This is a genomic window from Paraburkholderia sp. RAU6.4a (assembly GCF_050435625.1).
Classification (GTDB): Bacteria; Pseudomonadota; Gammaproteobacteria; order Burkholderiales; family Burkholderiaceae; genus Paraburkholderia; species Paraburkholderia tuberum.
Genome location: NZ_JBNDKQ010000003.1, coordinates 2,874,738 through 2,964,185 on the forward strand (window position 1 = coordinate 2,874,738; position 89,448 = coordinate 2,964,185).

Annotated in this window: 76 protein-coding genes and 5 pseudogenes (1 of these 81 cut by a window edge); 34 read left to right on the forward strand and 47 right to left on the reverse strand. The window is 64.5% G+C overall.

The window, feature by feature from the left end:
- A pseudogene (locus tag OKW40_RS37765) lies at nt 1-596 on the reverse strand (ligase-associated DNA damage response exonuclease); it reaches 488 nt to the left of the window's first position.
- Nucleotides 597-755: 159 nt separating this feature from the next.
- Between OKW40_RS37765 and OKW40_RS37770 the strand changes: the two are divergent.
- From OKW40_RS37770 to OKW40_RS37790, 5 genes are all read left to right on the forward strand, one after another.
- The gene (locus OKW40_RS37770; RefSeq protein WP_090809917.1) at nt 756-1,658 is read left to right on the forward strand and encodes a YihY/virulence factor BrkB family protein; all 903 of its coding nucleotides are present in this window, start codon (nt 756-758) and stop codon (nt 1,656-1,658) included.
- Nucleotides 1,659-1,754: 96 nt separating this feature from the next.
- Nucleotides 1,755-3,590, forward strand: coding sequence for a thiamine pyrophosphate-requiring protein (locus OKW40_RS37775; protein WP_184060119.1), 1,836 nt, complete (start codon nt 1,755-1,757; stop codon nt 3,588-3,590).
- A 233-nt stretch (nt 3,591-3,823) separates the two neighbouring features.
- The gene (gene zapE / locus OKW40_RS37780) at nt 3,824-4,924 is read left to right on the forward strand and encodes a cell division protein ZapE (protein WP_429493909.1); all 1,101 of its coding nucleotides are present in this window, start codon (nt 3,824-3,826) and stop codon (nt 4,922-4,924) included.
- A 250-nt stretch (nt 4,925-5,174) separates the two neighbouring features.
- Nucleotides 5,175-5,603, forward strand: coding sequence for a VOC family protein (locus tag OKW40_RS37785; RefSeq protein ID WP_184035240.1), 429 nt, complete (start codon nt 5,175-5,177; stop codon nt 5,601-5,603).
- A gap of 229 nt (nt 5,604-5,832) precedes the next feature.
- Nucleotides 5,833-6,135 (forward strand): hypothetical protein, encoded by a 303-nt coding sequence (locus OKW40_RS37790; protein WP_429353720.1) that lies wholly within the window; start codon nt 5,833-5,835, stop codon nt 6,133-6,135.
- A gap of 211 nt (nt 6,136-6,346) precedes the next feature.
- Here OKW40_RS37790 and OKW40_RS37795 read toward each other — a convergent pair whose 3' ends face one another.
- Both OKW40_RS37795 and OKW40_RS37800 read right to left on the reverse strand, forming a co-directional pair.
- Entirely contained in the window at nt 6,347-7,534 is a 1,188-nt protein-coding gene (locus OKW40_RS37795; protein ID WP_429493910.1) for a pilus assembly protein TadG-related protein, read from the reverse strand.
- A 10-nt stretch (nt 7,535-7,544) separates the two neighbouring features.
- Nucleotides 7,545-7,961, reverse strand: a complete 417-nt coding sequence (locus tag OKW40_RS37800; protein WP_429493911.1) for a TadE/TadG family type IV pilus assembly protein — start codon at nt 7,959-7,961, stop codon at nt 7,545-7,547.
- A gap of 661 nt (nt 7,962-8,622) precedes the next feature.
- On the opposite strand from OKW40_RS37800, the pseudogene OKW40_RS37805 reads away from it, so the two are divergent.
- A pseudogene (locus OKW40_RS37805) lies at nt 8,623-8,751 on the forward strand (DUF3079 domain-containing protein); the annotation flags it as partial.
- A 590-nt stretch (nt 8,752-9,341) separates the two neighbouring features.
- Here OKW40_RS37805 and OKW40_RS37810 read toward each other — a convergent pair.
- Nucleotides 9,342-10,313, reverse strand: coding sequence for an AraC family transcriptional regulator (locus tag OKW40_RS37810; protein WP_429493912.1), 972 nt, complete (start codon nt 10,311-10,313; stop codon nt 9,342-9,344).
- Nucleotides 10,314-10,407: 94 nt separating this feature from the next.
- On the opposite strand from OKW40_RS37810, the gene OKW40_RS37815 reads away from it, so the two are divergent.
- Nucleotides 10,408-11,241 carry an oxidoreductase gene (locus tag OKW40_RS37815; RefSeq protein ID WP_429493913.1) on the forward strand — a complete coding sequence of 278 codons (834 nt, stop codon included), beginning with the start codon at nt 10,408-10,410 and terminating at the stop codon, nt 11,239-11,241.
- A 261-nt stretch (nt 11,242-11,502) separates the two neighbouring features.
- On the opposite strand, the gene OKW40_RS37820 is transcribed toward OKW40_RS37815, so the two are convergent.
- Nucleotides 11,503-11,856, reverse strand: a complete 354-nt coding sequence (locus OKW40_RS37820; RefSeq protein ID WP_184060108.1) for a DUF4148 domain-containing protein — start codon at nt 11,854-11,856, stop codon at nt 11,503-11,505.
- Between the two features lie 753 nt (nt 11,857-12,609).
- Here OKW40_RS37820 and OKW40_RS37825 point away from each other — a divergent pair.
- Nucleotides 12,610-14,439, forward strand: a complete 1,830-nt coding sequence (locus OKW40_RS37825; protein WP_429493914.1) for a hybrid sensor histidine kinase/response regulator — start codon at nt 12,610-12,612, stop codon at nt 14,437-14,439.
- Between the two features lie 426 nt (nt 14,440-14,865).
- Nucleotides 14,866-16,455, forward strand: a complete 1,590-nt coding sequence (locus OKW40_RS37830) for a hybrid sensor histidine kinase/response regulator (RefSeq protein WP_429493915.1) — start codon at nt 14,866-14,868, stop codon at nt 16,453-16,455.
- Between the two features lie 41 nt (nt 16,456-16,496).
- On the opposite strand, the gene OKW40_RS37835 is transcribed toward OKW40_RS37830, so the two are convergent.
- Nucleotides 16,497-17,201, reverse strand: coding sequence for a LuxR C-terminal-related transcriptional regulator (locus tag OKW40_RS37835; RefSeq protein ID WP_184060101.1), 705 nt, complete (start codon nt 17,199-17,201; stop codon nt 16,497-16,499).
- A 378-nt stretch (nt 17,202-17,579) separates the two neighbouring features.
- On the opposite strand from OKW40_RS37835, the gene OKW40_RS37840 reads away from it, so the two are divergent.
- Nucleotides 17,580-18,689, forward strand: a complete 1,110-nt coding sequence (locus tag OKW40_RS37840; RefSeq protein WP_429493916.1) for a DMT family transporter — start codon at nt 17,580-17,582, stop codon at nt 18,687-18,689.
- Here OKW40_RS37840 and OKW40_RS37845 read toward each other — a convergent pair.
- The 5 genes from OKW40_RS37845 to OKW40_RS37865 form a co-directional block, all read right to left on the reverse strand.
- Nucleotides 18,686-19,144, reverse strand: coding sequence for a ferritin-like domain-containing protein (locus OKW40_RS37845; protein WP_018425186.1), 459 nt, complete (start codon nt 19,142-19,144; stop codon nt 18,686-18,688). The two genes, OKW40_RS37840 and OKW40_RS37845, sit on opposite strands and share 4 nt — an antisense overlap.
- Before the next feature lie 162 nt (nt 19,145-19,306).
- Nucleotides 19,307-21,388, reverse strand: a complete 2,082-nt coding sequence (gene tkt, locus OKW40_RS37850; RefSeq protein ID WP_429493917.1) for a transketolase — start codon at nt 21,386-21,388, stop codon at nt 19,307-19,309.
- 264 nt (nt 21,389-21,652) lie between these two features.
- On the reverse strand, nt 21,653-22,198 hold the full coding sequence (locus OKW40_RS37855) for a cupin (RefSeq protein ID WP_184060095.1): 546 nt from the start codon (nt 22,196-22,198) through the stop codon (nt 21,653-21,655).
- Between the two features lie 53 nt (nt 22,199-22,251).
- Nucleotides 22,252-22,428 carry a hypothetical protein gene (locus OKW40_RS37860; protein WP_429403102.1) on the reverse strand — a complete coding sequence of 59 codons (177 nt, stop codon included), beginning with the start codon at nt 22,426-22,428 and terminating at the stop codon, nt 22,252-22,254.
- A gap of 60 nt (nt 22,429-22,488) precedes the next feature.
- Nucleotides 22,489-22,815 carry a hypothetical protein gene (locus OKW40_RS37865; RefSeq protein ID WP_090810523.1) on the reverse strand — a complete coding sequence of 109 codons (327 nt, stop codon included), beginning with the start codon at nt 22,813-22,815 and terminating at the stop codon, nt 22,489-22,491.
- A 195-nt stretch (nt 22,816-23,010) separates the two neighbouring features.
- Between OKW40_RS37865 and OKW40_RS37870 the strand changes: the two genes are divergently transcribed.
- Nucleotides 23,011-23,247 (forward strand): hypothetical protein, encoded by a 237-nt coding sequence (locus tag OKW40_RS37870; RefSeq protein ID WP_184060089.1) that lies wholly within the window; start codon nt 23,011-23,013, stop codon nt 23,245-23,247.
- 47 nt (nt 23,248-23,294) lie between these two features.
- Here OKW40_RS37870 and OKW40_RS37875 read toward each other — a convergent pair whose 3' ends face one another.
- The gene (locus OKW40_RS37875; RefSeq protein ID WP_090809892.1) at nt 23,295-23,540 is read right to left on the reverse strand and encodes a DUF6723 family protein; all 246 of its coding nucleotides are present in this window, start codon (nt 23,538-23,540) and stop codon (nt 23,295-23,297) included.
- Nucleotides 23,541-23,960: 420 nt separating this feature from the next.
- Nucleotides 23,961-24,638 carry a MarC family protein gene (locus OKW40_RS37880; RefSeq protein ID WP_018425193.1) on the reverse strand — a complete coding sequence of 226 codons (678 nt, stop codon included), beginning with the start codon at nt 24,636-24,638 and terminating at the stop codon, nt 23,961-23,963.
- A gap of 349 nt (nt 24,639-24,987) precedes the next feature.
- Between OKW40_RS37880 and OKW40_RS37885 the strand changes: the two genes are divergently transcribed.
- The 3 genes from OKW40_RS37885 (at nt 24,988) to OKW40_RS37895 (ending at nt 27,488) form a co-directional block, all read left to right on the forward strand.
- Entirely contained in the window at nt 24,988-25,203 is a 216-nt protein-coding gene (locus tag OKW40_RS37885) for a DUF3311 domain-containing protein (protein WP_184047032.1), read from the forward strand.
- Entirely contained in the window at nt 25,200-26,675 is a 1,476-nt protein-coding gene (locus tag OKW40_RS37890; protein WP_184060087.1) for a sodium:solute symporter family protein, read from the forward strand. Before OKW40_RS37885 ends, OKW40_RS37890 begins: the two co-directional genes overlap by 4 nt.
- A gap of 162 nt (nt 26,676-26,837) precedes the next feature.
- Nucleotides 26,838-27,488, forward strand: a complete 651-nt coding sequence (locus OKW40_RS37895) for a glutathione S-transferase family protein (RefSeq protein WP_429493918.1) — start codon at nt 26,838-26,840, stop codon at nt 27,486-27,488.
- A 12-nt stretch (nt 27,489-27,500) separates the two neighbouring features.
- On the opposite strand, the gene OKW40_RS37900 is transcribed toward OKW40_RS37895, so the two are convergent.
- Both OKW40_RS37900 and OKW40_RS37905 read right to left on the reverse strand, forming a co-directional pair.
- On the reverse strand, nt 27,501-28,697 hold the full coding sequence (locus tag OKW40_RS37900; protein WP_221309104.1) for a GGDEF domain-containing protein: 1,197 nt from the start codon (nt 28,695-28,697) through the stop codon (nt 27,501-27,503).
- Nucleotides 28,654-29,445 carry a hypothetical protein gene (locus tag OKW40_RS37905; RefSeq protein ID WP_429493919.1) on the reverse strand — a complete coding sequence of 264 codons (792 nt, stop codon included), beginning with the start codon at nt 29,443-29,445 and terminating at the stop codon, nt 28,654-28,656. The genes OKW40_RS37900 and OKW40_RS37905 overlap by 44 nt, the downstream gene beginning before the upstream one ends.
- A 574-nt stretch (nt 29,446-30,019) precedes the next feature.
- Between OKW40_RS37905 and OKW40_RS37910 the strand changes: the two genes are divergently transcribed.
- Both OKW40_RS37910 and OKW40_RS37915 read left to right on the forward strand, forming a co-directional pair.
- On the forward strand, nt 30,020-31,087 hold the full coding sequence (locus tag OKW40_RS37910) for an FUSC family protein (RefSeq protein ID WP_429493920.1): 1,068 nt from the start codon (nt 30,020-30,022) through the stop codon (nt 31,085-31,087).
- Nucleotides 31,088-31,284: 197 nt separating this feature from the next.
- On the forward strand, nt 31,285-31,590 hold the full coding sequence (locus OKW40_RS37915; RefSeq protein WP_429353705.1) for a hypothetical protein: 306 nt from the start codon (nt 31,285-31,287) through the stop codon (nt 31,588-31,590).
- 78 nt (nt 31,591-31,668) lie between these two features.
- On the opposite strand, the gene OKW40_RS37920 is transcribed toward OKW40_RS37915, so the two are convergent.
- The 4 genes and pseudogenes from OKW40_RS37920 to OKW40_RS37935 form a co-directional block, all read right to left on the reverse strand.
- Nucleotides 31,669-32,049: a cupredoxin domain-containing protein gene (locus OKW40_RS37920; protein WP_429353704.1), complete on the reverse strand. Its 381-nt coding sequence runs from the start codon at nt 32,047-32,049 to the stop codon at nt 31,669-31,671.
- A gap of 36 nt (nt 32,050-32,085) precedes the next feature.
- Nucleotides 32,086-33,030, reverse strand: coding sequence for a metallophosphoesterase family protein (locus OKW40_RS37925; protein WP_090809872.1), 945 nt, complete (start codon nt 33,028-33,030; stop codon nt 32,086-32,088).
- Between the two features lie 172 nt (nt 33,031-33,202).
- Nucleotides 33,203-34,162 (reverse strand): annotated as a pseudogene (locus OKW40_RS37930) (aldo/keto reductase).
- A gap of 163 nt (nt 34,163-34,325) precedes the next feature.
- Nucleotides 34,326-35,502 (reverse strand): annotated as a pseudogene (locus OKW40_RS37935) (epoxide hydrolase family protein).
- A 116-nt stretch (nt 35,503-35,618) separates the two neighbouring features.
- On the opposite strand from OKW40_RS37935, the gene surE reads away from it, so the two are divergent.
- Nucleotides 35,619-36,398 (forward strand): 5'/3'-nucleotidase SurE, encoded by a 780-nt coding sequence (gene surE / locus OKW40_RS37940; protein ID WP_429493921.1) that lies wholly within the window; start codon nt 35,619-35,621, stop codon nt 36,396-36,398.
- A gap of 31 nt (nt 36,399-36,429) precedes the next feature.
- On the opposite strand, the gene OKW40_RS37945 is transcribed toward surE, so the two are convergent.
- Together OKW40_RS37945 and OKW40_RS37950 are read right to left on the reverse strand one after the other, a co-directional pair.
- The gene (locus OKW40_RS37945) at nt 36,430-37,224 is read right to left on the reverse strand and encodes a DUF4148 domain-containing protein (RefSeq protein ID WP_184060313.1); all 795 of its coding nucleotides are present in this window, start codon (nt 37,222-37,224) and stop codon (nt 36,430-36,432) included.
- A 247-nt stretch (nt 37,225-37,471) separates the two neighbouring features.
- A complete protein-coding gene (locus tag OKW40_RS37950; protein ID WP_429493922.1) occupies nt 37,472-38,371 on the reverse strand; it encodes a DMT family transporter in 900 nt (299 codons plus the stop codon).
- Here OKW40_RS37950 and OKW40_RS37955 point away from each other — a divergent pair.
- Nucleotides 38,370-38,579: a hypothetical protein gene (locus OKW40_RS37955; protein WP_429493923.1), complete on the forward strand. Its 210-nt coding sequence runs from the start codon at nt 38,370-38,372 to the stop codon at nt 38,577-38,579. The genes OKW40_RS37950 and OKW40_RS37955 overlap by 2 nt on opposite strands.
- A gap of 109 nt (nt 38,580-38,688) precedes the next feature.
- Here the strand turns inward: OKW40_RS37955 and OKW40_RS37960 are convergent, their stop codons facing one another.
- Nucleotides 38,689-39,324 carry a carbonic anhydrase gene (locus OKW40_RS37960; RefSeq protein ID WP_090809864.1) on the reverse strand — a complete coding sequence of 212 codons (636 nt, stop codon included), beginning with the start codon at nt 39,322-39,324 and terminating at the stop codon, nt 38,689-38,691.
- Nucleotides 39,325-39,643: 319 nt separating this feature from the next.
- The gene (locus tag OKW40_RS37965) at nt 39,644-39,919 is read right to left on the reverse strand and encodes a DUF1488 domain-containing protein (RefSeq protein ID WP_008923225.1); all 276 of its coding nucleotides are present in this window, start codon (nt 39,917-39,919) and stop codon (nt 39,644-39,646) included.
- Here OKW40_RS37965 and OKW40_RS37970 point away from each other — a divergent pair.
- On the forward strand, nt 39,918-41,618 hold the full coding sequence (locus tag OKW40_RS37970) for an MDR family MFS transporter (protein WP_429493924.1): 1,701 nt from the start codon (nt 39,918-39,920) through the stop codon (nt 41,616-41,618). The two genes, OKW40_RS37965 and OKW40_RS37970, sit on opposite strands and share 2 nt — an antisense overlap.
- Nucleotides 41,619-41,655: 37 nt before the next feature.
- Here OKW40_RS37970 and OKW40_RS37975 read toward each other — a convergent pair whose 3' ends face one another.
- From OKW40_RS37975 to cbiE, 6 genes are all read right to left on the reverse strand, one after another.
- Nucleotides 41,656-42,831: an alpha/beta hydrolase family protein gene (locus tag OKW40_RS37975; RefSeq protein WP_429493925.1), complete on the reverse strand. Its 1,176-nt coding sequence runs from the start codon at nt 42,829-42,831 to the stop codon at nt 41,656-41,658.
- Between the two features lie 2 nt (nt 42,832-42,833).
- Entirely contained in the window at nt 42,834-43,859 is a 1,026-nt protein-coding gene (locus tag OKW40_RS37980; RefSeq protein ID WP_429493926.1) for an AraC family transcriptional regulator, read from the reverse strand.
- A gap of 171 nt (nt 43,860-44,030) precedes the next feature.
- The gene (gene cobM / locus OKW40_RS37985) at nt 44,031-44,759 is read right to left on the reverse strand and encodes a precorrin-4 C(11)-methyltransferase (protein ID WP_184035399.1); all 729 of its coding nucleotides are present in this window, start codon (nt 44,757-44,759) and stop codon (nt 44,031-44,033) included.
- Between the two features lie 20 nt (nt 44,760-44,779).
- Nucleotides 44,780-45,520 carry a cobalt-precorrin-6A reductase gene (locus OKW40_RS37990; protein ID WP_429493927.1) on the reverse strand — a complete coding sequence of 247 codons (741 nt, stop codon included), beginning with the start codon at nt 45,518-45,520 and terminating at the stop codon, nt 44,780-44,782.
- Entirely contained in the window at nt 45,517-46,617 is a 1,101-nt protein-coding gene (locus tag OKW40_RS37995) for a cobalt-precorrin-5B (C(1))-methyltransferase (protein ID WP_429493928.1), read from the reverse strand. The genes OKW40_RS37990 and OKW40_RS37995 overlap by 4 nt, the downstream gene beginning before the upstream one ends.
- Nucleotides 46,617-47,840 (reverse strand): precorrin-6y C5,15-methyltransferase (decarboxylating) subunit CbiE, encoded by a 1,224-nt coding sequence (gene cbiE / locus OKW40_RS38000; RefSeq protein ID WP_429493929.1) that lies wholly within the window; start codon nt 47,838-47,840, stop codon nt 46,617-46,619. The genes OKW40_RS37995 and cbiE overlap by 1 nt, the downstream gene beginning before the upstream one ends.
- 307 nt (nt 47,841-48,147) lie before the next feature.
- Here cbiE and cobG point away from each other — a divergent pair, with 307 nt between their 5' ends.
- Genes cobG through cobJ form a run of 4 tightly spaced genes read left to right on the forward strand, consistent with a single transcriptional unit; the run spans nt 48,148 to nt 52,701 of the window.
- Nucleotides 48,148-49,587, forward strand: coding sequence for a precorrin-3B synthase (cobG, locus tag OKW40_RS38005; protein WP_429493930.1), 1,440 nt, complete (start codon nt 48,148-48,150; stop codon nt 49,585-49,587).
- On the forward strand, nt 49,580-50,206 hold the full coding sequence (locus OKW40_RS38010) for a precorrin-8X methylmutase (protein ID WP_429333836.1): 627 nt from the start codon (nt 49,580-49,582) through the stop codon (nt 50,204-50,206). The genes cobG and OKW40_RS38010 overlap by 8 nt, the downstream gene beginning before the upstream one ends.
- Nucleotides 50,207-50,950, forward strand: coding sequence for a precorrin-2 C(20)-methyltransferase (locus OKW40_RS38015; protein WP_429333835.1), 744 nt, complete (start codon nt 50,207-50,209; stop codon nt 50,948-50,950). It abuts the gene before it with no gap.
- The gene (gene cobJ / locus OKW40_RS38020; protein ID WP_429494007.1) at nt 50,947-52,701 is read left to right on the forward strand and encodes a precorrin-3B C(17)-methyltransferase; all 1,755 of its coding nucleotides are present in this window, start codon (nt 50,947-50,949) and stop codon (nt 52,699-52,701) included. Before OKW40_RS38015 ends, cobJ begins: the two co-directional genes overlap by 4 nt.
- Nucleotides 52,702-52,735: 34 nt before the next feature.
- Here the strand turns inward: cobJ and OKW40_RS38025 are convergent, their stop codons facing one another.
- Both OKW40_RS38025 and OKW40_RS38030 read right to left on the reverse strand, forming a co-directional pair.
- Nucleotides 52,736-55,357, reverse strand: coding sequence for an AAA family ATPase (locus OKW40_RS38025; RefSeq protein ID WP_429493931.1), 2,622 nt, complete (start codon nt 55,355-55,357; stop codon nt 52,736-52,738).
- Nucleotides 55,354-56,559 carry a metallophosphoesterase family protein gene (locus OKW40_RS38030; protein WP_429353689.1) on the reverse strand — a complete coding sequence of 402 codons (1,206 nt, stop codon included), beginning with the start codon at nt 56,557-56,559 and terminating at the stop codon, nt 55,354-55,356. Before OKW40_RS38030 ends, OKW40_RS38025 begins: the two co-directional genes overlap by 4 nt.
- 213 nt (nt 56,560-56,772) lie before the next feature.
- Between OKW40_RS38030 and OKW40_RS38035 the strand changes: the two genes are divergently transcribed.
- The 4 genes from OKW40_RS38035 to OKW40_RS38050 all read left to right on the forward strand — a co-directional run bounded on the left by OKW40_RS38035 (nt 56,773) and on the right by OKW40_RS38050 (nt 63,883).
- Entirely contained in the window at nt 56,773-58,053 is a 1,281-nt protein-coding gene (locus tag OKW40_RS38035) for a DUF445 domain-containing protein (RefSeq protein ID WP_429493932.1), read from the forward strand.
- Nucleotides 58,054-58,350: 297 nt separating this feature from the next.
- Nucleotides 58,351-60,024 carry a hypothetical protein gene (locus OKW40_RS38040; RefSeq protein WP_429493933.1) on the forward strand — a complete coding sequence of 558 codons (1,674 nt, stop codon included), beginning with the start codon at nt 58,351-58,353 and terminating at the stop codon, nt 60,022-60,024.
- A 284-nt stretch (nt 60,025-60,308) separates the two neighbouring features.
- On the forward strand, nt 60,309-61,514 hold the full coding sequence (locus OKW40_RS38045; RefSeq protein ID WP_429494008.1) for a UbiA family prenyltransferase: 1,206 nt from the start codon (nt 60,309-60,311) through the stop codon (nt 61,512-61,514).
- Between the two features lie 389 nt (nt 61,515-61,903).
- A complete protein-coding gene (locus OKW40_RS38050; RefSeq protein ID WP_429493934.1) occupies nt 61,904-63,883 on the forward strand; it encodes an AI-2E family transporter in 1,980 nt (659 codons plus the stop codon).
- Nucleotides 63,884-63,947: 64 nt separating this feature from the next.
- On the opposite strand, the gene OKW40_RS38055 is transcribed toward OKW40_RS38050, so the two are convergent.
- The gene (locus OKW40_RS38055) at nt 63,948-64,853 is read right to left on the reverse strand and encodes a LysR family transcriptional regulator (protein ID WP_187611430.1); all 906 of its coding nucleotides are present in this window, start codon (nt 64,851-64,853) and stop codon (nt 63,948-63,950) included.
- Nucleotides 64,854-64,967: 114 nt separating this feature from the next.
- Here OKW40_RS38055 and OKW40_RS38060 point away from each other — a divergent pair, with 114 nt between their 5' ends.
- Together OKW40_RS38060 and OKW40_RS38065 are read left to right on the forward strand one after the other, a co-directional pair.
- On the forward strand, nt 64,968-65,396 hold the full coding sequence (locus OKW40_RS38060; protein ID WP_429493935.1) for a (R)-mandelonitrile lyase: 429 nt from the start codon (nt 64,968-64,970) through the stop codon (nt 65,394-65,396).
- A complete protein-coding gene (locus OKW40_RS38065) occupies nt 65,371-66,072 on the forward strand; it encodes a carboxymuconolactone decarboxylase family protein (RefSeq protein ID WP_429493936.1) in 702 nt (233 codons plus the stop codon). The genes OKW40_RS38060 and OKW40_RS38065 overlap by 26 nt, the downstream gene beginning before the upstream one ends.
- Nucleotides 66,073-66,274: 202 nt before the next feature.
- On the opposite strand, the gene OKW40_RS38070 is transcribed toward OKW40_RS38065, so the two are convergent.
- Nucleotides 66,275-67,024 (reverse strand): SDR family oxidoreductase, encoded by a 750-nt coding sequence (locus OKW40_RS38070; protein WP_429403070.1) that lies wholly within the window; start codon nt 67,022-67,024, stop codon nt 66,275-66,277.
- Nucleotides 67,025-67,214: 190 nt separating this feature from the next.
- Here OKW40_RS38070 and OKW40_RS38075 point away from each other — a divergent pair, with 190 nt between their 5' ends.
- The 3 genes from OKW40_RS38075 to OKW40_RS38085 all read left to right on the forward strand — a co-directional run bounded on the left by OKW40_RS38075 (nt 67,215) and on the right by OKW40_RS38085 (nt 70,822).
- Nucleotides 67,215-68,741 (forward strand): PLP-dependent aminotransferase family protein, encoded by a 1,527-nt coding sequence (locus OKW40_RS38075; RefSeq protein WP_429494009.1) that lies wholly within the window; start codon nt 67,215-67,217, stop codon nt 68,739-68,741.
- 128 nt (nt 68,742-68,869) lie between these two features.
- Nucleotides 68,870-70,606 carry an FAD-dependent oxidoreductase gene (locus OKW40_RS38080; protein ID WP_429493937.1) on the forward strand — a complete coding sequence of 579 codons (1,737 nt, stop codon included), beginning with the start codon at nt 68,870-68,872 and terminating at the stop codon, nt 70,604-70,606.
- A gap of 21 nt (nt 70,607-70,627) precedes the next feature.
- Complete coding sequence (locus tag OKW40_RS38085) at nt 70,628-70,822, forward strand: hypothetical protein (protein WP_184060028.1); 195 nt, start codon at nt 70,628-70,630, stop codon at nt 70,820-70,822.
- 59 nt (nt 70,823-70,881) lie between these two features.
- Here the strand turns inward: OKW40_RS38085 and OKW40_RS38090 are convergent, their stop codons facing one another.
- The 4 genes from OKW40_RS38090 to OKW40_RS38105 form a co-directional block, all read right to left on the reverse strand.
- On the reverse strand, nt 70,882-71,259 hold the full coding sequence (locus OKW40_RS38090) for a DUF4279 domain-containing protein (RefSeq protein WP_429493938.1): 378 nt from the start codon (nt 71,257-71,259) through the stop codon (nt 70,882-70,884).
- A gap of 94 nt (nt 71,260-71,353) precedes the next feature.
- Nucleotides 71,354-72,337 (reverse strand): 2-dehydropantoate 2-reductase, encoded by a 984-nt coding sequence (locus tag OKW40_RS38095; protein WP_429493939.1) that lies wholly within the window; start codon nt 72,335-72,337, stop codon nt 71,354-71,356.
- A 71-nt stretch (nt 72,338-72,408) separates the two neighbouring features.
- The gene (locus OKW40_RS38100) at nt 72,409-73,203 is read right to left on the reverse strand and encodes a class II aldolase/adducin family protein (RefSeq protein ID WP_090809816.1); all 795 of its coding nucleotides are present in this window, start codon (nt 73,201-73,203) and stop codon (nt 72,409-72,411) included.
- A gap of 106 nt (nt 73,204-73,309) precedes the next feature.
- Complete coding sequence (locus tag OKW40_RS38105) at nt 73,310-74,509, reverse strand: aromatic amino acid transaminase (RefSeq protein WP_429493940.1); 1,200 nt, start codon at nt 74,507-74,509, stop codon at nt 73,310-73,312.
- A gap of 192 nt (nt 74,510-74,701) precedes the next feature.
- Between OKW40_RS38105 and OKW40_RS38110 the strand changes: the two genes are divergently transcribed.
- Nucleotides 74,702-75,643, forward strand: a complete 942-nt coding sequence (locus tag OKW40_RS38110) for a LysR family transcriptional regulator (RefSeq protein WP_429493941.1) — start codon at nt 74,702-74,704, stop codon at nt 75,641-75,643.
- A gap of 58 nt (nt 75,644-75,701) precedes the next feature.
- Here the strand turns inward: OKW40_RS38110 and OKW40_RS38115 are convergent.
- The 9 genes and pseudogenes from OKW40_RS38115 to OKW40_RS38155 form a co-directional block, all read right to left on the reverse strand.
- Nucleotides 75,702-76,527 (reverse strand): annotated as a pseudogene (locus OKW40_RS38115) (helix-turn-helix transcriptional regulator).
- Between the two features lie 100 nt (nt 76,528-76,627).
- Nucleotides 76,628-77,755 carry a hybrid sensor histidine kinase/response regulator gene (locus OKW40_RS38120; protein ID WP_429493942.1) on the reverse strand — a complete coding sequence of 376 codons (1,128 nt, stop codon included), beginning with the start codon at nt 77,753-77,755 and terminating at the stop codon, nt 76,628-76,630.
- 9 nt (nt 77,756-77,764) lie between these two features.
- Nucleotides 77,765-78,409, reverse strand: a complete 645-nt coding sequence (locus OKW40_RS38125) for a chemotaxis protein CheB (RefSeq protein ID WP_429493943.1) — start codon at nt 78,407-78,409, stop codon at nt 77,765-77,767.
- A 10-nt stretch (nt 78,410-78,419) separates the two neighbouring features.
- Complete coding sequence (locus tag OKW40_RS38130) at nt 78,420-79,265, reverse strand: CheR family methyltransferase (protein ID WP_429493944.1); 846 nt, start codon at nt 79,263-79,265, stop codon at nt 78,420-78,422.
- 34 nt (nt 79,266-79,299) lie between these two features.
- Nucleotides 79,300-82,902 carry a response regulator gene (locus tag OKW40_RS38135; protein ID WP_429494010.1) on the reverse strand — a complete coding sequence of 1,201 codons (3,603 nt, stop codon included), beginning with the start codon at nt 82,900-82,902 and terminating at the stop codon, nt 79,300-79,302.
- 262 nt (nt 82,903-83,164) lie between these two features.
- Nucleotides 83,165-85,285 (reverse strand): catalase HPII, encoded by a 2,121-nt coding sequence (gene katE, locus OKW40_RS38140; RefSeq protein WP_429493945.1) that lies wholly within the window; start codon nt 85,283-85,285, stop codon nt 83,165-83,167.
- Between the two features lie 118 nt (nt 85,286-85,403).
- Nucleotides 85,404-86,303 carry a MipA/OmpV family protein gene (locus tag OKW40_RS38145; RefSeq protein WP_429353672.1) on the reverse strand — a complete coding sequence of 300 codons (900 nt, stop codon included), beginning with the start codon at nt 86,301-86,303 and terminating at the stop codon, nt 85,404-85,406.
- 355 nt (nt 86,304-86,658) lie between these two features.
- Complete coding sequence (gene msrA / locus OKW40_RS38150; RefSeq protein ID WP_429493946.1) at nt 86,659-87,417, reverse strand: peptide-methionine (S)-S-oxide reductase MsrA; 759 nt, start codon at nt 87,415-87,417, stop codon at nt 86,659-86,661.
- 147 nt (nt 87,418-87,564) lie between these two features.
- Nucleotides 87,565-88,080, reverse strand: a complete 516-nt coding sequence (locus OKW40_RS38155; protein ID WP_026226668.1) for an Lrp/AsnC family transcriptional regulator — start codon at nt 88,078-88,080, stop codon at nt 87,565-87,567.
- 140 nt (nt 88,081-88,220) lie between these two features.
- Here OKW40_RS38155 and OKW40_RS38160 point away from each other — a divergent pair, with 140 nt between their 5' ends.
- The gene (locus OKW40_RS38160) at nt 88,221-89,237 is read left to right on the forward strand and encodes a 1-aminocyclopropane-1-carboxylate deaminase (protein WP_184060003.1); all 1,017 of its coding nucleotides are present in this window, start codon (nt 88,221-88,223) and stop codon (nt 89,235-89,237) included.
- A 14-nt stretch (nt 89,238-89,251) separates the two neighbouring features.
- Here OKW40_RS38160 and OKW40_RS38165 read toward each other — a convergent pair.
- Nucleotides 89,252-89,448: LysR substrate-binding domain-containing protein (locus OKW40_RS38165; protein ID WP_429493947.1), on the reverse strand; the 197-nt coding region annotated here is incomplete at its 5' end.

An 89,448-nucleotide genomic window follows, 5' to 3' on the forward strand; every position in this document is an offset into this window, starting at 1 on the left:
GCATCGACACTCGCGAGCACGCGTTGCGCCTTGCCGAACGAATAGCAGAACAGCACCGACGCGCGCCCTTCGGAGGCGTTGTGACGCCACCATGAATCGATCGAATCGAACACGCTTTGCGGCGTATCCCAGCGATAGATCGGCAGACCGAACGTCGATTCGGTGATGAACGTATCGCAGCGCACCGGTTCGAACGCGGCGCAGGTCGGATCGGCTTCGAGCTTGTAGTCGCCCGACGCCACCCATACGCGGCCCGCGTATTCGATCCGCACCTGCGCCGAGCCGAGCACGTGCCCGGCCGGATGCAGCGACACGCGCGCCGCGCCAATCGTCAGCGGCTCGCCGTAGTCGAGCGTGTGCAGCGCGATGCCGGGCAGCCGCGATAGCAGCACGCTCGCGCCCGCGCGCGTGGCCAGGTAGCGCTGATGACCGAAACGCGCGTGGTCGGAATGCGCATGTGTGATCACCGCGCGTTCGACCGGCCGCCACGGATCGATGTAAAAATCGCCGGGCGGGCAATACAGTCCCTCCGGCCGCGCGATCACCAGATCGTTGGCTTGCGGCGCGGTGTCGGTCTGACGCGGCGACTGATCCATCGGCTGTCCTCGGCAAGGGAACGCGATCTTGCGAACGCGGCCAAGCAAACTATATGCCGCGCCATTGATGGCCCCGTTTCTGCTTACGGTATATAAAGCACACAGGCGTGTCGAGAGCGGCTGCCATCCGGCAGTGCCCGGCGCGCACCGCGAGGCCTCATGCCGATCCTGCTCGACCAGCAAGCGCTGTATATCGCCAGACATCCCTGGCGCTTCCTGCTGCAAACGCTGAAAGCGTTTCGCGCGAACCAGGGGCTGCTGCTCGCGGGCGCGGTCGCGTACTACGCGTTGCTGTCCATCGTGCCGCTGCTGATCCTGATCGTCATCGTGTTGTCGCGCGTGGTGCCGCAGCAGCTGGTGCTCGACGCGCTTGCGCATCTGCTGCGCTGGCTCGTGCCCGGACAATCGGCCGCGCTCGTGCGTGAGCTGTCGAACTTCCTGCTGCATCGCGCGGTAATCGGCTGGGTGCTGCTGCTGACGATGATCTTCTTCAGCTCCCTCGCGTTCACCGTGCTCGAAAACGCGATGTCGCTGATCTTCGTGCATCGGGTCGTCGTGAAGCGGCGCCACTTCCTGATCTCGGCGCTGCTGCCGTACTGCTACATCCTGTTTCTCGGCGTGGGACTGCTGATCGTCACGTTCGTGTCGAGCGCGCTCGACACGATCGGCGCAGAAGGACTCAGACTGTTCGGCCTGCACGTATCGTTGCAGGGCTTCTCGCGAGTGATGCTGTATCTGTTCGGGCTCGCCGGCGAAATCTTCGTGCTGACCTCGGTGTATCTGGTGATGCCGGTGGGACGGCCATCGCTCAAACACGCGCTGATCGGCGGCGTGGTGGCCGGCGCGTTGTGGGAGATCACGCGGCACGTGCTGGTCTGGTATTTCGCCACGCTGTCGCAGGTCAGCGTCGTCTATGGCTCGTTGACGATGGCGATCGTGATCCTGCTCAGCTTCGAATGGCTCGCCACCTTGCTGCTGTTCGGCGCGCAGGTGATATCGCAATACGAGCGCTTCGGGCACGAACCGCTCGACGCGCCGCAGCCGAGGATCAAGACCGGGTAGCAAGCCAGTCGCAAGGAACAACCCTTGCTCGCCGATACCGACGACGGCCGCCCATTTCGCAGGGCGGCATCGACTGGCTATCGAGGAGCGAGGATCATGGCTGAAACCGTCGGCGATTTCATCATCGGGCGGCTGCACGCATGGGGTGTGCGGCGAATCTACGGCTATCCGGGCGACGGCATCAACGGCGTGTTCGGCGCGTTGAACCGCGCGCAGAGCGAAGCGAAGAAACGCCACAAAAGCACGGATCAGCCGGGCCCGATCGAATTCATTCAGGTCCGTCACGAAGAAATGGCCGCGTTCATGGCCTCCGCACATGCGAAATTCACCGGCGAGTTGGGCGTGTGCATCGCCACCTCGGGACCAGGCGCATCGCATCTGCTGACGGGGCTGTACGACGCGCGCATGGATCACATGCCGGTGCTCGCGATCACTGGTCAGCAGGCACGCGCGGCGATCGGCGGACACTATCAGCAGGAGCTCGATCTGCCCGCGATGTTCAAGGACGTGGCCGGCTCGTTCGTCGGCTTTGCGACGATGCCCGCGCAGGTCCGTCATCTGGTCGATCGCGCGGTGCGCATCGCGCTCGCCGAGCGCGCGGTCACGGCGCTGATACTGCCGAACGATCTGCAGGACATTTCCTACGAGCCGCCGGGGCGCAAGCATGGCACGCTGCATTCGGGCATCGGTTACGCGCGCCCGCGCGTCGTGCCGAGCGACGCGCAGTTGCGCCAGGCCGCCGACGTGCTGAACGCGGGCCGCAAGGTCGCGATCCTGGTCGGCGCGGGCGCGCTGCACGCGACCGACGAAGTAATCGCGATCGCCGAGAAGCTCGGCGCCGGCGTCGCCAAGGCGCTGCTCGGCAAGGCCGCGCTTCCCGACGATCTGCCGTGGGTGACCGGTTCGATCGGCCTGCTCGGCACGAAGCCGAGCTACGACATGATGACCCATTGCGATACGTTGCTGATGATCGGCTCGGGCTTCCCCTACTCGGAATTTCTGCCGAAGGAAGGCGACGCGCGCGGCGTGCAGATCGACATCAAGGCCGATATGCTGAGCCTGCGTTATCCGATGGAAGTGAACCTCGTCGGCGATAGCGCCGAGACGCTGCGCGCGCTGCTGCCGCTGCTCGAGGAAAAGAAGGATCGGCTGTGGCGCGAGCGCATCGAAGGCTGGGTGTCCGACTGGTGGAAGACGCTGGAGAAACGCGCGCACGAACCCGCGAAAGATGGCCTGAATCCGCAGCTCTCGGTATGGGAGCTGTCGAAGCGCATTCCCTCGAACGCGATCGTCACCAGCGATTCGGGCTCGGTCGCGAACTGGTACGCACGCGATCTGCAAGTGCAGCGCGGCATGATGTGCTCGCTGTCGGGCGGGCTCGCGTCGATGGGCGCGGCCGTGCCCTATGCGATCGCCGCGAAGTTCGCGTACCCCGAGCGGCCCGTGATTGCGCTCGTCGGTGACGGCGCGATGCAGATGAACAACATGGCCGAACTGATCACGGTCGCGAAGTACTGGCAAGGCTGGAGCGATCCGCGCTGGATCTGCATGGTGCTCAACAATGGCGACCTGAATCAGGTCACATGGGAGCAGCGCGTGATGGAAGGCGATCCGAAGTTCGAGGCCTCGCAGAGCATTCCGTCCGTGCCGTATCACCGCTTCGCGGAGCTGATCGGTCTGAAGGGCATCTATGTCGACAATCCCGATCAGATGGCCACCGCCTGGGACGACGCGCTCGCGTCGAATCGTCCGGTCGTGATCGAGGTGAAGGCCGATCCGAACGTGCCGCCGCTGCCGCCGCATGTCACGCTCGCGCAGGCCAAAGCGTTCGCCGAGACGTTGATGAAGGGCGACCCCGATCAGGGCAACGTGGTGGTCGAAACCGCGAAGCAGGTGCTCGGTGCCGTGCTGCCGGGGCATCACGACAAATGAACGACGCGGTAGCGGCTCGACGACGCGTGTGCGCCCCAACGTTCGACGCAGAACGTGGCTGGTAAAATGGCGCGCGCTCCGTGCACGCGCTCATTGGGTCTGCTTCGCCGCAGGCCATCACGTCGGCCGTTATCTCATGCTCACACACGTCCTCGCCGTTTTCGCGGCGGCCCACACTGCGTCATTCGCGCAAGTCGCATCATTCGCGTCATCAGGCATGCACGCTCCTGCCCATGCTTGACGAAACCCGCATCGCGCGCGCACTGACCGCGCGCGGCATCTCTGCCGATGCACGGCAGCGCGAGGCCATCGGCGCGCTTGTCGGGTTGGTCGCCGCGCAGCAGCGCGCGCGGCAGGCATGGTCCACCGCCGCGTTCGGGCCGCAAGGCGTCTACTGTCACGGACTGCCGGGCCGCGGCAAGAGCCTTGTCGTCGATACGCTGTTCGAGCTTGCGCCATGCCGCAAACGGCGCCTGCATTTCCACGAGTTCCTCCCCGAGATGAACCGCCGGCTCGTGCACGCGCCGCGCGGCGACGACCGGCTCGGCGACGTGTCGCGGCAATGGCTCGACGGTATCGAGCTGCTGTGCTTCGACGAATTCCATGTGCACGATATCGCCGACGCGTTCCTGATGGGCCGCTTTCTCGACACCGCGATCAAGCTGGGCACGCGTATCGTGCTGACGTCGAACTACGCACCGGACGATCTGTTGCCCGACCCCGAGTTTCACGAGCGCTTTCTGCCGACCATCGCGCAGATCAAACGCGGCTTCACGGTGATCCATTTCGACGGCGTGCGCGATTACCGCTTCGGCGGCGAAGCGGCCGAGGTGCCGCGCTTTTTCGCGCCGCTCGACGCATCGAGCGAGGCCGCGTTGCGCGATATCTTCACGAGCCATGAACCCGACGCCGCGATCGAGCCGATCAGGCTGAGCGCGGCGGGCCGTCCGCTCGAAGCGCGGGCAGCCGGCCGCGCGCTGCTGTGGGCGGACTTCGAGCAGTTGTGCGTCGCCAGCCGCTCGCACCTCGACTACCTCGATCTCGCCGAGCCATGGCAAGGCTTGATCGTCGATCGTCTGCATACGGAAGCGCTGAGGCAACCGCATACGCTGCAGCGACTCGTCTGGCTCATCGACATCTTCTACGACCGCAAGCGTGCGCTCTTCATCGCCTCCGATCGGCCGATCGAGACCGCGTTGATCGGTCTCGAAGGCGCGCATGATCTGTCGCGTACGCTGAGCCGGCTTGCCGAGATGCAGTCGCGCGCATATCGCAGCACGCTTGAACAAGGCGCCGAGGACAACGCGCAAGACGGCATCAACGCCAAGGCTTGATGGCCGGGCATCGCACCCGCGCGCATTTCTGCAATTCTTGCAAAGCGACGGTAAAGCGTGCCAACGCCGTTTCGCGTCGACGCACGCGCCACGGCGCCGGGCGATGCATCGCCGGCCACCCGAAACAAGCCTACACTCAACCATGCCATGCCCCGCGGTACCGGAAAACTCGCCGCCAGATCAGTTCGATGGGCGTGGGCGAACATGTTCGTTCTTCATCGCGCCGCTCTTTCGCGGCAAAGGAGAAGCCATGGAAAAGATCCCAAAAGCCACGGCCTTGTTCATCGCAGGTTTTGGCCCGATTGTGATTGAAGCCCAGGCAAGCCGCGATCTCTACGGTCGGGCCTTCGGTATCCCCTTCAAGGAAGAGAACGGCGGCTATCTCCATACGGAGGGTCTGAACGGCGCAAACTCTTTCGCCTTGTGGCCGCTCTCCCACGCCTCCCAGTCGTGCTTCGGCACGGATTCGTGGCCTCGCGACGTACCCATCCCGCAAGCCTGGATCGAGTTTGATGTCGACGACGTCCAGGCGGCAACGGCGGAACTTGAATCGCAAGGGTATCGGATGCTGGTCAGGAACCGGAATGAGCCGTGGGGCCAGACGGTCAGTCGCTTCATCGGGCCGGAAGGATTGCTGGTCGGAATCACGTTTACGCCATCGATGCGGGAAGAGAAATAATGGCGGCCGCAGTGGCAGTCTTGCGCGCGGTGACTGATAGCCTCAGATTGGGGACCAGCGCGCGTCAGGTTACCCGGTTAGCGCCGAAAATCGATATTCACCATTGTGAATAATGCGCGTAACTATCAGCCACCGCTTTCCTAAACTTGGCATTACGGGACCGCGACGGAAACCGGTACGAAAGCATCGTTTGCGTCGAAATCGCAGTCCAACCAAGGAGAAGCGTGTCATGAACAAGGCAAGCAGCACATTGATCGCGGCCGTCGCCGCACTCACGCTGTCGGGCGGCGTATATGCACAAAGCAACAACACGCTGGCGACTCCGAGCACACAGTCGCCGGCCGCTGCAACGAGTGGCTACGGCACGCCTGGTGCCACCAACACGGACAGCGGCGCCGGGTCGCCGACCTCGGGCCAGCCGACCTGGGGCCAGCCGAATAGCGCCAACAGTAGCTCGACGGCCCGCCCCCCCGCTTACGGGGTTAACAACTCGCTGGCGACCCCAACCACAAAGTCGCCAGCAGGCCAATGAGAGCAATCAAGGCTGGCAACCGGGCGCAAATGAGCGCAATGCGACCAGGCGGTTCAATTTCGTCGGGCGTAGCGTGACCGGATAGCCGCGACTGGCAACACAGATCGCGACGGTAGAAAAAAGTTGGTGTGACTGGCCGGTCATAACGCGCCAGAAGGCCGAGTTCGCCCCAACGTGTCGGCCTGTATGCCAAGACGTCTCGATTGCAAAGCTACTGAGCCAACCGGGGCATCATGATCGTCCCATAGTCGGGCCCGATGCCGTCCGTGTGGTTGTTTTTGCAGTAGTTGGGATCGTTGCCCATCTGAACGGTGATGACTGCGTTGGAGCCGCTGCCCGTCTCGTTCAGGATGTGCAGGCACCCGAATGCGACTATCGGCGGAGTACTCCCTTGTCCCCCCGTGACGTTACTCACTACAGCTACCGTCACCCAGGCACAACTACCCGCCGAACCCGCCGCGATCTGACTACACGTTGCAACACCGTGGAACGCATTGCTATTTAGGCCCGTTTCAAGATAGATCGGTTCGCCGATAGACATCGGACTCGCGTTTCCGCTCGTCATCAACCCGACTATGGCGCTGGAACCAAGCTGGCTGTTCGCCGATGAGAGGGAAGTCCATTGCCCTGCGTTGCAATTGGCGGCCTGGTACGACGCTCTGATCGCAAAGATGTACGGTTGGCCGATCGTTTGCGGAATTGGCGTGCCGTTGTTCGCCGCTTGGGGGTCGGTTGTACTGGTAGCAAGATCGGGTGAATTGGTCGCCGAATTCCAGTAGGTGTCGTAGAGGCATCGCGACATCACGATCGGGAATAGTGCCCCAACTTCAGCGGTTCCCGGACTAGCAACGACCGCAGTCGCTGTCGCACTCGTTTTCAGCGACGCGATGTTCAGCACTTGTGCCAGATACACCGGGACGACCCCGTTAGAGTCGGTCCCGTCCTTGTGGACCGTCACCTGGACCGCCGGCACGATGTTTCCGCTTGCTACCGGCACGGTTGCCTGGGATACACCAGCCGCAACATTGGTGACATTCACATAGCCGGTAGTGACATCCGACGGATGCAGTTGCACGGCTGCCCCTTGGACGTTGTTATTCGGTCCGAACGAAACAGCCTCGGTCTGCGAGTCATTCCAATCCGGATTGGCGGCGTTCGCGTTGTTGCAACCAGGGTTGTTGGCTTGGGCATATAGGCACTGTGCCCCTGCAAGCGCCGCAGCGTCGGCGGCAGTCTGTGCCTGAGTGCGGGCGAGCATCAGGTTGCCAATGTCAATCGCGAGCGCCGCGAAGCTCAGGAGCATAAGCAGCAGCAGGGCGACCATGATTGCCACCGCACCCTTTTGCTTCTTCATCGATTTTGCGCGGCGCTGAGTACGCATGGTATGGATGTTACGCATGATGTTCTTCTTATTCGTTGTTCATCGTGGCCGTGGAGCTCAAGGTAATCGGCCCAGTCAACGGGTTCATCAGCGGGCCGAGCAGCAACCCCGTGAACGTGTACGAAACCTTGACTGCCAACGCGGTGCCGAACGACCCGCCTGCGTTGGTCACCGAGACCGACGGCGTGGGGTTTTTCGTCGCAAACGAAATCAGGTACGAGGACGTATAGTTGGTCACAACGTTGGTGATGTTCGTCGGCGTGGGCCTGGGACTTGTTAGCACGATGCCCGCCCGCGCGCCCTCCCTGGCGGCGTTGGTGATGACAGCCTGGTCGTACAGCGCCAGGCCGAACTCGACGATCCCAAACACAATCAGCAGCAGGATCGGAAGTACGAGCGCGGTTTCAACGGCCACCACGCCCTTTTGCATTTTTTTCAGGCTCATTATTTGACTCCGTATGCGCTCACGCAACAGTCACCGACAGCACCTTGTTCGCTAAAGCTTGCGCTCTGCTCTGGACGCTGATTCGGTGGACGCGATCCTGAATTTCGCAAAGGCGCGGCTAGCGCCAGGGAATCGAAGTGGGCGTGAACAGTAACGAGCCAGCGCACATCGAGGTAACACCGATGACGTGGCACGCTTGAAATATGATGGAATCGCGACGGTGCTCTTCGCTTGATTTCTCATGGTGTCCCCCGACGTTGAGTGCCACACTCCGCATCTGATTGCTGAATGCGAGAGCGGCCTCGAGAAGCCATCTGGTTGTCATTTTGGCTTCGCTTATAGCGCTAAAGCATACGAGGCATATCGGGGGAATCTGTGCGCTTCCAGACAATTCTTCAGCAATAAAGGCAAAACGGCTATTGAAGACGACACATTGGATTAGTTTATCTCGCTACGGTTGATCCTGGCCGCGTGCCTTAAACGCACGCCGAATTGCATCATGCGTGCTGTCGGGCGCGCGAGTCGCGGCCACCATTTGATGGAGTATGCCCCCCGCTCGGCTTGCAGTCCCTGGACCGGTTCTATGGGATTGGGTGTCATCAATCTCGCCTGCTCGCCGGGATGCAGAAGCCCGTGAAGCTCCTGCCGGGCCGTCGCAGTGTCCGACACGACGGCTGCGAACGGGCGGAGCCGCACCCAGCATCCGGCGGAACGGCTCGGTGATGACTGGCTCGAGCACGGCGACTGGGGGATCGAGGTCGACACGTCGGGTGAAACCGTCACGTCATGAGGAGCCTGTGCGATTGCCGACTATCAAGCACTCGCTGCGCTCCATCAAATGACAATGGACTGGCGATGTCGATCAGATACGCTTGGCTCCCCGAATGTGAGCTTCCTCCGAAATTTCGCCTTCCAGTAGGTCGTGTATAAAATCGACCCAGAGGAAGGAAAGAAGAGATGTTCAAGGTACCAAACCAGGGGTGTACTCGGCGGAGTTCAAGGCGGCGGCCGCGCAACGAATCGAGGACGGACCTCGGTCAGTTAATCCGTTGGCTCGGTGGTTTGCATCGCCGCTTGAAAACGGCCGCCGTCCCAGTATCCCCCTAACTTTCGGACAATCGGTGTGACATCGAACGTTCGCGCTCACCGGTGCCGGTTGTGATCCAGCGCTGCCCTGATTACGACGCGGGGCCGGCGGTCTGACAACCCGCAGCCAGCGAAGACCGTTACTCACGGCGGGTTTCAACCTGCGCTGAAAGCCTCCCTCGTCAAAAGTAACCGTCCTCCATGACGACGTTGCGGGCGCATGCCTCTCACCGTCTAGCAGACACTCGTGGATGTCCGATCACTGATCTACGATCGAACCGAACCGCAGCAAATTCAGTGCGACGAGACATAAGCCGTATCAGCGATTACGGCCGGGATCGCGAAGCTCTCGCGCATACGCTTAGCCTCTGCGGCAGGCGTCAAGCCAAACAGACGCCTGAATTCCCTGCTGAACTGGGACGGGCTCGCATAACCCACAGCGTGTCCCGCCGCCTCCGCGGTTAGTTCCTTGCGCACCATTAACAGGCGAGCCTGATGAAGGCGCGTCGACTTCACATATTGCATCGGCGACACCTGCGTAATCGCCTTGAAGTGGCTGTGGAAACTCGGAATGCTCATACCCGCTTCGTCGGCCAGTTGCCTCACGTCGAGGGGCTGCGCATAGCTTGCATGAATCAGGCGGAGTGAGCGGCCTATCTGGCCGAACTGTCCTCGCATCGCCAAAGCCTCGCGCAACGAGCCTCCCTGGGCTCCGGTGAGCACCCGGAAATACAGTTCACGCAGCAGCCCGGCGCCCAACACGGCAGATTCGAGTGGCCGATGCATCGCCTCGAGGAAGCGCAGCACGGACGCTTGCATTGCGTCATCCATCGGCGTCGACATCATGCTTTGAGGTGCTGGTGCGCACTCCCCCACGCCTTCGCGGTCGATCCGCTCCGCAAGTTCGGCGGCCAATGCGAAATCGAGGTGCAGATACAGCGCGAGCAGTGGGCGCTCCTCGGTTGCGTCGGTCTCCATGCTGAACGGCACGGGCACGGACACGGCCAGGTAGTGACGCTCGTCGTACAGGTAGAGCTGGTCGCCGAAATAACCTCGCTTGCGGCCCTGGCAGACGATCACGATACCGGGATCGTACAGAACGGGCGTGCGCGATAGCGCCCGGTTCGACCGCAAGATGCGGACGCTCGGCAGTGCCGTCAGGTTGTAGCCCTCGTCAGGCGCCAACGCGCGTAGCAGGACAATCATGCGTTTCTGGCTTCGAGAGGATAGAGCTGGATGCTGGGCCAAAGCGCGTATCGTGTTCATAGTTTTATGCAAGAAAATCAGCGGAATTCGGCTTAATTTGCCTCGCTGGTCAGATTAGTATGCAATCTCCAATCGACATTCGGGAGAAGCTTCAATGGCAACCAGCAAAACACTGCTCATCACCGGCGTCAGCAGCGGTTTTGGCCGCGCGCTCGCACAGGAAGCGCTGGCGGTGGGTCACAAGGTCGTCGGTACGGTGAGAAGTGCCCAGGCAAAGCGTGAATTCGAGTCCGTATCCGCGAATGCCGCTTGGGGACGCGTGCTCGACGTGACCGACTTCGACGCGATCGACGGCGTCGTGGCGGAAATCGAGGCTGGCGTCGGCCCAATCGATGTGCTGGTCAACAATGCCGGCTACGGCCACGAGGGCATCATGGAGGAATCGCCGCTCTCGGATATGCGCCGACAGTTCGATGTGAATGTATTTGGTGCGGTCGCCATGATGAAGGCCGTCCTGCCGTTCATGCGTGAGCGCCGCCGCGGCCACATTCTGAATATCACATCGATGGGCGGCTACATCACGATGCCGGGAATCGCTTATTACTGCGGCAGCAAGTTTGCGTTGGAGGGCATCTCCGAGGCGCTTGGCAAAGAGGTCAAGCCCTTCGGTATTGCCGTGACGGCCGTGGCGCCGGGCTCATTTCGCACTGACTGGGCAGGTCGCTCGATGACGCGGACCCCCCGCTCGATTTCGGATTACGACGATATTTTCAATCCCATCCGCCAGGCCCGCGAGGAAAAAAGCGGCAAGCAATTGGGAGATCCCAGGAAAGCGGCGCGCGCAATGCTGGCCGCCATGGCAGCGGATCATCCGCCCACGCGTCTTTTGCTCGGTAGCGACGCACTCGGGCTCGTTCGAGACAGGTTGTCGGCATTGAACGTGGAAATCGATGCATGGGAGGCTACCACCGTTTCGACGGACGGCTGATGAGCGCCGAGGCTGAGAAGCTGTCGAGAACCGTATCCCGCGGCGTCGGGTGCGAACGAAGCGATGCTTGCCCGATCTGAAAGTCCGTTGGCAGCGAGGATTTGTTGTGGCCGGCGATGCGTATCGCCCGCGGGTTCATCATTTCACCTGGAATTCGTTGCGCAGGGTCCGAAGATTCGGACGCCACCGGTGAGGACGCCCCCAGACGATCCAGGCACGTTACCCGGATCGTCGGGGCGGTGTCGGGCGAGCCATCTGCGGTCAATTACCGAAGAAAAGGTTGCAATAACTTGCGGGGCCGACGCACGACGATGGCGAGGGCGTCGACACATGCTCGACACTGCCGGAAGCTGCGGTGCCGTTGGTCGTCGTACCGCCAACGTCACTGTTGCCCGCCTGCTGGCTGTCCTGTGCAGCGATCTTCGCTTCAGCAGCCTGAATTTGCTCGGGATACTTCGTATGGTCGCCGTCGCCCATGTGATAGCCGGCCTGCTCGAGAAGGATCAGTTCCGCGCGCACCTGCGCACGGGTGACGGGCGCGGTGCTCTGAGCGAAGCTGACGACTGGGCTGGCAAGCGCACAGCTGGCGAGGACAAGGCATGCAAGGGTTTTCATCGTGGAGCTCCTTGATTCATGGCTAACTTAACAATCGGGAAACCGAATAGCACACTGCAGCCAGTTCTGCAGACAAACTGGAAGTTGTGGTTGATATGGGGGCATTCGACAAGAGAAGAACGCGGGCCATTGTGCGGTGATTGACGCCCTCCTTGTATCGAATTATGTTGCATTATTGCGCCGTGTAATCGTGTCAGTTGTAGTTACGTCGATAATTTGATGTTCGGCATTAAAAGCTCCTTTTTGGGAGAATAAATGTTCGGTGTCGCTTTACGATTATTCGTTAGAGTGATTTCTTGAGAGTACGGCGCACGCCTGGTTACGGATGCAGTTCGACGCGGCACACACGGAGCGAGCACCCAATATCGCAATTGGCGAGCCGTGCTTGATCAGGACAACCGCGAGTTACTGGTACTGCGCAGCGCGAGAGATCAGCCTCATACTTACCCTCGTTCAGCAGCTTTGACGGTCCTGCGCCCAACGCTCTTCACAGCGGGCACAAATCTCCGTTAGGGACCACCTGCGTGGATCACGAACTTTTGTTCGGCAAAAAACAGAACACTTGTCCATCGACTTGCTGGGGGACCGCTAGCACAATGGCGTGTAGCTGCACCTGATGCCCGGAGGCCTGTTATGGCGTCCTGTACTCGAACACCACGTGATTCCGACGCGGGCGAAAAGCCCGGGGCCAGAACATCACTGTGCACGGGCGAAACGGCTCACACAATCGAGCGCCGCAGATTCGCTGAATTTATGAATCTTTTTGTGGGACCGGTTGCAGCACTCAGTACTGAGCAGAATCTCCTCGTCAAACGCGAGTTATTGCAATCGCTGTCCCGCCGATCGGTATATTGGATCGCGCTACTGCTGGTCGGAAGCCCGTTCTGGTTCGTATTTGGATCGTGGATCCAAACATCGGATATTTATCCCTTGTTCCGTGTCGTCTGGATCCTGGGACTGTGGGGGATAGCCGCTCCTTTGGCAGCATACTTGCTGAAAAAGACCATGACGCTCCCGAAGCACGCCAGCGTCAACGCGGTCGAGCAGATGCACTGGGCATGGGCTGCATTGATCATGCTGACATCTTTCTGGTGGGCGGCGGCCAGCTTTGGGCTCATCCCACCCAAATTCGTGGTCCTCCATGGTTATTACTTTAGATTCGGCCGGTATGGCTTTCTGGAACTGACGATGATCTGCCAGGCATTTACGTTGCTGCTGCTCGCACCCAGTCTTCGTGCGGCTTTAGGTGCACTCGTGATTGGCACTATCCCATTCGGATTTAACATGGCACCACTGTTCTTTATTAACCGGCCAGGAATGTTTGACTGGTATACGGCTCAAATAATTGGCTATTGTGTCGTCGCATGGTTCATTTGCAACGATCAGCAACGCACATGTGTAAAAGAGGTTGTTCTCGAGGAGGCGCGATCTCAGGCTGTAGCGGCAACGGCGGAGAAGAACCAATTTATCGCCGCAATAAGCCATGACCTGCGTCAACCGCTCACCACGCTCGGCCTGAAGTTAGATTTCATCGAGCGGGGCGTTAAATCGACCAATCTGGTTGAAGACGTCTCGATTGCGCAAAGGCAAGTGGATGCAATGGAAGGGATGATTAACGGGGCACTGGATATCTGCCGCCTCGAGTCCGGCACCTGGAATGTAGAAATTCAGGAGGTGGCGCTGCCTTCCCTTTTACGCGGCATAGTCGTGGATATGCAACCGCTGGCTGAGGCAAAGGGGCTGAAGTTAAGACTCCGTAGTCGCCCCTATCTGGTCCGTACGGATCGACATGCGTTGGACAGGATCGTCCGGAATATGGTGATCAATGCGGTCCGTTACACGCCTTCCGAACAGGGAGGCAAGAAGGGACATGTTCTGGTGAGTTGCCAGAGGCGAGGCAGCGGCATAAAGATAAGCGTCTGGGACAACGGGATCGGTATCCCGGAAGGTCGACAGGCGGATATCTTCAAAAGCTATGTACAGGTCGATAATCCCGAGAGGAATCGTGAAAAAGGGTTCGGCCTGGGTCTGTCCATTGTCCAGGGGCTCGCGAGCCTTCTTGGTCACAAACTGGACGTGGACTCGACACCAGGACGGGGATCGCGTTTTTCGGTTACGGTCCCGTTCATGGGACTCATACCGCCGGAGTTGCGCGAGGTTCAAACGGTTGAAGACGGCGACCCGGACCTGACCAATATGGTCGTGGCGATCATCGAGGACAACAGCGACTTAAGAATCGAAATATCGATGCGCCTGATCGAGCATGGCTGCTACGTCGTGGCGGGGGAATCGTCATCCGACGTCATCGAGCAGTTGCGCATTGAGGCTTTGGCAAGCGGTCCGCACTTCATCCTCTCTGACTACCGGCTGGAAAACGAGGACGGCATTGCGGCGATTACGGCGGTCCGCGCTGCTACCGACGCCTCGATCCCTGCGATCCTGTGGTCGGGGGACACCTCGTCAGCTGTGCTCAAAAAAGTAGCCGTCAGTGGCATCAAGCTTTTGTCGGGACCGGATTCTAACCAGACCTTATTGACCATACTTGCAGAACATAAGCCAAAAACATTGACCGAAGGCGGGTGAAAGAGATGGCAGGGGAACACAAAGCTGGCACAACGGAGCGTAGCTGCACCTGATTCTCGGAGGCCTGTTATGGCGTCCTGTACTCGAACACCACGTGATTCCGACGCGGGCGAAAAGCCCGGGGCCAGCACGTCACTGTGCGCGGGCGAAACGGCTCACACAATCGAGCGCCGCGTATTCGCTGAACTTGTGAATCCTTTTCTGGGACCGGGTGCGGCACTCAGTACCGAGCAGAATCTCTATGTCAAACGTGAGTTATTGAAATCGCTGTCCCGTCGAGCGGTATGTTGGACCGTGCTAGTGTCGGTCGGAGCCTCGCTGTTGTGCGTATATGGATCGTGGATCAAAACGTCGGATAGCTACCGTTGGTTCCGTGTCGTCTGGGTCCTGGGACTGTGGGGGATAGCCACTCCCATGGCAGCATACTTGCTGAAAAAGACCATGGCGCTCCCGAAGCACGCCAGCGTCGACGCGGTCGAGCAGATGCACTGGACATGGGCTGCAGTCGTCACACTGACATCGTTCTGGTGGGCGGCAGGTAGCTTTGGGCTAACTCCACCCGATTTCTCGGGCCATGCTCCCTACGTCAAATTGGCCAGTTCCGGCTTCCTTGAGTACACGCTAATCAGCCACACATTTACCTTGCTGCTGCTCGCACCGAGTCTTCGTGCGAATTTAGGTTCATTCGTGCTCGGCGCTATCCCGTTCGGATTCAGCTTGGGACCACCTCTTTTTATTTACCGGCCAGCAATGCTGGGCTTTTATACGGCTCAACTAATTGGCTATTGTTTCCTCGCGTGGTTCATTTTTTACACTCAGAAGCGCGCATATGTTAAAGAGATTATTCTCGAGGAGGCGCGATCTCAGGCTGTAGCGGCAACGGCGGAGAAGAACCTGCTTATCGCTGCGATAAGCCATGACCTGCGTCAACCGCTCACCACGCTCGGCCTGAAGTTAAATTTCATCGAGCGGAGCGTTAAATCGACCGATCTGGTCGAAGGCGTCTCGATTGCGCAAAGGCAAGTGGATGCGATGGAAGGGATGATTAACGGGGCACTGGATATCTGCCGCCTCGAGTCCGGCACCTGGAATGTAGAAATTCAGGAGGTGGCGCTGCCTTCCCTTTTACGCGGCATAGTCGTGGATATGCAGCCGCTGGCTGAGGCAAAGGGGCTGACGTTAAGACTCCATAGTCGCCCCTATCTGGTCCGTACGGATCGACATGCGTTGGACAGGATCGTCCGGAATATGGTGCTCAATGGGCTCCGTTACACGCCTTCCGAACAGGGAGGCAAGAAGGGACATGTTCTGGTGAGTTGCCAGAGGCGAGGCAGCCGCATAAAGATAAGCGTCTGGGACAACGGGATCGGTATCCCTGAAGGTCGACAGGCGGATATCTTCAAAAGCTATGTACAGGTCGATAATCCCGAGAGGAATCGTGAAAAAGGGTTCGGCCTGGGTCTGTCCATTGTCCAGGGTCTCGCGAACCTTCTTGGTCACAAACTGGACGTGGACTCGACACCAGCACGGGGATCGCGTTTTTCGGTTACGGTCCCGTTCATGGGACTCATACCGCCGGAGTTGCGCGAGGTTCAAACGGTTGAAGACGGCGACCCGGACCTGACCAATATGGTCGTGGCGATCATCGAGGACAACAGCGACTTAAGAATAGAAATATCGATGCGCCTGATCGAGCATGGCTGCTACGTCGTGGCGGGGGAATCGTCATCCGACGTCATCGCGCAGTTGCGCATTGAGGCTTTGGCAAGCGGTCCGCACTTCATCCTCTCCGACTACCGGCTGGAAAACGAGGACGGCATTGCGGCGATTACGGCGGTCCGCGCTGCTACCGACGCTTCGATCCCTGCGATCCTGTGGTCGGGCGACACCTCGTCAGCTGTGCTCAAAAAAGTAGCCGTCAGTGGCATCAGGCTTTTGTCGAAACCGGTTTCGGAACGAACGTTATTGACCACACTTGCAGAACATAAGCCAAAAACGTCGACCGAAGGCGGTTAAAAGTGATGGCAGGGAAACATGAAGAGCGTTAGCAGAGATCTTCACGACAGTCGCGTATCTGCTGCCCCCGTTCCAAGGGTAAGTTCGGCATTGACTCGAAGTGCAGCTTCAACGCGGTTTCTGACTTGAAGTTTGTCGTAAATAACACAAGAAACCTGTCTGACATGTCCCTCGGAGACGCCAAGCTCTCTTGCGATCTGTTTACCTGAGAGGCCACGTGCAATGCAACGCGCCAAATCCCACTCTCGCGGAGAAAGCCCAAGATGATGCTGATTCCGGCTAGCTGAGGGCGCTTGTGTCGAGCATGCAAAGCGGAGCAAGACTTCTTCCGGAATCCAGAGTTCACCTCCTAAGATCCTGCTCAGTCCAATGAACATTTTTTTGTGCGCGCCTCCTTTCAACAGGATTCCTCGAGCGGCGTAGTCACGCATGCACATTCGCAAAATTTCAACTTCATGATCGTTTCCAGGAGCAAGTCCTGTGCAGATGACCACGGGAACATTGGATGGATTTCCGGCCTGAAAATGCTCAAGCGTCGCGGCGCCACGATTCTCACCATCCAGATTAAGATCCAGGAATACCAGGTCCGGGGGCGGTGTCTTGTTGACTTCTTCAAGCGCGCTGGCAAGCGTAAAGACGGGCGTGATGTCGATGGGGGCTGCGCTCAGCTCCGACGCGTGTGTTTGGACATATTCGGAAAGAGCAACGCAAAGAATTTCGTGGTCGTCGACCCATAGGATTTTCATGGTCGCTTCTCCTCTTTATACATCCGAGAAAAGCATCGATCGTGCGCTACGTTTGTGCGGAGTACTGCCTGACAGCTTAGCATATCGAACGAGGCCGCAGATCCTTGAACTGCAGAGTGTTGCGGACCCACGGTCTCTAGCGCACAGGGTGTGCCATGTTCGCGCCGTGTGCCGCGCCCCGGGCGGCACACGGCTTTGCGCGATCGAATCGGTTTGCGCGGCAGCCGCGGGCATGAAGGCGATTCGCGAGTGGTGGTGGCGCACGGACAGCCTCGCGGCGAAATGTCTGCGGCGTGCCGACAGTTCGATGCTCCGAACATGTGCGAAGTGCGTCGACGTATGCCCCTATCATTTCGTCCAGGCGGTGTTGAACGACCGATGTACCTTGGAAACTGTCCCTTCTGCTGCGGACAAGAGGTTGGAGTGGTGAGATCAGTATACGGCGCGATATTCACCGCCTTAATCGCCGCGGCGCTGTTCGGCGCCGCGACACCGTTGGCCAAGGCGCTGCTCGGCTCAGTCAGCCCCTTCATGCTCGCAGGACTGTTTTATCTCGGTAGCGGCCTGGGGCTTGGCGTCGGCATCGCGTGGCGTGCCTTTCGATCGCGCGGGCTTCAGTCCGCCGCGGACCACCGCATCACCAAAGGCGAGTCGCCTTGGCTGATCGGGGCGATAGCGATGGGTGGCGTCGCCGGCCCCGCATTGCTGATGCTGGGCCTGTCCACCACTCCAGCGGCAACGAGTTCGTTATTGCTCAACCTTGAGGGTGTGTTGACCGCAGTGATTGCCTGGGTGGTCTTCCAGGAAAATGTCGACATTCAGGTTTTTCTCGGGATGGTGGCGATCGTTGCGGGCGGCGTACTTCTGTCGTGGCATCCGGGACAGTCAGGCGTGCCGGTGGGTGCGTTACTGATCGTCGGCGCGTGTCTGTGCTGGGCAATCGACAACAACCTGACGCGCAATGTCTCGGCGAACGACCCGATGGTGATCGCGTGTCTCAAAGGGATGGTGGCCGGTCCCGTGAATCTCGGCATTGCGATCGCGGCGGGCGCTTCGCTTCCGTCAGCAGGAACCATGGCGGCAGCGATGCTGACCGGGCTTGGCGGTTACGGCGTCAGCCTCGTGCTGTTCGTTGTTGCACTTCGCCATCTCGGTACGGCGCGTACAGGCGCGTACTTTTCCGTTGCGCCGCTTTTCGGTGTCATTCTTTCGCTGATCATATGGCCCGCGCTACCCAATCTGTCTTTCTGGATTGCCGCCGCCCTGATGGCGCTGGGTATCTGGCTACATGTGCGCGAGCGGCATGAGCATGAGCACAGCCATGAGTTTCTTCAACACACGCACCGGCATCGCCATGACGAGCACCATCAGCACGCGCATGAGTTTCCTTATGCCGGTGAAGAGCCGCACACGCACCTTCACGTGCATCTGCCTATTACACATTCGCACGCGCATTTCCCCGATATCCATCATCGGCATCAGCACTAGCTGTCCTCCGACGTCGTCATTTCCCCAGGGCGGCGCAGCATCTTGTCGACTTCGCCCGCGTGCATCTCCTCGACGTGGATCATCTGACGGGCGAACTCCTCGAGTGCAACCGAGCGGTCCTCGACGAGCGCCAGCAGGTCGCGATACAACTGCAACGCAAGATTCTCGGCTTGCAACGACTCGCGGAGGATCGAAGAGATATCGAAGGTGTGCGAGTCGAGCAGAGGACCGATCGCAAGCGACGGATAGGCACCCAGAGTCGTGATCCATTCGCCAGCCTGCTGTGCGTGCAACAACGATTCATCGGCCTGCGCTCGCAGCCACGACCTGATCGGAATGCGTCCGAATCCGAAAACAAGGAACGAATAGTGCGTATATCGGACGACGCCGGCCAACTCGGATTCGAGAATCCGGTTCAGCACCGCAACAACGTCTTCCTTATTGATCTCGGCCATTTGAAGTCTCCTTTCATGGCGCGGCGAGGCATCCGGCCTCGCGACCGAGTAGGCCGGCAAGCGGCCGCAAACCGTGGCCGCACGCCTGATCGAAACGGATAGATTCCGCCGGCCCACCGCTTTTCGCATCAAGCGTTCACGACGTCGTCGAGCGCCGCACGCTCAAGTGCCCTTCCCCTTCTTCACCCGCTCGATCTGCTGCTTCGCCGCCTGATACACGACTTCCGGCGTGAAACCGAATTTCTTCTTCAGATCCGCGATCGGCGCCGACGCGCCGAACGTATGCATGACGACCTGCGCACCGAGCCGTCCTGTATACCGATCCCAGCCGAGCGACGCAGCCTGCTCGACGGCGACGCGCGCCTCGACGTCCGCGGGCAGCACCGACTCCTGATACGCGCCGTCCTCGCGCTCGAAGATGTCCCACGACGGCATCGACACGACGCGCGCCGCGATGCCCTCGCTCTTCAGCTTCTCGTACACGTCGGCGCAGATCGACAGCTCGCTGCCGGTCGCCATCAGGATCACCTCGGGCTTCTTGCCAGCGGGGGCGTCGGCGAGCACATACGCACCGTGCCTGACGCCGCTCGCGGGCGCATAGCGGCTCCGGTCGAGCGTCGGCAGCGGCTGGCGCGACAAGACGATGCACGCCGGCCGATGCGGCTGCGTCAGCGCGACACGCCATGCCTCGGCCGCTTCGTTCGCGTCGCCGGGACGCAGCACCGTTAGGCCGGGCACGCCGCGCAACGACGCGAGCTGCTCGATCGGCTGATGTGTCGGACCGTCTTCGCCGAGGCCGATCGAATCGTGCGTGAACACAAAGATGGCCGGCACTTCCATGATCGCGGACAGGCGGATCGGCGGCTTCATGTAGTCGCTGAAGATCAGGAACGTCGAGCCGTACGCGCGCAGATTCGATAGCGCAAGACCGTTGACCACCGCGCCCATCGCATGCTCGCGAATGCCGAAGTGCAGATTGCGGCCGGCATAGTTATTCGCCTGGAAGCTGCCGGCGCCTTCGAACTTCAGGTTGGTTTTCGTCGACGGCGACAGGTCCGCCGCGCCGCCGATCATCCACGGCACGCGCGCGGCAATCGCATTGAGCACCTTGCCCGACGATTCGCGTGTCGCGATGCCCTTCGGGTCCGCGTTGAAGCTCGGGATGTCGCTGTCCCAGCCCTGCGGCAATTCGTGCGCCTCGATCTGCGCGAATTCGCGCGCGAGCTCCGCATACTGCTTTTTGTAGCTGTCGAACTTCGCCTGCCATTGTTCGCGCGCCGCCTTGCCGCGCGCGCCGATGCCCTGCGCGAAGCGCTCGTGCACGCCCTCGGGCACGTAGAAGAACTTGTCCTCGGGCCAGCCGTAGAACTTCTTGGCGAGCGCGACTTCCTCGACGCCGAGCGCTTCGCCATGCGCGGACGCGGTGTCCTGCTTGTTCGGCGCCCCCCAACCGATGATGCTGTGGACCACGATCAGCGACGGCCGGTCGGTCACGCTCTTCGCTTCGACCAGCGCCTTTTCCAGCGCGGCGGTGTCGTTCGCATCGCCGACGTGCAGCGTGTGCCAGTTGTAGCCGTGAAAGCGGCTTGCCACATCGTCGCTATACGCGAGGTCCGTATGGCCTTCGATCGTCACGCGGTTGCTGTCGTAAATCCAGATCAGGTTCGACAGCTTCAGATGCCCCGCGAGCGAGGCCGCTTCGTGCGAGATGCCTTCCATCATGTCGCCGTCGCCGCAAATCGCGTACACGCGGTAGTCGAACAGCGGCGCGTCCGCGCGATTGAAGCGGCTCTCGTACCAGCGCGCGGCCATCGCCATGCCGACGCTATTGCCGAGCCCTTGCCCAAGCGGTCCCGTGGTGGTCTCGACGCCGGTCGTCATCCGGTACTCGGGGTGGCCCGGCGTATTGCTGTCGATCTGGCGGAAATGCTCGATGTCGTCGAGCGACACGGCCGGCGCGCCGGTCGGCTTGCCGTGTTCGTCGACGGCTTTCACGTTGGCCAGATGCAGCAGCGAATACAGCAGCATCGACGCATGCCCGGCCGACAGCACGAAGCGGTCGCGATTCGGCCACAGCGGCTCGTCAGGGTCGTAACGCAGGTGGTGTTGCCACAGGTGATAGGCGACCGGCGCGAGCGCCATCGGCGTGCCGGGGTGGCCGGAATTGGCTTTCTGCACGGCGTCCATCGACAGCGTGCGGATCGTGTTGATGCACAACTGATCGAGGGCGGAATCGTTTTGCATGGGACGCTCCTTGTTCGGCAATTCGCAAGACGGCCGACGCGCGCCGCGGAGCGCGCGGACGGATCGGCGCATCGTGTCGACATGGAATCGCGCGCGTCCGGGCATGTCGATAAGGACGCGAAGCCGCACGTGAACCGCCCACGTGCCAGCGTCAGCGCCGAAAGCGCGCGGGAAAATCGCGGCAAAGCCCACAGATGATGCGCCTAACCGCGCAACCCTGCACGCCACGCCGCGGCAGGTCGGTTGCTTCGCAAACGACGAAGTTCAGGCCGACTGCAGCCAAAACTCGATGACGGGACCATGCTTGCCGTCGATCGGATCGAGCGGCGGAAACGGCAACGCCAGCATCTCGGTGAGTTCCTGCGGCGTCAGCGCTTCGCGGCGAATGTCCCATTGCTGCCCTAACGGATAGCCCGCCACCACCTGAAAATGCCGCTCGAACGATTGCAGACAATGGCCGGTGCCGGCCGGCAGCAGCAGCACGTCGCCCGCGTGCAGCGTCACCACGCGTCCGCCCGGCCCGCCGACGATCACCTCGGCGCTCGCGTCTGTCACGCCGAGCACCTCGTGCGCGGTCGCGTGAAAGTGATGGAAGTCGAAGATGCTGTTGCGCCACTGCGCGGGCCATGCATTGCGCTCGAAGAGGATTTCGAACGCGGCGGGCAGATTGCCGCTGCCGGGCGACAGCGCGCGCCGGTACAGCACGACCGGCAGCTTGCTGTTGTTCGGCACCCAGTCGTGCGGCTCCAGCATGAACGCTTCGTATTCGGTCTGCGCGGCGTCGAAGCCGTGCCTGGACTCGTTGAACATGGTTGCTCCTGGCTTGTGATGCGGTTGCCGCGAACCTGCGGACGAGCAGCCGGCTAGCCTCCGCCGATGCCCTGCAGCACCTTGCCCGTGCCGCCGCACACCGCGCAGCGAGCGCCCTCGACCTTGCCCGTGCCGTGGCAGGCGCCGCACAGGTCTTCGCCAGCGCCCGGCGTGTTGGGCGGCGCTTCGTCGCCGGGGTTCATCGATGGGGTTGGATTGTCCGGTTGCATGCGCTTTCTCCGGTTGGGTGTTGACGGATTGGATGCACGGCTGGCACGCAACGCGCCGCGTCATTGCTCGCCCGGCTGCTTGTGATGCGACTCGCGCCCGCCGCCCCCCGGCGGCTCCGCGTGCTCGCCGGTGCCGAGCGGCACTTCGGCGCCCTGGCGCGGCCGCTCGCTCGACCGTGGCGGATTGGTCGCTTTGTCCACGCCGGTCTGCACGACCGGTTCGATGCCGAGCGGACTCGGCTCGACGTAGTGCGTGCCGCTCGGCTTGTTGCGGGCTTTGACTTCGTCGGACAGCGTGGGCGCGGCGCGGTTATCTGGCCTCGCGGACTGCTCGCCGCCCGGCGTCGCGCTCTGCTGCGGGGTGTCGGTCGATTGGGGATCTTGCATCGCGCCCTCCTCGTTTGCTCTGCCGTCGATTCGCGTCGTTACGCGCCATCTCGAACGGGCACCTGGTTCATGCAGCAACATTCGAGCCTTGCCGGAGAAGTCCGCGCGCAGCGCAACAGGCACGGCCATTGCGATCTCGAAGGCAGTAGGGCGGCACGTTCGCTTTGTAAAAAAGCGCCCCCGAAGGAGAACCTCATGAGCATTACGACAATTCGCGTATCCGATACCGAGGTGCAGGTCGAGCGCACGCTGTACACGTTCGCGCAAAAGAGCGACGCCGATGCGTTCCAGAACTGCCTCGTCGACGGTTCGGTCGACACCTGCTATCGCGATCATCCGCCGCTGTCGGCGCGCCCTACCCTGCCCGACGAACATCCGGGCGATCCCGCGCGCGGCAGCACGATTTCGCCGTCGCTCGGCGGTCTGCCTTGATGGCTCTGCGCCTCGCACGCAAGCACTGCCGAACCGGCTGCGCCCGCTCAGCCTTCGGGCGCGGCACGATCGGCCGCGACGAGCTTGCGGCCGTACGCAATCGCGGCGCGGCGTGCTTCGTCGGCGGTCGCATAGGGGCCGATCTGCGGTGCGCCCTCGAACGGGAACAGAATCCGCCGGTCCGCTTTCCTCACAACCTTCAGTCCACCTATGTATCGGCCGTCGCCTGTTCCGTGATAGCTGGCGAAAATCTCGAAGTCGTCGTCGGCAACGTCGGCCTTGTGTCGCGCCATATGCGCTCCTCGTCCTGTGCTTTGCGTGGGCGATGTCCAATGTGAGCCGGGCGCGCGCGGTCATCGCGATGCGGCGCGCGTGCCGGGTTCCAGCAATTGGCGTTCCATGCGAGCGACATCCGTCGGCATGCGGCACGAGCATTGCGCGTCTGAACGAAGACCAGGAGAGGACTGATGGATTTACCTGATACGAGCCGGCAAGCGCCCAGTGCAATCGGCACATTCGACCAGCCGCTGCCGCTGCATCCGCATGCGCCGATGCCGCCCGAAGTCGACCCCGACATCGCGCCGAACACGCCGCCGCCGAAGATCGACCCCGATCCGATCCCGGACGATCCGGTCGACGTTCCGCACGAACCACCCGAAGGCGATCCACCCGCGGCGCCGCCGCCACAGCGTGCATGGCGCCGGCATGCGGCGCTAGCCCGCCGGCGGGCGCATCGTCGCGATCGGAATCAGGAATTCGGATACGCCGGTCAGAATGATCTGCACGCCGATGCATAGCAGCAGGAACGCCGACACCCGCAACGCGACCTTGGTGCCCTCGACGCCGAGATAGCGCGCGAGGATCGTCGCGCGGCTGTAGATCAGATACACGCAGACGGCCACCGCGAACGTGATGGCGACCGACGCGATGCCCGACATGACGAACGCCGACAGCTTGTGCGTGCGATTCGCCGACAGCGCGATCGCGGTCGCGATCGAGCCGGGCCCAGTGGTCAGCGGCACGGTCAGAGGAAAGAACGCGCGCGATTTCGCGGTTTCGGCGTCGACGCGCTTGACTTCCGTCTGCTCGACCGCCGGCGTGTCCGGCGCATTGAGCATTTGCCAGCCGCCCACGGCAAGCGCGAGCCCGCCGCCGATGCGCAGCGCCTCCATCGAGATACCAAAGAAATGCAGGATCGGCGTGCCGATGAAGAATGCCACCAGCAGCACAACGGCGGCGTTGATCGCGATCTTGCGGGCGAGTAGGGTGCGCTCGTCGAGGGTCAACGACGCGGTCCGGTCCAGAAACACGAACGCGCCGCTGAACGGATTGATGATGCTGATTAAGCCGATAAAGCCAAACATGATGTCCGAGATCAGACTTTCGACCATGTGGGTGTCCGTGTGCCTGCTTGTCTGCGTGTGCTCGCGCGGGTTCGCGCCTGGGCGCGCCGCCGGTCATGAACCCGGCTGGAATCGCGCGGTCCGGAAAATGCTGCAATGCTCGCAGATCATATCGCGGCGCGCCAGTCGGCCTGCAAAAAGGCCGCGCGACGCCTTGCGCGCCACGGCGCGTCCCGCTTTGCACTGCAGCAATCCGGGCTGGAAAGATGCAATTGCAGCGGTCGAAACTCCGACATTTATTTTGGCCTGCTTTACGGGACCGAAGTATCCGGCATACAGTCCTCAGCGAAGCCGGAATTTCAACGACACATACCTACTGGTTCGAGGAGTTGTCCACATGCTGCTTCGTGTACTTGCCGCGTTGCCGTTCGTCGGCATCCTGGTCGGCATTTCGTTTGTCAATCGCGTCGAGCCGCTCGTGCTCGGCATGCCGTTCGTGCTGGCCTGGATCGTCATGTGGGTGGTGTTGAGCGCGATCATCATGGCGATCATCTACAACCTCGATCCGTCCAACCGACACGTCGCCGCCGATGGCGAGGAGGTTCGCCCATGAGCGCACTCGTCATCATCGCCGCCGTTACGCTATTCGCGCTGTTCCTCGGCGTGCGCGCAAGGCGCGGCCACGACATGAGCCTCGAGCAGTGGAGCGTGGGCGGCCGCAGCTTCGGCACCGCGTTCGTGTTCCTGCTGATGGCCGGCGAAATCTATACGACCTTCACGTTCCTCGGCGGCAGCGGCTTCGCGTACGGCAAGGGGGCGCCGGTCTACTACATCCTCGCGTACGGCACGCTCGCGTACATCCTGTCGTACTGGATGCTGCCGCCGATCTGGCGCTACGCGAAGACGCACCGCCTGGTCTCGCAGCCGCACTTCCTGGCGCGCAAATACGAGAGCCCGGCGCTCGGCACGCTGGTCGCGCTGGTCGGCGTGGCCGCGCTGATCCCGTACCTGGTGCTGCAATTGAAGGGCCTCGGCATCATCGTCTCGACCGCGTCGTACGGTGCGATCTCGTCGACGGCGGCGATCTGGATCGGCGCGATCGTCGTGACCTCTTACGTGATCGTGTCGGGCGTGCGCGGCTCCGCCTGGAACTCGGTGGCCAAGGATCTGCTGATTCTCGCGATCGTGCTGTTCCTCGGCATCTATCTGCCGCTGCATTACTACGGCGGCATCGGCGCGATGTTCCGTACGATCGACGCCGCCCGTCCCGGCTTCCTGACCTTCCCGGCGCGGGGTTCGAGCGTCGTGTGGTTCCAGTCGACGGTGCTGCTGACCGCGCTCGGCTTCTTCATGTGGCCGCACACGTTCGGTTCGATCTTCACGGCGAAGGACGAGCGAATCTTCCGCCGCAATGCCGCGATTCTGCCGCTCTATCAGCTGATCCTGCTGTTCGTGTTCTTCGTCGGCTTCGCGGCGACGCTGCGCGTGCCGGGCCTGAAGGGCGCCGACATCGACCTGTCGTTGTTCCGCCTGTCGCTGCAGACGTTCGATCCGTGGTTCGTCGGCGTGATCGGCGCGGCCGGTATCCTGACCGCGCTGGTGCCGGGCTCGATGATCCTGACCTCGGCGTCGACGCTGCTCGCCAACGACGTGTATCGCGGCATGGTGAACCGCAACGCGTCGGATGCGTCGGTCGCGGTGATCGCGCGCTTCCTCGTACCGGTCGTGGCGCTGGTCGCGGTCGCCTTCACGCTGAACGGCGGCGAAACCATCGTCGCACTGCTGCTGATGGGCTACAGCTTCGTCACGCAATTGTTCCCGGCCGTGCTCTGCAGCCTGTTCCCGCACAACCGCGCGACGAGGCAAGGCGCGTTCTGCGGCATCGTCGCGGGTGTCGCGGTGGTAACACTGACCACGACGCTGCACTGGAGCGTCGGTCAACTGATGCCGTTCCTGCCCGATGCGCTGAAGGACGTCAACATCGGCTTCCTTGCGCTCGCGGTCAACGTGATCGTGTTCGTGATCGTCAGCGCGGTGACGCAGCCGAGCGCAGCCGAGCAGGAGAAGCACGCGTCGGCGCATTGAAAGACCTGGCCGCGGGCGTGATTCGAGGCTTGCTGTTTCGAGCGCCCGCATTTGCGTACGCTGGCGCCTGACGCATCTGAAGGGGCTGTTCGTTTCGGCGACAGCCCCTGATTCTTTCTGTTCACGGCTCGACCGCGCTCTCAACGATCCACGGAGCCCCGAATGTCCTACGTTCTCTACTACTCGCCCGGCGCGGCCAGCATGCCCGTGCACTGGATGCTGCTCGAAATGGGCGTGCCGTTCGAAGCGCGCCTCGTCGATATCGACGCGGGCCAGCAGCACGATCCCGAGTATCTGCGTCTGAATCCGGCCGGGCGCGTGCCCACGCTGGTCGTCGATGGCGTGCCGCGGCATGAATCGGCCGCGCTGCTGATGCTGCTCGCCGAGCGCCACGCCGAGGCCGACCTCGCGCCCACGCCCGGCTCGGCCGCACGCGCGGAATGGCTCGAATGGATGATCTACCTCGCGAATACGCTGCTGCCCGCGATGCGCGACTGGTTCTACGCCGGCAGCGACGGCGACCCCGCGGGCGCCGAGGCGGTGCGTGCGCTCGCGCAACGCCGCATCGAACAAGCGTGTGCGCGGCTCGACAGGCATTTCGCCGACGGCCACGCATACCTCGCGGGCGGCAAGCTCAGCACCGCCGATCTGCTCGCGCTCGTGCTGATGCGCTGGACCCGCAACATGCCCCACCCCGCGACGGTGGGCTGGCCGCATCTCGCGAGCTATATCCGCAGGCTGCGCGCACGGCCGGCGTTCATCGAACTCAACGAGCGCGAAAAGCTGACGGAGTGGCGCAACGAAGGCCAGTGACGGTCAGGCGGTTCACAACGTCGCTTCCCTGCCCGTCTGCGCCGCGAACGCGAAGCCGTTCTTGCCGTCGCGCTTGACCTGATACATCGCGGCATCGGCGGCGGCGACCAGACGGCGGTGATCGTCGACGTCGTCGGGATAACTCGCAATGCCCACGCTCGCGCGCACGCCGCCGATTCCCATCTGTTGGTCGGTGTCGACCACGCAGGCCATCAGCCGGCGCGCGATCTCGGCGAGCTCGTCATCGCCCGCGAAGGTGCGCACCAGCACCGCGAACTCGTCGCCGCCGATGCGCGCGACCAGATCGCCTTTGCGCACCGACGCGCGAAACCGGGCGGATACCGCGGCGAGGAATTCGTCGCCGGTGCGATGCCCGAACGAATCGTTGACCTGCTTGAAGCCATCGAGGTCGATATACAGCACCGCGAGGCGCTGCTCGACGGCCACGGTCCGCGCGTGCCTGGCGGCAGAGTCGAGCGCGGCCAGCAGCTTGCGGCGGTTCGACAGGCCCGTCAGCGAATCGTGCAGCGACGCCAGCTCGAACTCGTGCGACTGCCCCGCGAGCTGGCGGGTGCGCTTCGCGTACATGCCGAGCGCCGTGATCAGCATGCAGAACAGCAGCGCGGCGAGCGCGATCAGCGTGCGCGCGACGTGCGCGACGCGCAGCCGCACGTCGGCGCTCGACGCGTCGCGTTGTGCGCGCCAGTAGGCCGACACGCTGCCGAGCGCCGCCGCGACGGCTTCGGGCGTCGCCTGTGTCGGTGACATCAACGGAATGGGCGGCGCCGGCGACGGACTCGCGTTGACGAGCGCCGCGAGCGCCGCGAAACGCCGCGCGAGTTCGGCGCGCGCCGCGTCATAGGCCGGCACGAACGACGCGTCGTGACTCGCCGGGGTGTCGGCCATACGCTGCCACGCGGCCAACTGTTCGCGCGCGCTGTCGACGCGCCCGGCGGCTTCGAGCACGAGGCCCGCGTACTCCTGCTTCAACTGATCGGAAAACACCGTGCGGATCTGCATCGCCACATACAGCAGGCCGAACAGCAGACACAACAGCGCGGCCACGCCGACGCTCGCGGGCCCCGGCCGGAAGCGCCACACCGGCACGCGCGCGCGTGCGGCGCCGCGTAGCCCTGCTCGCCCCGCTGGCCCGACGACCGCGTGCTCAGGGATGGGAGTAGGGATCTTGTTGCCGTCGGCCGTTGTCATGTTGACGATAGCTCACGCGTCGAAAGAACTGTCCGATCCGCGCAAACAGACCGCCCTTGTGCTGCGACGACGCCCGCCGCTCCTGCTGGGCGAGCCGTGCTTCTTTCGCGTCGTGACCGGCCGCGGGCTTCGCGGTGGAATTGGCGGCATTGGCGACGTGCCGCGGGTAGCCCGGCGGCGGCGTGGGAACAATGGGGGCTGTGGGTGGGGTGGCCGACATATCTGCCGACATATCTGCCGACATATCCGCCGAGGTATCGACCGGCGTATCGGCCAGCGTGGCGGTGAGATTCGGGTCAGGCGTACTCGGGCGGATCTGCCCGGACCACACGGCCGGGTTGGTGTCCTCGAAGCCGCCGTTCGCGCCGGCCGCTGCGAGCGCGACCTCTGGCGCGGCGGGCTGCCTGGCTGACGGCATGGCAAACGGCATGGCAAACGGCGCGGCGGCCTCCTCCGACGCGTGCGCGACGGCCACCGTCGGCACCCGGGCCGATGCCGATGAGCCGAGCGCCTGGCGCGCGCCCGCAATGGCATCCGCGTACGTCTGCTGATCCTGGTTGAACCAGACGCCGTAGGCGACGGTGCCCATCACACCGAAGGTCAGCGCGCCGGCCGCCGCGAGGCACAGGGCGAGGCGGCCGAAGCGCGGGGGCGGCACGCCCGATTCGTCAGGGCCGTCGGGTTCGAAGGAGGACCGGCCGTCCGTTGTGGAATGACGCAAGTCGATATCGTCGGGATCGGTAGCCATCGCAATACGCTCCGGGTATGCCACTTCTTGCAGACAAGCTGGCGCGCTGACGAGCCGGCGCGTAAACCGAGCTCGCAGGCTGCCGCTGCACGCAATGCTCAATGAATGTAATCCTGTCGCGAACGGCCGACAACATAGCAGCGTTGCGTTTCCGCCTCGCTCCGGCGGTGCTTCAAACGGCCCCCCCAGATGCCGTGTGAGTTGGCAAAAAAGCGTGCAAAACAGGTAAAAACTCCAACCCAGCACAGAGCCCGACAGCCAGCCGTGCGCCTGCCGTCGGCCGCTACGCCCGATGCGACGCGGATTCTGCGAAACGCGCCAACGCGGTCGCCGTTTCGCACGCAACAACCGGGCCTGGCGACGAACGCGCGCGCGACGCCGAAACCGCCGCTTGAAACCCGCGTTGGACTGCGCGCGCCGCGCGCCTCGAGTAGCATTCCGCGAACCTACTGCCGTGCGAATTCCCGAAGCCGTCCGCGCCGGATGGTAAGGTCACGTGCGCGCATGTCGCGAACGCCGCGCCGTGCCGGGCCCAACGGTGCCCGGCCCAACGTCATCGGTCAGCATAAAAATCATGTCGAACAGGTATCTGCACCAGCCACTCACGCCGTTGCGCCGCGCGCTCGCGCGCTTTTCTCTGTCGGAAACCGCCAAGTACACGAAGCTGACGCTCGGCCTGTGGATCGGTTTCGGCATCCCATACCTGCTCGGCTTTCCCGACGCGGCCGTGCCGCTAGCCGGTTCGACGATGCTGACGCTGGCGCTCGGTAGCTCGATTTCGGCGGCTCGAAGCTACTTCTACAAGCGGGTGTTTTCGAACGTAGTGGCGATGCCGATCGGCACGCTGCTGATCTGGCTGACCGCGCCGCACCTGTGGATGGGCGCGGCGCTGCTGCCGGTCGTGATCTTCAGCATCGTCGCGCTGCGGCCGTCGCTGTTCCAGATGACCAGCATCACGGTGCCGATCACGCTCGTGCTCTATACCGGCGAACATCTTCCGCTGCTCGAACAGCGCCTGATTGGCGTGGTACTCGGCATGTTGCTCGGCTTCGTCATCCAGCAGATCGCGTTTCCGCCCGATCACGGCTACTGGGCGAACACGCTCGTCAACGACGGCAACGAACAGGCCACCGATGTCGTCGCGCAACTGGCCGCGGGACAGCTCGACAAAGCGCAGATCAAGCCGGCGGCCTCCAGGCTGCGCACGCTGAGCACGAACCTGAAGCAGGCGCACCTGTTGCTGAAGACCGACCTCGAGCAGGCGTGGGTGTCGCCGCATCTGAAGCGCAACGCGGCACGGCTGCCGGTGTTCGCGAGCTATCAGGAGACCTTCGATTCGCTGGTCAATTTTCTTGAAACGATGGACACGTTTCACGATCAGTTCGCCGCGCTCGACGCCGCGTGGCGCGAAATGTTTCTCGCGCGGCTCGCGCGGCTCGTCAACGCGCACCGGCAACTGGCCGGGGCGGCGGACCTGCGCGTCGAGCGTCCGTCGCTCGACGCGCCGCCGCTGCATATGGAGGACCTGCGTCAACTGACCGAGGACCTGCCCGCGTCCGACGTGTTTACGAGCGTGTACCTCGGGCATCTGACCGGCTATGGGATTCTGCTATGCCGGTTGAGCGAGCTGCATACCGCGTGAGGGGCGTTCCGTAAAGTCAGCACTACCAGGACCGCAACACGATGCACGATGGACAACTGAGGCAAATTGTTTTGCCGAGTACGAATTGGATTTGGAGCAATGCAACTTCGTACGAGCGATGACCCAAGACCCCCGTGCTTATGCCATGTGCAAACAGACGGCATTTCAAAATTACCAGAGCTGCAGAGGTTTCTGAGATGACAAAGCGCCAGCGTGCCACCGTGATTTTTTATAACGAGGATGCCTGTGAAATCCAGGTATGTACCGTGTCGCGCGAGGAAGTCGAGGGGGCAATAGATCGGCAGATAGCGCGCGGAATGGCAATGACTGTGCCTCTGGGTTCGGACGATTGCCGCGCGCCGATCACGGACGAAACCTTGCGTCAAATCGGAGGCATGGCTGTTCTCAACCAGGCGTCTGTCCATCCCGAATTGCGCGATCGTCTGCACATTTCGCTGCACCACCCCGTCGACTGGGGGCAGGCCAAGCCGCCTACGGAATAACAGTGCTCGCGATCCAGGGTTGAGTTCGGAGCAAAATCCGAACTGCCCTTGCTGAGCAAGGGCTTGGCGGCAATTGGATCATTGCACGGTAATGGTCGCCTTCATGTTCGGATGGATGCCGCAAAAGATCTTGTACACGCCCGGTTTATCGAATTTGAACTGATAGGTGTCGTCCTGATCGAGCGCGGCCGAGCGGAACAGGCCCGCGTCGTTGACCACGGAGTGCGGCTCGCCGTCGAGATTCTTCCATGTGACCGTCGTGCCCGCCTTGATGGTCAGTTCCATCGGCGAGAACATGAAGTTCTTGATGACGATCGCGTTAGGCGTCGACGCGACGGTCTGTTTCTGCACCTGCATCGGCATCGTCGTTTGCGCAAAACCGAGCCCCGCCGACACCGCCAGAATCGCGACACTGCCGAGCAGAATCGCGAGCGCGCGGCCCATCATCCTGGTTAGCATCATTGATCTCCTCGAGCGTAAAAGTAGCGCGTGTCGTCAGGCGAGCGTCGTGTCGTCGAGCGTCGCCTTCAGCGGATGACGCGCGATGCTGACGCTCGTCACGCCGAGCATCTTCGGCAGCTGGTCGCTCGCGACCTTCAGCGGCCCAGGGCCATCGCCCTGGCCGGCGGTCGGCTGCGGATAGGCGGTCGAGCGCGCGGTATGGAACGTCACGTTGCCCTCGACCTTCGTCACGATCTGATGAATGTGGCCGTTCAACACCGTCACGGAACCGAAGCGCTTCAGATAGCTCATCGCCTGTCCCGCGTCGCCGGTGCCCCAGCCCCACGGCTCGTAGATGGTCCACATCGGCATGTGCGCGAACACCACGACCGGGGTGCTCGACGAGCGGCCTTTCAGATCGTTTTCGAGCCATTCGAGCTGCTCGTCGCCGAGACCGCCGAGGCCGTTCGGCTTGAAATGCATCACGTTGACGAGCCCGACGAAATGCACGCCCTGGTGATCGAAGCTGTAATAGCCGCGGTTATCCGAAGCCTTGCCGAAGCGGCTGAAGTACTCCGTGCCGGGGCCGTCGGTGACGTCATGCTCGCCGGGGACCGTGTGCAGCTCGGTGATCTTCAGTCCCGACATCAGCTGCGCGGCCAGATCGAATTCCGCGGGCTTCGACAGATGCGTGATGTCGCCGGTGTGAATCGCGAGCGGCGGACGCGCCGGCATCGCGTTGACGTAATCGATCGTCTGTTTCAGCGTGCCCGCGACGTCGGGATTCGCCTCCTTGTTGAAGCCGATATGCGTGTCGCTGATCTGCAGGAAAAGCGGCGTGCCAGCCGCTGGCGTCGCGGTGTTCGCGTCGGCCGCGAGCGCGAGTTCGACCGGCGTCAGCACGCCGCCCGACAGCATGAACACGGTGCCGAGGCCGCCGAACGCAAGACACTTCAGCGCGCCGCGACGCGCCGGATCGAATGAATGATGTGACGACATGATGACCTCACGATAAGGATTCGCCGAATCGAACCCGGTTCGTGAGGCATGACTGGTGTGGGGCGGGTTTTATTCCCGTGTCGTGCGGCGTTTGTGGGAGGCGGCACCTGTATGCGAATAGCAAGCGGCAAGTAATCGCCGTGGCGGATTGCGCACTGGATTGCGCATCGAGTCAGCCGCCGACCGCCGCGATGATCCGCGCGCGCATCGCGTCGTCGGGTAGCGGTCCCGATCCCGCGCGCACGTTGTCCGCCATGTATTGCGGCCGCCCGGTGCCCGGAATCACGACCGTCACCGCCGGCTGCGCGAGCACGAATTTCAACAGAATCTGCGCCCAGCTCGTGCAGCCGATTTCGCCGGCCCATGCGGGCAACGGCATTTTCATCACGCGCGCGAGCAAACCGCCGCCGCCGAACGGTTGATTGATCACGACGCCGATGCCGAGATCGGCCGCGAGCGGCAGGATGCGCTGCTCGGCCGCGCGATCGTCGGCGGCGTAGTTGATCTGCACGAAGTCGGGCTTCTCGCTGCGCATCACCGCCGCGACTTCGTCGAACGCGCTCGACGTGTAATGCGTGATGCCGAGATAGCGAATCCGGCCGCGCGCTTTCCAGTCGCGCAAGGTCGCGAGCTGCGTGCGTCAGTCGAGCAGATTGTGGATCTGCATCAGATCGACATGCGGCTGCTGAAAACGCCGCAGCGATTCCTCCATCTGCGCGATGCCGGCCTCGCGTCCCTCGGTCCAGACCTTGGTGGCGACGAACGCCTTGCGATGCGCGTCGAGCTGCGTGAGCAGCGCGCCCGCGACCGCTTCCGACGAACCGTACATCGGCGAAGAATCGATCACCGAGCCGCCCGCTTCGAACAGGATGCGCAGCACCTCGGCGAGTTGGGCGCGGGCGGCGGCATCGTCGCCGACGTCGAAGGTGCGCCACGTGCCGCAACCGATCACCGGCAGCGCTTCGCCGGTGGACGGGATCGCGCGGCGGCTCACGCGGGGTAAGGCGGCACCGGATTGCGCGTGCGCCTCGGTTTGCGCGGACGTGACGCGCGACAGCGCAAGCGCTGCCGGCAGCCCGAGCGCCGTGCGCAGAAAACGGCGGCGGTGATCGTGGTTCGACGAATGTGCCATAGCGTGTATGGTGCCCTCGTGCATGAAAGTTCGACCACCGTCCACGCTGGCCTGGCTGTCGTCGATGAATGCGGGCAGCCTGCGATCGCCGCGAGACGCTCGACGCGAGCGGCGCGGTCGTGTGAGGTGAAACAGAAGCAGCGTGGCGCGTCGCGCTGCGCGCCTAGCGCGCTTTCTGCCGCAACGGCCTGAAGAACTTTCGAATCTCGGCCGCGAGCAACGCGGGCTTTTCCATCGCCGCGAAGTGCCCGCCGGCTGGCATTTCGCTCCACTGTGCGACGTTGAAGGTTCGTTCGAGCCAGCTGCGCGGCGGATGATTGATCTCCTTCGGAAACAGCGCGAAGCCGACTGGTGTGTCGATGCGCTCGCCGTCGGAGAAACGCATCGGCTGCAGGCGGTTTTCCCAATACATCTGCATCGCCGGGCCGATGCACTGCGTGAACCAGTACAGCGAGATATTGGTCAGCAGATCGTCTTTCGAGAACACGCTTTCCACCTCGCCGCCGCAATCGCTCCACGAGCGAAACTTCTCGCCGATCCATGCGGCGAGTCCCACCGGCGAATCGTTCAGCGACGCGGCGACCGTCAGGGGTTTGGTGCCGTGCTGATGCGCGTAACCGCCTTCGAGTGCGGCCCAGTCGTTCTTCTCGCGCAGATAGTCCTGCTCGGCCGGCGTCAGCTCCCGCTGCGCCGCGCCGATCGCGGGCTCATAGGAACTCGGCAGGAAGTTCAGATGGATGCCGTCGACCACCCGCGGATGATGCGCTGCCAACGCGATCGACACGCCCGCGCCAAGATCGCCGCCCTGCGCGCCGAAGCGCTCGTAGCCGAGCCCGCGCATCAGTAACACCCACAGGTCCGCGACCTGGACCGCGGACATGCCGGCCTGCGCGGGCGCAGGCGAAAACGCGAAGCCCGGCAGCGACGGCGCGACGACGTCGAAGGCGTCGGCGGGATCGGCGCCGAACGCGACCGGATCGCACAACTGATCGAGCAGCGCGTGAAACTCGAAGAAGGAACCGGGCCAGCCGTGCGTGATCACCAGCGGATAAGCCTGAAAGCCGGGCGCGACACTGGCGGCGCGCCGATGCGCGAAGTGCACGGTCTGGCCGTTCCACGTCGGCGAGAAATTGCGGCAGCTGGTTCAACCTGCGTTCGGCCGCGCGCCAGTCGAATTGCCCGGCCCAATAGGTCGCGAGTTCGCGCAGCCAGGCCGGGTCGGCGCCCTGCTGCCAGGCGGGCGCGGGCGTCGTGGGCGCCCAGCGGGTGGCGTCGATGCGGCGGCGCAAATCGTCGATATCCTGATCGGCGATCGCAATCTCAAACGGGTCGATCTGCATGGGGGTCGTCCTGGGTCGTTGGCGGCTCACCGTCATCGTACGCGCGTCGGACGGAAGCCCGATAATGGGCGTCCCTTCCCTACGATTCATTCACCGAGCCACAGGAGATTGACGCGATGTCCGCTTACGAATCCAAGCTGCCGCGAGTGCTGCTGACGAACGACGACGGTATCGACGCGCCCGGCCTCGCCGTGCTCGAAGCCGTGGCCGCCGAGCTCGCGCACGAAGTCTGGGTGGTCGCGCCCGAGCACGACCAGAGCGGTACGTCGCATTCCATCAGCCTGCATTCGCCGCTGCGCGTGAGACGCCAGGGCGAACGCCGTTTCGGCGTGACCGGCACGCCCGGCGATTGCGTCGTGATGGGCGTGCGTCATCTGATGCGCGAGGCGCCGCCGTCGCTGGTGCTGTCCGGCGTCAATCGCGGCGGCAACCTCGGCATCGAAACGATGTTCTCGGGCACGGTCGGCGCGGCGATGACCGGTCTGCTGCTCGGGCTGCCGTCGTTCGCGCTGAGCCAGGCGTTCAGCGATCGCGAGCGCGTGCGCTGGGACACCGCGCGCACGCTCGCACCCGGCGTGATCCGTCAATTGCTCGCGATCGAGCATGCGGCGCCGACCTGCCTGAACATCAACTTTCCCGACGTCGATGCCGCCGACGCAGGTCCGCTGACGCCGACGCGCCAGGGCGTCGGGCTCGTCAGGGACATCGAGGTGCTGCCGGAAGTCGATCCGCGCGGCATCGCGTATCACTGGCTGCGCTTCGATCGTGGTCCGCGCGAGAACGATGCCGACAGCGAAACGGCAACCGTCGCGGCGGGGCGCGTATCGGTCACGCCGCTTGCGTTCGATCGCACCGACGAAGCCACCTTCGCGCGGCTCGCCGCGTCGTTGATCTAACGGTTGCCGGGGACGCGGCGCGAGGCCCGCTTCAGTGCGCCCCAGGTCCCGATGGCTCGGGTCTGCCGAACGCGGGCATCGTGCCGTTCTCACGCGCGCGCACGAGTTCGGCCTCTACTTCGGCGCGGGTTTTGGGGCCGTTGCTGGCGACCGCCTGAGTTGCGGACTGGCTGGTCAGCCCCGCGCGCGGCATCGACCATGGCGACTCGACGCCTTGCGTTGCATATTGCGGCAACGGCCGCGCCTCTGGCACGACGCTGGCCGCTTTCTTCCCAGACCGCTCAGCAGTAGAACTTTTCCGGTGGCTGCCGCCCCGCGCATGACTACCCGATGTCGTCGCAACACTTTGCGCTGAGTGCGGTTTCGTCGTGGTACCCGACGCAACGCGGCTATGGTGTGCGTGCCCGGTCTTTGCCGTGGGTGGCGCCTGGGTCCAGTTCGAAGTCACCGCAGGCTGCGGCGGCAAACTCGTCTGCTGCGGCTGCGGCTGCGGGTGCGGCTGTTGCTGCGCCTTGTTCGACTCCCGCGCGAACTGTAGCGCGGCGATGGCCAGAGCATCGCCCGCCTGCGCTCCAATCGACGCGGCCGGCTGAGCCCGCAAGGCGGCCACGTCGTCGCGCAGCGCATGGCGGCGCGTTGCCGGCGCGACCGTCGCCGCGCCGGGCCGGCCTTCGCTCTGCCCCGCCGCCGCCGCCGTCGCGCTGACACCCCGTCCGCCGTCGGCGACGAGACTCACGTCCCGACCGGACGACCAGTCGTTGTCCAGCTGCGACACATAGGCCCCGATCGTCACCGCGCCGAAGACGAGGCCCATCAACACGATCATTCTCGGTTCGCTATACAAGGCACGCTCCCCATTCCAACCGATCGACCGCCCCGTTAGTCGAAGTGTGGGCGATCCGAATGACAGTGTTTTCCTTTTTAGACCCAACAACAGACGAATCGGCGGATCTGGTCGGGGATGTGTCCGAAACCGACGGGTATTCTTCCGTTCAAACGCGCGCCTTGATCGGAGTCCCAAGCGGTTCTTCCTGCGCCACCTTCGACCCTGTTTTCAGCGACGCAAGCGCAGCTCACACGAGCGGCCCTTCCTCGGGCTTGCCGCGCATCGCGACGGCGATCGAACTGCCGACGATCAACGCGATACCGAGCATCGATATTGCGCCGATCGTCTCGCCCCACACCAGGTAGCCGAACAGCGCGGCCCACACGATGCTCGTGTAGTTGTACGGCGCGAGCGCGCCGGCATCGGCATCGCGGAATGCCATCGTCATCAGCAACTGGCCCGCCGTCGCAAGCGCGCCGAGCAGCGCCATGATCGCGAGCGCATCGAACGACGGTGTGCGCCATGCGAAGACCAGCGACGCGCCCATGACGGCCGTGCCGATCAGCGTGAAGTACAGCACGGTCGTGCCCGAATCGTCGCTGGCTTTGATGCGCTTGATCTGGATGATCGACAGCGCGCCGCACAACGCACTCGCGATCAGCAGCGCAGGCCCGAGCCAGCTCGCATGCGAGCCGTCAGGGCGCACCACGAGCAGCATGCCGGCGAAACCGACCGCCGCGGCCAGCGCGTCGCGCGGCTTGAGCGTTTCGTGCAACAGCAGCGGCGCCAGCACGATCACGAGCAAGGTCTCCGAATAGACGATCGCGACCGCCTCGCTGAGCGGCATATACGGCAGCCCCGCAAAGAACAGACCCGATGCGCCGAGCAGCGTCAGCGCGCGCAGGGTCTGCCCGCGCACGTCCAGTTGCCGCAAGCGCGTGGCGAGCGGCTTGCCGCGCAGGCACATCGCGAGGGCCGGGAACAGACCGAACAGCATGCGGAAGAACGTGACCTCGTTGGCCGGATAGGCGAGCGCAAGCGATTTCGCGAGGGCGTCGACGAGCGCGAAGCAGAACATCGACACGAGGATCAGCGCGACGCTGCGCAACGGTACGGCGCTCGGGCGGACGGCGGCGACGGGCGGCATGGACGGTTCGGTGGGCGTGGGTGATGGAAAACAGGATTATGCCCGCGCTCCCTCGCGCCCACTTGGGCAAATCAGGGCGTCGATCAAGGTCGAGTACTTGCACGGCACGGGCGCAGCGAGCATGCATCTGCTGTGGTCGAACCCGGCTGCGAAGAGCCCTGGTGTGTTGAAGATCGTGCCGTCGGATTCGCTGGTGACGTCGAGCTGATAGGGATGGTTGTGGCGGGCGGCGCGGTGGGGTTGAAACCGCGCCGCCGCGCCGGCTTTTAGCAAGCCGGGTGTTAATCCTTCAAACTAAAACCCGTTTTAATGCCACTTCAACTCGCACAAATTTCCCGATTATCCGCAAGCGGCAAGAAGTTACCGGTCTTGCCGTCGAGCGCAAGCATTTCACCGCTTTCGATATTGAAGATCCAGCCGTGCAGCCGCAGCGTCTTGTTCACGAGCCCGACCGCCACCGACGGATGCGTGCGGATGTTGCTGAGCTGCGCGATCACGTTGTCCTTGACCAGCGCCTCGAGACGCTCCGCATCCGAGCAGTAGTGGCGCGACGCGTTGATCGCCTTCGCCGCATCCGCGTGACGCAGCCAGCTCGCGACCGCCGGCATGTGCTCCAGATTCGTGCAGCTCGAGATCGCCGTCATCGCGCCGCAGTTCGAATGGCCGCAGATCACGATGTCGGTCACGCCGAGCACGGCAATCGCATATTCGACGGTCGCCGACACGCCGCCAGGCTCCGGACCGTACGACGGCACGATGTTGCCCGCGTTGCGGATCACGAACAGCGACCCCGGTTCGGTCTGCGTCAGCAGTTCCGGCACCACGCGGCTGTCCGAACAGGTCACGAAGAGCGTGCTGGGATTCTGCGCGGTCGACAAACGCTTGAAGAGTGCGCTTTGCTGTGGAAAGACCTCGCGTTGAAAGCGGATCAGACCTTCGATGATTTCCTGCACGATATTCTCCAGAGAATCGAAGAGACGGATTTAAAGTTGCCGCGACTATACCGCAGCCTTTCAATCGTCGCGCGAATCACCGTGCTAATCGTCGGACGCTCCTGCGGCGAACTGCCAGCGAAATAATGGAATGCTCGCACGCGCCATAAAAAAAGACCCGGCTGCCGGCAGCCGGGTCCAACTCTCTCGCTCACACGCGTTAAGCGGTGTGTGCGTCGATACTGTAGCCGCGCCGACGTCGCGGATATAGTCGCCGCGCTGGAAGAGTCCTTTCCACCGCGGCACGAATCGCTTGACCCGATACAAGCAAGCGGGTCGCTCAATCGAAGTCGCGCGTCTCGAGCTCCACGGACCGTCCCCCGTTGCGTTCGAGCACCCGCCGCGTAGCATTTTCAATGCGGGCGCGGTTCGCCTCGAACGCTCCCACCAGATCGTGAGCAGACGGGGCGCCGTTGCCGAGGCTGCCATTGCCGAAATGGTCATTGAGCGCGTCGAGCGACACGCTGCACCATACGTCCTTCCCGTCCACATTGGCCTCGTAGGCGACGCGCGCAGCAGCCACCACTTCCCGGCGTCCGGTGAATTCGATCCTCATGATTGTCCTCCGTGTGTCAAAGGGAAATCCGAATACGCAACGGTCGTGCCCAATCCGGCCGGCTCGCCGGCTGCCCGGGCGCGAGCGCGCATTCTCCGCAAGGTGCATACTCCTGACCGGCCGCCACGCGCGGCCGCGCCGATGCGTCGCAGCAAGGCCTCCTCCGGGCCGTCGACGCATTCAACATATCGATACTACGCCCTTCATGTCCCGCAATACTCAATCTTCACGCCCGCTCGTGATCGCCGCCGTGATGGCCTCGATGGCGATGGTCGCGATCGAAGCGACCATCGTGTCGACCGCGATGCCGCAGATCGTCTCGCAACTCGGCGACCTGCATTTATACAGTTGGGTGTTCTCGTCGTTCCTGCTCACGCAGACCGCGATGACCGTGGTGTTCGGCAAGCTCGCCGACCTCTATGGGCGCAAGCCCGTGATCCTCGCGGGCATCGCGATCTTTCTCGTCGGCTCGGTGCTCGCCGGCTTCGCGTGGTCGATGCCGGCGATGATCGTGTTCCGCCTGATCCAGGGGATCGGCGCGGGCGCAATCCAGCCGGTCACGCTGACCGTCGTCGCCGATCTGTACCCGGCACGCGAACGCGGCAAGGTGCAGGGTTATCTCGCGAGCGTGTGGGCGATTTCGGCGGTCGTGGGCCCGATGGTCGGCGGCTTCATCATTCACAACCTGTCGTGGGCGTGGATCTTCTGGATGAACGTGCCGATCGGGCTCGCGTCGGCGGCGGGCTTCATCGCGTTCCTGCGCGAATCGGAACGGCACGCGCGGCCGTCCATCGACTTCGCCGGCGCCGCGCTGTTCATGGCCGCGATCGCAGCGCTGATGATGGCGCTGACCTACGCCGGCGACGACGCGTTGGCGCCAGCCTCGTTCGCAGCCGGCGTCTTCGTACTGTGCGTGCTGCTGTTCGTGCTGCAGGAGCGTCGCGCGGCCGAACCGATGATCTCGTTCGCGCTATGGAGCCGCCGCCCGATCGCCGCATGCAACAGCGCGACGGTGCTGGCCGGCATGATCCTGATGGGCGCGACCACGTTCCTGCCGATGTACGTGCAGGGCGTGCTGCATCGTTCGCCCGTGGTGGCCGGCCTCGCGCTGACGATGATGATGGTCGGCTGGCCCACCGGCGCGACGTTCGCGGCGAAGTCGTTTCACCGGCTCGGTTTGCGGCGCATCCTGATCTGCGGCAGCGCGTTCGTGCCGCTCGGCGCGGTGCTGCTGCTGTTGCTGTCGCCGGGCGCGTCGCCGCTCGTCGCCGGGTTCGCGTCGCTGATCATGGGCTTTGGCATGGGGACGTCGAGCGTCAGTTCGCTCGTGCTGATCCAGGAGATCGTCAGGATGGACGAACGCGGCAGCGCGACCGCGTCGAACCTGTTTTCGCGCAATCTCGGCAGCACGCTCGGCGCGACGCTGTTCGGCGCGGTGCTGAACTTCGGGCTCAGTCATTCGCAGGGCGTCGCGACGGTCACGTCGGATCAGTTGAAGGCGCTGTTGCAGAACCGCGCCGCCGATCTCGGCGACAGCGATCTGGTCCGGCTCGTGCTGCACCAGTCGCTGCATCTGACCTTCGTGTCGATGTTCGTGATCGCGCTATTCGTGGTCGCGCTGCTCGCGCTGGTCCCAACGATCCGATTCGGCGACGACAAGCCGGCACCACTCAAGGCCTTGTCGCCGCTCGAGGACTGAGTCGCGCGGCGTCGCGAACCACGTGCGTTCGCGAGCGCTACGGGCCGCCCGCCGGCAGCGTCGCCGCGAAGAAATCACGCACCTGTGCCGCGGTTCGCGCATGAATCGCGGCGCGATCGACACCCGGCCCGTCCTTGCAGATCGGCGCCAGACGCTCCATCGCCTCGGACTCGCACACATCCATGAACGTATAGTGCGAGGCGCCCGGCACCATCGTCACCGTCGCTTGCGGCATGAAGCCCGCGATGCGGTGAATGTTGGTGTTGACCGGCGCGGTCGTGTCCGCCTCGCCCGCCAGCAGCGCGACCGGAATCGTCACTTCCTTGAACGACGAACTGTTGAATGCCTCGCCGAGCGCGGGCGCGATCGCGAACGCGGCTTTGACGCGCGGATCGCGATACGAGTCGCCCGAGCGCGCGCGCGATGCGTTCGTTTCCGCCGATAGCCCCTCGACCGTTAGCGCCGGCGTGCCCGGCGCGTGCGCGAGATTGGCGGCTTCGGGCGGCGAGCAGATCGCATCGGCTTCGGGCGACGTGCAGAAGCGCTCCAGCGCCGCGCGATCGGTCCGTGCGCCCGCGACTTCGAGCACCGTATAGCCGCCGAGCGAAAAGCCCAGCGCGCCGATCCGCGTCGTGTCGACGCGCGGACCGAAACGCGGGTCCGCGAGCACCCCGTCGAGCACTTCGCTCAAATCGGTCGCGCGCTCCCACCAGAGGATGAAGCCGTCGCGCGTGCGCGGCTCCAGCGCGTTGTTACCCGGATGATTGACGCCCGCGACGATATAGCCCTGCGCGGCCAGCGAGGCCGCGAGCCAGTCGAGACTGTCCGCGCTGCCGCCGGTGCCGTGCGATAGCAGCAGCAACGGGTATTTGGGCTGCGCGGCGGACAGCGGGGCATCGTCGGCGGCCGCGTGGCCGACGAACATCGGATGGCCCGGCGCGCCGATATCGTGAGGCGTCTCGGGTTGCGCCGCATCGGCCGGGTACCAGATGCGCGTGATCAGCGCCTGCGTTTGCGCGCCGCGCCAGTTGCGGGCCACGGCGGGGTGAAATACGCGGCTCGTTTCGCCGACATGCCAGCCGGCGGAGGCGGTTTGCGCGATGGCGTTCGCCGGCAACGAAGCCCACATCGCGCCAGACAGCACCCCTGACAACGCCGCGGTCAACGACACCACCACCGCGCTCGACAGCGCGGCACAACCTCGACGCATCATGGTTAGTTCTCGCAAATGGGGATCAGCAGATCGGTGACGCAGGGATGTTGCGCGCCGCGATCGGGCGTGCTTCGATACAGTTCCAGCCCCGGCCGCTGATCGCGCCGGTAGCCGCTGCGCGGCAGCCAGCCGCTGTACAGCGCCCTGAAAGTGGGCGAGATCAGCGCATAAGGGCCGACGAGGCGGTGCACCGCATACAGCCCGCCTTCGAGCCGCAGCGGCTCGATGCCCGGCGGCGGCCCGGCAACACGCGGGCGTTGCGCGGCTTCGTCGAGCCGCTCCATCGCACCGCTCAACGCCGCCTGCGAGCCCGCGACAATTGCCGCGTGATAGCAAAACCCGCCAGCCATCGACGGATCGCGCACGCAAATGCCGACGCGCTGTTGCAACAGCGGGTTCTCGTCACAGCGCAGCGTCGTCATCAGCGTGTGGAAGGTCTGGCCGATCGTCGCGATCGGGCCGTCATGGCGAAGGCATAGCACGTCGAGCGGCGCGAGCTCGGTGACTTCGACGGACGGCAGCGCAGGCGGGCTTTGGCTTTCGGTGCTTTCGTCACAGTTATCGTCGACGCCATCGTGAATGCGGGCGCCGTCGCCATCGCCGTCGCCTCGCTGCGCGATGCGCGCTTGCGCCGTTCGCAGGGTCCGCGCCGAAGCTGTCGAAACCGCCGGATTCGCCACCAGATGCCGCTGCCGGGTCCTGAATTCGCTCGGCGACACACCGGTGAAATCGCGAAACGCACGCGCGAACGCTTGGGGACTGTCGTAGCCGGCGTCGTGCGCGACCGCGGTGACCTGCGCGGCGTCGGTCAACCGCTGGGCCGCCTCGGCGAGCCGCAGACGCTTGACGGTGTCGCCGACGCTCTCGCCCATCAACGCGCGATAAATCCGATGGAAGTGATACGGCGACATATGCGCGATGGCCGCGAGGCTGTCGAGCGTGTGTCGCGCGCCGGGCTCGACCAGAATGGCCTCGACCACGCGAGCGATCCGTCGACGGTAATCACGTTCGGTGCTGGGCTTCATCATGGCGCCACGATAGCGGTCTGCGCGCCGCGAGGCGGTGCAGAACTTGCGGATTTTCGCGTTTTCGCGCTTCGCGTTTTGCCAGCCGACGGGCGGCCAGGCTCGCGCGCTGCGTCACATTATGATCGACAACCCAAGCGGCTTCCTGACGCCAGAACGGCTTTCACGGCGCCGTCAACTGCCCTTCGCATACAGCGTCGAATCGGCGAACCCTTCGGCGGCCAGCACCTGGCCGACCAGAATCAGCGCGGTGCGCTCGATCGCGCTGCCCTGCACCTTCGCGACGATATCGTCGAGCGTGCCAGTGATCTTTTCCTCGTCGGGCCAACTCGCGCGATAGATCACCGCGATCGGACACGCGCCGCCGTAATGCGGCCGCAACTCATCCACGATGCGCGCGAGATGCCGCACGCCGAGGTGAATCGCCAGCGTCGCGCGATGCCGCGCGAGATCGCCCAACTGCTCGCCTTCGGGCATCGACGTTTTGCTCGCGTAGCGCGTGAGGATCAGCGTCTGCGACACGCCGGGCAGCGTCAACTCGCAGCCGAGCGCCGCCGCGCATGCGGCCGTCGCGGTCACGCCGGGCACGATTTCGTAAGGAATGGCCAGCTCGCGCAAACGGCGGATCTGCTCGCCGATCGCACCGTACAGCGACGGATCGCCCGAATGCACGCGCGCGACATGCTGGCCCTTCGCGTGCGCCGCCGCGAGCAGCGCGACGATCTGGTCGAGATCGAGCTCCGCGGTATTGATCACCTGTTGCGCGCTATGACCTTCGAGCACCGCGGCCGGCACCAGCGACCCCGCATACAGGATCACCGGACAACTGCGCACGAGACGCTGCCCTTTGACCGTGATCAGTTCCGGGTCGCCCGGACCCGCGCCGATAAAAAACACTGTCATTCAGTACTCCAATTATTTGCTCACTTACCCGAATCCGCATTCGCCTGCGCGGGCAACGCATCGAGAAGATCGGCAACGCCGGCGAACTCGCGATCGACCTCGGGCAACACCGGCCGTCGCAGCATGATCACCGGCAAGCCGCGCTCGCGCGCGACCGCGAGCTTCGCCTCGGTCGCGCCGCCGCCGCTGTTCTTGCTGACGACGACGTCGAACGCCTGCAGCGCGAACAGCGCGCGTTCGCCGTCGAGCGTGAACGGTCCGCGCGCCGCGAGGATGCGCGAGCGCGCCGTGTCCGGATGCGAATCGAGCACGCGCACGGTCCAGAATTGATGCGGCGCAATCTCGTCGAGATGCGCGAGCGGTTCGCGCCCGAGCGTGAAAAGCGGCCGCCTGAACGGCGCGAGCGTGTCGATCAGTTCGTTCCAGTCATCGACCATGCGCCAGTCGTCGCCGACTTGCGGCTGCCACGCTGGACGCCGCAGCGCCCAGCACGGCACCTTCGCCACGCGGCACGCGTCGACGGCATTCGCGCTGATCCGCGCCGCGTACGGATGCGTCGCGTCGATCACGAGGCCGATCGCTTCGCTCGCGAGGTAACGCGCCAGACCCGCGCTGCCGCCGAAACCGCCGACGCGCACCGCGCACTTCAAGTCGTCGGGGACCTTGCCGAGTCCCGCGAGACTGTACACATGCGCGGGACCGAGTTGGCGCGCGATCTTCAGCGCGTCGCCGGTGCCGCCGAGCAGCAGGATGCGCGTCATCGCGCGACTCCGACGATGTTGCCCTGCCGGTCGATCGCGAAGATTTCGACGCTGACCTGCGGCGGCACGATATCGCGAGCAACGGCCAACGCGTGCTGACAGACGATATCGCCGAGCGGCACGTGCCGCGCGTGAGCGAGCGCGAGCGCCTGCTGGCTCGTGTTGGCCGCGCGCATCGCCGCTTGCAGCGCGGCGTCGGCGCCATGCGCGGCAGCCCAGCCGGCGAGTTGTTCGAGATCGATGCTGGAGTTGCGGCTATGCAGATCGAGATGGCCGGCCGCGAGCTTGCTGAGCTTGCCGAAGCCGCCGCAAATGCTCAGTCGCTCGACCGGCGCGCGCTTCACATGCTTGAGCACCGCGCCGACAAAATCGCCCATTTCGATCAGCGCGATATCGGGCAGGCCGTAGTGCGCGCGCATCGCGTCCTCGCTCGCGTTGCCGGTGCAGGCGGCCACATGCGTATAGCCGTTCGCGCGCGCGACGTCGATGCCCTGGTGGATCGACGCGATGTACGCCGAGCACGAAAACGGCCGCACGATGCCGGTGGTGCCGAGGATCGACAGTCCACCGACAATCCCGAGTCGCGGGTTCATCGTTTTCAGCGCGAGCGCTTCGCCGCCTTCGACGCCGACCGTCACTTCGAAGCCGCCGCGATACGCGTGGCGCGCGGCGAGTTCGACGAGGTGCTGCGTGATCATCTGGCGCGGGACCGGATTGATCGCCGGTTCGCCGACCGGCAATGTAAGCCCCGCGCGCGTGACCGTGCCGACGCCCGGCCCCGCGCGAAAGATCACACCGGGCCCGGGCACGAGGCGCACGCGCGCGAACACGAGCGCGCCGTGGGTCACGTCGGGATCGTCGCCGGCATCCTTGATCGTGCCGGCTTCGGCGATCCGCTCGCCGTCCGTCGCGGCAAGGCGGCAGAACGTGAGCCGCATCGGCACATGCTGGCCCTTTGGCAACACGATCTCCGCGACCTCGCTAACCTCGCCCGCCAGCAGTAGACGAGCGGCCGCAAGCGAGGTCGCGGTCGCGCAACTGCCGGTCGTATAGCCGCTGCGCAGCGGCGCCGGCTCCTCGGGAGTCTCGTCGCGCATCACGAATCGGCCGATGGTTTGGCGGGTTTGGTCACGTCGAGCAGGGTGATCGGCAACGCCTGGCGCCACGTATCGAAGCCGCCGAGCGGTTGCGCGTGAGCGAGTCCGATGCGCGTCAGCGTACCGCCATGCCGCTCGCGCCATGCGGCGAGCACCGCCTCGCCTTGCAGCGTCACCGCGTTCGCGACGAGCCGGCCGCCGTCGCGCAGTTGTGTCCAACAGGTGTCGAGCACGTCAGGCTCCGTCACCCCACCGCCAATAAACACCGCGTGCGGCGCCGGCAGTCCCCGCAACGCGTCAGGCGCGCGGCCGGCCACGAGTTGCAGCCCGGGCACGCCCAAAGCATCGCGATTCTGTTCGATGAAGCGCTGCCGCGCTTCGTTCGCTTCGATCGCGATTGCGCGACACGTGGGATGCGCGCGCATCCATTCGATTCCGATCGAACCGCTGCCCGCGCCGACGTCCCACAGCAACTCCCCGGGCGCGGGCGCGAGGCGCGCGAGCGTGATGACGCGCACGTCGCGCTTGGTCAACTGGCCGTCGTGGATAAAGACGTCGTCGGGCAAACCGCAGGTCAGCGGCAGACGCGGCGCATGCGCCGACGCGCGGCACGCGAGCGCGATCAGATTGAGCGCGGCCATCTCGCCGGCCGGCCATTGATCCGCGCGGCCATCGACACGCCGTTCGCGTGCACCGCCCAGATGTTCGAGCACGGTCATGGCAGTCGCGCCGAAACCGCGCGCATCGAGCGAGGCCGCCAGTGCCGCGGGCGTGTGCCCGTCCGCGCTCAGCACGAACAGGCGCGCGCCGTCACGCAGATGCGCATTCAGCGCGGCAAGCGGTCGGCCGACCAGCGAGACGGTCGCGACATCCTGCAACGGCCAGCCGAGCCGCGCGGCCGCGAGCGACAACGACGACGGCGCCGGCAGCACGCGCAGCTCGCCGGCCGGCAACTGCCGCGCGAGCGTCGCGCCGACGCCGAACAGCATCGGGTCGCCGCTCGCGAGCACGCACACCGGGTGCGGACGCTCGGCGAGCAACGGCGCGAGATCGAACGGACGCGGCCATGCGGCACGGCGCGCGGCGAGCCGCGCGGGCAGCATCGCCAGATGGCGCTCGCCGCCGTACACGACCGACGCGCCCAGCAACGCACGCCGCGCGGGCCGCCCCAAACCGGCGAAGCCGTCGTCGCCAATGCCCACTACGGTCAGCCATGCCGACATGCATCCATCCTCATCAATTGCGTCGATTCTTTAGCGATTGCACCGGCTCACGCATGCGGCTTTGCACAGGCTCGGAGCGCCGGTTGCGAAAGTCCGCATGATACCGCCGCCATGCGGCCCGCGGCTTCGCGGCGGAGCGCCATGCTGCCGGGATCACCGGCATCGCGCGATGGCCGGCAAACAGGCGCTGCGGCCACAGCGTAAAGATATAATGGCCGCTTTCATTGCCCACGGTCGGCCCGAAGCGCCTTTCGGCCGCACAGTTCACGCCGGCCCTCGTCGGGCAGCATGCAGCGAGGCCGCAGCCATGCCGTCGCGCGACGCTAAACCCGGTGCCCCTTTGAATCGAGCTTCGCCTCCCACCGTTTCGTCCCACGCGGTCACGACACCGCGGTCCTCGGCATGTCCGGGGTTGCTGCGCATCGTCCCCGCACGCGACGGCGGCATCTGCCGCATCAAACTGCCCGGCGGCGTGCTGAGCGCGGCGCAGGCACGCGCGATCGCCGATGCGAGCACGCGGCACGCGAACGGCGTCGCCGAGCTGACCAATCGCGCGAATCTGCAACTGCGCGGCGTGCGTAACGGACACGAAGCGGCGTTGAGCGCGGCGCTGATCGGCGCGGGGCTTGGACCGGCCGGCGCGCTCAGTTCCGCCGACGACGTCCGCAACGTGATGATCAGCCCCGCCGCCGGCCGCGATCCGCACGCGCTGATCGACACGACGCCGCTGTGCGGAGAACTGCTGACGCTGCTGCAAGGCGATGCGCGCTTGGTAGCGTTGTCGCCGAAATTCGCGCTGCTGCTCGACGGCGGCGAACAGCTTGCGCGGGTCGATCATCCGCATGACGTGTGGCTCGCGGCGTCGGCTGACGAAGAAGGCGTGCGCTTCGTGTTCGGCCTCGCGGGGTGCCCGGCTCCGGCAGGCGAGAACTCGAACCCGCGCGACCATCACGATTCCAACGGCACGGGCGCGCTCGCGGCGGTGCCGGCGTCGCGCGTGCCCGCGCTCCTGCGCGCGTTGTTGCACACGTTCCTCGACCTCGCCCCAGCCGACACGACCCGCATGCGCGACCTGCTCGCCACGCATTGCGCCGACGCGCTCCTGCGGCACGCGCAGCGCTACGTCGATTTCCCGCTCGCGCGCGACGCATCGCTGAGCCACTGGCAACGGCACATCGCCGCCGACCCATCGCTGCGGCTCGGCGCGCACGCGCAGCGCGGCGACGGCACGTCGCATGTCGGCGGCCAACCACCACTCGGCCGGATCGATGCGGCCACGCTGCGCGCCCTGGCTGCGCTCGCGCAAAAACACGGCAACGGCAGGTTGCACGCGACGCCATGGCAAAGCGTGCTGCTGCCCGACATCGCGACGACGGCGGTGCCCGCCGTGCTCGCGAAGCTGATCGCACTCGGTCTCGCGTGCGATCCCGCGCAGGCCATCACGCACGTGATCGCCTGCACCGGTTCGGCCGGCTGCGCGAAGGGCCTCGCCGACACCAAGACCGACGCGCTACAACTCGCCGAGCGCTTACCCGCCGGCGTCGACGTGCATCTGACGGGCTGTCCGCGCTCCTGCGCGGCCGCCCATCGCGCGCCCTACACGCTGCTCGCCGCCGCGCCCGGCCTCTACGACCTTTATCGACGTGACGGCCGCCCCGGCTTCGGCCAATGCGTCGCGCCCCAACTGACGATCGACGAGGCCGCCGCGCTGCTCGCGCGCCTCGCCCGGAGTACTCCACATGCTTGATTACATTCGCGACGGTCAGGAGATCTATCGCCAATCGTTCGCGACGATCCGCGCGGAGGCCGACCTCGCGCGCATCCCCGCCGACCTCGAAAAGCTCGCGGTGCGCGTGATCCACGCGTGCGGGATGGTCGACGTGATCGACGACCTTGCGTTCTCCGACTGCGCCGGCAGCGCGGGCCGCCGCGCGCTCGCGCAAGGCGCGCCGATCCTGTGCGATGCGGGGATGGTCGCGCAAGGCATCACGCGCGCGCGGCTGGCCGCGAACAACGAAGTGATCTGCACGCTCACGCACCCGGACGTGCCCGCGCTCGCGCGCGAAATCGGCAACACGCGCTCGGCCGCCGCGCTCGAATTGTGGCGCCCGCATCTGGCGGGCAGCGTCGTCGTGATCGGCAATGCACCGACCGCGCTGTTTCATCTGCTCGACATGCTCGATGCCGGCGCGCAGAAGCCGGCGCTGATTCTCGGCTTTCCGGTCGGCTTCGTCGGCGCGGCGGAATCGAAAGCGGCACTCGCGCAAAACAGCCGCGGCGTCCCCTATGTGGTCGTGCACGGACGGCGCGGCGGCAGCGCGATGGCCGCTGCCGCGGTCAACGCGCTTGCGACGGAGGTCGAATAAATGGCGAGCCAGCTAACGAGTCGCGGACGGCTGTACGGCATCGGCGTCGGTCCCGGTGACCCGGAATTGCTGACGTTGAAGGCACTGCGGCTGCTCAAAGCGGCGCCGGTGGTCGCGTATTTCGTCGCGAAGGGCAAGAAGGGCAACGCGTTCGGCATCATCGAGGCGCATCTGCACGACGCGCAGCAGCATCTGCCGCTCGTCTATCCGGTCACCACCGAAGCACTCGAACCACCGCTGTCGTACGAAGCGATCATCGCCGACTTCTATGACACCGCTGCCGAAATCGTCGCGGGCCATCTCGACGCGAGCCGCGACGTCGCGGTGATCTGCGAAGGCGATCCGTTCTTCTATGGCTCGTACATGTATCTGCACGACCGGCTCGCGGCGCGCTACGACAGTGAGGTGGTGCCCGGCGTGTGCTCGATGCTCGGCGGCGCGGCGGTGCTCGGCGCGCCGCTCGTCTATCGCAACCAGAGCTTGTCGGTGCTGTCGGGTGTGCTGCCCGAAGATGAATTGCGCCGCCGTCTGGCCGACGCCGACGCGGCGGTCATCATGAAACTCGGCCGCAATTTCGACAAGGTACGGCGCGTGCTCGACGAACTCGGACTCGCGCAGCGCGCGCTGTACGTCGAACGCGCGACGATGCGAAATCAGCGCATCGTGCCGCTCGCGGAAGTCGATCCGATGGCGTCGCCGTATTTCTCACTGCTGGTCGTGCCGGGGCAAAAATGGCAAGGATGAACGCGCCCGCCATCGTGATTCTCGGTACGGGCGCGCTTGCGACCGCGCGGCGGATTCAGGCGTCGTATGTCGAGCGTGGCGCGCATGCCGCGGCCGGCGTTGCCACGGACTGCCAGGTCCATGCGCTGCAAGGGCGCGTCGACGCCGACGTCTCGTACGGCGAACTCGGCGCGCATCTGCGCGAGCTGTATGCGCGCGGCACGCCGATCGTCGCGCTGTGCGCGGCCGGCATCGTGATTCGCTGCCTCGCGCCGCTGCTGTCGAACAAAGGCGCCGAGCCGCCGGTCCTCGCGGTCGCCGAGGACGGCAGCGCGGTCGTGCCGCTGCTCGGCGGCCTCGCGGGCGTCAACGTGATGGCGCGCGACATCGCCGCGGCGTTGGCCGTACAGCCCGCGATCACGACGAGCGGCGAGCTGCGTTTCGGCACCTGCGTGCTCAATCCGCCCGATGGCTATGCGCTCGCCGACCTGGGTCAGGGCAAGCGCTTCGTGTCGGATCTGCTCGCGGGCGAAAGCACGCGCATCGAAGGCGACGCGCCGTGGCTCGACGACGCGCAACTGCCGCGCTCGGCGTCGGCGCGTCTCGCGATTCGCGTGACGCCGCGCGCGTGGGATGGGCGTGAAGACGAGCTCGTGATTCATCCGCGCAGTGTGGTGGCGGCTGTCGCCAGCGACGATGCCGATGCCGCCGACGCGATCGTCGCGCGCGTGCGCGCGGCACTGAACGCGCAGGGTCTCGCGATGCTTTCGCTTGCGGCCTTGCTCGCGCCATCGACGAGCATGGCCGACCCGGCGCTCGCGCAAGCGGCAAGGCTTCTCGAGGTGCCGCTGCGCTTCGCCGATGCCAGCGCCGAACCGGGCGAATCGAGTGCCGCAAGGTTGCTGCATACCGCGCTACGCGTCCCCCACGAAACGCTGCACGACGACGCACACCCCGACGTCGTGCTCGCCCTCTCCCCGCTCGCCATCGACCCCGCGACGCTCGGCCGTGCCCGCGGCCGTCTGACCGTGATCGGCCTCGGTCCCGGCCGGGCCGAGCTGATGGTCCCGGCCGCGCGCACCGCGTTGAACGAAGCGACCGACATCCTCGGCTACGACACCTACGTGAAAATGGCCGGCCCGCTGCGCGCCGGTCAGCGCGTGCACGGCACCGACAATCGCGAGGAAATGCAGCGCGCGCGGCACGCGTTCGAGCTCGCGAGCGAAGGCCGCTCGGTCGTGATGGTGTCGTCGGGCGACCCCGGCGTGTTCGCGATGGCCGCCGCCGTGCTCGAAGCGCTCGAAGCTTCCCGGAACGACGCATGGGCGGCCGTCGAACTATCGATCGTGCCGGGCGTGTCGGCCGCGCTCGCGACCGCCGCGCAGGCCGGCGCGCCGCTCGGCCACGACTTCTGCATGCTGTCGCTGTCGGACAACCTGAAGCCGTGGACGATCATCGAAACCCGCCTGCGCCATGCGGCGCAAGCCGATCTCGTGATGGCGTTCTACAACCCGATTTCGCGCGCGCGTCCGTGGCAACTCGACAAGGCACTCGACATCGTGCGGGAGTATCGCGTGCCATCGACCCAGGTGGTGCTGGGTCGCGATATCGGCCGGCCCGGCGGCACGCTGCGCACGCTGACGCTCGGCGAGCTTCGCTCGGCCGATGTGGATATGCGCACGATGGTGATCGTCGGGTCGTCGCTGACGAGAAGATTCGCTTGCGGTCATCACGGCGCGCAATGGGTGTACACGCCGCGGTGGTACGAGTAAGCGGACCGTACCGGGTGGTACCGGCCCGCCCCGCTCACGCCACCTTCAGATCCTGCACCGCCCGCTGCCTGACGCCCAGGTCGTCCCACAACTCCGGATGGCACGTGAACACCAGAATCTGATGCCGCGTCGCCGCGTCGATCAACGCGCGTTTGAGCGCGTCGCGGCGCGCGGCATCGGTGTGTACCGCGGCATCGTCGAGCATCAGCAGAGTCGGCCGGCCTGAGGCCTGCAAGAGATCCGCATACGCGAGCCGCGTCAGGATGCCGAGCTGTTCGCGCGTGCCGAAGCTGAGCGCATCGAGCAGTTCCGCGCGGCCGTCGCGATCGAGCATCGCCGGAATCAGATCGTCGCCGAGCGCGAGGCTCGACTGCGGAAAAAGCCGCTTCAGGTAGTGACCGACCCGCTCGGTCAACGGCGCACGCAGTTGGGCGAGCGCGGCGTCGCGTTCGTCGACCAGCACGTCGTCGAGCAGACTCAGCGCGCTCGCGCGCAGGCGCAGTTCGTCGTTGCGACGCGTGGCCTGCTCAACCTGGGCTTCGAGCGCGGCAAGCCGTTCGCCGAGGCCCGATGCGCCCATCGTTTCGAGCTGGCTACGCAACTCCGCGATCCGCAGTTGACGCTCGTGCTGCTCGTTGCGCGCGAGGTCCGCCGATGCGCGATAGCGCTTCGCCTCCGCCACGGGGTCGTCCAGACGCGCCGCATCGAGTTCGCGCTCGCGCTCGCCGCGCTGGTTCTTCAGCGCATCGACCTTGACGCGTTGCTCGACGATATGCGCCTGCCACTGCGCGCGCTTGCGCCGAAACGCTTCGTCGTGCAGCTGCGCTTCTTTACGCTGCAACTGCGCCGTGAGCGAATCGGCCTTCGCAACGCCGCTGGATTGCGCGCCCGCTGCCTGCGCGAGCACCTTGCGCGCGGTCTCCAACGCGTCGCGCGCGATGTCGGCGTTGCGGCGCGCGTCGTCGAGCGGTGGCGCCGCGGACACGTCGGGCAGACTGGCAAGGCGCTCGCTCGACGCCTGCAAGCGCGCCGCCGTCGATGCCAGCGCCGCGCGCAACGCATCGATGCCTTGCGGCGCGTGCACCTCGAGAATCCTCGCCTGGCTCTTCTGTTGCGCGACCAGCGTTTTCCATTGCTCGTGACGCGCCTGCGCATCGCCCACCGACGCGACGCCGAGCGAGCGCAGCAACTGCGCGTGCTTCGCCTCGAGCGACGCCAGCTCCGACAACCGCGCCGACAGATCGGACACGCCCGGAATCACGCGCAATTCGCCGAGCTTGCCGAGACCAATGCGTTTTTCGTCGTCGACATGCAGCACGCCCATGCCGCTGATCGTCTGATCGCCGACGCTCAACTCGCCATTCAAGCTGTACTCGATGCGCGTCATCGCCGCTTCGGTCCGCGCGCGCAACACGGTCAATTCGCCGTCGAGCGCGACGAGGCGCTTGAACTGCGCGTCGTCGAGTTCGAGCGCCGCCGCGTCTCGCGCGGCCTGCAACACCGCCGCGTTCGCCTTGTCCGCCTCGCCGATCGACGCTTCGAGCCGCTGGCTCTCCGCCCGATAGAAATCGACCTGGCTGCGCAGGTCGGCGGCGGTTACGGCCGCGTTCGCGAGTTCGAGCGCGCGGTTCGCCTCGGCCGATGCCTGCTCGAATTGCGCCACACGGCTTTGCGCCTGTATATGCGCGGTTTGCGCGGCCGCGACCTCGACGCGCGCCGCGTCGAGCTGCTCGCGTTCGCGCGCGATGGCCGCCTCCAGTTCGAGCGCGCCCTGCTCCTGCTGCACCGACAACGCGAGTTCGGCCTCGCCGATCTTCAGCGACTGCGCGAGCCCTTCGAGACCGCGTTCGAGTTGTTCGACCGCCGCGGCACGTTGCTGCGCGAGCGCGGCCTTCTGTTCGTGAAGCTCCCACGGACGCCTGCGCTCGGCGTCGTCGAATGCCTGCTGTTGGGCGGCGAGGCGCGCGATGTTGTCGTCGAACTGCTGGCGCTGCTGTTGCAGCTCGTCGCGGCTCGCGATCAGCGAAGCGAGCTTCTGCTCCGCCTCGGCGAGCGGCCCGGTCGACTTCTGCGTGCGCGCGGTCAGTAGTTGCCGCAGCTCGCGCTGCACGGCCGCGATCAGCGCGTCCTCGCCGCCCGCTTCGCGGCCGCCCGACAGTTGCGTGAGCGCGTCGCGCAGATACTGTGCCGCGTGCCCGGTCGAATCGCGCATCTCCTGTGTGCCGCCTTGCTGCACCCACAACAGACCCGGCACGCCGGCGTTCTCGGCTTTCATCGGACCGCGCGCCGCGCGCGAGAAGCCGAGCAGCGCGGCGAGCTTGTCTTCGGCTTCGTCCTCGCTATACACGGTCTGGCCGATCCTCAGCTCGCAACGCTGACGCGACACGAACTGCTTCGACAGACGGCACGCCACACCATCGAGCTCGAAGCTGACCTCGACCGACGGCTGCCCGCTCGCGAGCCCCCACGGCAACAGGTCTTTCAGATGCGACGCCTTGTAGCGTTCGAGGAACACCGTGCGCACCGCCTCGGCAATCGTGCTTTTGCCGGCCTCGTTCGGGCCGATGAACAGATTGAGACCGGGCTGCAGATCGTCGATCACGATCTGCCCGCCGAACTGCCTGAATTCCTGAATCGCGATACGTTGCAGCTTCATGCGGGGGCTCCTTCACGCGGCGCTTCAGGTTGCTGCCGCTCGCGCGTCTGCGCGGGTGGTGCGGCCTGCGAATCGCGTTGCCGCTGGTCGCGCTGAAAACGCGCCAGCAGCAGCAACGCCTCGGCCGCGCGCCGCGCCTCTTGCGGATCGGCTTGCGCGTCTTCCTGCAGACCGCGCAGCCGCGCCACCACCTTCGCGAGATAGCCGCTTTGCGCGCCGAGTTCGGCGAGATCGTCGGCGGTCGGCAGCACGTGCAGACTGCCCAGATCGGCACGCAACGCGCGCACGCGCGCGCGCGCCTGTTCGACCGCGACATGCAGCGCCTCGGCATCGGCGAGCGCCGCGGTGCCGCCGACCTCGATGCGCAGCACGTCATTCGCGCCGAGTTCGGCGAGGCGGGTTTTCAATGCATCGACATCGGTCGGCACCGAAATCGTCTCGTCCCAGCGATGCCACCGGTATTGCCCGACCCGCACCGCGTCGACCTGCGGCACCGCGCCGGGATCGCTGACGGTAACGTCGAGCACGAAGCCCGGCTCGTTCGCGCGGAAACGGTCCTGCTCGTGCGTGCCCGCGTACCACGTGCGTTCGTCGACGCGCAGATGGCCGTGCCAGTCGCCGAGCGCCAGATAGTCAAGCCGCGCACTGGCCGCGCGCGTCGGCGCGATCGGATTCGACGAATCGATGCCGTCTTGCAGAATGCCGCCGACGCTGCCATGCGCGAGCCCCACGCGGTGATAGCCGGGCGGAGTAGCGGTGGAATCGAACAACGCGGTGGTGTCGTCGTAGGTGATGCGCTGCGTAAGCGGCGCGCACAGCAGCGCGCAACGGCATGCGTCGAGCAGCACGACGCCGGCTTCGAGCACGAGGCGCACGTTCGGCGGCACGCAATCGAGCCGCTGCGCGCGGGTCCACACGCTTTCGACGAGCGCCGCGTCGTGATTGCCCGGCAGCATGATCCACGCTCCGGAAAACGCTTGCAGCGCGGCGAACAAACGTCGGATCACGGTGTCCGACACCGTCTGCAGATCGAACACGTCGCCCGCGACTAGCACCGCGTCGACGTTGCGCGCGGCCGCTTCTTCGGCGATGCGGCGCACCGTGTCGAAGCGCGCCTGGGCGAGATGCGCGGCCTCGTCCGGTTCGAACTGACCGAATTGCGTGCCGATCTGCCAGTCCGCGGTGTGCAGAAACCTGATCACTGTGCCTCCATTGCGATTGCGATTGCGTTGCGTCCTCTTGCGTTGATTTCGCCGAGGAGCCCGATCGCGAATGTTACCTTGCCGAAGCGCCGGCGCGTATTGCGCGCGCGTATCCAGGCTGGACGCGCGCGCGGGCCGTACCGCATCATTGCAACCGAACCGGCTGAGCCCGCCGACTTTCCAGCCACCGCCCGACACGATCAACCGCGCCCGATGGACAAGATCACCGAACTGAAGAAGGCCAAGCGCACGCCTTTACTGCTGCTGCTCGCGGCCGCCTGCGTTTTCGTCGTCGCCGCATTCCTGCCGCGCGGCCTGTGGGTCGACGGCATCAAGGCCGTCGCCGAGGCCGCGATGGTCGGCGCGCTCGCCGACTGGTTCGCGGTCGCGGCGCTGTTTCGCCGCGTGCCGATTCCGCTCGTGTCCGCGCACACCGCGATCATCCCGCGCAACAAGCACAAGATCGCCGACAACCTCGCGCACTTCGTGCAGGACAAGTTTCTCGATGTGCCGTCGCTGGTCGGTCTGATCCGCCGGCATGATCCGGCGCAGACCATCACCGCGTGGCTCAGCGAATCGGCCAACTCCGCGCGCCTCGGCGATTACGTGGTGCGGCTCACCGGCGGCATCCTCGACGTGGCCGACGACGCGCGCATTCAGAACTTCATCAGGGACGGGTTGCGCGACGTGCTCGCGAAGGTCGATCTGTCGCAATCGCTCGGCGCGATTCTCGACACGCTGACGCGCGACGGCCGCCATCAGGAACTGCTCGACACCGCGATCGATCAGGTGATCGCGGTGCTGCGCGAGGCGCCGGCGCGCGAATTCATTGCCGCGCGCATCGTCGATTGGGTGAAAAGCGAGTATCCGACGATGGAGAAGTTTCTGCCGTCGGTATGGCTCGGCGACAAGGGGGCGGAGGCGATCGCGAGCGCCGCGAACCGTATGCTCGAACAGATCGCGCAGAACCCCACGCACGAGCTGCGCGACAAGTTCGACCACGCGGTGCAGAAGCTGATCGTGCGGCTGAAGACCGATCCCGTGTTCCTGCAGCAAGGCGAAGCACTGAAGCGCTATCTGGTCGAAGGCGAGGCTTTCGGCAGCTACGTGAAGGACATGTGGGGCGAGCTGCGCGCGTGGCTCAAGCGCGATCTGCAAAGCGCCGATTCGGCACTGCATGCGCGTGTCGCCGCGATGGGCGCGTGGGTCGGCCGCGAACTCGCGCGCGATCCAGCGCTGCGGCAATCGCTGAACGATCACCTCGAGGAAGCGGCGCGCGCAATGGCGCCGGATTTCGCGCGGTTCCTCACGCGCCATATCAGCGATACGGTGAAGAACTGGCCCGCGCACGAGATGTCGCACCAGGTCGAGATGAATATCGGCAAGGATCTGCAGTACATCCGCATCAATGGGACGATCGTCGGCGGATTTATCGGCTTGTTGCTGTATGTGAGTTCGCTATTGCTGGAGATGCTGCGGGTGCATGTCGGCTAGCATGCGGGATTGGCGGCCCCTACCGGTAGTCTTCCATGCCGTCGATCGGCCGAAGGACCTCGCACTGTTTGACTGATGCGGTTTCGATCGCAGTTTTGATCAAGGAGTGCGCATCGAGCAATTCTCTGACTCGTGCACGCCGCGTTCGCAAATCACTTCGCATTTCGTCACGCGCAAATCGGACAATGGTCTGTACAAAACGGAAAGTCGAAGCAACCTGCGTCCATGTATTCGGGGCCACGTTCCCTCGCCGCTTGCCCGATGTATTATCAGCCATCCTACTTACGTCGACTGGCTATGTCCGAGAACCTGACACGCAGTGTCGAGGGGAGAGTTGGAGCCACCGGATTCCTCTTCGTCGTCGCGTATGCGGCACTTTCGTTGACAGCGATAGCGCTGGTCGGCCCGTATGGCTGGGACGACGGCGCCATCACTATGGCCTATGCGCATACACTCGGGCGACACGGGGTATTCGCGTTGACATCAGCTTCGGCGCCGGCCGAAGGTACGTCAACTTTGCTCATGACGGCAATGTTGGCGATAGGGCAGTGGATGATGCATCCAGGCTTTCTGGATGCGATCATGACGGCGCAGTTGCTCTCCTTCATCGCACTGAGCGCTACTCTGGTGCTCGTGTGGCGCGCACTTGAACCGTGCCTGCCGAGCCCAACGCATCGCCTCATTGTGGTGTGCTTGCTGGGGCTGCTGCCAGCCTGCCAGGCCGAGATCATCAATGGCATGGAAATGCCGGTCTTTGCGTTGCTGCTGTTTGCGTTCGTGCTCTCCTGGCGCGCGCGATCGACACTCGCCTATGCACTGTTGCCGCTTCTGATGCTGACTCGCTTCGAGGCGGTGTTCTATCTGGGATTCGCGCTTGGCTGGATGGTCGTGTTTTGCCCGCAGGATAGGCCGCATGCCATTCGAATGTGCGTCTGGCTCATGCTTTGCTTTCTGCTGATGACAATCTGGAGGTATCGTGTCTTCGGCACGCTATTGCCGAATACCATCCTGGCCAAGCTGCAAATGCCCTACAGTAAAAAAGGCTGGGACGGCGTATTGGTAAAGCTGCGCGGTCTCAAGGATTTCCTTTTCGTGAATGCCGCGTTTCTGGCTGGCATGTACCTGAGCCGGAAGGGAGAGAAAAAGCGCCGTCTGGATCCGATGCCTGTACTTCTAATATGTTCTTTTGCCGTATTCGCGCTCGTATCGGGAAAAAATTGGGGGTATACCGGGCGGATGTTCATGGCGGTGGTTCCCCTTTTCGTCCTTTCTCTCGCAGAACGCTTTGCGAATATGCGTCAACCATATGTATTTCGTGGGCTTTTGCTGTGCCTTTCTGGAACTTTCCTGTTCAACATTGCGTTGCTGCGCGACAACGTCGACACGGTAATCCTTGGTGCGGCGATGCGTGGCGTGCTGCCCGCTGCGCTGAATGCGGCGGGAGACGCGGCCCGAAAAAGAGCGTGGCACGATTTCCCCGGTGACTGGCGCGGAATTACGCCAGCGAACTACGCGATGACGGGTGCTTCGGTTGATCATCTGCGCGAGTATCTGGGGCAACCGACGCTCAAGTTCATGACGCCAGACGTTGGTGGCGCCGCACTGTGCTGCGAACATCTGGACATTCTGGATTCGGCGCTGTTGACCAACCCATCGCTGGCGCGTCGCGGGTATGCAGGGTTTGCGGACTATCTGAGCAAGGAACGTCCGGAAGTCATCGAAACACATGGCCTTTGGAGCAGCAACAGCGGGATATACTCCGTCGCCGAATTCCAGACGGACTATCTGCCCGCGATTTACAATGGGACGCTTTTCTGGCTGCGTCATGACGTTTTGGAGCGTCTGGTTGCTCGCGGCGTGGCGGCCGATCCTCTTCGCCCGGGGAGGTTGCTTGATATTCGCTATGTGGGAGACAGTCGAGACGCCTGGTATCTGATGCGATTTCCCGCTGTGACGGTACTCAGTCGGTGAACTTCTGTCGGCTTGGAAGCTGTTGCGAGCGCCCCCACGGGTAGCAACGGTTCGACGAGGGACCACAGTTCGTCGGGTATCCATTCTCTGAGCTTCGCCTCATATCGCAACAAACCGAGACAGAATAGTACGGAAGGTCTGCTGAACCCGTTTCCTGACCGCTCGGATGCTGTTCAGCAGCTTCCCGCCAATGCGCGCTCTACACAACTAGAGGCTCGGTTATCAATAAAGTGAGCGCACCGGACCTATCTTTCTCTTGATAGCGATCTCATGCGATTCGCCTGATTGATTTCCTGAAGCGTGAGCGATCGAGCGGTCGCGACCTTTACCTGTGCACGGCAGGCGATCAACGCTTTGCAGAACAGATCGCTTCGCATTTCGGCTTCTTCAAAGGCGTGATGGCGAGCAACGAGCTGCGAAATCTATCAGGCGCTAGCAAAGCCGGCGCCTTGACGGCCGAGTTCGGCCTACAGGGTTTCGACTATTGCGGCGATTCCCACGCTGACGTGCCCGTGTGGAAGCAGGCCTGCAAGGCAATCGTCGTTGGAGGAAAAAGCATCCAGGCTGCGGCCTCCAAAGTCAATCACGCAACGGTCGTGTTTGATAGCAAAAGACCGCTCCTTTGGCTCGTCATCAAAGAGATGCGCGTCTATCAATGGGTGAAGAATCTCCTTATCTTCGTGCCGCTTCTCGCCTCGCACCGGTTTGCCAATGTCGAGGCACTGAGCGCCGACGCAATAGCCTTTGTTTCTTTCTCTTTCTGTGCGTCGTCCGTGTACCTGCTAAATGACATGCTCGACCTCGATGCAGATCGGCGTCATAGCCGAAAGCGCGAGCGCCCCTTCGCATCCGGTGAACTGCCGCTTGCCGCGGGCATCTTTCTGATGTTCGTTCTGATGCTGGCATCGGCAGCCCTTGCCGTCCTGCTGCCGGTAGCGTTTCAACTCGTGCTGGTCGGCTATGTGGCGATGACGCTCGCGTATTCATTCCGCCTCAAGCGGATCATGCTGGTAGACGTGTTCGTGCTGGCTGCACTGTACACCACCCGTATCGTGGCTGGAGGAGCTGCCGTTGATGTCGTACTCTCCGACTGGTTGATCATGTTTTCGGTCATGATTTTCCTCAGTCTCGCCATGGTGAAGCGTTATACAGAGCTCGACAAGATGCAGCGAGAGGGCAAGGGCTCCGCAGCGGGCCGGGGCTATCTGACTGCTGACATGAACATTCTTCGCTCATTCGGATCGGCCTCGGGCTATGTTGCAGTGCTAGTCCTTGCGCTTTACATGAAATCCACCGACGTGACGGTGCTGTACAGCCATCCCCATCGGCTGTGGATACTGTTTTGCCTGCTCCTGTACTGGATCAGCCGCGTCTGGATGGTTGCATTTCGCGGTGAGATGCACGACGACCCGATCGCCTACGCAATAAAAAACCGCTCCAGCCTTCTGACCATTGTGCTGCGCGTAGTTGCAGTGCTCATTGCGATCTAGCCCGCGACGCATGTTGCGTGACCGGCGCACGCGTTCATCGTGTCGCATGTCGGAATGTGTCGATAAGTTCGACAGCCGCTGACGCCATGTTGCCTTTGGTGACCCTGGCATGCGTCGCCCTTCGCTCACGGTCTCGCCGTTGGGTGTTGGCGTTCTCGAGTTCGAGCGTCAAACGGTAGCCAATCCTACTGTGCAGGCGGCGTACGTCGTACCAGCCCTCCTGGAACCAGACGATGCGCGGCCGGCGATCTGAATCGGCCTCTTACCGGTCGCCGCGACGTGGCAAAGCACCCCCACCCCACCAAACCACCTACAATTCGGGCATCTGTCTTGCTGAGGACCAGTGCTCCGCTCGGTCGTCAACGCGTCCCAACCGGAATTCTGCTTACATGAAAATATCGCTACCGCCACCGCAGGGGCGGCCCAACCGCGTTTACCCGCCGGGCACGCCGGGCCTGCATGGCCTCGTGTCGCTGATCACCGGCGTGGTGGTCGTGTGCGGGCTGTACTTCGGGCGGGAGGTACTGATTCCGATCACGTTATCGGTGCTGCTGAGCTTCCTGCTCGCGCCGCTCGTGCAGATGCTGCGGCGTCTGCACATGGGCCAGTTGCCGTCGATCTTCATCGCGGTGCTGTTCGCTCTCGCCTCGCTGCTCGCGATCGGCGCGCTGATCGGCGCGCAGCTCGTGCAGCTCGCGGACGCGCTGCCGCAGTACCAGGAAGCGATCGAGCAGAAGATCGAAACCGTGCAGGAAAAGACCGTGGGCCGCGCCGACGCCCTGATGAGCAGCGCTGCCAGCGCGCTGCAGCGCGTGGCGCCATCGCGCCCCGCACCGCCGCGCCCGACCGGCCGCGCCGCGCGCAACGCGCCGCAGGTGCCGCAACAGGTCGAGGTGCACGAGCCCGCGCCGACGCCGGTGCAACTCGCGCAGCGCGCGCTGACGCCGGCCATCGCGCCGATCGAGACGACCTTCATCGTGCTCGTCGTGACCATCTTCATCCTGTTGCAGCGCGAGGATTTGCGCGACCGTCTGATCAGCCTGTTCGGTTCGCGCGACCTGCACCGCACGACTACCGCGATCAACGACGCCGCCGGGCGCCTGTCACGCTATTTCGTCGCGCAGCTCGGCGTGAATCTGAGCGCGGGCGGCATCATCGCGATCGGGCTCGCGATCATCGGCGTACCGGGGGCGTTGCTGTTCGGCGTGATCGCCGCGCTGCTGCGCTTTGTGCCGTACATCGGCATCTGGATCGCGGCGATCCTCGCATTCTTTCTCGCGGCCGCGATCCAGCCGCAATGGACGATGGCGGTCCTCACGCTGATCCTGTTCATCGTCGTCGACGTGGTCGCCGGGCAGATCGCCGAGCCGCTGCTGTACGGTCATCGCTCGGGCCTGTCGCCCCTCGCGGTGGTGGTCGCGGCGATTTTCTGGAGCTGGCTGTGGGGGCCGATCGGCCTCGTGCTGTCGACGCCGCTCACGCTGTGCGTCGTCACGCTCGGGCGCTACGCGGACCGGCTGAATTTCCTGACCGTGCTGCTCGGCGATCAGCCCGCGCTGACGCCCGCGCAGAACTTCTATCAGCGCCTGCTCGCCGACGATCCGCACGAGGCGATCGTGCAGGCCGAACGGCTGCTGCGCGAGATGTCGCTGATCGACTACTACGACAAGGTCGCGCTCGAAGGCCTGCGGCTCGCGCGCAACGACGCGCAGCGCGGCGTGCTGATGCCCGACCAGTTGCAGCGGATCAACGACGCGCTCGTCGATATCGTCGAGAACCTCGATATTGCCGAAGGGCTGCGCGATTCGCTGTCGCCCGCCGAACCGGCGGACGCGGGTAACGCGCTGCTTGCCGGGACGCCGGACCTGGCGTCGCCGGGCGCGGGTGCCACGGAGCGATACCGCAGCGATCTGCTCACGCGCTCGCAACAGCCGGACGGAGCGGGCAAGGCCGCGGTGTTGTGCGTGCCCGGCCGCGGCGCGTTCGACGAAGTGACGACCGCGATCGCTGTGCAACTGCTGAACCGCCAGGGCTTCGCGCCGCTGATGGCGACGCACTCGGGCTATCGCAGCGCACGCGCCGATGAGCCGAGCTTCAAGGACACGTCGATCATCTGCATCGTGTCGCTCGACGCGCCCGAGTCGCCGCTGTACCTGCGCAACATGCTGCGGCGCACGCGCGAATGGCGGCCACGCGCGACGCTGGTGGTCGGCGTCGGCGTCGGTGACGCGCCGGACGGCAGCGTCGAACTCGATACGGGCGGGGAACTGCATGCGTCGCCGACGTTCCGCGCGATGATCGAGGCATGTCACGCGGCGACGGCTGGGCAGCCCGTGCGGCAGCCGTCGCAGACGGCCAGCGCCGGCTGAGGCTGGGTAGGCTGACGCCGTGACCGCAGTGGTGAAAATCTGCGTCGTGATCGCCATTTGCCGGTCACTGCGCTCGACGCTGATAACCGCTCTTCAATGCGTCCACCACAAGCTCGACTGCCCGGGATGATTTGCGGCGACTTGGATAATAGACGTGATGTCCGACGAACGTGGGAAACCAGTCTTCCAGCACCCAATTCAAGCGCCCGGCCCGGACATGCACCTCGGCCAGGTCTTTGGGCACGTACGCGAGCCCAAACCCGCCAAGCGCTGCGTCCATCATCTGGTAGACACTATTGAAGGTGAGCTGCCCTTCGACCCGCACCTGCAGTTCTCGCCGCCCCTTCCGTAGCTCCCACGGCAGCAGTGAATCTCGCGTTGGCAATCGGAGATTGATGCAGTTGTGCAGCGTTAGATCCTGCGGCGTCTTCGCCGGTGCGGTCGATTGCAGGTAGCCTGGAGAGCCCACGATTGCCATCGTCATGTCAGGCGCGATTCGCACCGCGATCATGTCTTTGGCCACCTGGTCGCCTAGCCGCACGCCGATGTCGTACCGATCCGCGACGATGTCGGCTAACCCGTAGTCATTGAGCAATTCAATCTTCAGATCCGGATACTGGCGCAGCAACGGTTGCAGACGCGGCCAAACGTACGAGTTTGCCGCGTAGTCGGTGGTCGTGATCCGGACAGTTCCGCCTGGGCGGCTCGTCATCGCGCGCAAAGAATCGACCTCCGCTTCGATTTCCTGAAAACGCGGTGCAATCGCCGCCAGTAGCCGTTCGCCTGCCTCTGTCAACGAGACACTCCGGGTAGTGCGCATCAGTAACTGAAGGCCCATCCGCTTTTCAAGGCCGGCAACCGTCCGGCTCAAGGCCGACTGCGAGACTCCCAGTTGCGCGGCCGCCCGCGTGAAGTTGCGCTCACGCGCGACGTTCATGAAGCCGACCAGATCGTTGAAATCCTCTTTCAATTAATGCTCCACAGCATAAGGGCATCCCGATATTGCGATCTAGTCGCATCAATTGCCAGGAGTTAGATTAACAGCAGTGGCATATCGCCCCGACGATACCGACGAGGAACAGTCATGGAATTGAAACGCGCGGGCTCCCAGCCCTCGAAGAAAGGCCCTGAAGAATGGTTGACGGGCACGGTGCGGCTCGACCCGCTGAACGCTCCGCCTCCGCCGGCACGCGTTTCGTGCGCGAGCGTCACTTTTGAGCCGGGAGCGCGGACTAACTGGCATACCCACCCGCTCGGCCAGACTTTGATCGTTACGGCCGGCTGTGGCTGGACCCAGTGCGAAGGCGAGCCGCGCGTCGAAATCCGGGCTGGTGACGTGATCTGGTGCCCGCCTGGCCACACGCATTGGCATGGCGCAACTTCGACGACCGCGATGACACATATCGCCATTCAGGAAGCGCTCGACGGCAAGAACGTCGAATGGCTGGAGAAGGTCACGGACGAGCAGTATGAAAAGGACTGGAAACATGCAAGATCCATTGTCACAAGTTGATCTCACTCCCGTTTCTCCGGCATTCGCGCGTTATACGAGCCAGACCGTGCTCGGCGGCCTCTGGAAGAGGCCGCAACTGTCACCGCGAGACCGGAGCATCGTGACGCTGTCGGTGCTCATCGCCCGCAACCAGACCATCGAGATGCCGTTCTATTTCCGGTTGGCGCTGGATAGCGGTGTGAAGCCTGCCGAGATTTCGGAAATGATCACGCACCTCGCCTTCTATTCCGGCTGGGGAAATGCGACCGCAGCGGCTGTCGTCGCGAAGTGTATCTTCGATGAACGTGGCATCGGTATCGATCAGGTCCCTCGGGCCGATGTCGAGCCGCTACCACTGAACGAAGTCGCAGAGCAACAGCGTGCGCAGGCGGTCGAGCAAAGCTTCGGCTCGGTCGCTCCCGGCGTTGTTCAGTACACGACCGATGTGCTTTTCCGCGACCTTTGGCTGCGTCCAGGACTCGCCCCACGCGACCGGAGCCTGGTCACGGTGAGCGCCCTGGTTGCCAGCGGTCAGGTCGCGCAGATTCCGTATCACCTCGGCCGTGCCATGGACAACGGTCTGACGAAGGACGAGGCGTCCGAAATGCTGACGCAGCTCGCCTTTTACGCAGGCTGGCCGAACGTCTTTTCGGCGATGCCCGTGTTCAAGGATGTATTCGCGAAGCGAGCGGCATAAACGTCGATGCCGGATCGTCCACCGGTTGGGAAGCCGCGTTTTTCCAACCGAGGTGGAAGCTCGTCGGCCCGGATGCTGCACTGGCACCGCGGAAGCTCGAACAAACATCAGTTAGGGACCGCGTCTTCACTTCATACCGATTCTCGAACATATTCGCAGACATGCTGATTCTGCTTTCGCATCGACCTGAAATCACCCCTTTTCAGTTTGCAGTTTGCGCCAGCCACTGGTCCAGGCTCACGCGGCCGATTCGCGCCTCGCCGAGCGGTACGAGCGACTGTTCCTCGACGCGGCCGCCGTAATAGCGCGCACCCTGATCCGTCACAACAGGGCGCGGGTCGCTGACGGACTTCAGATAACGTCTGATGATGGCGGCAAACGGTTCACGGTCCGGGCCCGCGATATCGACTGTGCCGTTCAGTGGCGTGGCGAGAGCGACCTGCGCGAGGATCGCTGCGACGTCGTCCGCGGCTATCGGCTGGAACAGTCCGTCCCCAACGCGCACCGTCCCGCCTTCTGCGCCGGAATCAGCAATCGCGCCGATGAATTCCATGAACTGGGTCGCGCGCACGATCGTATAGGGCACGCCCGCCGCTTCAATCGCCTCTTCCTGCGCGACCTTGGCAACGAAATACGCATTTTCCGGCGTGCGGTCGCAGCCGACGATGGAAAGCGCGACGTGATGGCGTACCCCTGCAGCCACTTCGGCTTTGCCGAGGTTGCGCGTCGAGGTGCGGAAAAAGTCGAGCACCGCCTGAGGCTCCCAGGAAGGGGCGTTCGCCACATCCACTACGACGTCCGCGCCCGCTAGCGCGTTGCTCAGACCTTCCCCCGTCACGGCGTTCACACCGGTACGCGGCGACGCAGCAAGGGCCTCATGACCCGCCTCGCCGAGCAGCGTGACGAGGCGCGAGCCGATCAGGCCGGAACCACCGATTACGACGATCTTCATGGCACATTCTCCAGATGAGAGTCAGTTGACACGGGCAGGCGGCTGGCGGCCGTTGCATCGCGGGAAAGAACTCGCCGCCGTCGCATCGTGTGAGGCTATTGTGAGAAGATCATGAACTATCGAAAAGTGCCAAGAATTGTCGATCGGACCAGGACATCCTGATTCCGGTCTGCTTGCCGGCAAGACCGTGATGACCGTATCGCCTACCGCATTCACCGTCGATATCGATCGGCAGCTCCAGTTGCCGATCTACCTGCAGATCTGCGCGCGCTTCAGAACCGCGATCGCCGCAGGGCATCTGCGTCCAGGCGATCGCGTGCCCGCGCTGCGCAGCCTCGCTACGCAACTGAACACGGCGCGCGGCACGGTTGAACTGGCATATACGGTCCTCGTCGACGAAGGCTACCTCCAGATGCGCGGTGCGGCTGGCACGTTCGTGTCGCCCTCGCTGCCAGCTTCAGTAACGCGCTCGCGTACGCAAAGCACAAAGAGTTCGAACGGCACGCAGAGCGTTAAACCAGCTACCGCAGCTCAGACGCCAGGCGAATCGCACGGCGCTCAACCGGCGCCGCGCCAGCTTGCCATTGCCGCCGCCATGAGCGGCGAGCCCCGGCCGTTGCAACCCGGGCTGCCCGCGCTTGACGCGTTTCCGCTCAAGGTTTGGAATCGTCTCGTTTCGCATCGCGCGCGCAGCGGCGAGCGCGCGATGCTCGCGTACCCGGATCCTGTCGGCTACCGGCCGCTTCGCGAACACATCGCCACGTATCTTGGGCTGTCGCGCGGGGTGACCTGCCTGCCGGACCAGGTGTTCGTGACGGGCGGCTACCGTGCGACGCTCGAGCTCGTGTTGCGCAGTCTCGCCCGCCCGAACGACAGCGTGTGGTACGAAGATCCGGGCTATCTGCTCGCGCGCGGTTTTCTCGCCGAAACCGGCGTGCAGCTCGTCGCAGTGCCGGTGGACGAAGAAGGGATCGACGTCGAACACGGCATACGGCTGGATGCGCAGGCGCGCTTCGCGCTGGTCACGCCGTCGCACCAGAGCCCGCTCGGGCACACGTTATCGCTCCGCCGACGCATGGCGTTGCTGGGCTGGGCAGAGCAAGCGTCCAGCTGGATCGTCGAAGACGATTACGACAGCGAGTTCCGCTATCTGGGCCGGCCATTGCCGGCATTGAAGAGCCTCGATCGTCGCGATCACGTGATCTACTGCGGCACATTCAGCAAGGTGATGTTTCCCGGCTTGCGGCTCGCGTATGCGGTGGTGCCGGAGCGGGCCGTCGAGCGCGTCGGGCGGGTGGCGCGCAGCATGAACGCCGGATCGCCAACCGTGTTGCAGGCCGCTTTGGCCGACTTCATCGAGCGGGGGCATTTTGCGCGACATCTGAAGCGCATGCGTGCGTTATACGCCGAGCGGCGCGTGCTGATCGTGCGCGCGTTGGAGCAGGTGTTCGGCGAACGGCTGATCGTCGAACTGCCGCCAGGGGGAATCCAGTTCGCGGCACAGTTCGTCGAGGGCCCTGATGGCCCGGTCGACGACGTCGCGGTTGCGGCGCGCGCCCGCGAAGCGGGGCTCGCCGTTCTGCCGCTCTCGGTCTGGTACGCGAATGCTCGCACGCGTAGCACGCCGCGTGGCGTTGTGATGGGCTTCGCAAACATCGCCAATGCAGGTGAAGCGGGCCACCTCGCGCGGAGCTTGCGCGCCTGTCTGGACGGCTAACGAGCGGCGAAGGTCCAGGTCTCTATCACTCCTCACGCTCGCGCGCGGCGCTGTACCCAAAATGAGGACAGCCGCGCGCGAACGCCGACGCATACTGCACCGATAACGCAAGCAAACTGGAGACACGCATGACCCGCCCGTTCAAGCCCTATCCGTTCGCCCCGCGCCGCTATCCGGCCGTGGTGCCGCCGCTCATCGACGGACGCGATCCACAAGCGCGCGCCGTCGCGATCGTCGGCGGCGGTCCGGTCGGCATGACGCTCGCGCTTGCACTCGCGCGCCAGGGCGTGCGCTCGGTGCTGATCGAGGCGGACGACAGCGTGTGCACCGGCAGCCGCGCGATCTGCATCTCGCGACGCAGCCTCGAAATCTTCAAGCGGCTCGGCGTCGTCGACGGTTTTCTGCAAAAGGGGCTGGCGTGGACCGGCGGGCGCAGTTTCTATCGCGACACCGAGGTGTTCCGCTTCGCGATGCATCAGGACGACGAGCAGTCGCTGCCGCCGATGATCAATATCGCGCAGTATCAGATCGAGCAGTTGCTGCTCGATGAGATCGAACGGCACGCCGATCTGATCGACGTGCGCTGGCAAACGCGTGTGACGGGCCTCGAGCAACGGCCGCAGGGCGGCGCGAGCTTGACCTTGCGCAGCGCCGATCCTGCCGATCCGCAAGGCAAAAGCTGGCAGATGGACGCTGCGTGGGTCGTCGCCTGCGACGGCGGACGCAGCACGATCCGCGACCTGCTCGGGCTGAAGCTCACAGGCACGACCTACGAAGGCCGCTACGTGATCGTCGATATCGAACTCGACAGCACGCGCGCGACCGAACGGCTCGCGTACTTCGATCCGCCGTCGAATCCGGGCTCGACGGTGCTCGTGCACAAGCAGCCTGACAACGTGTGGCGCATCGACTATCAGTTACGCGACGACGAAGACCCCGACGCCGCCGTGCTGCCCGAGAACGTGATACCGCGCGTGCAAAACTTGCTCGACTCGATGGGCGAAGCCGGCGCGTGGTCGCCGATCTGGATCACGATCTACAAGGCCAATGCGCTGACGCTCGAACGCTATCGGCATGGCAGCGTGCTATTCGCGGGCGACGCCGCGCATCTGGTGCCGATCTTCGGCGTGCGCGGCGCGAACTCCGGCATCGACGACGCCGACAATCTCGGCTGGAAGCTCGGCTGCGTGATCAACGGGAGCGCGTCGCCAGCGCTGCTCGATAGCTATAGCGACGAACGTGTGTACGCGGCGCGCGAGAACCTGAGCTACGGCATGAAAAGTACCGAATTCATGGCGCCGCCGACCTTCGCGTTCGACTTGCTGCGCACGGCCGTGCTCGGGCTCGCCGAGCGGCATGCGGCGGTGCGGCCGCTGATCAATCCGCGCCAGACGCATGCAATCGCGTATCGGCAATCGCCGCTGAACTTCGCAGGCGACGGAGCCGATGCGTTCGATCGCGGCCCCGCGCCGGGTACCGTGCTGCCCGAGGGCAGGCTGCTCAAACAATCGCAAGATGGCGCACGGCTCGGCATTCATCTAACCGATCTGCTCGGACCGTGCTTCACGGCGCTGCGCTTCGACGCAGACCACGCGAACGATGATGACGCGTGGCAGCAACTGCAAAGCACGCTAGCCAGCCAAGGCATTCCGTTCAACCTGATCGATATCGTCACGGCCGAAGCGCAATCGGCAAACAGCCCTCGAGCGATCGACCCAACCGGCCGCCTGCACGACATGCTCGACGCACAGCCGGGCACCGTCTATCTGATCCGCCCCGACGGCCACGTACTCGCGCGCTGGCGCAACGGCAGCGCGGCGGCCGTTCTGCGCGCGCTCGATGCCACGCTGACACAGCAGAACTAACGCGCAAGGACCTTCGACATCATGACCGATTCCGATCTCGACCTCGTCTATACGACGCTGTGCAACACGCTGACCCACGAAGGCGAGGCGCAGGCGTCGCTGTATCTCGCGCGCCTCGCGCTCTTGTGCCTGACCGAACTCGACGACTCGCGGCGCGCGTTGTCGTTGATCGAAGCGGCGAAGCTGCCGGTTGCCGCCACGGCCTGGCGCGGGTAAAAGAAACCGCCTCCCTGGAGGCGGTAACGAGCGGATCATTCTGATTCGCGTCTGCGTCGTTAATCGCGGTACTCGTCAATCTCAATGGTCCCGCCGAGGGCTTCCATCATCGCGCGGATATCCTGTGGAATATCCGGCGCGCGATCTCCGCTTTGATTGCGCCAGTAGCAGAAAAAGCGAAGTCTCACGCCTTTTTCGGCGACGACTTTTGGGAGATCGCCGCGAGCAAGATTTAGTCTTTGGGTGAGATAGCGAAGATGCGGGCTGAGGTCATCGCTGTGTACGTGCCGCTTGCTGCTCACGCCCCACAAGCCGACACGTCCGGGACCGCCAAGACGGCCTGATGGCGTCACAAAGGGCTCTCCTTTCGCTATGGCCGTGTCGGGCGACAATCCAAAATACTCTGTCCAGAAAGTGGGCTCGACTGCATCGCCCATGACGTGAAACGTCGCGTATGCAAGAGGGAGATTTGTCATTGGCGTCAACGCGCGGCGTTTCTTCGTTCTTCGAACCGAGGGCTTAACGACAACCTCACTGCCTCGGATACAAGCCCAACGTACTCGCATGCAGCCGCGCGAGTCCGAGCAACGCATCCGTATAGGGCGTCGGCACGCGCGTCAGTTGCCCGAGTTCGCGCACCGCGCCGACCAGCGCATCGAGTTCGACCGCCTTGCCGGCCTGCACGTCCTGCAACATCGATGTCTTCATCGCGCCGAGTTTCAGCGTGACCGCGTGACGGTCGTCGGGCGCCTGGTCGATCGGGATGCCGAAGCGCGCGCCGATTTCCTTCGCCTCCAGCATGATGTGCGTGACGAAACCGCGCACGAGTTCGTCGCCGAGGATCCGGTCGGTCGTTGCGCCGGTGATCGCGCTGACCGGGTTCATCGTCATGTTGCCCCACAGCTTGAACCACACGTCGCGCTGGATCTGCGCCGAAGCCGTTGCATGGAAGCCCGCCGCCTGCAACAGCGCGGCGAGCAGCTCGACACGCTCGCTCGGCTTGCCCGACGCCTCGCCGACGATCAGCCCGTTGCCCTGGTGATGCCGGACCACGCCGGGCGCGTCGATCAGGCAACTGGCATGCACGACGCAGCCGACCGTCTGCGCGGCCGGGATCGCGGCGGTGATCGCGCCGTCGGGATCGACCGTCTTCAGGCGCTGGCCGGCGAGCTCGCCGCCCAGGCCGTCGCAGAACCACCACGGCACGCCGTTCATCGCCGTCAGCACGATCGTCTCGGGGCCGAGTAGCGGTTTGATATGCGCGGCCACGGTCGCCATCGCCGGGCCCTTCACCGCGATCACGACGAGTTCCTGCACGCCGAGATCGGCCGGCTTGTCGCTCGCCTTCACCTGCTCGGCGTAGATCACGCCGCCTTCGATCAGCCGCAGACCATGCTGGCGCACCGCGTCGAGCGTCGCGCCGCGCGCGACCACGCTGACCCGATGGCCCGCCTGCGCGAGCTTCACTCCCATCCAGCCGCCGATCGAGCCGGCGCCGTAGATCGCTACTTTCATCGCCTGAGTCCTTGCCTGTTGCTGTGATTATTGCAGCGTTGATTGTCGCGCTCTTTTACGCGTGGCTTCAATCATTGCCGGAAACTCGCATCGATCCGGTCGACCCGCCGCACCAGCGCATCGAACACGTCCTGTCCGGCGCCATGGCGCGGATCGAACTGCAGCGCGTCGCGCGAGCAGCGAATCGCGACCTCCTCCGGCACCGGCCGAGCGCGGCCCATCGAGAACGTCGCCACCTGAACTTCGCACGCGCGATTCAGCGTCCACAGAATCGCGAAGGTCTGCGGCAACGTCCGGCCCCACGATAGCAGACCGTGGTTGCGCAGGATCACCGCCTGCCTGTCGCCGATATGCGCGAGCAGCCGCGGCCCCTCTTCCGCATGAATCGTGATGCCTTCAAAGTCGTGATACGCGATCCGGTCGTGCAACTGCGCGCTATAGAAGTTGGTCTGCTGCAGGCCCTCTTCGAGGCAGGCGACCGCGACGCCCGCCGTCGTATGCGTATGCATCACACAGTGCGCGTCGGGCAAGCCCTCGTGAAGCGCCGCATGCACCACGAAGCCAGCCGGATTCACCGGATACGGCGAGCCATCGAGCACGCGCCCCTGCGCGTCGATCTTCACCAGATTGCTCGCGGTCACTTCGCTGTAGTGCAGCCCGAACGGATTGATCAGGAACTGGCGCTCCGGGCCGCTGACGCTTTCGGGCACGCGCAGCGTGATGTGGTTGTAGATCATCTCGGTCCAACCGAGCAGATCGAAAATCCGGTAGCACGCGGCAAGTTGCACGCGCGCCTGCCATTCGTCCGGATGCATCGCGGCCGATCTGGGCGGGCTCGCCGGTTGCGCTTCGAGGGTCGTGGCCATCGTCGGTGTCTCCAAGTTTGTCGTTGTGACGGCGCGCCCGTGCGCGCCGCCCATCATATTCACGCGTGCCGCAACAGCGGCCCGAGCGCCGGAGCGCCGGAGCGCTTCAGGCGCCCGACACCACCGCCGCGATCGACGACGCGACATAGTCCGCGTTACGCGCGTTCAGCCCGGCGACGCACATGCGGCCCGAGCGCAGCACGTACACCGCGTATTCGTTGCGCAGACGCTCGACCTGGCTTTCGGACAGGCCCGTATACGTGAACATGCCGCGCTGCGCGACATAGCGCGCGCGCATCACTTCATCGACGCGTCCGTCGAGCCCGGCGTGAATCACGTTGCGCATCGCCAGAATGCGCTCGCGCATCGCGCCGAGCTCGGCTTCCCACGACGCGCGCAGCGTCGCATCGGCGAGCACGTTGGCGACGAGGCGCGCGCCGTGCGTCGGCGGATTGCTGTAGTTCGCGCGCACCGCCGACATCAGTTGGCCCGCCACGCGCGCCGCTTCGTCGGCGCTCTTGCAGACCACGCTCAACGCGCCGACGCGCTCGCCGTAAAGCGAGAAATTCTTCGAGAACGAGTTCGCGACGATCAGCGGCACGTTCGCGTCGGCGAGCAGGCGCACCGGCGCGGCGTCTTCTTCGAGGCCCGCGCCGAAACCCTGGTAGGCCATGTCGACGAACGCGATCAGCTTGCGGCGCTGCAAAACCGGCACCAGTTCCGCCCATTGCGACGGGCTCAGATCGACGCCCGTCGGGTTATGGCAGCACGCGTGCAGCAGCACGATGCTCTTTTCCGGCAGCGTGTCGATTGCGGCGAGCATTTCGGCAAAGCGCAGGCCGCCCGTTTGCGCGTCGTAGTACGGATAGGTGTTGACCGTGAGGCCCGCGCCTTCGAACACCACGCGATGGTTTTCCCAGCTCGGATCGCTGATCCACATTTGCGAGCCGGGGAAATAGCGCTTCAGGAAATCGGCTCCGACCTTCAGCGCGCCCGAGCCGCCGAGCGTTTGCAGCGTCGCGATCCGGCCTTCGGCGCGCGCCGCGCTGTGGGCGCCGAACACGAGCGCCTGCGCAGTGTCGCGATAGAGCGGCAGACCCGCCATCGGCAGATACGAGCGCGGGCCGATCGCGTCGAGCAGCGCGGTTTCGGCGCGGCGCACCGCGTCGATCACCGGCAGCTTGCCGGCGTCGTCGAAATAGATGCCGATGCTGAGGTTGACCTTGTTCGGCCGGGGGTCCAGCTGAAAGTCTTCGTTCAGGCTCAGAATCGGGTCGCCCGGATAGGCGGGAATATGGTCGAACATGACGGGTCCTTGAAGACGGCCTCTGCAGGCCTGTTGTAGCGGTCGTCCGCGCGCCGCGGGACGACAGGGCAAACCTTGAGTCTAAGCGGGTTTGCCGGGCCAAGTCGACCCGCACCAGTGTCGGTCGTCGACGCGCCGCGCACAATCAATCGATTTTTCATCATTCGTAAGTTTTTCTTTAGAATCGATCGTATGCCTCTTACCCGCGTCACGATCCGTCAATTCGAAGCGTTCCTCGCCATCGTCGATCTGCACAGCATCGGCGCGGCGGCGCAGCGGCTCGGGCTGACCTCGTCGGCGGTCAGCCAGTTGCTTGCCGAACTCGAAACGGAGCTCGGCTTCCGGCTGTTCGATCGCACCACGCGGCGCGTCGCGCTGTCCAGCGCGGGGCAGGACTTTCTGGCGTCGGCCGAATCGGTGCTGCGCCACGTGCGCGCAGCCGCCCAATCCGCCGACGATATCCGCAACCGCGCGGCCGGCATCGTGCGGGTCGGCGCGCCGCTCGTCATCGCGTCGACGGCGCTGCCCGCGGCGATCGCCGAATACGCGCGCGACAAGCCGAAGGTGGTCGTGCGCGTCTGCGATACCGTGGTCGAGCAACTGGTGGAGCGCGTCGAGAGCGGCGACATCGATCTCGCGATCGGCCCGGACCGGCAAAGCGGGCCGCGCGTGCGCTCCGAGCCCGCGTTCGCGAGTCCGTGGGTCATGTGGTGCTCGGCCGCGCATCCGCTCGCTGCGCGCCGCCGCGTGCAGTGGCAGCATCTGCGCGACGTGCCGATCGTCGCGACCGGCCGCGACCACGAGCGCGCTGTCGACCAGATGCTCGCCAATCTGCCGGTCGAGGCGCGCATCATTCCCGTCGATGTCGTCGACAACGTGACCACCGCGTTCGGCCTCGCCGCGCAAGGGCTCGCGGTCACGCTCGCGCCAGCCTATGTCGCACCGCTCGCGCGGACCTTCGGCCTCTTGATGAAGCGCATCGTCGATCCTGAAACGATTCGCGAGGTGTGCGTGTATCGGTCGACCGAGCGTGCGCTGTCGCCATCGGCCGACGGCTTCGCGGATTTCGTGATGCCGTGGTTGAAACGCTGGGATCGGGAGACGCAGGCCGAGGCGCGGGGTAAGCGGAGTTGAAGCGGACTCGAAGCGCGATGCGACGCGCGCTTCGGCGCGAGTTTCGACAGATGTGCAGCTAGAGCTGCATACACAACGCGAACAGTTGCCGCTGATTAGAAATCCCGAGCCGCGCGTACGCGCGCTTCTGGTAGCGTGACGACGCTCGCCCGCTTCACGCCCATCTGCCCGGCGATCTCGGCCGCGCTCGCGCCATCGAGCGTGCCACGCAACACGTCGAGCTCGCGCGGCGTCAGCGTCGGACATGCGCGCCGCACGCGCGCGAGCATCGCCGCACCGGTGCCCTGCTGATGTTGCCCGTTGAGCGCGTATTGGCCCTTCGCCGCATGCGCGAACAGCGGCGCGACGCTTTCGATCCGCTCCAGTTCGCCCGGCGCGAACACGCCGTACGCGCGGTCGCGATACAGGTTGATCGACAGCCACACGCTATCCGCCGGCTGCACGAGCAACGACAGCCGGTCGGATACGTTCGGCTGCGCGTAGCAGGCCGCGCGATACGCTTCGTTTTCGATTTCGCCGCCGCGCTGCTGATGCAGCACCAGCGCATCGCGCAAAGCGGTGCGCCGGCTGTGGTTCGATTGACCGATGATCGCGCGATTGCCGTCGAGCGCATAGAAATGCGCGGCGTAGCGTTCGGCGATGTCGCGCAGAAAATGCCCGCCCCGATGGTCGGCCGCCGACACCGTACGAGGTCGCGCGTCGAACTCATACGCGAAGATCGTGCACTGTGAGACGGGCAGCGACAACGTTTCGCCAACCGTCAGCAGAATGCTCGCGGCGAGCGCGTCGGCATCCGGGTGGGAGATCGCCATGACGAGGTCGGTGGCGCGCGCGGTGCTGATCTGACCGCTGCGCTGCGGTGATGCGAGGCGCCAGGAACGCATGATGGGGATTCGTGCTTGCGCTGCGTGAATTGGGTTGCGGCAAGCGTAGCACAGCGGGCACGCGGTGGCCCACCGGCGTGATCGCCGGCCTGGCGATGCTTTATCGCCGGGTAAACGCCCCCCGCTGCAATGCGACCGTCCTCGGCAATTCGATCGTAAAGGTCGTGCCGGACTCGTCCGTGGATACGACGCTGACGTCGCCGCCATGCATGCGCGCGATCTCCTGCACGATATGCAGACCGAGCCCGAGCCCTTCGCGCGAGCGCGCGCCGTTGCCGTTCGACGCGAACGCCTTGAACAGATGCGGAAACAGCTCCGCCGGAATCGTGCCGCGATTGGACACCTTCAGGCGCACGCAATCCTCGGCGTCGCCATCGACCTCCACGCCGATATCGCCCTCCGGCGCCCCATGATGCAGCGCATTGCTGACGAGATTCGACACCGCCTGCCACACGAGATCGGTATCCCACGCGCCGGCCGTATTGCCGGTGCAGGTGAACACGATCTGCTTGCCGCTCTTCTGCGATGCGAATTCGTCGATGACCGAGCGGCACAGCGTCGCGAGCTCGATCGAGCGCGGCTGCAACGGCAGACGTCCGCCTTGCAGGCGCGCGAGGTTCAGCAGCTGATCGACCATCCGCGCCATGCGCAGGGCGCTGTTCTTCACGCGCGCGGCGACGGTTGCGGTCTGCTCGTCGGCGGCCGTGCGCATCAGGTATTCCGCCGACGCCAGCACCGCGCCGAGCGGCGTGCGCAGATCATGGCTGAGCACCGCCATCAGCATTTCGTTCGCTTCGAGCATCTGGCGCGTCGTCACCAGTTGCGCGGCGAGCTCGCGCTTCTGCTGCTCCAGCTGCACGAACACGTCGACCTTCGACTGCAGGATGCGCGGATCGAACGGCTTGTACAGGAAGTCGACCGCGCCTGCCTCATAGCCACGGAACGTGCGCGACGCGTCCTGCGCGGTCGCGCTCAGGAAGATGATCGGCACGTGCGACGTGCGCGGGCTGCCGCGCATCAGCGCGGCCAGCTCGAAGCCGTTCATGCCGGGCATATTGACGTCGAGAATCGCCAGCGCGACTTCGTGCTTGAGCAGCAGATCGAGCGCGGCGGTGCCGCAGTCGGCGACCAGCACCGCGACGTCGGGCCGCGCGAGCAAGGCTTCCAGCGCGGTGATGTTGTGGACGATGTCGTCGACGATCAGGATGTTCACAGGTGAGTTCGTCATGGCACCGGATCAGAGGGAAGTCGGCAGCGCGGCAAGGCGCTTCGCCAAGGTTGCGGGATTGTAGATCGCGTCGGCCGCGCCGCGCTCGATCGCCGCGCGCGGCATCTCCGGTGCACCGGCGCTGCCGGGGTCCTGCACCCACGCGGTGCCGCCGAGCGCGCGCACGCGTTCGAGCCCCTGCGCGCCGTCGTCGTTGGCGCCGGACAGCAGGATCGCGAGCAGCCGCTCGCCGTACACCGCGGCGGCCGATTCGAACAGCACGTCGATCGACGGCCGCGAGAAGCGCACCGCCGCAGCGGTCGACAGCGCGACTGTGCGGTCCACTTCGACGAGCATGTGATAACCGGCCGGCGCGACGTACACGCGGCCCGGCAGGATCAGCTCCCCCGCATCGGGTTCGAGCACCGGCAGCGCGCAGCGATGCGCGATCGCCGGCACCAGATAGCTCGGCGAATCGGGCGGCAGATGCGCGACGATCATCACGGCCGCCGCGAAGCGCGCGGGCAGCGCGGCGAGCAGCACCTTGAGCACCTCGATGCCGCCCGCCGACCCGCCGATCACGACCAGTTGATAGCCGCGCCGCGCGTGTGTCCGCGCGGCGGTGCCGGCGTCGGCGGCCTGGGTGGGCGGGGGTTCACTGGTCGAGCGTGGCATCGCGACCTCGCTAACGCTTCTGATAAATGCGTTCGGCCGCGCGAAACTCGTCGAACGCCGGGTAGTGACGTGAAAACCGCAGGGTTTCCTTGCTGCCCAGGCCGAGAAAGCCGCGCCGCACCAGTGCGTTCTCGAACAGCCCCAACGCGCGATCCTGCAAGCCGCGATCGAAATAGATCAGCACGTTGCGGCACGACACCAGATGCGCTTCGAGGAACACTTCGTCGGTGGACAGGCTGTGATCGGCGAACACCACGCGCTCTTTGAGCGAGCCGGCAAAGCGCGCGCCGCCATACGCTGCATGATAGTAGTCCGACAGCGAACGCGTGCCGCCCGCCGCCAGATAGTTCTGCGTGAAGCCCTGGATGCGTTCGAGCGCGTAGATGCCCGCCTCCGCGCGCGCGAGCGCGTCGGGGTTGATGTCGGTCGCGTAGAACAGCGTGCGCTCGGTGAGACCCTCCTCGTCGAACAGGATCTTCAGCGACCACAGCTCCTCGCCGGTGCTGCATCCGGCGACCCACACCTTGATCGACGGGTAGGTGCGCAAACGCGGCAGCACGTGCTCGCGCAGCGCGAGGAAATACGACGGATCGCGAAACATGTCGCTGACCTGCACGGTCAGGTAGCGGAACAGCCGCGCAAACTCGTAGCCGTCGCGCATGATGCGGTCCTGCAATTGCGACAGCGTCTCCACGTTGAATCCATCGAGCGCCTGCGTGAGGCGGCGGCGCAGCGACGACATCGCGTAGTGGCGAAAGTCGTGCTGATACTTCAGATAGATCGCCTCGAGCAGCAGCCGCAGCTCGATGTCGAAATCGCTGATGCGGTGCGGTACCTCAGATGCGGACGGTTTCATCGCATTGCTCGCTTGCGTGCCAACGCTCGCGCCGTCAGCGCTGCCGCAGCCACACGCGGCACAGCGCGACGAGCTTGTCGACGTCGATCGGTTTCGACACGTAGTCGTCGGCACCCGCTTCGAGGCAGCGCGTGCGATCGTTCGCCATCGCCTTCGCGGTCAGCGCGATGATCGGCAGATGCGCGAAGCGCGGATTGCGGCGAATCTCGCCCATCGCGGTCAGGCCGTCCATCTCGGGCATCATGATGTCCATCAGCACCAGATGCACTTCCGGCCCGTTCTCCAGTTGGTCGAGCGCCTCGCGGCCGTTGCGCGCGATCAGCAGTTTCGCGCCGAGCGGCTCCAGCACGTGCGACAGCGCGAAGATGTTGCGCACGTCGTCTTCGGCGAGCAGGATCGTGCGGCCCTCGAACGCATTGTCGCGTTGCCGCACGGTGCGCAGCATGCGCTGCTGCTCCGGCGCGAGCGACGACTCGACGCTATGCAGAAACAGCGTGACTTCATCGAGCAGACGCTCCGGCGATTTCGCGCCCTTGATGATGATCGACTTCGAGTAGCGGCGCAGCCGGTGCTCCTCTTCGTCGGACAGCATGCGGCCCGTGTAGACGATCACCGGCAGTGATGCATGCGCGCTGTTCGCGGCGAGGCGTTCGAGCAGATCGTAGCCGGTGCCGTCCGGCAGCGCGAGATCGGTGACGACGCAGTCGAACGTCAGCGCCGACAGTTGCTCGAACGCCTCGGCGAGCGTCGCGACCGCGACGATCCCGGTGTTCTCGCTTTGCAGCAGCGCGCGGATGCTTTCGCGCATCGGCGCGTCGTCCTCGATCACCAGCACGCGCTTCAGGCGCTGTTGCAGCCGCGCTTCGAGGCGGCGGATCGCGGCCTCCATCGTCGAGCGCGCGGTCGGCTTCAGCGTGTAGCCGATCGCGCCGAGATGCAGCGCCTTGTCGGCATGATCGGTGGCCGACACGATATGGATCGGAATGTGGCGAGTCAGCGGATCGTTCTTCAGCCATTCGAGCACCGTGAGGCCCGAGCGGTCCGGCAGACCGACGTCGAGCAGCACCGCGGCCGGCCGCATGTCGCGCACCAGCGCGAGGCCGCTCGCGGCATCGCTCGCGTGCACGAAGTCGAAGTCGAGTTCGTGCACGAGATCGCGCAGAATCGCGGCGAACGGCGGATCGTCTTCGACCGCGACGATCAGACGGCCCGCGCGGGTGCGATGGTCGCGATCGTCGGCTATCGACGCGGCGGCGGGCTCGGCGGCGTCGGGCAGCAAGGCTTCGCGCGACGCGGTGGGCGGCGCCCGGCTTGCCAGACCATTCGCTGGCGGGATCACCGCGGCGGGTGCGGTGTCGAGCGGCGTGCGCAGCAACGGCGCTTGCGCCGTCGCCCCCGCGCCCATGCCCGCGTTCAGCGCGTTCAACGCGTTCAGCGTGGCGACGCTCGTCATCGCGCTGTCCGCGCTCACGCGCGCCTCGCGCGCCTCGCGCGCATCGAGCGGCAGCCACAGCGAAAACACGCTGCCCTTGCCGACTTCGCTCGCCACCGTGATGCGCCCGCCCAGCAACCGCGAGAACTCGCGCGAAATCGACAGCCCGAGGCCGCTGCCCCCATATTGACGGCTCGTCGAGCCATCGGCCTGCTGGAACGCCTCGAAGATCAGGTCGAGCTTATCGGCCGGAATACCGATGCCCGAATCGCGCACGTCGAAGCGCAGCACGTTGTCCTCGACCCTGGCGACCTCGAGCGTGACCTCGCCGCGCTCGGTGAACTTCACCGCGTTCGACAGCAGGTTGCGCAGGATCTGCGTGAGCCGCTGGCCATCGGTGACGAACGTATCGGGCGTGCCCGGCAACTTGTCGAAGGCGAGACGCAAGTGCTTGGTCGCCGCGATCGGACGAACCATTTCTTCGAGCGATTGCAGCGTCGCCTCGATCGACACCGTTTCGTGCTCGACCGTCAATTGACCCGCCTCGACCTTCGACAGGTCGAGAATGTCGTTGATCAGCACGAGCAGATCGCTGTTCGACGCGTGGATCGTCTCCGCGTAGCGCACCTGCTCGTCGGTCAGATTGCCGCTGCGATTCTGCTGCAGCAGCTTCGCGAGAATCAGCGAGCTGTTCAGCGGCGTGCGCAATTCGTGCGACATGTTCGCGAGGAACTCGGACTTGTAGCGGCTCGACTGTTCGAGGCGCTCCGCATTGGCCGCCAGATCGTTCTGCACGCGCAGCAGATCCGATTTTTGCCGCTCCAGCCGCAGCGCGTATTCCTCGAGCCGCACGTTGGTCTGTTCGAGCTCGGCCTGCTGCGCTTCGAGGCGCCGTTGCGATTCCAGCAGCGCGCGGCCGCGTTCCTCGAGCCCTTCGTTGGAGACCCGCAACTCCTCCTGCTGGACCTGCAACTCCTCGTTCAGCTGCTGCGTCTCGGCGAGCGCATCCTGCAGGCGTTCGCGATACAGCGCCGCCTCGAGAAAATTGCCCATGCTGTGGCGGATCAGCTCCATGAACTCTTCGTCGCGCGGCGTCACCTCGCGCAGGAAGCCCATTTCGACGACGCCGTTGACCTGGCCATCGTTGTCGATCGGCAGGATCAGGAGATTGCGCGGCGCGCCGCTGCCAGTGGCCGACACGACCCGCACGTAATCGGCCGGCACGTCGCGCAACACCAGCGTGCGGCGCGAGCGCGCGGCCTGGCCGACCAGCGTTTCACCCTCCTCGAAACTCGGAGCGGCCGTCTGCTCGCTGTCACGGCTATAGCCGTACGCGGCGATGCGGCGCAGCGTGCCGCTCTGCCTGTCGCGCACGTACAGCGCGGCGACAAGCGCATCGAGATATTGGGCGAGAAACTCGAGCATCGCGCGGCCGACGAGCGGCGCGCTCGTCTGGCCGACGACCTTGTCCGCGAGCAGGCGCTGGCCCGAGCGCAACCAGACCTGCTGCTCGAGCAGCGCGGTCTGTTCGGCCTGACGGCGCAGCACGTCGTCATAGGTCTCGGAGAGGTCCAGCAGTTCGCGACGGCCCCGCCATGCGAGCAGGCCGCTGACGACGAGGCTGAACAGCAGGAACACGCCGACCAGCGTCGCCGTCACGTTGCGCGTCGCTTCGACGCGCTGCTGGCGCAAGCGCAATTCGACGTCGAGAAAATCGCCGAATTCGCGGCGCGTTTCGTCGAATTCGAGCTTGCCGCGCCCCGCTGCGATCGCGCTCTCATAGTCCTGGTTGCGGCGGCGCGCGTCGATGATCTGTTCGGCGAAGCGGCTCCAACGCTCCTGCGAGGCCTCGATCTGCTTGAGCCGCTCGATTTGCGGCGGGTTGTCGGCGACCTGCTTTTTCAACGCTTCGAGCTGTGCCTTGAATTTCGGGCCGCCGTTTTCATACGGCGCGAGGAAACTCTCGTTACCGGTGATCAGAAAGCCGCGCATCGACGATTCGCGATCCACCGCGAGCCGCAGCATTTCGTTGGCGTCGCCGATCACGCGCCCGGAGTGCTCGGCCCAGTTCATCGTCGACACGAGATACGCGATCAAGCCGACGAACAGCGCCATCGTGACGAGGCCGACGCCCAAAGGCAGCGCGATATTGCGGCGAAGGATGCGGCGGAAACGGAGTTGATCGACGGCCGGCGATGCGGTCATTTTTTCTGTAAGTGGCATGGCGGATCGGGTCGATGCGGAATATCTTTCGGGTCTGCGCACGGTGTTGAGTGCCGCGATGCGAGCGCTGTCATCATACAAGGACGACCCGCACGCGCGCGACGCGGAATGCCAAAAACAACCTGGCCGGCTAACACCGGCCAGGCGCCTGCATCGACGCGTATCGACGCGCCGCGTTTCAGCTACGCTCAGCACCGTTCAGCGGCTAACGCGGCAGCGCCTCAGCGCAACCGGCTCGGCCCGCTCAGGCCGGCACCGATTCCGCCTGCGCCGCGCGCGACCACACGCGATGCTGTCCGGCGGCCTTGATGAACGCCTTCAACACATCGGCGGACTGCGAGTCCTCGCCGGTCGCGACGCCGTCCGGCTGCGCGGGCAACTGCGCGGCCGCGAGCAGGTCGCGCCCCGCGCCGAGCGCCGCGATCGCCTTCAGATGCTTGAACGCTTCGAGCACGAAGTGCCGCGCATCGCCCGATTGCGACAGTGCCTTCGCCCCCTTCTCGCCGCCGACGACGATCACCGCGTCGAACATCACCGATGGCAGCCCGGCGATCGTCGCGTCGGGCGCGAGGCCATCGATCTCGGCGAGCGTCGGCGCGATCAGCATCGGCGTCGCGCCTTCGCCCGTGAGCGCCTGCTGCAACTGTTTGATCGCTGCGCTATTGGAGCCGGGTGCGGCGAGCAGCGCGATCTTGCGGGTCTTGATGCCGGGCTTCACGCGATTGAGCAGACTCAACGCCGGCGACGTCTTCGGCCCGACGAGTTTCGCCGTGCCCTGTTTCGGCGCCGGCAAGCCGAGTCCTTCGGCGACCTTCGCGGCGAGATCGGCGTCGAAGTTCGCGAGAATCTCGTTGACCTGGCGCGCGCGAATCTCGGCCTTCGTCACCTTGCCGAGCTCGAACTGATAGGCCGCCGCGATATGGTCTTTTTCCGGCTGCGACATACTGTTGTAGAACAACGCGGCCTGCGAGAAATGATCGGCGAACGAGTCGCTGCGCACGCGAATCTTCGTGCCCTCGACGCGTTCGTGATGGCTGTCGAAGCCGCCATCTTCAGCGGCCGGATCGGTTTCATTCGGCCAGCCATCGTTCAGTGAGTTCGGCTCGTACGACGCCTGGCCGACATGGATCGCCTGCCGATGCATCGCATCGCGCTGATTGTTGACGGATGGACAGACCGGCCGGTTGATCGGAATCTCGTGAAAGTTCGGGCCACCGAGGCGGCTGATCTGAGTGTCCGTGTACGAGAACAAACGCCCCTGCAGCAACGGATCGTTGGTGAAATCGATGCCCGGCACGATATGCCCCGGATGGAACGCGGCCTGTTCGGTCTCGGCGAAGAAGTTGTCCGGATTGCGATTGAGCGTCATCTTGCCGATGATTTTCACCGGCACCAGCTCTTCCGGAATCAGCTTGGTCGGATCGAGCAGGTCGAAATCGAACTTGTGCTCGTCGGCTTCCTCGACGATCTGCACGCCCAGTTCGTACTCCGGATAGTCGCCGCGCTCGATCGCTTCCCATAGGTCGCGGCGGTGAAAGTCCGGGTCCTTGCCCGCGAGCTTCTGCGCTTCGTCCCACAGCAGCGAATACGAGCCGAGCATGGGACGCCAGTGGAACTTGACGAAACGAGCTTTGCCCTGCGCATTGACGAAGCGGAACGTGTGAACGCCGAAGCCTTCCATCGTCCGAAAGCTGCGCGGAATCGCGCGGTCCGACATCGTCCACAGCACCATGTGCGCCGATTCGGGCACGAGCGAGACGAAGTCCCAGAACGTGTCGTGCGCGGACCCGCCGGTCGGCATTTCGTTCGGTGCTTCCGGTTTCACCGCGTGCACGAAGTCAGGAAACTTGATCGCGTCCTGAATGAAGAACACCGGCATGTTGTTGCCGACCAGATCGAAATTGCCTTCCTGCGTGTAGAACTTCGTCGCGAAGCCACGCACGTCGCGCACGGTGTCGGCAGAGCCGCGCGGACCTTGCACGGTCGAGAAACGCACATAGACCGGCGTTTCGGCGGCCGGGTCCTGCAAAAACGCGGCCTTGGTGTACTCGCGCATCGATTCGTAGACCTTGAATACACCATGCGCGGCCGAGCCACGCGCATGCACGATCCGTTCGGGAATGCGCTCGTGGTCGAAGTGCGTGATCTTTTCACGCATGATGAAATCTTCGAGCAGCGATGGACCGCGCGGTCCCGCTCGCAACGTGTTCTGGTTGTCGGCAATCTTGACGCCCTGATTGGTCCTCAGGGCCTCGCCTTGCGGCTTCACGCGATTGCGTTCGAGATCGTTCGATTTCGCGTCGTTCGACTGCGCTGCCCCGTTTGCCTGGGCCGCGGGCTCCTGGGTGTTCGCTTTACCTGCCATGGGGATCACTCCTTCTGTTCGGGCGCGCGGCGACGGAGGCGTCGCGGCGCACGATCACGGAGTCAGCAAGGGCTATACCCACGAAGTCACGGCGCAGTGGCTGCGACGCGGCGGTGCGTCAGAACCGGTAGTTGATCGATATGTCGGCGACGCCGTTCGCGCGGCTGCGCGTGATCGGACTGTTGCCCGCGCTGCCGACGAGCTGCTCGAACGCGCCGTCGGCGGTCGCGAACCAGTGCTTGCTGAACAGCCAGATCGCGCTGACGCCGAAACCCACCGACTTGAAGCCCGCGCTCGCGTGATACTGCGGATACTGCGAGTGCGCGGCCTGCTCCTGATTGACTCCGAACCAGCTGTTCATGTAATTGGAGTCCGCGAGCACCACGTTCGGGCCGGCGAACCAAATGAACTGCTTCGTGCTGCCGGGCATCGGCATATAGGCGCCGAGATCGCCGATCCAGCCGTTCGATCCGCCGAAATAGCGGCGGATATCGGCGCGCAGGACGAGCGGAAAATCCTTCGACACGACGTACTCGCCCGAAAGCTTCAGACCGGGCGCCGGGTTGATGTTGCCGAGCCCGTTGAGTTCCTGCGGATCGTCCTGGCCGCGTCGCCCGAGGTCGTAGACCGCGGCGAGACTCATGCGCCAGTTCTCGCCCTGTGCGAAATTCACGCCGAAGCCTTCGCCGCTCGACAGAAAGAACAGATCCTTGTAGCGCACGTCGATGCTCGGGCCGGTCACCAGGTGATAGCGGTCCGATCCTTCGAAGCGCGGCTGGAACGACGTGGCCACGCCGAAGCGCAGTTGCCAGTCGGGAATGTTCGGCTGCCACATCTTCTGCAGCGGAATGCCCACCGAATATTGCCATTCGCCGAGCGGCGACGGCGTCTGCGCGAAGACCACACCCGGCACGCAGGCCATCGCGCCCAAGGTCGCGGCGACGAGCGAGCCCGCCGCGATGCCGGTTTGTTTATGGCGAGGCATGGCGCCCCGCTTCTTTCTACGTCTGTTGACCACCGGAAGCCTCCAATTTCGCTCGTCGCGATGAGGTTAGGTTTGCGCCCGGGGTCCAGCGCGGACCCAAAAACGCGGACGACCGCCGCGCTGTTACTTACGGCGTGTAATTTTTCCAATCGATGAAGCGGGCAGCGCGATGTGCACGAGGCGCGGCGAGCCCGCATGACCCCCGCGCTCGTGTGGCCACTGCGCATAGTCCTTGCGCGCCGCGGTGACGTGGACAATGGCCAACGGAACATTGCTGCGCAAGATATGCGCCAACTCTGTGGAAGATTGGTGACGAGCGCGACCCAAGGCGTAACCCGAAGACGGTCCGGCGCTGCGGCGGCGCCGCTGGCGCCGCCGTTCAGAGGGATTATTGCCCTGCTTCGACGAGCACCGGCTTGTCGCGATACAGGTTGGGGAACAGGCGTTTCAGGTTGGCGATTTTCGGCATGTCATTGAACACGATGTAGGCCGAATCGGGATGCAAGGTCAGATAGTTCTGGTGATACGACTCGGCCGGATAGAAGCCCTTGTAGGGCTCCGTCTTCGTGACGATCGGCGCGGGGAACACGTGCGACTTGTCGAGCTGCGCAATGTAGCTTTGCGCGACGTGCCGTTGCGCGTCGTTCAGCGGAAAGATCGCGGAGCGGTATTGCGTGCCGCTGTCGGGCCCCTGACGATTCAGCTCGGTCGGGTCCTGAACCACCGAGAAATACACCTGCAGCAACCGGCCGTAGGTGACCTTGCCAGGATCGAACGTGACCTGCACCGATTCGGCGTGCCCCGTCTCGCCGCCGCTGACGGTCTCGTACTGCGCGGTGTCGCGTGAGCCGCCCGAGTAGCCGGACACCGCCCGTGTGACACCGCGCACATGCTGGAACACCCCCTGGACGCCCCAGAAGCAGCCACCCGCGAACACCGCGGTTTCCTCGTGCGCGGTGCTGGCCGGGATCGGCTCGTCGAGCGCGGGCGGCGCGATCACGACGGCGCTCTCCGCCGCGAACGCGACGCGCTGCGCGAGCGGCAACGCGAGCGCGGCCGCGCCTAGCAGCAACGACAACACGGCCGCGCGTGTGCGTTTCGAGGTGCCGCCGAACGATGTAAGGAATTGCGGTCTGTTGCGAGTCATGATGGTCGCTCCGGAAAAGTGCCGGCGCCCGCCCGCGTTGGCACGGTGCTGCCACGGCCGCATGCGGGTGCGCCGAAGCTTGGTCGCGCGGGCGCGGCGTTTATGACAGCATGCGCGCTTTCGCGGGCGGCGGCGCGGCCGCGCGGCTCACAGCGGAAATTTCGTGGTCGACAGGATTTCCTTCAGCACCATGAATGAGCGGATCTGCCGTACGCCCGGCAGATACAGCAACTGCTCGGCGTGCAGTCGATTGAAGCTGTCGCTGTCGCGCGTGCGGATCACCATGAAATAGTCGAACTCGCCGGTCACCACGTGGCACTCCATGCAGCCGGCCACTTTCTGCGCGGCCTTCTCGAACTCGGCGAACGACTCGGGCGTCGAGCGATCCAGTACCACGCCGATGATCACGAGCATGCCCGCGCCGGCCGCCTTTGGATCGAGCAGCGCGACCACGCCGCGAATCAGCCCCGATTCCTTCAAGCGTTCGACGCGCCGCAAACACGCCGGCGCGCTCAGCTTCACTTTCGCGGCGAGCGCCACGTTCGAAATCGACGCGTCGGTTTGCAACTGCCGCAGGATCGCGCGATCGATGCGATCGAGCGGGTGGTGAATCGCGCCGATGCCCGAAGGTGGCGCTCCAGCACGAACTTTCGTTGCGCTCATGACCATATGTACGAAGTTTTATTACGAGGTGGACATTCTTTGATTTCGAAAAATACGTCCACGCGATTTTTTTCGCAAGCTCATTTCTGGCGGTTTTTCCTAACATGAACTCATGGAAATCACCCCACCACGGAGCCGCGATGAACCTGCAACGATTCCCCCGCTACCCGCTCACCTTCGGACCGACGCCAATTCAACCGCTCAAGCGTCTGAGCGAGCATCTCGGCGGCAAGGTCGAGCTGTATGCCAAGCGCGAGGACTGCAATAGCGGCCTCGCGTTCGGCGGCAACAAGACCCGCAAGCTCGAATATCTGATCCCCGATGCGCTCGCGCAGGGCTGCGACACGCTCGTGTCGATCGGCGGCATCCAGTCGAACCAGACGCGCCAGGTCGCGGCGGTTGCCGCGCATCTGGGCCTGAAGTGCGTGCTCGTGCAGGAGAACTGGGTCAACTACTCGGATGCGGTGTACGACCGCGTCGGCAACATCCAGATGTCGCGCATGATGGGCGCCGACGTGCGGCTCGTGCCGGACGGCTTCGACATCGGCTTTCGCAAGAGCTGGGAAGACGCGCTCGACAGCGTGCGCGCGGCCGGCGGCAAGCCGTACGCGATTCCGGCCGGCTGCTCGGACCATCCGCTCGGCGGCCTCGGCTTCGTCGGCTTTGCCGAAGAGGTGCGTCAGCAGGAAGCCGAACTGGGCTTCAGGTTCGACTACATCGTCGTGTGCTCGGTGACGGGCAGCACGCAGGCTGGCATGGTCGTCGGTTTCGCCGCCGACGGCCGCGCCGATCGGGTTATCGGCATCGACGCATCGGCGAAACCGGCGCAGACACGCGAGCAGATCACACGCATCGCGAAGCGGACCGCCGAGAGCGTCGAACTGGGCCGCGACATCACCGCGAAGGACATCGTCCTCGACGAGCGCTACGGCGGCCCGGAATACGGTCTGCCGAACGACGGCACGCTCGAGGCGATCCGTCTGTGCGCGCGGCTCGAAGGCATGCTGACCGATCCGGTGTACGAGGGAAAGTCGATGCACGGCATGATCGACAAGGTGCGTAACGGCGAATTTCCGGCCGGCTCGCGTGTACTTTATGCGCACCTGGGCGGCGTGCCGGCGTTGAGCGCGTATAGCTTTATCTTCCGCAACGGTTGATAGGGTTTAGGGGATTAGCCGACGGGCGTCCGCGGTTCGGTCGCGAGCTTCTTCCTCAGATGCCTGCGCAGAAACTCGACGAATGCCCGGATCGTGACCGAGCTTTGCCGATGCTGCGGATACACGGCATAGACGCCCGTCGCCGCCGGCAGGAACGCTTCGAGCACGGGCACGAGTTGTCCGCTTGCGAGCGCATCGGCGACGATGAAAT

Excerpts from the sequence above, each read along its gene's own strand:
- OKW40_RS37835 (WP_184060101.1), bottom strand. The coding sequence starts at position 17,201 with ATGAAAATCCTATGGGTCGACGACCACGAAATTCTTTGCGTTGCTCTT.
- OKW40_RS38125 (WP_429493943.1), bottom strand. The coding sequence starts at position 78,409 with ATGCCACGCTCGACCAGTGAACCCCCGCCCACCCAGGCCGCCGACGCC.
- OKW40_RS38070 (WP_429403070.1), bottom strand. The coding sequence starts at position 67,024 with ATGAAGATCGTCGTAATCGGTGGTTCCGGCCTGATCGGCTCGCGCCTC.
- OKW40_RS38085 (WP_184060028.1), top strand. The coding sequence starts at position 70,628 with ATGACCGATTCCGATCTCGACCTCGTCTATACGACGCTGTGCAACACG.
- OKW40_RS37920 (WP_429353704.1), bottom strand. The coding sequence starts at position 32,049 with ATGCTAACCAGGATGATGGGCCGCGCGCTCGCGATTCTGCTCGGCAGT.
- surE (WP_429493921.1), top strand. The coding sequence starts at position 35,619 with ATGTCCGCTTACGAATCCAAGCTGCCGCGAGTGCTGCTGACGAACGAC.
- OKW40_RS38015 (WP_429333835.1), top strand. The coding sequence starts at position 50,207 with ATGGCGAGCCAGCTAACGAGTCGCGGACGGCTGTACGGCATCGGCGTC.
- OKW40_RS37840 (WP_429493916.1), top strand. The coding sequence starts at position 17,580 with ATGTACCTTGGAAACTGTCCCTTCTGCTGCGGACAAGAGGTTGGAGTG.
- OKW40_RS38160 (WP_184060003.1), top strand. The coding sequence starts at position 88,221 with ATGAACCTGCAACGATTCCCCCGCTACCCGCTCACCTTCGGACCGACG.
- cobM (WP_184035399.1), bottom strand. The coding sequence starts at position 44,759 with ATGACAGTGTTTTTTATCGGCGCGGGTCCGGGCGACCCGGAACTGATC.
- OKW40_RS38130 (WP_429493944.1), bottom strand. The coding sequence starts at position 79,265 with ATGAAACCGTCCGCATCTGAGGTACCGCACCGCATCAGCGATTTCGAC.
- OKW40_RS37910 (WP_429493920.1), top strand. The coding sequence starts at position 30,020 with ATGTCGAACAGGTATCTGCACCAGCCACTCACGCCGTTGCGCCGCGCG.
- OKW40_RS38010 (WP_429333836.1), top strand. The coding sequence starts at position 49,580 with ATGCTTGATTACATTCGCGACGGTCAGGAGATCTATCGCCAATCGTTC.
- zapE (WP_429493909.1), top strand. The coding sequence starts at position 3,824 with ATGCTTGACGAAACCCGCATCGCGCGCGCACTGACCGCGCGCGGCATC.
- OKW40_RS37900 (WP_221309104.1), bottom strand. The coding sequence starts at position 28,697 with ATGACAACGGCCGACGGCAACAAGATCCCTACTCCCATCCCTGAGCAC.
- OKW40_RS37810 (WP_429493912.1), bottom strand. The coding sequence starts at position 10,313 with ATGAACACGATACGCGCTTTGGCCCAGCATCCAGCTCTATCCTCTCGA.
- OKW40_RS37995 (WP_429493928.1), bottom strand. The coding sequence starts at position 46,617 with ATGCGCGACGAGACTCCCGAGGAGCCGGCGCCGCTGCGCAGCGGCTAT.
- cbiE (WP_429493929.1), bottom strand. The coding sequence starts at position 47,840 with ATGTCGGCATGGCTGACCGTAGTGGGCATTGGCGACGACGGCTTCGCC.
- OKW40_RS37980 (WP_429493926.1), bottom strand. The coding sequence starts at position 43,859 with ATGATGAAGCCCAGCACCGAACGTGATTACCGTCGACGGATCGCTCGC.
- OKW40_RS37845 (WP_018425186.1), bottom strand. The coding sequence starts at position 19,144 with ATGGCCGAGATCAATAAGGAAGACGTTGTTGCGGTGCTGAACCGGATT.
- OKW40_RS37860 (WP_429403102.1), bottom strand. The coding sequence starts at position 22,428 with ATGCAACCGGACAATCCAACCCCATCGATGAACCCCGGCGACGAAGCG.
- OKW40_RS38155 (WP_026226668.1), bottom strand. The coding sequence starts at position 88,080 with ATGAGCGCAACGAAAGTTCGTGCTGGAGCGCCACCTTCGGGCATCGGC.
- OKW40_RS38100 (WP_090809816.1), bottom strand. The coding sequence starts at position 73,203 with ATGGCCACGACCCTCGAAGCGCAACCGGCGAGCCCGCCCAGATCGGCC.
- OKW40_RS37970 (WP_429493924.1), top strand. The coding sequence starts at position 39,918 with ATGATTGTCCTCCGTGTGTCAAAGGGAAATCCGAATACGCAACGGTCG.
- OKW40_RS37975 (WP_429493925.1), bottom strand. The coding sequence starts at position 42,831 with ATGATGCGTCGAGGTTGTGCCGCGCTGTCGAGCGCGGTGGTGGTGTCG.
- OKW40_RS37945 (WP_184060313.1), bottom strand. The coding sequence starts at position 37,224 with ATGATCGTGTTGATGGGCCTCGTCTTCGGCGCGGTGACGATCGGGGCC.
- OKW40_RS37875 (WP_090809892.1), bottom strand. The coding sequence starts at position 23,540 with ATGGCGCGACACAAGGCCGACGTTGCCGACGACGACTTCGAGATTTTC.
- OKW40_RS37790 (WP_429353720.1), top strand. The coding sequence starts at position 5,833 with ATGAACAAGGCAAGCAGCACATTGATCGCGGCCGTCGCCGCACTCACG.
- OKW40_RS37870 (WP_184060089.1), top strand. The coding sequence starts at position 23,011 with ATGAGCATTACGACAATTCGCGTATCCGATACCGAGGTGCAGGTCGAG.
- OKW40_RS38035 (WP_429493932.1), top strand. The coding sequence starts at position 56,773 with ATGGACAAGATCACCGAACTGAAGAAGGCCAAGCGCACGCCTTTACTG.
- OKW40_RS37820 (WP_184060108.1), bottom strand. The coding sequence starts at position 11,856 with ATGAAAACCCTTGCATGCCTTGTCCTCGCCAGCTGTGCGCTTGCCAGC.
- OKW40_RS37775 (WP_184060119.1), top strand. The coding sequence starts at position 1,755 with ATGGCTGAAACCGTCGGCGATTTCATCATCGGGCGGCTGCACGCATGG.
- OKW40_RS38080 (WP_429493937.1), top strand. The coding sequence starts at position 68,870 with ATGACCCGCCCGTTCAAGCCCTATCCGTTCGCCCCGCGCCGCTATCCG.
- OKW40_RS37990 (WP_429493927.1), bottom strand. The coding sequence starts at position 45,520 with ATGACGCGCATCCTGCTGCTCGGCGGCACCGGCGACGCGCTGAAGATC.
- OKW40_RS38105 (WP_429493940.1), bottom strand. The coding sequence starts at position 74,509 with ATGTTCGACCATATTCCCGCCTATCCGGGCGACCCGATTCTGAGCCTG.
- OKW40_RS38075 (WP_429494009.1), top strand. The coding sequence starts at position 67,215 with ATGACCGTATCGCCTACCGCATTCACCGTCGATATCGATCGGCAGCTC.
- cobJ (WP_429494007.1), top strand. The coding sequence starts at position 50,947 with ATGAACGCGCCCGCCATCGTGATTCTCGGTACGGGCGCGCTTGCGACC.
- OKW40_RS37795 (WP_429493910.1), bottom strand. The coding sequence starts at position 7,534 with ATGCGTAACATCCATACCATGCGTACTCAGCGCCGCGCAAAATCGATG.
- OKW40_RS38090 (WP_429493938.1), bottom strand. The coding sequence starts at position 71,259 with ATGGGCGATGCAGTCGAGCCCACTTTCTGGACAGAGTATTTTGGATTG.
- OKW40_RS37890 (WP_184060087.1), top strand. The coding sequence starts at position 25,200 with ATGAGCGCACTCGTCATCATCGCCGCCGTTACGCTATTCGCGCTGTTC.
- katE (WP_429493945.1), bottom strand. The coding sequence starts at position 85,285 with ATGGCAGGTAAAGCGAACACCCAGGAGCCCGCGGCCCAGGCAAACGGG.
- OKW40_RS37915 (WP_429353705.1), top strand. The coding sequence starts at position 31,285 with ATGACAAAGCGCCAGCGTGCCACCGTGATTTTTTATAACGAGGATGCC.
- OKW40_RS38095 (WP_429493939.1), bottom strand. The coding sequence starts at position 72,337 with ATGAAAGTAGCGATCTACGGCGCCGGCTCGATCGGCGGCTGGATGGGA.
- OKW40_RS37770 (WP_090809917.1), top strand. The coding sequence starts at position 756 with ATGCCGATCCTGCTCGACCAGCAAGCGCTGTATATCGCCAGACATCCC.
- OKW40_RS37895 (WP_429493918.1), top strand. The coding sequence starts at position 26,838 with ATGTCCTACGTTCTCTACTACTCGCCCGGCGCGGCCAGCATGCCCGTG.
- OKW40_RS38110 (WP_429493941.1), top strand. The coding sequence starts at position 74,702 with ATGCCTCTTACCCGCGTCACGATCCGTCAATTCGAAGCGTTCCTCGCC.
- OKW40_RS37965 (WP_008923225.1), bottom strand. The coding sequence starts at position 39,919 with ATGAGGATCGAATTCACCGGACGCCGGGAAGTGGTGGCTGCTGCGCGC.
- cobG (WP_429493930.1), top strand. The coding sequence starts at position 48,148 with ATGCCGTCGCGCGACGCTAAACCCGGTGCCCCTTTGAATCGAGCTTCG.
- OKW40_RS38120 (WP_429493942.1), bottom strand. The coding sequence starts at position 77,755 with ATGACGAACTCACCTGTGAACATCCTGATCGTCGACGACATCGTCCAC.
- OKW40_RS37865 (WP_090810523.1), bottom strand. The coding sequence starts at position 22,815 with ATGCAAGATCCCCAATCGACCGACACCCCGCAGCAGAGCGCGACGCCG.
- OKW40_RS37955 (WP_429493923.1), top strand. The coding sequence starts at position 38,370 with ATGGACGGTTCGGTGGGCGTGGGTGATGGAAAACAGGATTATGCCCGC.
- OKW40_RS37800 (WP_429493911.1), bottom strand. The coding sequence starts at position 7,961 with ATGAGCCTGAAAAAAATGCAAAAGGGCGTGGTGGCCGTTGAAACCGCG.
- OKW40_RS37905 (WP_429493919.1), bottom strand. The coding sequence starts at position 29,445 with ATGGCTACCGATCCCGACGATATCGACTTGCGTCATTCCACAACGGAC.
- OKW40_RS37785 (WP_184035240.1), top strand. The coding sequence starts at position 5,175 with ATGGAAAAGATCCCAAAAGCCACGGCCTTGTTCATCGCAGGTTTTGGC.
- OKW40_RS38060 (WP_429493935.1), top strand. The coding sequence starts at position 64,968 with ATGGAATTGAAACGCGCGGGCTCCCAGCCCTCGAAGAAAGGCCCTGAA.
- OKW40_RS37950 (WP_429493922.1), bottom strand. The coding sequence starts at position 38,371 with ATGCCGCCCGTCGCCGCCGTCCGCCCGAGCGCCGTACCGTTGCGCAGC.
- OKW40_RS38135 (WP_429494010.1), bottom strand. The coding sequence starts at position 82,902 with ATGACCGCATCGCCGGCCGTCGATCAACTCCGTTTCCGCCGCATCCTT.
- OKW40_RS37925 (WP_090809872.1), bottom strand. The coding sequence starts at position 33,030 with ATGTCGTCACATCATTCATTCGATCCGGCGCGTCGCGGCGCGCTGAAG.
- OKW40_RS37815 (WP_429493913.1), top strand. The coding sequence starts at position 10,408 with ATGGCAACCAGCAAAACACTGCTCATCACCGGCGTCAGCAGCGGTTTT.
- OKW40_RS37880 (WP_018425193.1), bottom strand. The coding sequence starts at position 24,638 with ATGGTCGAAAGTCTGATCTCGGACATCATGTTTGGCTTTATCGGCTTA.
- OKW40_RS38025 (WP_429493931.1), bottom strand. The coding sequence starts at position 55,357 with ATGAAGCTGCAACGTATCGCGATTCAGGAATTCAGGCAGTTCGGCGGG.
- tkt (WP_429493917.1), bottom strand. The coding sequence starts at position 21,388 with ATGCAAAACGATTCCGCCCTCGATCAGTTGTGCATCAACACGATCCGC.
- msrA (WP_429493946.1), bottom strand. The coding sequence starts at position 87,417 with ATGACTCGCAACAGACCGCAATTCCTTACATCGTTCGGCGGCACCTCG.
- OKW40_RS37825 (WP_429493914.1), top strand. The coding sequence starts at position 12,610 with ATGAATCTTTTTGTGGGACCGGTTGCAGCACTCAGTACTGAGCAGAAT.
- OKW40_RS37885 (WP_184047032.1), top strand. The coding sequence starts at position 24,988 with ATGCTGCTTCGTGTACTTGCCGCGTTGCCGTTCGTCGGCATCCTGGTC.
- OKW40_RS37855 (WP_184060095.1), bottom strand. The coding sequence starts at position 22,198 with ATGTTCAACGAGTCCAGGCACGGCTTCGACGCCGCGCAGACCGAATAC.
- OKW40_RS38065 (WP_429493936.1), top strand. The coding sequence starts at position 65,371 with ATGCAAGATCCATTGTCACAAGTTGATCTCACTCCCGTTTCTCCGGCA.
- OKW40_RS38050 (WP_429493934.1), top strand. The coding sequence starts at position 61,904 with ATGAAAATATCGCTACCGCCACCGCAGGGGCGGCCCAACCGCGTTTAC.
- OKW40_RS38040 (WP_429493933.1), top strand. The coding sequence starts at position 58,351 with ATGTCCGAGAACCTGACACGCAGTGTCGAGGGGAGAGTTGGAGCCACC.